The sequence below is a fragment of the Actinoplanes sp. NPDC048796 genome, assembly GCF_040650035.1.
Classification (GTDB): Bacteria; Actinomycetota; Actinomycetes; order Mycobacteriales; family Micromonosporaceae; genus Actinoplanes.
Map to the genome: position 1 here is coordinate 57,672 of NZ_JBEZGO010000006.1, position 110,406 is coordinate 168,077.

General features: G+C 70.6%; 112 protein-coding genes, 1 tRNA gene, 3 pseudogenes and 1 riboswitch (2 of these 117 running past the window's edge). Of the genes and pseudogenes, 67 read left to right on the forward strand and 49 right to left on the reverse strand.

The genetic code is table 11. The features are described from left to right. From AB0C26_RS24640 to AB0C26_RS24650, 3 genes are all read right to left on the reverse strand, one after another. Positions 1-1,449 carry the 5' portion of a PAS domain-containing protein gene (locus AB0C26_RS24640; RefSeq protein WP_360251803.1) on the reverse strand. 189 nt of this gene lie to the left of the window's left edge, so 1,449 of the gene's 1,638 nt are visible here — the first part of the coding sequence; the start codon lies at positions 1,447-1,449; the stop codon falls past the left edge of the window. A gap of 140 nt (positions 1,450-1,589) precedes the next feature. After that, positions 1,590-2,456: a hypothetical protein gene (locus AB0C26_RS24645; RefSeq protein ID WP_360251806.1), complete on the reverse strand. Its 867-nt coding sequence runs from the start codon at positions 2,454-2,456 to the stop codon at positions 1,590-1,592. A gap of 52 nt (positions 2,457-2,508) precedes the next feature. After that, positions 2,509-3,288 (reverse strand): enoyl-CoA hydratase-related protein, encoded by a 780-nt coding sequence (locus AB0C26_RS24650; protein ID WP_360251809.1) that lies wholly within the window; start codon positions 3,286-3,288, stop codon positions 2,509-2,511. Positions 3,289-3,324: 36 nt separating this feature from the next. Here AB0C26_RS24650 and hemW point away from each other — a divergent pair, with 36 nt between their 5' ends. Further along, complete coding sequence (gene hemW / locus AB0C26_RS24655) at positions 3,325-4,527, forward strand: radical SAM family heme chaperone HemW (protein ID WP_360251812.1); 1,203 nt, start codon at positions 3,325-3,327, stop codon at positions 4,525-4,527. Between the two features lie 33 nt (positions 4,528-4,560). Here hemW and AB0C26_RS24660 read toward each other — a convergent pair whose 3' ends face one another. Beyond that, positions 4,561-5,115, reverse strand: a complete 555-nt coding sequence (locus tag AB0C26_RS24660; protein WP_360251815.1) for a DUF4870 domain-containing protein — start codon at positions 5,113-5,115, stop codon at positions 4,561-4,563. A 153-nt stretch (positions 5,116-5,268) separates the two neighbouring features. On the opposite strand from AB0C26_RS24660, the gene hrcA reads away from it, so the two are divergent. After that, a complete protein-coding gene (gene hrcA / locus AB0C26_RS24665; RefSeq protein ID WP_360251818.1) occupies positions 5,269-6,291 on the forward strand; it encodes a heat-inducible transcriptional repressor HrcA in 1,023 nt (340 codons plus the stop codon). Between the two features lie 17 nt (positions 6,292-6,308). Continuing rightward, complete coding sequence (gene dnaJ, locus AB0C26_RS24670) at positions 6,309-7,451, forward strand: molecular chaperone DnaJ (protein WP_360251821.1); 1,143 nt, start codon at positions 6,309-6,311, stop codon at positions 7,449-7,451. Between the two features lie 258 nt (positions 7,452-7,709). On the opposite strand, the gene AB0C26_RS24675 is transcribed toward dnaJ, so the two are convergent. The 3 genes from AB0C26_RS24675 to AB0C26_RS24685 form a co-directional block, all read right to left on the reverse strand. Beyond that, the gene (locus tag AB0C26_RS24675; protein WP_360251824.1) at positions 7,710-8,018 is read right to left on the reverse strand and encodes a hypothetical protein; all 309 of its coding nucleotides are present in this window, start codon (positions 8,016-8,018) and stop codon (positions 7,710-7,712) included. Positions 8,019-8,384: 366 nt separating this feature from the next. Then, positions 8,385-9,245, reverse strand: coding sequence for an IclR family transcriptional regulator C-terminal domain-containing protein (locus tag AB0C26_RS24680; RefSeq protein ID WP_360251827.1), 861 nt, complete (start codon positions 9,243-9,245; stop codon positions 8,385-8,387). Between the two features lie 3 nt (positions 9,246-9,248). Further along, positions 9,249-10,685 carry an amidohydrolase family protein gene (locus tag AB0C26_RS24685; RefSeq protein ID WP_360251830.1) on the reverse strand — a complete coding sequence of 479 codons (1,437 nt, stop codon included), beginning with the start codon at positions 10,683-10,685 and terminating at the stop codon, positions 9,249-9,251. 179 nt (positions 10,686-10,864) lie between these two features. Between AB0C26_RS24685 and AB0C26_RS24690 the strand changes: the two genes are divergently transcribed. From AB0C26_RS24690 to AB0C26_RS24710, 5 genes are read left to right on the forward strand one after another with little or no spacing between them, the layout of a single operon-like run. Beyond that, a complete protein-coding gene (locus AB0C26_RS24690) occupies positions 10,865-11,986 on the forward strand; it encodes a CoA transferase (RefSeq protein ID WP_360251833.1) in 1,122 nt (373 codons plus the stop codon). Beyond that, a complete protein-coding gene (locus tag AB0C26_RS24695; protein ID WP_360251836.1) occupies positions 11,971-12,750 on the forward strand; it encodes a citryl-CoA lyase in 780 nt (259 codons plus the stop codon). Before AB0C26_RS24690 ends, AB0C26_RS24695 begins: the two co-directional genes overlap by 16 nt. Before the next feature lie 2 nt (positions 12,751-12,752). Further along, a complete protein-coding gene (locus AB0C26_RS24700) occupies positions 12,753-13,616 on the forward strand; it encodes an extradiol ring-cleavage dioxygenase (protein WP_360251839.1) in 864 nt (287 codons plus the stop codon). Further along, the gene (locus tag AB0C26_RS24705; RefSeq protein ID WP_360251842.1) at positions 13,613-13,975 is read left to right on the forward strand and encodes a hypothetical protein; all 363 of its coding nucleotides are present in this window, start codon (positions 13,613-13,615) and stop codon (positions 13,973-13,975) included. Before AB0C26_RS24700 ends, AB0C26_RS24705 begins: the two co-directional genes overlap by 4 nt. Beyond that, entirely contained in the window at positions 13,972-14,934 is a 963-nt protein-coding gene (locus tag AB0C26_RS24710) for a zinc-binding alcohol dehydrogenase family protein (RefSeq protein ID WP_360251845.1), read from the forward strand. Before AB0C26_RS24705 ends, AB0C26_RS24710 begins: the two co-directional genes overlap by 4 nt. Before the next feature lie 876 nt (positions 14,935-15,810). On the opposite strand, the pseudogene AB0C26_RS24715 reads toward AB0C26_RS24710, so the two are convergent. Next, a pseudogene (locus AB0C26_RS24715) lies at positions 15,811-16,275 on the reverse strand (sigma-70 family RNA polymerase sigma factor); the annotation flags it as partial. Positions 16,276-16,414: 139 nt separating this feature from the next. Between AB0C26_RS24715 and AB0C26_RS24720 the strand changes: the two are divergent. The 3 genes from AB0C26_RS24720 to AB0C26_RS24730 all read left to right on the forward strand — a co-directional run bounded on the left by AB0C26_RS24720 (position 16,415) and on the right by AB0C26_RS24730 (position 18,703). Beyond that, positions 16,415-16,870 (forward strand): carboxymuconolactone decarboxylase family protein, encoded by a 456-nt coding sequence (locus AB0C26_RS24720; RefSeq protein WP_360251848.1) that lies wholly within the window; start codon positions 16,415-16,417, stop codon positions 16,868-16,870. Positions 16,871-16,941: 71 nt separating this feature from the next. Beyond that, a complete protein-coding gene (locus AB0C26_RS24725; protein ID WP_360251851.1) occupies positions 16,942-17,931 on the forward strand; it encodes a hypothetical protein in 990 nt (329 codons plus the stop codon). A 37-nt stretch (positions 17,932-17,968) separates the two neighbouring features. Continuing rightward, positions 17,969-18,703, forward strand: a complete 735-nt coding sequence (locus AB0C26_RS24730; protein WP_360251854.1) for a 16S rRNA (uracil(1498)-N(3))-methyltransferase — start codon at positions 17,969-17,971, stop codon at positions 18,701-18,703. 15 nt (positions 18,704-18,718) lie between these two features. Here the strand turns inward: AB0C26_RS24730 and AB0C26_RS24735 are convergent, their stop codons facing one another. Beyond that, positions 18,719-19,558: a hypothetical protein gene (locus AB0C26_RS24735; RefSeq protein WP_360251857.1), complete on the reverse strand. Its 840-nt coding sequence runs from the start codon at positions 19,556-19,558 to the stop codon at positions 18,719-18,721. Beyond that, positions 19,558-19,932: an S-adenosylmethionine decarboxylase gene (locus AB0C26_RS24740; protein ID WP_360251860.1), complete on the reverse strand. Its 375-nt coding sequence runs from the start codon at positions 19,930-19,932 to the stop codon at positions 19,558-19,560. Before AB0C26_RS24740 ends, AB0C26_RS24735 begins: the two co-directional genes overlap by 1 nt. 443 nt (positions 19,933-20,375) lie before the next feature. On the opposite strand from AB0C26_RS24740, the gene AB0C26_RS24745 reads away from it, so the two are divergent. From AB0C26_RS24745 to AB0C26_RS24760, 4 genes are all read left to right on the forward strand, one after another. Then, positions 20,376-20,720, forward strand: coding sequence for a hypothetical protein (locus AB0C26_RS24745; RefSeq protein WP_360251863.1), 345 nt, complete (start codon positions 20,376-20,378; stop codon positions 20,718-20,720). A 566-nt stretch (positions 20,721-21,286) separates the two neighbouring features. Then, positions 21,287-22,813 carry an ABC transporter ATP-binding protein gene (locus AB0C26_RS24750; RefSeq protein ID WP_360251866.1) on the forward strand — a complete coding sequence of 509 codons (1,527 nt, stop codon included), beginning with the start codon at positions 21,287-21,289 and terminating at the stop codon, positions 22,811-22,813. A gap of 91 nt (positions 22,814-22,904) precedes the next feature. After that, entirely contained in the window at positions 22,905-24,635 is a 1,731-nt protein-coding gene (locus AB0C26_RS24755; protein WP_360251869.1) for an ABC transporter ATP-binding protein, read from the forward strand. A 40-nt stretch (positions 24,636-24,675) separates the two neighbouring features. Then, positions 24,676-25,104, forward strand: coding sequence for a response regulator (locus AB0C26_RS24760; protein WP_360251872.1), 429 nt, complete (start codon positions 24,676-24,678; stop codon positions 25,102-25,104). Here AB0C26_RS24760 and AB0C26_RS24765 read toward each other — a convergent pair. Next, positions 25,101-27,464, reverse strand: a complete 2,364-nt coding sequence (locus AB0C26_RS24765; protein WP_360251875.1) for a glycoside hydrolase family 3 C-terminal domain-containing protein — start codon at positions 27,462-27,464, stop codon at positions 25,101-25,103. The genes AB0C26_RS24760 and AB0C26_RS24765 overlap by 4 nt on opposite strands. A 51-nt stretch (positions 27,465-27,515) precedes the next feature. Here AB0C26_RS24765 and AB0C26_RS24770 point away from each other — a divergent pair, with 51 nt between their 5' ends. The 10 genes from AB0C26_RS24770 (at position 27,516) to AB0C26_RS24815 (ending at position 35,951) form a co-directional block, all read left to right on the forward strand. Next, positions 27,516-27,869 carry a histidine triad nucleotide-binding protein gene (locus AB0C26_RS24770; protein WP_360251878.1) on the forward strand — a complete coding sequence of 118 codons (354 nt, stop codon included), beginning with the start codon at positions 27,516-27,518 and terminating at the stop codon, positions 27,867-27,869. Beyond that, a complete protein-coding gene (locus AB0C26_RS24775) occupies positions 27,866-29,245 on the forward strand; it encodes a serine hydrolase domain-containing protein (protein WP_360251881.1) in 1,380 nt (459 codons plus the stop codon). Before AB0C26_RS24770 ends, AB0C26_RS24775 begins: the two co-directional genes overlap by 4 nt. 145 nt (positions 29,246-29,390) lie before the next feature. After that, the gene (locus AB0C26_RS24780; RefSeq protein WP_360251884.1) at positions 29,391-30,467 is read left to right on the forward strand and encodes a PhoH family protein; all 1,077 of its coding nucleotides are present in this window, start codon (positions 29,391-29,393) and stop codon (positions 30,465-30,467) included. Positions 30,468-30,489: 22 nt separating this feature from the next. Next, positions 30,490-30,960, forward strand: coding sequence for an rRNA maturation RNase YbeY (ybeY, locus tag AB0C26_RS24785; RefSeq protein WP_360251887.1), 471 nt, complete (start codon positions 30,490-30,492; stop codon positions 30,958-30,960). Positions 30,961-30,966: 6 nt separating this feature from the next. Next, complete coding sequence (locus AB0C26_RS24790; RefSeq protein ID WP_360251890.1) at positions 30,967-32,343, forward strand: hemolysin family protein; 1,377 nt, start codon at positions 30,967-30,969, stop codon at positions 32,341-32,343. Continuing rightward, positions 32,336-32,683 carry a cytidine deaminase gene (locus tag AB0C26_RS24795; RefSeq protein ID WP_360251893.1) on the forward strand — a complete coding sequence of 116 codons (348 nt, stop codon included), beginning with the start codon at positions 32,336-32,338 and terminating at the stop codon, positions 32,681-32,683. The genes AB0C26_RS24790 and AB0C26_RS24795 overlap by 8 nt, the downstream gene beginning before the upstream one ends. A gap of 441 nt (positions 32,684-33,124) precedes the next feature. Next, positions 33,125-33,556 (forward strand): hypothetical protein, encoded by a 432-nt coding sequence (locus AB0C26_RS24800; RefSeq protein ID WP_360251896.1) that lies wholly within the window; start codon positions 33,125-33,127, stop codon positions 33,554-33,556. Between the two features lie 12 nt (positions 33,557-33,568). Further along, positions 33,569-33,754 (forward strand): hypothetical protein, encoded by a 186-nt coding sequence (locus AB0C26_RS24805; RefSeq protein WP_360253186.1) that lies wholly within the window; start codon positions 33,569-33,571, stop codon positions 33,752-33,754. Between the two features lie 161 nt (positions 33,755-33,915). Continuing rightward, complete coding sequence (gene era / locus AB0C26_RS24810; RefSeq protein ID WP_360253131.1) at positions 33,916-34,809, forward strand: GTPase Era; 894 nt, start codon at positions 33,916-33,918, stop codon at positions 34,807-34,809. An 83-nt stretch (positions 34,810-34,892) separates the two neighbouring features. Beyond that, a complete protein-coding gene (locus tag AB0C26_RS24815) occupies positions 34,893-35,951 on the forward strand; it encodes an acyltransferase (RefSeq protein ID WP_360251899.1) in 1,059 nt (352 codons plus the stop codon). A gap of 9 nt (positions 35,952-35,960) precedes the next feature. Here the strand turns inward: AB0C26_RS24815 and AB0C26_RS24820 are convergent, their stop codons facing one another. Both AB0C26_RS24820 and AB0C26_RS24825 read right to left on the reverse strand, forming a co-directional pair. After that, the gene (locus AB0C26_RS24820; RefSeq protein ID WP_360251902.1) at positions 35,961-36,695 is read right to left on the reverse strand and encodes a thioesterase family protein; all 735 of its coding nucleotides are present in this window, start codon (positions 36,693-36,695) and stop codon (positions 35,961-35,963) included. Between the two features lie 7 nt (positions 36,696-36,702). Continuing rightward, positions 36,703-37,488, reverse strand: a complete 786-nt coding sequence (locus AB0C26_RS24825; protein WP_360251905.1) for a DUF4097 family beta strand repeat-containing protein — start codon at positions 37,486-37,488, stop codon at positions 36,703-36,705. A gap of 100 nt (positions 37,489-37,588) precedes the next feature. On the opposite strand from AB0C26_RS24825, the gene recO reads away from it, so the two are divergent. Both recO and AB0C26_RS24835 read left to right on the forward strand, forming a co-directional pair. Continuing rightward, positions 37,589-38,377 (forward strand): DNA repair protein RecO, encoded by a 789-nt coding sequence (gene recO, locus AB0C26_RS24830; RefSeq protein ID WP_360251908.1) that lies wholly within the window; start codon positions 37,589-37,591, stop codon positions 38,375-38,377. Beyond that, positions 38,374-39,156 carry an isoprenyl transferase gene (locus AB0C26_RS24835; protein WP_360251911.1) on the forward strand — a complete coding sequence of 261 codons (783 nt, stop codon included), beginning with the start codon at positions 38,374-38,376 and terminating at the stop codon, positions 39,154-39,156. Before recO ends, AB0C26_RS24835 begins: the two co-directional genes overlap by 4 nt. Here the strand turns inward: AB0C26_RS24835 and AB0C26_RS24840 are convergent. Both AB0C26_RS24840 and AB0C26_RS24845 read right to left on the reverse strand, forming a co-directional pair. Next, positions 39,143-39,820: an HAD family hydrolase gene (locus AB0C26_RS24840; RefSeq protein WP_360251914.1), complete on the reverse strand. Its 678-nt coding sequence runs from the start codon at positions 39,818-39,820 to the stop codon at positions 39,143-39,145. The two genes, AB0C26_RS24835 and AB0C26_RS24840, sit on opposite strands and share 14 nt — an antisense overlap. Next, a complete protein-coding gene (locus AB0C26_RS24845) occupies positions 39,817-40,110 on the reverse strand; it encodes an MTH1187 family thiamine-binding protein (protein WP_097320239.1) in 294 nt (97 codons plus the stop codon). Before AB0C26_RS24845 ends, AB0C26_RS24840 begins: the two co-directional genes overlap by 4 nt. Before the next feature lie 149 nt (positions 40,111-40,259). On the opposite strand from AB0C26_RS24845, the gene AB0C26_RS24850 reads away from it, so the two are divergent. After that, entirely contained in the window at positions 40,260-40,634 is a 375-nt protein-coding gene (locus AB0C26_RS24850) for a PIN domain-containing protein (RefSeq protein WP_360251918.1), read from the forward strand. A 15-nt stretch (positions 40,635-40,649) separates the two neighbouring features. Here the strand turns inward: AB0C26_RS24850 and AB0C26_RS24855 are convergent, their stop codons facing one another. Beyond that, positions 40,650-41,540 (reverse strand): NADPH-dependent F420 reductase, encoded by an 891-nt coding sequence (locus tag AB0C26_RS24855; protein WP_360251921.1) that lies wholly within the window; start codon positions 41,538-41,540, stop codon positions 40,650-40,652. On the opposite strand from AB0C26_RS24855, the gene AB0C26_RS24860 reads away from it, so the two are divergent. Continuing rightward, on the forward strand, positions 41,443-42,288 hold the full coding sequence (locus tag AB0C26_RS24860) for an aldo/keto reductase (protein ID WP_360251924.1): 846 nt from the start codon (positions 41,443-41,445) through the stop codon (positions 42,286-42,288). The two genes, AB0C26_RS24855 and AB0C26_RS24860, sit on opposite strands and share 98 nt — an antisense overlap. Before the next feature lie 36 nt (positions 42,289-42,324). Here AB0C26_RS24860 and AB0C26_RS24865 read toward each other — a convergent pair whose 3' ends face one another. The 3 genes from AB0C26_RS24865 to AB0C26_RS24875 are packed head-to-tail and all read right to left on the reverse strand — an operon-like array spanning position 42,325 to position 45,487. Continuing rightward, positions 42,325-43,242, reverse strand: coding sequence for a 5,10-methylenetetrahydrofolate reductase (locus tag AB0C26_RS24865; protein WP_360251927.1), 918 nt, complete (start codon positions 43,240-43,242; stop codon positions 42,325-42,327). Between the two features lie 23 nt (positions 43,243-43,265). After that, positions 43,266-43,772, reverse strand: a complete 507-nt coding sequence (locus AB0C26_RS24870; RefSeq protein ID WP_360251930.1) for a hypothetical protein — start codon at positions 43,770-43,772, stop codon at positions 43,266-43,268. Continuing rightward, a complete protein-coding gene (locus AB0C26_RS24875) occupies positions 43,769-45,487 on the reverse strand; it encodes a twin-arginine translocation signal domain-containing protein (RefSeq protein ID WP_360251933.1) in 1,719 nt (572 codons plus the stop codon). The genes AB0C26_RS24870 and AB0C26_RS24875 overlap by 4 nt, the downstream gene beginning before the upstream one ends. Before the next feature lie 171 nt (positions 45,488-45,658). On the opposite strand from AB0C26_RS24875, the pseudogene AB0C26_RS24880 reads away from it, so the two are divergent. Further along, positions 45,659-46,306, forward strand: a pseudogene (locus AB0C26_RS24880) (ATP-binding cassette domain-containing protein); the annotation flags it as partial. A 53-nt stretch (positions 46,307-46,359) separates the two neighbouring features. Continuing rightward, complete coding sequence (locus AB0C26_RS24885) at positions 46,360-47,076, forward strand: ABC transporter permease (protein WP_360251936.1); 717 nt, start codon at positions 46,360-46,362, stop codon at positions 47,074-47,076. On the opposite strand, the gene AB0C26_RS24890 is transcribed toward AB0C26_RS24885, so the two are convergent. From AB0C26_RS24890 to AB0C26_RS24900, 3 genes are read right to left on the reverse strand one after another with little or no spacing between them, the layout of a single operon-like run. Then, a complete protein-coding gene (locus AB0C26_RS24890; protein ID WP_360251939.1) occupies positions 47,073-47,723 on the reverse strand; it encodes a response regulator transcription factor in 651 nt (216 codons plus the stop codon). The two genes, AB0C26_RS24885 and AB0C26_RS24890, sit on opposite strands and share 4 nt — an antisense overlap. Further along, on the reverse strand, positions 47,720-49,177 hold the full coding sequence (locus AB0C26_RS24895; RefSeq protein WP_360251942.1) for a histidine kinase: 1,458 nt from the start codon (positions 49,175-49,177) through the stop codon (positions 47,720-47,722). The genes AB0C26_RS24890 and AB0C26_RS24895 overlap by 4 nt, the downstream gene beginning before the upstream one ends. 33 nt (positions 49,178-49,210) lie before the next feature. After that, the gene (locus AB0C26_RS24900; RefSeq protein ID WP_360251945.1) at positions 49,211-50,284 is read right to left on the reverse strand and encodes a LysR family transcriptional regulator; all 1,074 of its coding nucleotides are present in this window, start codon (positions 50,282-50,284) and stop codon (positions 49,211-49,213) included. A gap of 79 nt (positions 50,285-50,363) precedes the next feature. On the opposite strand from AB0C26_RS24900, the gene AB0C26_RS24905 reads away from it, so the two are divergent. After that, entirely contained in the window at positions 50,364-51,344 is a 981-nt protein-coding gene (locus tag AB0C26_RS24905) for an aldo/keto reductase (RefSeq protein ID WP_360251948.1), read from the forward strand. 187 nt (positions 51,345-51,531) lie between these two features. Here AB0C26_RS24905 and AB0C26_RS24910 read toward each other — a convergent pair whose 3' ends face one another. The 3 genes from AB0C26_RS24910 to AB0C26_RS24920 form a co-directional block, all read right to left on the reverse strand. Continuing rightward, entirely contained in the window at positions 51,532-52,335 is an 804-nt protein-coding gene (locus tag AB0C26_RS24910) for an energy-coupling factor transporter transmembrane component T (RefSeq protein ID WP_360251951.1), read from the reverse strand. Positions 52,336-52,393: 58 nt separating this feature from the next. Further along, positions 52,394-53,815, reverse strand: a complete 1,422-nt coding sequence (locus tag AB0C26_RS24915) for an ABC transporter ATP-binding protein (protein ID WP_360251954.1) — start codon at positions 53,813-53,815, stop codon at positions 52,394-52,396. Positions 53,816-53,833: 18 nt separating this feature from the next. Continuing rightward, a complete protein-coding gene (locus AB0C26_RS24920; protein WP_360251957.1) occupies positions 53,834-54,406 on the reverse strand; it encodes an ECF transporter S component in 573 nt (190 codons plus the stop codon). Continuing rightward, positions 54,405-54,509, reverse strand: a riboswitch (TPP riboswitch). Its footprint overlaps the gene before it by 2 nt. Positions 54,510-54,649: 140 nt before the next feature. Here AB0C26_RS24920 and AB0C26_RS24925 point away from each other — a divergent pair. Both AB0C26_RS24925 and AB0C26_RS24930 read left to right on the forward strand, forming a co-directional pair. Then, positions 54,650-55,468, forward strand: coding sequence for an alpha/beta hydrolase (locus tag AB0C26_RS24925; RefSeq protein ID WP_360251960.1), 819 nt, complete (start codon positions 54,650-54,652; stop codon positions 55,466-55,468). A gap of 52 nt (positions 55,469-55,520) precedes the next feature. Further along, complete coding sequence (locus AB0C26_RS24930; RefSeq protein WP_360251963.1) at positions 55,521-56,045, forward strand: DUF6328 family protein; 525 nt, start codon at positions 55,521-55,523, stop codon at positions 56,043-56,045. Here AB0C26_RS24930 and AB0C26_RS24935 read toward each other — a convergent pair. Genes AB0C26_RS24935 through AB0C26_RS24965 form a run of 7 tightly spaced genes read right to left on the reverse strand, consistent with a single transcriptional unit; the run spans position 56,011 to position 60,205 of the window. Continuing rightward, entirely contained in the window at positions 56,011-56,619 is a 609-nt protein-coding gene (locus AB0C26_RS24935; protein ID WP_360251966.1) for a hypothetical protein, read from the reverse strand. The two genes, AB0C26_RS24930 and AB0C26_RS24935, sit on opposite strands and share 35 nt — an antisense overlap. A 20-nt stretch (positions 56,620-56,639) precedes the next feature. Then, positions 56,640-57,047 (reverse strand): Fur family transcriptional regulator, encoded by a 408-nt coding sequence (locus AB0C26_RS24940; RefSeq protein ID WP_360251969.1) that lies wholly within the window; start codon positions 57,045-57,047, stop codon positions 56,640-56,642. Beyond that, positions 57,044-57,334, reverse strand: a complete 291-nt coding sequence (locus AB0C26_RS24945) for a metalloregulator ArsR/SmtB family transcription factor (protein WP_360251972.1) — start codon at positions 57,332-57,334, stop codon at positions 57,044-57,046. The genes AB0C26_RS24940 and AB0C26_RS24945 overlap by 4 nt, the downstream gene beginning before the upstream one ends. 2 nt (positions 57,335-57,336) lie before the next feature. Then, a complete protein-coding gene (locus AB0C26_RS24950) occupies positions 57,337-58,206 on the reverse strand; it encodes a metal ABC transporter permease (RefSeq protein ID WP_360251975.1) in 870 nt (289 codons plus the stop codon). Then, on the reverse strand, positions 58,206-58,988 hold the full coding sequence (locus tag AB0C26_RS24955) for a metal ABC transporter ATP-binding protein (protein WP_360251978.1): 783 nt from the start codon (positions 58,986-58,988) through the stop codon (positions 58,206-58,208). Before AB0C26_RS24955 ends, AB0C26_RS24950 begins: the two co-directional genes overlap by 1 nt. Then, entirely contained in the window at positions 58,985-59,902 is a 918-nt protein-coding gene (locus AB0C26_RS24960) for a metal ABC transporter substrate-binding protein (protein WP_360251981.1), read from the reverse strand. The genes AB0C26_RS24955 and AB0C26_RS24960 overlap by 4 nt, the downstream gene beginning before the upstream one ends. 48 nt (positions 59,903-59,950) lie before the next feature. Next, a complete protein-coding gene (locus tag AB0C26_RS24965) occupies positions 59,951-60,205 on the reverse strand; it encodes a DUF6703 family protein (RefSeq protein WP_360251984.1) in 255 nt (84 codons plus the stop codon). A 37-nt stretch (positions 60,206-60,242) separates the two neighbouring features. On the opposite strand from AB0C26_RS24965, the gene AB0C26_RS24970 reads away from it, so the two are divergent. The 3 genes from AB0C26_RS24970 (at position 60,243) to AB0C26_RS24980 (ending at position 62,545) form a co-directional block, all read left to right on the forward strand. Then, positions 60,243-60,584 carry an antibiotic biosynthesis monooxygenase family protein gene (locus AB0C26_RS24970; protein ID WP_360251987.1) on the forward strand — a complete coding sequence of 114 codons (342 nt, stop codon included), beginning with the start codon at positions 60,243-60,245 and terminating at the stop codon, positions 60,582-60,584. Between the two features lie 17 nt (positions 60,585-60,601). Continuing rightward, the gene (locus AB0C26_RS24975; protein WP_360251990.1) at positions 60,602-61,102 is read left to right on the forward strand and encodes a hypothetical protein; all 501 of its coding nucleotides are present in this window, start codon (positions 60,602-60,604) and stop codon (positions 61,100-61,102) included. 63 nt (positions 61,103-61,165) lie between these two features. Further along, entirely contained in the window at positions 61,166-62,545 is a 1,380-nt protein-coding gene (locus AB0C26_RS24980; protein ID WP_360251993.1) for a glycine--tRNA ligase, read from the forward strand. On the opposite strand, the gene AB0C26_RS24985 is transcribed toward AB0C26_RS24980, so the two are convergent. Continuing rightward, on the reverse strand, positions 62,542-63,036 hold the full coding sequence (locus tag AB0C26_RS24985; protein WP_360251996.1) for an XdhC family protein: 495 nt from the start codon (positions 63,034-63,036) through the stop codon (positions 62,542-62,544). The two genes, AB0C26_RS24980 and AB0C26_RS24985, sit on opposite strands and share 4 nt — an antisense overlap. A gap of 124 nt (positions 63,037-63,160) precedes the next feature. Between AB0C26_RS24985 and AB0C26_RS24990 the strand changes: the two genes are divergently transcribed. The 3 genes from AB0C26_RS24990 (at position 63,161) to dusB (ending at position 66,234) form a co-directional block, all read left to right on the forward strand. Further along, entirely contained in the window at positions 63,161-64,249 is a 1,089-nt protein-coding gene (locus AB0C26_RS24990) for a hypothetical protein (RefSeq protein WP_360251999.1), read from the forward strand. Beyond that, positions 64,246-65,049, forward strand: coding sequence for a hypothetical protein (locus AB0C26_RS24995; RefSeq protein WP_360252002.1), 804 nt, complete (start codon positions 64,246-64,248; stop codon positions 65,047-65,049). Before AB0C26_RS24990 ends, AB0C26_RS24995 begins: the two co-directional genes overlap by 4 nt. 66 nt (positions 65,050-65,115) lie before the next feature. Then, on the forward strand, positions 65,116-66,234 hold the full coding sequence (gene dusB / locus AB0C26_RS25000) for a tRNA dihydrouridine synthase DusB (protein WP_360253133.1): 1,119 nt from the start codon (positions 65,116-65,118) through the stop codon (positions 66,232-66,234). Here dusB and AB0C26_RS25005 read toward each other — a convergent pair. The 6 genes from AB0C26_RS25005 to AB0C26_RS25030 form a co-directional block, all read right to left on the reverse strand. Further along, positions 66,223-67,293: an MFS transporter gene (locus AB0C26_RS25005; RefSeq protein ID WP_360252005.1), complete on the reverse strand. Its 1,071-nt coding sequence runs from the start codon at positions 67,291-67,293 to the stop codon at positions 66,223-66,225. The two genes, dusB and AB0C26_RS25005, sit on opposite strands and share 12 nt — an antisense overlap. A gap of 54 nt (positions 67,294-67,347) precedes the next feature. Next, positions 67,348-68,424 carry a DUF2786 domain-containing protein gene (locus AB0C26_RS25010; protein WP_360252008.1) on the reverse strand — a complete coding sequence of 359 codons (1,077 nt, stop codon included), beginning with the start codon at positions 68,422-68,424 and terminating at the stop codon, positions 67,348-67,350. Between the two features lie 80 nt (positions 68,425-68,504). After that, positions 68,505-68,876 carry a hypothetical protein gene (locus AB0C26_RS25015; protein WP_360252011.1) on the reverse strand — a complete coding sequence of 124 codons (372 nt, stop codon included), beginning with the start codon at positions 68,874-68,876 and terminating at the stop codon, positions 68,505-68,507. A 77-nt stretch (positions 68,877-68,953) separates the two neighbouring features. After that, entirely contained in the window at positions 68,954-69,439 is a 486-nt protein-coding gene (locus tag AB0C26_RS25020) for a roadblock/LC7 domain-containing protein (RefSeq protein WP_360252014.1), read from the reverse strand. Positions 69,440-69,475: 36 nt separating this feature from the next. Continuing rightward, the gene (locus AB0C26_RS25025) at positions 69,476-70,540 is read right to left on the reverse strand and encodes a DUF4388 domain-containing protein (RefSeq protein WP_360252017.1); all 1,065 of its coding nucleotides are present in this window, start codon (positions 70,538-70,540) and stop codon (positions 69,476-69,478) included. A gap of 19 nt (positions 70,541-70,559) precedes the next feature. Continuing rightward, positions 70,560-70,907: a hypothetical protein gene (locus AB0C26_RS25030; protein ID WP_360252020.1), complete on the reverse strand. Its 348-nt coding sequence runs from the start codon at positions 70,905-70,907 to the stop codon at positions 70,560-70,562. 264 nt (positions 70,908-71,171) lie between these two features. Here AB0C26_RS25030 and AB0C26_RS25035 point away from each other — a divergent pair, with 264 nt between their 5' ends. From AB0C26_RS25035 to AB0C26_RS25115, 17 genes are all read left to right on the forward strand, one after another. After that, positions 71,172-71,531, forward strand: coding sequence for a VOC family protein (locus AB0C26_RS25035; protein WP_360252023.1), 360 nt, complete (start codon positions 71,172-71,174; stop codon positions 71,529-71,531). Positions 71,532-71,541: 10 nt separating this feature from the next. Next, complete coding sequence (locus tag AB0C26_RS25040; RefSeq protein ID WP_360252026.1) at positions 71,542-72,756, forward strand: deoxyguanosinetriphosphate triphosphohydrolase; 1,215 nt, start codon at positions 71,542-71,544, stop codon at positions 72,754-72,756. 11 nt (positions 72,757-72,767) lie between these two features. Beyond that, complete coding sequence (gene dnaG, locus AB0C26_RS25045) at positions 72,768-74,630, forward strand: DNA primase (RefSeq protein WP_360252029.1); 1,863 nt, start codon at positions 72,768-72,770, stop codon at positions 74,628-74,630. Next, positions 74,627-75,181, forward strand: coding sequence for a hypothetical protein (locus AB0C26_RS25050; protein WP_360252032.1), 555 nt, complete (start codon positions 74,627-74,629; stop codon positions 75,179-75,181). The genes dnaG and AB0C26_RS25050 overlap by 4 nt, the downstream gene beginning before the upstream one ends. A gap of 36 nt (positions 75,182-75,217) precedes the next feature. Beyond that, positions 75,218-76,141, forward strand: a complete 924-nt coding sequence (locus tag AB0C26_RS25055) for an ABC transporter ATP-binding protein (RefSeq protein WP_360252035.1) — start codon at positions 75,218-75,220, stop codon at positions 76,139-76,141. Then, on the forward strand, positions 76,141-76,890 hold the full coding sequence (locus AB0C26_RS25060; protein WP_360252038.1) for an ABC transporter permease: 750 nt from the start codon (positions 76,141-76,143) through the stop codon (positions 76,888-76,890). Before AB0C26_RS25055 ends, AB0C26_RS25060 begins: the two co-directional genes overlap by 1 nt. A gap of 31 nt (positions 76,891-76,921) precedes the next feature. Further along, positions 76,922-77,689 carry an ABC transporter permease gene (locus AB0C26_RS25065; RefSeq protein WP_360253135.1) on the forward strand — a complete coding sequence of 256 codons (768 nt, stop codon included), beginning with the start codon at positions 76,922-76,924 and terminating at the stop codon, positions 77,687-77,689. Between the two features lie 215 nt (positions 77,690-77,904). Then, entirely contained in the window at positions 77,905-78,267 is a 363-nt protein-coding gene (locus tag AB0C26_RS25070) for a hypothetical protein (RefSeq protein ID WP_360252041.1), read from the forward strand. Positions 78,268-78,418: 151 nt separating this feature from the next. Beyond that, entirely contained in the window at positions 78,419-79,579 is a 1,161-nt protein-coding gene (locus AB0C26_RS25075) for a YihY/virulence factor BrkB family protein (protein ID WP_360252044.1), read from the forward strand. 195 nt (positions 79,580-79,774) lie between these two features. Further along, a complete protein-coding gene (locus AB0C26_RS25080; protein ID WP_360252047.1) occupies positions 79,775-81,019 on the forward strand; it encodes an ROK family transcriptional regulator in 1,245 nt (414 codons plus the stop codon). After that, entirely contained in the window at positions 81,016-82,554 is a 1,539-nt protein-coding gene (locus AB0C26_RS25085) for a sugar ABC transporter ATP-binding protein (protein ID WP_360252050.1), read from the forward strand. Before AB0C26_RS25080 ends, AB0C26_RS25085 begins: the two co-directional genes overlap by 4 nt. Then, entirely contained in the window at positions 82,551-83,567 is a 1,017-nt protein-coding gene (locus AB0C26_RS25090) for an ABC transporter permease (protein WP_360252053.1), read from the forward strand. Before AB0C26_RS25085 ends, AB0C26_RS25090 begins: the two co-directional genes overlap by 4 nt. A gap of 43 nt (positions 83,568-83,610) precedes the next feature. Next, positions 83,611-84,657, forward strand: coding sequence for a substrate-binding domain-containing protein (locus AB0C26_RS25095; protein ID WP_360252056.1), 1,047 nt, complete (start codon positions 83,611-83,613; stop codon positions 84,655-84,657). A gap of 10 nt (positions 84,658-84,667) precedes the next feature. Further along, entirely contained in the window at positions 84,668-85,843 is a 1,176-nt protein-coding gene (locus AB0C26_RS25100; RefSeq protein ID WP_360252059.1) for a Gfo/Idh/MocA family oxidoreductase, read from the forward strand. Positions 85,844-86,002: 159 nt separating this feature from the next. Further along, positions 86,003-86,989, forward strand: coding sequence for a DUF559 domain-containing protein (locus AB0C26_RS25105; RefSeq protein ID WP_360252062.1), 987 nt, complete (start codon positions 86,003-86,005; stop codon positions 86,987-86,989). A 2-nt stretch (positions 86,990-86,991) separates the two neighbouring features. After that, positions 86,992-87,627 carry a hypothetical protein gene (locus AB0C26_RS25110; RefSeq protein WP_360252065.1) on the forward strand — a complete coding sequence of 212 codons (636 nt, stop codon included), beginning with the start codon at positions 86,992-86,994 and terminating at the stop codon, positions 87,625-87,627. After that, on the forward strand, positions 87,627-91,055 hold the full coding sequence (locus AB0C26_RS25115) for a helicase HerA domain-containing protein (RefSeq protein ID WP_360252068.1): 3,429 nt from the start codon (positions 87,627-87,629) through the stop codon (positions 91,053-91,055). Before AB0C26_RS25110 ends, AB0C26_RS25115 begins: the two co-directional genes overlap by 1 nt. Before the next feature lie 169 nt (positions 91,056-91,224). On the opposite strand, the gene AB0C26_RS25120 is transcribed toward AB0C26_RS25115, so the two are convergent. The 6 genes from AB0C26_RS25120 to AB0C26_RS25145 form a co-directional block, all read right to left on the reverse strand. Further along, positions 91,225-91,923, reverse strand: coding sequence for a hypothetical protein (locus AB0C26_RS25120; RefSeq protein ID WP_360252071.1), 699 nt, complete (start codon positions 91,921-91,923; stop codon positions 91,225-91,227). Next, complete coding sequence (locus tag AB0C26_RS25125) at positions 91,920-92,231, reverse strand: type VII secretion target (RefSeq protein WP_360252074.1); 312 nt, start codon at positions 92,229-92,231, stop codon at positions 91,920-91,922. Before AB0C26_RS25125 ends, AB0C26_RS25120 begins: the two co-directional genes overlap by 4 nt. Next, positions 92,224-92,589 carry a YbaB/EbfC family nucleoid-associated protein gene (locus AB0C26_RS25130; RefSeq protein ID WP_360252077.1) on the reverse strand — a complete coding sequence of 122 codons (366 nt, stop codon included), beginning with the start codon at positions 92,587-92,589 and terminating at the stop codon, positions 92,224-92,226. The genes AB0C26_RS25125 and AB0C26_RS25130 overlap by 8 nt, the downstream gene beginning before the upstream one ends. 18 nt (positions 92,590-92,607) lie before the next feature. Then, positions 92,608-92,970 (reverse strand): hypothetical protein, encoded by a 363-nt coding sequence (locus AB0C26_RS25135; RefSeq protein ID WP_360252080.1) that lies wholly within the window; start codon positions 92,968-92,970, stop codon positions 92,608-92,610. Positions 92,971-92,973: 3 nt separating this feature from the next. Beyond that, positions 92,974-93,567: a hypothetical protein gene (locus AB0C26_RS25140; protein WP_360252083.1), complete on the reverse strand. Its 594-nt coding sequence runs from the start codon at positions 93,565-93,567 to the stop codon at positions 92,974-92,976. Between the two features lie 133 nt (positions 93,568-93,700). Next, the gene (locus tag AB0C26_RS25145) at positions 93,701-94,888 is read right to left on the reverse strand and encodes a DUF2786 domain-containing protein (RefSeq protein WP_360252086.1); all 1,188 of its coding nucleotides are present in this window, start codon (positions 94,886-94,888) and stop codon (positions 93,701-93,703) included. Positions 94,889-95,025: 137 nt separating this feature from the next. Here AB0C26_RS25145 and AB0C26_RS25150 point away from each other — a divergent pair, with 137 nt between their 5' ends. The 3 genes and pseudogenes from AB0C26_RS25150 (at position 95,026) to AB0C26_RS25160 (ending at position 97,096) form a co-directional block, all read left to right on the forward strand. After that, entirely contained in the window at positions 95,026-95,763 is a 738-nt protein-coding gene (locus AB0C26_RS25150; RefSeq protein WP_360252089.1) for a matrixin family metalloprotease, read from the forward strand. A 21-nt stretch (positions 95,764-95,784) separates the two neighbouring features. After that, positions 95,785-96,675 carry an NAD-dependent epimerase/dehydratase family protein gene (locus AB0C26_RS25155; RefSeq protein WP_360252092.1) on the forward strand — a complete coding sequence of 297 codons (891 nt, stop codon included), beginning with the start codon at positions 95,785-95,787 and terminating at the stop codon, positions 96,673-96,675. A gap of 23 nt (positions 96,676-96,698) precedes the next feature. Then, a pseudogene (locus AB0C26_RS25160) lies at positions 96,699-97,096 on the forward strand (aldo/keto reductase). On the opposite strand, the gene fdhA reads toward AB0C26_RS25160, so the two are convergent. Then, a complete protein-coding gene (gene fdhA, locus AB0C26_RS25165; RefSeq protein WP_360252095.1) occupies positions 97,093-98,340 on the reverse strand; it encodes a formaldehyde dehydrogenase, glutathione-independent in 1,248 nt (415 codons plus the stop codon). The pseudogene AB0C26_RS25160 and the gene fdhA overlap by 4 nt on opposite strands. Positions 98,341-98,778: 438 nt before the next feature. Between fdhA and AB0C26_RS25170 the strand changes: the two genes are divergently transcribed. From AB0C26_RS25170 to AB0C26_RS25185, 4 genes are all read left to right on the forward strand, one after another. Next, positions 98,779-100,392: a glycosyltransferase family 2 protein gene (locus tag AB0C26_RS25170; protein WP_360252098.1), complete on the forward strand. Its 1,614-nt coding sequence runs from the start codon at positions 98,779-98,781 to the stop codon at positions 100,390-100,392. Positions 100,393-100,421: 29 nt separating this feature from the next. Next, the gene (locus AB0C26_RS25175) at positions 100,422-101,198 is read left to right on the forward strand and encodes an HlyD family efflux transporter periplasmic adaptor subunit (RefSeq protein WP_360252101.1); all 777 of its coding nucleotides are present in this window, start codon (positions 100,422-100,424) and stop codon (positions 101,196-101,198) included. Beyond that, positions 101,195-103,309 carry a glycosyl hydrolase gene (locus tag AB0C26_RS25180; RefSeq protein ID WP_360252104.1) on the forward strand — a complete coding sequence of 705 codons (2,115 nt, stop codon included), beginning with the start codon at positions 101,195-101,197 and terminating at the stop codon, positions 103,307-103,309. Before AB0C26_RS25175 ends, AB0C26_RS25180 begins: the two co-directional genes overlap by 4 nt. A 126-nt stretch (positions 103,310-103,435) precedes the next feature. Further along, on the forward strand, positions 103,436-103,747 hold the full coding sequence (locus AB0C26_RS25185; protein ID WP_360252107.1) for a hypothetical protein: 312 nt from the start codon (positions 103,436-103,438) through the stop codon (positions 103,745-103,747). Positions 103,748-103,887: 140 nt separating this feature from the next. On the opposite strand, the gene AB0C26_RS25190 is transcribed toward AB0C26_RS25185, so the two are convergent. After that, entirely contained in the window at positions 103,888-105,480 is a 1,593-nt protein-coding gene (locus AB0C26_RS25190; RefSeq protein ID WP_360252110.1) for a restriction endonuclease, read from the reverse strand. Between the two features lie 675 nt (positions 105,481-106,155). On the opposite strand from AB0C26_RS25190, the gene AB0C26_RS25195 reads away from it, so the two are divergent. Continuing rightward, positions 106,156-107,220, forward strand: coding sequence for a TIM barrel protein (locus tag AB0C26_RS25195; RefSeq protein WP_360252113.1), 1,065 nt, complete (start codon positions 106,156-106,158; stop codon positions 107,218-107,220). A gap of 143 nt (positions 107,221-107,363) precedes the next feature. Next, positions 107,364-108,371, forward strand: a complete 1,008-nt coding sequence (locus tag AB0C26_RS25200; protein ID WP_360252116.1) for a sugar phosphate isomerase/epimerase family protein — start codon at positions 107,364-107,366, stop codon at positions 108,369-108,371. Between the two features lie 60 nt (positions 108,372-108,431). On the opposite strand, the gene AB0C26_RS25205 is transcribed toward AB0C26_RS25200, so the two are convergent. Further along, on the reverse strand, positions 108,432-108,749 hold the full coding sequence (locus AB0C26_RS25205) for a hypothetical protein (RefSeq protein WP_360252119.1): 318 nt from the start codon (positions 108,747-108,749) through the stop codon (positions 108,432-108,434). A 189-nt stretch (positions 108,750-108,938) separates the two neighbouring features. On the opposite strand from AB0C26_RS25205, the gene AB0C26_RS25210 reads away from it, so the two are divergent. Beyond that, positions 108,939-109,011 (forward strand) — tRNA-Asn (locus AB0C26_RS25210). 513 nt (positions 109,012-109,524) lie between these two features. On the opposite strand, the gene AB0C26_RS25215 is transcribed toward AB0C26_RS25210, so the two are convergent. Then, on the reverse strand, positions 109,525-110,406 hold the 3' portion of the coding sequence (locus tag AB0C26_RS25215; RefSeq protein ID WP_360252122.1) for a threonine/serine exporter family protein. 390 nt of this gene lie beyond the right edge of the window; only the last 882 of its 1,272 coding nucleotides appear in the window; its start codon lies off the right edge, out of view; it ends in the stop codon at positions 109,525-109,527.

A 110,406-nucleotide genomic window follows, 5' to 3' on the forward strand; every position in this document is an offset into this window, starting at 1 on the left:
GTCGTCCGGCCGGCGCAGCGCACAGAAGATCGTGCCGTCGCCGCCGGAGGCGAAGGCCCGGCGGATCTGGCCCCGGTCGTCGCCGTCGGCCAGGTCGGCGAAGGTGGAGAGCGGGGAGAGGTCGTCGTCGCCCAGCAGCTCGTGCAGGCCGGGGCTGGCGTAGCGGACGCGCTGATCCTCGTCGAGAACCAGCATCAGATCGGCTGTGTTGCGGATCACAGCGCGCAGGTAGAGGTCGCTGTCGCGGCGGCCGACCGCTTCGACCAGGCTGATCCGGTCGAGGGCCAGGGCGGCCTGCCCGGCCAGGACCTCGAGCGCGTCGCGGGCCGCGACCAGGGCGTCGCGGCGGCCGGTCAGGACCAGGGCGCCGCCGCTGGGGCGGGCCACGGCCAGTGGTTCCAGCCAGAGCGGGCAGATCAGGGTGCCCTCGGCGGTGGGTGACTCGTCGGTCCACCAGCTGCGCGGGCGGCGGCCGGCGGGAGCGGGCGGCAGGGCCTCGAGCGCCATCTGCCGGTCGTCGGTGGCGAAGACCACACGCCGTACCGTCTGCTCCGGAAGCAGGAGGGCCACCGCGGAACGGACCGCCTCGTCGACGGCGGGCAGGTCGGGCGCGGCCACCAGGTCGGCGCTCGCGCTCCGCAGGCCGCGCTCGCGGGCCAGGGCGCGGCTGTTGAGGGTCACCGCGTCGGCCAGGCGGGTGATGGTGAGGGTGAGTGTGATCACAGCGGCCACGGCGATCGGCACACCGTCGTCCACCGTCCCGGTGAGCGCCTCGATCATGAGGACCAGTGGCGGGGTCGCCACGGACAGGACCAGCAGTGCCGCCCAGTGACCGCGCCAGGCGGGCGGGCGCGGCGTCTCGGGCATGGTGAGCCGGCTCATCGACGGATGCAGGGCGGCCAGGCCCCAGGCCACATAGAGGACCCGGTAGCCGGTCTCGGTCGCCGTGCCCGGGGCCAGCGGGTAGGCGATGTCGCCGGCCAGCATGCCCAGCGCGCCGACCAGCAGCAGCATGGCCGCGACGTTGCGCCCGGTGGCCAGGTTGAGCCGGACCGCGACGCCGACCAGCAGGATCGAGCCGATCACGTCGGCCGCCGAGATGCCGCCGAGCTCGGACATGCCGCCGACCACGAAGACCCACAGGACCAGCAGGCTGGCGCAGGCGAAGGCGAGCAGATCGATCAGCCGGGCCCGGTCGTCGATCACCGACCCGCCGCTGGTGAACCGCAGCAGCGCGCCGGCGACCAGCACGTACATCGCCAGATAGAACCCGTCGGCCAGGCCGTGATCACGCAGAGCGAAGAAGACGTCGCCCGTGGCCAGTGACGCGACTGCGCCGGCCAGCAGCAGCCAGGGGCCGAACCGGGCCGGGCGATGCGCCCGCACACCGGCCAGGATCGCCAGACAGCTGCCAGAACCTAGAAGGATCCACTCGATCGCCCTCGACACGTCCTACTTAGTACCAGGACGGTAGCTGTCTGTCCACGTCGATGTATACGCTACGCAACTGCGTACCGAAAACGCTCAACATCACTCAGGGTGAGTAAAACGCCGTCCGAAATTTCCGGCCACACACCGAAAATCGGACGTCAATCGAACACTTCGGCGATCACGCGGCCCCTGTCGGCGCCACCCTGCGCGGTCGCCGCCTGCCACTTGCCGTCCGGCGCGTGCCACTCCAGATCGGCGAAACGTACCCGTTCGAGACCGGTCGCCGAGGCATGGGCGACGAGCCAGTGGGCATAGCGCCAGCCGGCGTTCACGTCGGCCACCGCGACGGTCAGGCCGGCCACCGGCCCGGCGGTCGCCGACTCGGTCAGGCCCTTGCCCCAGTCGAGCCGCAGGCCCTCCATCAGGGCGGCCGACGCGGCGGCGCCACGCAGCACCGGCGAACCGCTCACCGAGCACTCCACCGCGCCGGTGGCCCGGCCGGTCAGCGCCTTGGCCAGCACGGCGGACTCGTCGGCCCACTTCTCGTACGCGTTCGGGTAGGCCGAGCGCTGCACCTTCTGCGCGGCGTCGGTGACCCGCATCTTCTGGTAGCCCTTGACCTTCTTCAGCGCGGTGTAGAACCGGTCGGCCGAATACCTCGGATCCTTGATCTTCTCGACCGTGCCCCAGCCCTGGCTGGGACGCTGCTGGAAGAGGCCGACCGAGTCGCGGTCGCCGGTGTCGAGGTTCTCCAGCTTCGACTCCTGGAGCGCGGTGGCCAGCGCGATCACCACGGCCCGCTCGGGCATGCCCTTGCGGACGCCCACGGCCGTGATGGTGGCCGCGTTGGCCATCTGCACGTAGTCGAGCGTCACCTCGCCGTCGGCCCGCACGACGCACTCCGGGCCGATCTTGGGCAGCTTGAGGCCGCCGGAGAAGGAGCGGACGACGGCGAACACGCCGAGCGCACCAACGAGCGTCACCACCGCCAGTGCCGCCACGACCGGTGTCCTGCGCACCCACACCCCCAAAGTTGTTCAGGCAACAAGAGTAGTCAACGAGATCACCACTACCTGGTCACTGCTGACCGGTCGCTGGGACCCAGGCGGCGTCGCGCTTCTCCCGGAAGGCGGCGACACCTTCGCGGCCCTCGGCCGAGCGGAAGTATCCGGCCGAACGCTGAGAGAGTTCTGCGAGCTCCTCGCGGACGCTTTCCTTGGGCGTACGGCGGAGAAGTTGTTTGGCGCCCGCGAGGGCGAGTGGCCCGCCGCGCACGAGCCCGGCGCAGTACCGCTCGATCGAGGCGTCCAGATCGGTGGCCTCGACGGCCGCGGTGACCAGGCCGATCTCGGCCGCCCGGGCGCCGTCGAAGACGTCGCCGGTGAGGTAGAGCTCGGCCGCCGCGCGCGGCGCCAGGCGGGGGAGCACGGTGGCGCTGATGACGGCCGGGATGACGCCGAGGCGTACCTCGGAGAAGGCGAACGTCGCCTCGGTCGTGCAGACGGCGATGTCGGCGGCGGCGATCAGGCCGAGCCCGCCGGCGCGGGCGGGACCGCCGACGCGCGCGACCACGGGCTTGGGAAACTCCCAGAGCGCGGCCAGGACGTCGGCCAGGAGCTCGGCCGGGACCCGGCCGGTCTCGCGGGCCTCGGCGGTCTCCTTGAGGTCGGCGCCCGAGCAGAACACGGGGCCGGTGTGCGAGAGGACCACGACCCGGGCCGAGGCGTCGGTCACGGCCTCGGCCAGCGCGTCCAGCAGCTCGCGCATCAGGGGGGTGGAGAGTGCGTTGCGGTTCGCCGGGCTGTCCAGGGTCATGGTGGTCACCCCGGCGTCGGTGACGGTACGGACCAGAGCCATGGCGGCACCCTAACGGGCGGCGTGCACACTTGAGGGATGGCCGGCGCACTTCCCGATGGTTTACCTGTTCCTTCCGACGGGTCGCTTCCCGCGACCGCGACGGCTGAGGCCGGCAAGAACGGATTCGCGGTCTATGTCCACGTGCCGTTCTGCGCTTCTCGATGCGGTTACTGCGATTTCAACACCTATACCGCGTCGGAGCTGGGCGGCGGGGGCAGCCGGGAGGCGTATGCCGAAACGGTTCTGCGCGAGTTGAGGCTGGCAAGTAAAGCCGTAAATCCCGAAAAAGTGGACACGGTGTTCTTCGGCGGCGGAACGCCGACGCTCCTGAGCGCGGACGATCTCGGGCGGATCCTCGCCGGGATCGATGAGACGTGGGGGTTGGCGCCCGGCGCCGAGGTGACCACTGAGGCGAATCCGGAATCTGTTGATCTGTCGTATCTGAGGACGCTGCGAAAGCACGGCTTCAACCGGATCTCGCTCGGTATGCAGTCGGCGGCGCCCGCGGTGCTGCGGATCCTGGACCGCAAGCACACGGCGGGCCGCGCGCCGCAGGCCGCCCGCGAGGCCCGCGAAGCCGGGTTCGAGCACGTCAACCTCGACCTCATCTACGGGACGCCGGGCGAGACGGCGGAGGACTTCGACGCGTCGCTGCGGGCGGTCGTCGACGCGGGTGTCGACCACGTCAGCGCGTACTCCCTGATCGTCGAGGACGGGACCCGGATGGCCGCCCGCATGCGGCGCGGCGAGATCCCGTACCCCTCGGACGACGTCGCCGCCGACCGCTACCTGGCGGCCGAACAGCAGCTGAGCGGGGCCGGCTTCGAGTGGTACGAGGTGTCGAACTGGGCCACCTCGGACGCGGCCCGCTGCCGGCACAACCTGCTCTACTGGACCGGCGCCGACTGGTGGGGTCTCGGGCCGGGCGCGCACAGCCACGTCGGCGGGGTGCGCTGGTGGAACGTCAAGCACCCCACGGCGTACGCGCAAAGGCTGGCCGAAGGTGTCTCGCCCGGTCACGCGCGCGAGCTGCTGACCGACGAGGACCGGCACGTCGAGGACGTCATGCTGCGCGTGCGGCTGCGCGACGGCATCGCCCTCGACCGGGTCGACCAGGTCGGCGCCAAGCAGGCCCTGGCCAACGGCTTGCTTGACGCCCGGGCGTACGAGAAAGGGCGTCTGGAACTGACCCTGCGTGGCCGGTTGCTGGCCGACGCCGTGATTCGCGACGTCGTCTGACTGTGGAACGCCGGGCCCCCGTGCCCGGCTCGGCTACTTGATGAGCTTCAACGACATCGGATAGTCGTACGGCTCGTTGTTGCTCGCCTTCACACCGGCGATGATGCCGAAGATGATGGCGATCAGCGCGGCCACCGGAATGATGATGAAGCCGATGACGATGCAGGACGTCACCCAGCCGATCAGGGTGACGATCGCCCAGGTGATCTGGAAGTTGAGCGCCTTCACCGACTCGGCGCGCACCGACGGCGACAGGTTGCCCTTGGCCAGCAGCGAGATCAGCGGCGCGATCCAGCCGGAGAGGCCACCGCCGAGGAACGCGCCCGCGGCCCCGCCGAAGTGGGCGACCAGGATCCACGTGCGGTCGTCCTGCGTGGGAGCACCGCCGTATCCCTGCTGGTAACCCGGGGGAGGCGGCTGGTAGCCCGGCGGGGGCGGCTGATATCCGGGCGGCGGGCCGTAACCCGGCGGCGGGGTGTACGGCGGCGGTGTCGATCCGGAAGTCGGGTCGTTAGCCGCATAAGGGTTGAACGGCCTGGTGGGGTCATTCGGGTTCGGTTCACCAGGCGGACGAGGCGGTTCAGTCATGGCTGACACGGTAGGGCCGCACTTCAATGCGGTCGAGGGCGACATGCTGATGCCCTGTCTATTCATCCGCACTCGATCATCGCGCTGCCGTCCGCGGCGACGTAGACTGGCACTCTGTCATCCGGAGTGCCAAAGCAGTGGGGGAGGGGTCATATGAGTCTCGATGACCGCAAGCTCGAAGTGCTTCGGGCGATCGTCGAGGACTACGTCGAGACCCAGGAGCCCGTCGGCAGCAAGGCACTGGTCGAGCGCCACCAGCTGGGCGTCTCCCCGGCCACTGTGCGCAACGACATGGCGGTGCTGGAGGAGGAGGGCTACATCCGGCAGCCGCACACCAGCGCCGGCCGGGTGCCCACCGACGCCGGCTACCGGCTGTTCGTCGACCGCCTCTCCAAGGTCAAGGCGCTGAGCCCGGCCGAGCGGCGAGCCATCGAGCGGTTCCTGATCGGCGCCGTCGACCTGGACGACGTCGTGCACCGCACGGTGCGCCTGCTCGCCCAGCTCACCCGCCAGGTCGCGGTCGTGCAGTACCCGTCGCTGGCCCGCTCCTCGGTGCGTCACCTCGAGCTGGTGCCGATCTCCACCACGCGCCTCATGCTGGTGATGATCGCCGACACCGGCCGCGTCGAGCAGCGGCTGGTCGAGCTGCCCGGCCCGGTGCCGCCCGAGGACGTCACCGACCTGCGCCGCCGCGTCAACGAGAAGCTCGCCGGCAAGAAACTCGCCGACACCCCACCGCTGGTGCAGGGCCTGGTCGACGACTGCGCGCCGGAAAGCCGGGCCACGATGGCGTGCCTGGCCTCGGTGCTCCTCGAGACCTTGGTCGAGCGCAGTGAGGAACGCCTCGCGTTGGCGGGTACGGCTAACCTGACAAGAGGTGGGGTGCTGGACTTCCAAGGCACCCTCCGCCCGGTCCTCGAAGCCCTCGAGGAAGAGGTCATCCTGCTGAAGTTGATCGGCGACCTGGAACCGAGCACCACGCGGGTCCGGATCGGCGACGAGAACGAGATCGACAACCTGCGGTCGGCGTCCGTGGTCAGCACGGGGTACGGCCCCGGTGCGACGATCGTCGGTGGGCTCGGTGTGCTCGGCCCCACCCGGATGGACTACCCCGGCACCATCGCGACCGTGCGCGCGGTGGCACGCTACGTGGGCGACCTTCTAGCACAAAATTGACGAGGATTGCGGAGCCCGTGGCCAAGGACTACTACGGCATTCTCGGCGTGAGCCGGGAAGCCACCGACGACGAGATCAAGCGCGCCTACCGCAAACTGGCTCGGCAGTACCATCCGGACGTCAACCCGGACCCGGAAGCGCATGAGAAGTTCAAGGACATCAACGCGGCGTACGAGGTCCTGTCCGACGACCAGAAACGCCAGATCGTCGACCTGGGCGGCGACCCGCTCGCGCCCGGCGGCGGCATGGGTCCCGGCGGACCCGGCGGGGCCGGCGGCCCGTTCGTCGGCTTCCAGGACATCATGGATGCCTTCTTCGGCTCGGCGGCGGGCGGCGGCGGCCGCGGCCCACGCCCCCGCACCCGGCCCGGAGCGGACGCGATCCTGCGGCTCGAGCTGGACCTGAACGAGACGGCCTTCGGCGTCGAGGCGCCGATCACCGTCGACACGGCGGTGCTGTGCACCCAGTGCTCGGGCGCGGGCACGGCGCCGGGCACCCACCTGGCGACCTGCGAGACGTGCGGTGGCCGCGGCGAGGTGCAGAGCGTGCAGCGCACCTTCCTCGGCCAGGTGGTCTCGTCGCGCCCCTGCGCCACCTGCCAGGGCCACGGCACGGTCATCCCGCACCCGTGCCCGACCTGCGCCGGCGACGGCCGGGTGCGCACCCGCCGCTCGCTGACGGTGAAGATCCCGGCCGGCGTCGAGGACGGCATGCGCATCCGCCTGGCCCAGCAGGGCGAGGTCGGCCCCGGCGGCGGCACCCCCGGCGACCTGTACGTGGAGATCCACGAGCGCCCGCACGACGTCTACTCCCGCAAGGGCGACGACCTGCACTGCCGGGTGACGCTGCCGATGACCGCGGCCGCGCTGGGCACCCGCCTGACGATCAAGACGCTGGACAGCGAAGAGGCCATCGAGGTCAAATCCGGCACCCAGCCGGCCAGCACGCTGCGCATCCGCGGCAAGGGCGTGCCCCACCTGAGGGGCCAGGGCCGGGGCGACCTGTTCGTCCACCTCGACGTCAAGACCCCGACCAAGCTGACCGCCGACCAGGAACGCATGCTGCGCGACTTCGCCAAGACCCGAGGCGAGGACGTGGCCGAGCTCAGCAAGCAGGGCGGCTTCTTCAGCCGCATGCGAGACGCCTTCAACGGCCACTGAGCCTTTCCAGGTCAAAGGCAGGATGTCGTAGCGGGGTGGGGCGTACAGATCGCTGCTCCCGCCGAGGGCCCGGGCGGGGCGAGCAGGGCGCTGCGCGCCCAGAACGCTCACCCCACCCGGGCGACGTGCGTGAGTGGTCGCGCTCAAACCCCTAGCCCGGTCGTGGCGCTTCGGTCAGCCGCCTACTCGGCTGCTGGCTCGGTCGTGGTCCTTCGGTCAGCCGCCTACTCGGCTGCTGGCTCGGTCGTGGTCCTTCGGTCAGCCGCCTACTCGGCTGCTGGCTCGGTCGAGGAGCAGGGGGATGAGCTCCGCTCGCCAGATGTCCAGGTGGACGGCTCCGCTGGACGGCCCACCGTGGGCGAACTCCTCACGGACCACCCACGCGGTGGTCTCGGAGGCCAGGTTGACGCTGACCAGGCGGTCGAACTCGGCGTAGAGCAGCCGCTCGACCTCACTGAGGGACGGCGGTAGATAGGTCGTGGCGAGCCGCTCGGCCATCGCCCGCCACACCCATGGATCACCCCGGAGGCCCCAGCGTGGCGGCTCGGGTTCGAAGAGCTCAGACACCACCTTCATGAAATTCACTCATACCCGCCGATGGCCCGCCCCAAGCGGCCGTTAGCACAGTCTGGAAGCGCGACCGGCCCAAACGCCAACGCCCGGGCGCAGCCCTCGATCCCGGCGCGGACGTCCCCGGTCATTGCGCGACGGCATCCGTCGTGACGGGGCGGGACGGGTGGGGACGTCGGTACGGCGCCCGTCGTGACGGGGCGGGACGGGTGGTGACGTGGGCACGGGCGCCTGTCGTGGCGCGGGCGGCGCCGGTCGTCGTGTAGGGACGGGCGCCTGTCGTGGTGTGGGCGGCGCCGGTCGTCGTGTAGGGACGGGCGCCGGTCGTGGTGTGGGGGCGGCGCCGTCGCGGTGGAGGTGGCGTCAGTAGTGGGAAGCGGCGTCCATCGTGGCGGAGGCGGCGTCGGTCATGGCGGCGGCGGCGACCGTCGTGGTGGGGACGGCGGCCAGGCGGGCGTAGTCGGCGCTGATGTCGGCGGCGGTGCGCAGCAGGTGGGGCAGGTGTTTCTGGACCAGGGTCTCGACCGACGTCTCGGCCGCGTGCACGGTCACGTTGATCGCCGCGATGACCTGGCCGTTGCCGTCGCGCACGCCCGTGGCGACGGACCTGATCCCGGGCGCCAGGTCCTGGTCGGCGAGCGCCCAGCCGCGAGCCCGCACCTCCAGGAGCGCCGTCATGAAGACGTCGAGCGTGGGCCGGTACCGCGCGACGATGCCCGACCGGGAGTGCTCGGCCAGGATCTCGGGCACCACCCGGGGCTCCTTCGCGGCGAGCAGCACCTTGCCCATCGACGTCGCGGGGGCCGGGAACCGGGTGCCGATCGAGACCGCCAACGTCACGATCTTGGGTACCGCCACCCGGGCCACGTAGACGATGTCGCAGCCGTCGAGCTGCGCCATCGAGGTCGACTCGCCGGTGATGCCGACCAGCTCCTCCATGTGCGGCCGGGCCACCTCCCACAGGTTCAGCGAGTTGACGTACGCCATGCCCAGCTCGAGCACCCGCGGGGTCAGCGCGAAGCCGCGGCCCTCACTGCGCGCGTAGCCGAGCGCCTCCAACGTGAGCAGAATGCGACGCACCGTAGGCCGGGCCAGGCCGGTCTCGGCCGCGATGTCGCTCAGCGTCATCGACGGCTGGCCCGGACGGAAGGAACGCAGGACATCAAGGCCGCGCGCGAGGGCCTCGATGAAGTCAGGCCCCGTGCCCCTTCCGGTGTCGGTCATCTCCTAATGCTTCCACTGCGCCGATCCGGCGTCCCACTCGGTGTACTGGTACGGGTTCTCACGGATCGCCGTCTCGGGCACGTCGGGGTTCATCCCGCGCCGCCAGGCCTGTTCACCCATCGTCTCGCGCAGGTAGTCGACGGTCGCCTCGACCTTGGCCCGGGCGGCGGCCAGGTCGACGTCGACGAGCCGGCCGTCCTGCTTCACGACCCGGCCGCCGACCAGCACGGTGTGCACGTCGCCGCGCTGCGCCTGGAAGGCGACGTGCCCGTACGGGTGCAGGACCGGGAACATCACGGGTGACGCGTCGTTCTTGATCAGTACGATGTCGGCCTGCCGTCCCGGCGTGAGCGCGCCGAGCTGGGAGTCCAGGCCGAGCGCGCGGGCGCCGCCCCGGGTCGCCCACTCGACGACATGCTCGGCCCGCAGGTGGGCGTGTGTCACGGTCTCCTGCTTGGAGTGCGCCTCCAGGTGCTCACGCGAGCGGTCGGCCCCGAGCGTGGTGCGCATCGCGGAGAACAGGTCACCGCTCCACCAGACGCTGGTGTCCATCGACAGCGAGACCGGGATGTCGTGGTGGCGCAGCTGGAAGGTGGGTGGGTAGCCCTGACCGGCGCTCTGCTCGCTCTCGGTGGAGACCGAGACGGAGCCGCCGGTGGCGGCGATCCGGTTGTACGAGTCGTGGGTGAGGGTGGCGGCATGCACGTACACGTTGCTGGGACCCATGAATCCGTTCTCGTGCATGAGCCGGATGCCGTCGTCGTTGGTGGCGCCCCAGACTCCGGCGTGCGTGGTGACGGCGACGCCGAGCTCGCGGGCGACCTCGAAGGCCGCCTTCTCCGGGAAGGCCGGGTCGCCGGTGACGTCGAAGGCCATCTGGAACCCGGCGAGCTTGCCGCCGTCGACCCGCCGGCGGTAGAAGTCGCGGAAGGCGCCGGAGGTCGCCCACTCCCACGGTCCCTGCTGGATGTTGCCGTAGGCCAGGACGAACCGGCCGGGCACGGCCTCGAGCGCGTCGACCGCGGCGTCGGCGTGATCGGCGGTCTGCAGGCCGTGTGACCAGTCCACGGTGGTGGTGACGCCGGCGTCGATCGCCTCGATCGCGGCCAGCAGGTTGCCGGCGTGGATGTCCTCGGGGCGGAACAGCTTGCCCGATTCCAGGTAGTACCAGACGAAGTACTGCGTGAGGGTCCAGTCGGCCCCGTAGCCGCGCATGGCGGTCTGCCACATGTGCCGATGGGTGTCGATCATGCCCGGCATGATCACGCCGCCGGTGGCGTCGATCTCGAGGGCGCCCTCGGGCGCGGTGAGGCCGGTGCCGACCTCGGCTATCCGGCCGTCGACCACGAGCACGTCGGCCCCGGAAAGAACGGTGTGTGAGTCGTCCATGGTCAGGACCAGGCCGTTACGCAGGATGGTCGGCCGGCTGTTCGTGCTCATCGCAGCTCCTCTCGGACGCTCGTCCGTCAAGCGGACAACGAGTTCGCGCCAGTCTTCTCCCGCCCTCTTCGCGGTGTCAATGGTTTGTTTCGAGCAGATCAACAGGGCGTTGACAGCATGCAGATCTTGGTCGAGGCTGGTCCGGCGGACATGTGTCCGTAGAACGGCGGTTGGGATTGATGGGACCATTGAACGGCTTGCTGGTGGCGGACTTCTCGCGGATCCTCGCCGGGCCGTACGCGACGATGCTGCTGGCCGACCTCGGCGCGCAGGTGATCAAAGTGGAGGGACCGGGCGGCGACGACACCCGCACGTGGATGCCGCCCACCCGCGACGGCGTCTCGACGTACTACCTGGGCATCAACCGCAACAAGCGCTCGATCGCCCTCGACCTCAAGGATCCCGGCGACCTGGCCGCGGCGCGTGAGCTCGCCCGTCGGGCCGACGTCATGATCCAGAACTTCCGCCCGGGTGGCCTCGCCCGCTTCGGCCTCGACTACGAGTCGGTCGCCGCGGCCAACCCGGCGATCGTCTACGCGAGCATCAGCGGCTTCGGGTCCGGCGCCGGCGCCGACCTGCCCGGGTACGACCTGATGATCCAGGCGATTTCCGGCCTGATGAGCCTCACCGGCGACCCCGACGGGCCGGCTTACCGGGCCGGCATCTCGGTCTTCGACGTGATGGCCGGCATGCACGCCAACATCGGCATCCTCGCCGCTTTGCACCACCGCGGCGAGAGCGGGCGCGGTCAGCACGTCGAGGTCAACCTGCTCAGCTCGGCGCTCTCCGGCCTGGTCAACCACTCCAGCGGTTACGTCGCGGGCGGCACGGTGCCCTACCGGATGGGCAACGCCCACCCCAGCCTTTTCCCGTACGAGCCGTTGCCCACCGCCGACGGCGAGCTGATCGTCATCGCCGGCAACGACGGGCAGTTCCGCAAGCTGTGCCAGGTGCTGGGCCTGCCCGACCTGCCGTCCGACCCGCGGTTCGGCCGCAACCAGGACCGTACGGCCAACCGTGCCGAACTGCGCCCGCTGCTCGTCGAGCGGCTGACGACCCGAACCAAGGACGAGTGGTTCCGCGACCTGATCGCGGCCGGCGTGCCGTGCGCGCCGATCAACACGATCGACGGCGGAGTGGCCCTGGCCGAGGAGCTCGGGCTCGACCCCGTCGTCACCGTCGGCGACGTGCCCGGCGTCCGTAACCCCATCACGTTTTCCGGCACTCCGGCACGGTACGAGCTGCCGCCGCCCGGTCTGGACGAGCACGGCGAGGAGATCCGCAAGTGGCTGAGGAGCTGAGCTTCCCGACCGGCATCGGCACGTCGACGCCGACCAGCATCTCGCTGCTGGGACAGGATCTCGCCGCCGATCTGATGGGCAAGGTCGGCTTCGGTGAGCTGGCCTACTGGCTGGTCGCCGGGCGCCGGCCCACCCCGGGCGAGGTGCGGGTCTTCGAGGCGGTGCTCGTGGCGCTGGCCGATCACGGCTTCACCCCGACCGCGATCGCCGCCCGCCTGACGTACCTCTCCGCGCCGGAATCGTTGCAGGGCGCCCTGGCCGCCGGGCTCCTCGGCGGCGGTTCCCGGTTCCTCGGGGTCACCGAGGACTGCGGGCGCTTCCTCGCCGACACCCTGATCGAGGCCGGGACCGAGCGCGACTACGACGTCATCGCGCTCGAGGCGGTGCGCCGCGCCAAACAGGACGGTCGCTTCGTTCCGGGGCTCGGCCACCCGGTGCACAAGGACGAGGATCCGCGTACGCCCGTGCTGATCGCGATCGCCGAGCAGGAGGGACTGCGCGGGCCGCATCTGCGCCTGTTCGAGGCCATCGGGCGGGTCCATCCGCAGGTGCTCGGGCGCAAGCTGCCGCTCAACGGCGCCGGGGTGTGCGGCGCCGCCCTCGCCGACCTGGGGCTGCCCACCGAGCTGTTGCGGGGCTTCGCCCTGCTGGCCCGGGCGGCCGGCCTGCTCGGGCATCTCGCCGAGGAACGCCGCCGGCCGCTCGGCATGGAGATCTACAAAACCGTCGACCGCAACGCCGTCTACGAACCCCGAGAGGATTGACTATGGCCAGCATCGTCGCGGTCATCGCCTCCACCCACCACCCGTTCTACTACCGGGCCAGCACGGCGACGGGGGAGGACAGGCCGCCCTTCGCCGACGAGTGGACCCGCAAGATCCTGGCATTCCGCGAGACCCTCACCCGGGCCAACCCGGACGTGCTGGTCATGGTCGGCTCCGACCACTTCCACCAGCTCTGGCTGGACAACATGCCGCAGTTCCTGGTCGGCAAGGCGCCCTTCTACGACGCGAACTGGTACAACGAGGAACGCGAGTTCGGCCTGCCGCGGATGCTGCTCAAGGGCCAGGAGGATCTGTCGGCGCATGTGCTGCGGGCCGGCCTGGACGCCGGATTCGACCTGGCGTTCAGCAACGAGCTGCGCATCGACCACAGCATCACGTGCCCGATCATCACGCTGCGGCCCGAGGCCGACCTGCCGATCGTGCCGATCTACACCAACATCTTCGCGCCGCCGCTGCCGCAACCCTCGCGCTTCGTGAAGCTGGGCGAGACGATCCGGCAGATCGTCGAGCAGTGGCCGTCCGACCTGCGGGTCGCGATCATCGGCACCGGGCATCTGTCGCTCGAGCTGGGTGGCCCGCGGCAGTTCGGGCCGCACGGCCCCGACCCGGAATTCGACCGGCGGGCGGTCGAGTGGATCGCCTCCGGCGACCTCGACAACTGCCTGCGCGAGGTGACGCTGGACAGCCTGCACTCGCCGGGCAACGCCACCCATGGCTTCATGGACTTCATGCTGATGATGGGCGTGGCCGGGGCGGGGGCGAAAGCCCATCACGTCGACACGCTCGACCTGTTCCACACCATGGAGGCGTACTTCACCTGGTATCCGAACGGAGTTCCGGCGTGAGCAAATACCTGCTGAACAAGTTTTTGTACACAGTGGATCGCGACCCCGAGCTGGTGGAGCGCTACCGCGTCGAACCGCGCGAGATGGTGACCTGGTGGGAGGCCGAGCGCGCCAACTCGGTGCTCAACTGCCACACCGGTGAGGCGAGTACGTGGCTGCGCTTCTCCGACGCCGAGCGGGAAGCGCTCATCGCGCACGATCACGTGCGCCTGTTCGAGCTGGGCGCCCATCCGTTCCTCACGTTGACGCTGTTCATCGCGATGTTCGAGCGGGACAACACCGAGCCGCTGGAATACCAGAAGGCGTTCGGGATGCGGCTGGCCCACTTCGCGCAGCCGTACCCGGACATCGCGACATGATCCGCGCGGCCGTGCTGACCGTGTGCGGGCTGCCGCCGGCGGTGGCGGAGCGGCCCGCGCCGCCACCCGGCGACGGCCTCGTGCCGATCACTGTGGCAGCCGCGCCGATCACGCCGCTCGACCTGCTCTGCGCCTCGGGTACGAGCTACTTCGGTACGCCGGCCACACCGTACGTGCCGGGCGTGCAGGGCGTGGGGCACCGGGCGGACGGGGCGCCGGTCTGGTTCGCCACGCCCGCCGGCATGCGCCCGGGCGACGGCAGCATGGCGGCCGAGGTGGCGGTGCCGGCGGACGATGTCGTGGAGCTTCCGCCGGCGGTGCCGCTGCCATTGATCGCGGCGCTCGGGCTGTCGGCGGTGGCGGCCCACTCGGCTCTGACCCGCGCCGGCGGACTGGCCGCCGGGGAGCAGGTCGTCGTGCTCGGCGCCGGGGGAGTGGTGGGTCAGGCGGCGGTGCAGCTCGCGCTGCTGGCCGGTGCGCGCCGGGTCATCGCGGTGGCGCGCTGGGCGGATGCCCGGGCTCGGGCGGCGGAGCTCGGCGCGGCGGCGACCGTCCCGTTCACGCCCGGCGACGACGTGTCCACTATGGCCGGTTTGCTCCGGGAAGCCGCGGACGGGCCGGTCGATCTCGTGCTCGACCCGGTCTTCGGTGTGCCGGCCGCGGCCGCGCTGCGCGTGTTGCGGCCGGGCGGGCGGCTGGTCAACCTGGGCAGTGCGGCCGGCGCCGAGGCTCCGATCGAGTCGGCGGTGCTGCGTGCGGGTTCGCTGCGAATCATGGGCTACACCAACAACGGGCTGTCGCCCGGCGAGCGGGCCGAGTCGTTGCGGGTGATCGCCGGGCACGCCCTGGCCGGGCGCCTGGTCGTCGACCACGAGGTGGTGCTGTTCGAGTCCGTGGCCGAGGCATGGCAGAGGCAGGCGAGAGGAGAGGCTCGGGGCCGCATGGTGCTGACGTTCTGAGTCTCCGCATGTCGATCACGCGTTGGGGGAACTGCACGGATCGCGGCCGTCGCCGTCCGCTTCCCTCCGCCAGTCGCGCGGTCACCGGGCGTCTCCCGATCCCCGTCTCCCGGATCAAGCGAAGGGTGAGGTGCCGCCACATCTCACCCGGCGCCGGTCCGGGAGGCGGCCCGCCCGGGGGAGTGGATGCTGGGCTGCTCGGGTTTGGGGAGATCTCTAGAGCGGTTCGATGGTGAGTGTGGACAGGAGGGTGGGGTCGGCTATGGCGTCCATCGCGGTGATCTGACCGGCCTCGAAAGTGAGCCGGACCGCTATCCGGGTCTTGCCGCCGGGGGCGACGGCTATGCCGACGGTGCCGTCGATCAGGGCGGTGACGGCGGTTGCGGCGCGGCCGGAGAAGAACTGGGCCACGAGGGTCGAACCGTCGATCTCGGCGGGGGCGCCGAGCTTGCGGCCGGCCTCGTCGACGCGGAGGCGGACGTCGGGGTCGAGCAGGCTCAGCAGGGTGACGAAATCGCCGGCCCGGGAGGCGGCCAGGAAAGCGTCGACGATGTCGCGCGGGGCCGTTCGGTGGGACGCGGGGCGCCCGGCATCACGTCTCAGGGACGCCCGCCCGGTCACCGGCGTGGCGACTTCGGGAGTCGCGGTCTCGGCCATTGCGATGGGCGGTGCCGGGGTCGACGGTGCCGCGCGGGGCGGTGCCGAGGTGGGCGTTGTCGCGCGCGGCGGTGCCGGGGTCGACGGTGCCGCGCGGGGCGGTGCCGAGGTGGGCGTCGTCGCGCGCGGCGGTGCTGGGGTGGGCGGTGTCGCGTGGGGCGGTGCCGGGGTGGGCGGTGTCGCGTGGGGCGGTGGTGTGGGCTGCGGCTTGGTGTGGGACTGGATTCGGCGGCGGGCTCGGCTGGCCAACTGGCGGGCGGCTTCGGGGGAGCGGCCGACTACGGGGGCTATCTCGTCGAACGGGACGGCGAAAAGGTCGTGCAGGACGAAAGCCAGACGCTCCACCGGGGACAGGGTTTCCAGGACGACCATCAAGGCCAGGCCCACCGAGTCGGCCAGAACGGTTTCCTGTTCGGGGTCGGTGGACGGGTGGTGGGCCGGAGGTTCCGTCTCGTACGCGTCCTCGCGACGCGTGGTTCGGGAGCGGAGCATGTCCAGGCAGACGCGGCCGACGACGGTGGTCAGCCAGGCGTCGAGGTTGTCGATGGTGTCGGCGCCGGTTCGGTTCAGGCGCAGCCAGGCCTCCTGGACGGCGTCCTCGGCCTCGGCTGTGGAGCCCAGCATGCGGTGGGCCACCGCTCGCAGCCTCGGCCGGTTCGCCTCGAAGTGGTCGTGCACGTCCATGGTGTCCTCCCCGTGCGGCCGTGACGAACATGTGACGGCCGCCACATCGGTCACAGTGTGGCGGTCCGGTCCGTCGACCTGCCGACGGATGAGAGCGCGCGGATGTGACGCGTTCCGAACGAAAGTCGGAGGAGACATCATGCAGGCGCGGATCGAGAACCCGGCGGAACTGCTTCCGGACGCGGTCAAGGCGATCAACCTGTTGTACAAGGCGGCACACTCGGCGGGCGTGCCCGCCGGCACGCTGGAACTGGTGCATCTGCGGGCGAGTCAGATCAACGGTTGTGGGCCGTGCGTCGACTCTGGGGCGCGGGCCGCGCGCAAGAACGGCGAGACGGACGAGCGGCTCTTCGCCATCGCGGTGTGGCGGGAGACGCCGTACTTCACCGAAGCCGAAAGAGCCGCGCTCGCCCTGGCCGAGGCAGCGACCCGGCTGGCCGACCGGGCCGACGCGGTGCCCGACGACATCTGGAACGAGGCGGCGAAACACTTCGACGACAGCGGACTGGCGGCGATCGTGCTGTGGATCGCCACCACCAACCTGTTCAACCGCATCAACGTCACGACCCGGCAGCAGGCGCCGCAGAACTGGTGACCGAGTCGGAACGGCGACGATCGGCCATTCAGCCATGGAACGTGACGTGCTCACCGGACTAACATGCCGTCATGACGGGGAGCGACGTCCCCCGCGGAGTCCGGGTGATCACGCTGCTGGCCTGGCTGATGGTGCCGGCCGGAGTGTTGCTGGTCGCCGCCGGCGTGCTCGATCTGACGTGGTGGGCGTCCGGCGACGCGGCCCGGCTGACCGCGGTCATCACACAGACCAAGATTGAGTACGGGATCAACGAGCCCGCGCTCCTGCGAAACGGCGACGGGGCGGTCACGCTGATCGTGCTGGGGACGGCCGGTTTGACGTACGGGCTCCTGGCTCCGAAGATCCACCGCGGTCAGAAGTGGGCGCGGAGTTGGGCGCTCGGGATCGGCTTCGCGATCTTCCTGATCGGGATGCTGGGCGTCGGGGCGGACGCGAGCCAGCCGAGCTACCTGCGGGACTACTACGAGACGCTGACGTGGACGACGCAGACCGACCGGATGGCCGAGATCAAGGCTCTCGTCTACCCGGCCTGGTACCAGTGGTTCGAAGACTTCGCGCAGGGGCTGGGCGCGGTGGCGGCACTCGCCGTCGTGATCGGATTGTCGTGGTCCGCCGTCGTGCACGCCGACTACTTCGTGGGGGCACGCCCCGGTCGCTCCGGTGCGGGCAGTCCTAAGGACAGACCGGACGAGTGGGACGCCGCGCTGGCCCGGATCCGCGCCAGCGGCGGCATCGACGCGGTCCACGACGACCGCGCCGCCGGTCCGGCCCTGGACGCCCCGGATCGTGGTGGCCCGGCCGGTGATGGCCCGTTCAGTGGCGGCCCGCGTGATAGCGGCCGGGACAGCGGCGGGCCGGAAAGTGGCGGGCCGGAAAGTGGCGGGCCGGACGCTGGGGCGATCGCGGGCTTGAACGACGGTCGCGGCTCGGGCGGCGCGGCCGGCGGCGGTGGTGGATGGGGCGGGAAGGGGACGTCCCGGTACGACGACGACATCGAACGGCTCTATCGGAGGCCGCCCAGGACGAACGGCGACGGCACCGACGCCGGGAAGGGTGACTGAGCGGCGGGGCGCGCGGGCGGTTCGGTAGCGTGCGGGAGTGTCTGCGCCGCTCTTTCTGGTTGAGGTCCTGCCTGGTGGGGCCACCTGCACGCTCGACGGGCCCGAAGGTCACCACGCCGCCACCGTGCAGCGGCTTCGGGTCGGTGAGTCGCTGATCCTCGCTGACGGGCGGGGTGGCAGCCTGACCGGCCGGGTCACCGCGGTCGGCAAGGGCAGCGTCGACGTCGAGGTGGTCGAGCGGGAGCAGGTCGCCGCGCCCGATCCGCGGCTGGTGGTGGTGCAGGGCATCGCCAAGGGCGACCGGGGTGAGCTGGCCGTGCAGGCGATGACCGAGATCGGTGTGGACGAGATCGTGCCGTGGGCGGCGTCCCGCTCGGTGGCGCAGTGGCGCGGGGACCGGGGCTTCAAGTCGCGGGACCGCTGGGCGTCCACCGCCCGCGAGGCGGCCAAGCAGGCGCGCCGGGCCTGGCTGCCCGAGGTCGGCGGCGATCCGGACTGCTCGACCAAGCAGGTCGCCGTACGCCTGTCCGCGGCGGCCGCGGCTTTCGTTCTGCACGAGGAGGCCACGGAACGTCTGACCACAGCGGACCTGCCGAGCGAAGGCGAGATCGTCCTGGTGGTCGGTCCCGAAGGTGGCATCAGCGACGCCGAGCGCGACACCTTCGTACAGGCCGGCGCAGTTGCCGTTCGTCTCGGCCGCGAGGTGCTCCGCACGTCGACGGCCGGGGTCGCCGCTCTCTCCGTTCTGTCCGCCCGGCTTCAGCGCTGGTAGGCGCCGCCGCGGGTGTCAGGACTGCTTGGCCAGCGGGCGGCGGCGCTCGAGGCCGGGGAGGGCGATGTGGGCGTCCAGGCCGCTGCCGGTGGAGACCTGGTGGGAGATCTTGGCGCCGAGGCGGCGGATGATCAGGCGGCGGAGGCCCTTGGCGCGGATCTCGCCGCTGAACGGTGCGCCGAGGCGGCGGAGCAGGCGGCTCTGGCGGGCCAGGGACGGCTCGATGTCGGCGAAGGGGACGTGCAGGGCCATCGTCGACGGTGAGCCCAGGTAGGCGAACGGGGCCGAGCCGGCCATCGGGACGAACGGGACACCCAGCAGGGCCAGGTTGCGGTGGGCGCGGTGGTCCAGGAGGGCTACCAGATGACGTACGCCGGCCCCGTGTCCCGCCTTGAGGAAGGTGCGGTAGAGCAGGGAACTCACCATCAGGCCCGACTTGCCGCCCCGGTAGGCCGGCAGGACGCCGATCGTGGCGAAGTCCCAGATCCGGCCGTCGTGCATGTGGTGCGTGGCGACGATCTCGGACAGGTCCTTGCCGATCAGGTCGGGCGCCTCGTCGAGGGTCTTGCCGCCGCCGTCGATCACCCGTCCGGCGCCGGCCGGCACGCCGGTGCGCCGGTCCAGGACCAGGAAGAAAAGGCTGCTTTCCTCGTACGGGCCGTATTCGGCGGCCATCTCGTCGGCATCGTTGCCGAACGTCTGCTCGAAGACCTGCCGCTCGACCGTACGGGCCACAGCGGCCAGCGGATCGGACGGGCCGACGGCCAGGGCGACGAAACGGCCGGCCGACGGGTGCGCGTCCAAGGCGGCGGCACAGCGAAGGCTGACCTCGGAGGACGAGAGCGCGTACGACATCAGAAGCCCTTCACGACGATCTCGGTGGTGCGGAAGTACTCGGCCGTGAACGCGACGACCTTCTCCGGGTCGAACGCCTTGCAGGTGTAGATGTCGACGCTGAAGAACGAGATCGGGCGCTCCCACGAGTAGAAGTGCGCGCCCGAGGTCTCCCAGTGGATCCAGCCGGCCCAGCCGTACAGGTCGCTGCAGTGGGTCACCGGCTCGATCAGCGTGATCATGTCGGTCACGACCGACAGCTGGGACAGGTAGTCCTTGATGTGCTCGGCGGTGATCACATACGTCGGGTAACCCTCCACGACCAGTCGCTGACGGTGAATCATCGGAGCGAGGTCACGGTACGTGGCGTCGGCGTGCAGTGCGGGGAGCGTCATGGGAGCGTTCCTTACGGGCTAATCGGACCAACCAGGCGTCTCCTACTATAGGACGAAATTACGGAGAGTGAAAGCGGCTCTCATCACACAGAGTCACAACGGCGACGAACATGAACGTGATCACGAAGCAGCGAGTTGGTTAGGCTAGCCTTCCGTCATGGTTCTGACGCGCTCCGCAACATCCGCGCGCCCGGCCACCCCGCGCGGCCCGGGTTTGAGGGCCTCCGCCGCCATCCACAGCGCGACCCTTGTGCCGCCGGCCCACGACATCGACCGCCCCGCCATTGGGTCCCGGGGGCTGCCGGCTCCCGTCACCGGCTACCCCGCCATTGGGTCCCGGGGGCTGCCGGCTCCCGTCACCGGCTACCCCGCCACTCGGCCCGGCAGGCTGCTGGCGCGTATCACCGGCCAAGGTGCCATTCGGTTCGGCCGGCTGCCGGCGCATGGTGCTGATCGAGGTGGCGTTTGGCTCGGTTGGCTGCTGGCGCATCGTGCCGGTCGAGGCGCCGTTTGGTTCGGTGGGCTGCTGGCGCGCGTCACTGGCCGGGGTGTCATTCGGCTCGGCGGGCTGTCTGCGTATGGGGCCGGTCGACGCGCCATCTGGTCTGGCGAGCCGTCGACCGGCGGCGCCGAAGGGTTTGTCGGGCGGTGCGGCGAGCTGTCGGTCGATGTCTCCGGCCGGCCCGTTTTTCCGCTCGGCGAGCTGCCGTCCGGGACCCGTGATCGCCTTCGTGGGCGCTCTGGTCTTGATCTCGGGGATCTGCCGGGCCAAGGTCGGTACCCGATGAACGTGGATCAAGCCGGCCCGGGCGGAGCCTTTCGCGGATGAGCGGTGATTTCGAGCGCCGCGCGATCGTGCCGCGACCGGTCGCCCACGTGCCGGTGCGACCTTCGGCCGTCGCCGCGCGGACGGCAACCCTGACCGGGCCGGGCACCGGCGCATTGGTTCATCGTGAGGGTGGAATCCCGGATGGCCGTGTCGGCGGCTGTCTGTGGGCAGGGGACGCCCAACGGGCTCGGCTGGAGAAGCGTCGGCCCGGGCGCCGTGCTGCGTGCGCACGGCTTTCGACCGTTCGGGCCGGTGAGCGGCTAGGACGCGTACGGGTCGAAGCGTCTCGTCTGGCCTCTTTGAACGCCGTGCCGCTGATGGCGCATGTGCCCATCCGTGCGCCCGGGTCGTCGTGACGTGGCGGCGCGGTTGCCGGTGGAGGGGACCTATTCCGATGGAAGCTGTTGCGGCAGGGGAGGAAGCAGTGAGTCTCGCGGCACGCGAGCATGAGGGCCCGGACGTGGTCGAGGGCGGGTTCGCGACGATCAGCGCCACGCCGGCCGAACAGACTGCCGGGTGGCGGCCGTGAACATTCTGTGGCGGGCGCTTGTTCGTAATCGGGGCAGGGTTTCCCTCGGCACCTTTCTCATCGGGGTGCACCAGGCCTGCGAGGCGCTGGTGCCGATCCTCATCGGGGTGATCGTCGATCGGGCGGTGGCGACCCGCGATCTCGGGCAACTGGTGATCTGGGTCGGTGTGCTGGGGATGCTCTTCCTGGCGCTGACCACGGCGTACCGACTCGGCGCGCGCCTTCTGATGCGGGCCATCGCCGACGAAGCTCACCTGCTGCGGCTGGAGGTCGCGGCGAAGGTCCTCGATCCGCGCACCGAGGTGCGTACGGGCGACGTGCTGACGATCTCGACTACCGACGCGGACACCACCTCCTACCTGCTGGACTATCTGCCGCGCCTGTTCGGCGCGCTGGTTGCCACGGCCATCTCCGCGGTCGGGCTCTGCCTCATCTCCGTACGGCTGGGACTGGTTGTACTCATAGGGACACCTCTGGTGCTTCTGGCGTTGCAAAGGGCGGCGCCGAGAATCACGAAACGTGTGGCGGCGCGGCAGGAGGTGGCCGGGCGGGCGGCGTCTCTGGCCACCGATCTGGTGACCGGTCTGCGGCCTTTACGGGGGATCGGCGCGCAGGAGGCGGCAGCGCACCGCTATCGCGAGGTGAGCCGCGAGTCGCTGGAGGCGACGCTGCGGGCGGCCCGCACGATGGGGCGGTTCCAGGCGGCCTCGTCGACCGTCAGCACACTTCTGGCCTGCGGCATCGCGATTCTGGCGGGGTGGTTCGCGCTGAGTGGGCGGATCACGCCGGGCGAGCTGGTGACAGTGATCGGGCTGGCCGCGTTCCTGGGCGAGCCGTTCGGGACGCTGTCGGCGGCGCCCGGCTGGATCGCGTCGTCGCGGGCGTCGGCCGAGCGGATCGCCTCGGTGCTCACCGTCTCGCCGCAGAACCCGCCGGCCGGAGAAAATCCGATTCCTTCGGTACGGGGTGGTGAATGCGTCGGCGTGGTGGTCGAGTCCGACGCGGCCGCCCTGGTCGAGCTCTTCGACGACGGTTCGCCCGACGTGCTGGTCGCGCCGCATCATCCCGAGCTGTTCTCCGGCACGATCCGCCAGAACCTCATAAACCCCGAAAAATCTGATTTGCCGTACGTGTTGACGGCATCAGCGGCGGACGACGTTGTAGCGGCCCACCCGGACGGCCTGGACCACGCGATCGCCGACCGGGGCGCGGCACTGAGTGGCGGCCAGCGGCAGCGGCTGGCACTGGCCCGCGCGCTCCTGGCCGAGCCGAAACTGCTGGTCCTGCACGAGCCGACGACGGCCGTGGACGCGGTGACCGAGCACGCGATCGCCCGCGGCATCCGCGACCTGCGCCACCGCCCGGGCTCGACACTGGGCACGCTGCTGGTCACGACGAGCCCCGCCCTGCTGGCTGTCACCGACCGCGTGGTCGTCCTCCGCGACGGCGAGGTGGTCGCCACCGGCACACACGCGTCGCTCGCCGCCACAGACGAGACGTACCGCGCGGCGGTCCTCCGATGACGGGTGATTCGGATTTGTCCGCTATGAAGAGATGCGGCGGCCTACTGCAAAGCGGCGAGCGTGGTGGTGGGTGGGGAAGGGTGATGCTCCGGTGAGCGATTCTTCTCTGCCGATCGCGTCTACCGGGGAGACGTGGGCCTGGGTCTGCCGGCAGTTGCGGGAGCGGAAAGGGGAACTGGCGCTCACCGTGGCCGTCGGGCTTGTGGCGGCGGGGGCCTCGGTGGTTCCGGTGACCGCGCTGGGGCGGTTGGTCGATCTCGTGCGGGATGACGCCTCGCACACCAGCCTCGTGTCGATAGCTGTGCTTGTCGTGGTGGCCGCTCTCGTCGGGGGTGTCGCCGCCGGGGCCACCACCGCCCTGGTCAGCCGGCTGGGGGAGCGGATCCTGGCCAAGCTTCGCGAGGAGACCGTCGGGGTCGCGTTGCGGCTGCCGGGGCCGACGCTCGACCGGGCCGGGCGCGGTGACCTGCTCTCGCGGGTCGGGGCCGACGTCGCCGCCGTCGGTAACGCCGCCGGGGAAGTTCTGCCCACCGTCATCTCGGCGCTTCTGCTCGGTGTGCTCAGCCTGGCCGCGATGTTCGGGCTGGACTGGCGGCTCGGGGTGGCCGGGCTCGCCGCCGTACCGTCCTATCTTCTCGCCCTTCGCTGGTATCTGCCCCGGTCGGCGCCGATCTACGCGGCCGAGCGCTCCGCCATCGGGGCCCGGTCGCAGCTGCTCATGGAGAGCCTTCAAGGTGTGCGCACCGTGCACGCGTACCGGCTGGAACGCCGTCACCTGAACGCGATCGACGACGCCTCGGCCCGGGCCCGCGATCTCTCCGTCGGGGTTTTCACGCTTTTCACCCGCTTTGTCGGGCGGATCAACCGGGCCGAACTGCTCGGCCTCGCGACGATTCTGGTGGCCGGGTTCTGGTTCGTGCGGGCGGGCTGGGTCACCGTCGGTGAGACCGCCGCCGCGGCCGTGCTCTTCCACCGGCTGTTCAACCCGATCTCGATGATCCTGTTCACCTTCGACGAGATCCAAGCCGCCGGGGCCGGGCTGGCCCGCCTGGTCGGGGTGGGCACGCTGCCGGTGGCGCCGGCCGGCACGGCGCCGCTGCGTACGGCCGAACTGACCCTCGACAATGTGACCTTCGGGTACGACGACCGGGTGAAGGTGCTCGACGGGATCACCCTGCGGGTCGCGCCCGGCGAGCGGGTGGCGCTGGTCGGCTCGACCGGTGCCGGCAAGACCACCGTCGCCTCCATCGCGGCCGGGATTCTGCGGCCCTCGGCGGGTACGGCCGCTGTCGGTGGGGTCCCGGTCGACCAGTTGGCGCCCGGGATCGTGGCGATCATCAGCCAGGAGACCCACGTCTTCGCCGGGCCGCTGATCGAGGATCTGCGGCTGGCCGCACCGGACGCCGACCGGGAGGAGGCCGAGGCCGCCCTCGAACGGGTCGGCGCGCTCGACTGGGCCCGCGCCCTGCCCGCCGGGCTCGACACGATCGTCGGCGAGGGTGGTCATCCGCTCACCGCCGCCCAAGGTCAGCAGCTGGCGCTGGCCCGGCTGGTCCTGCTCGACCCCGCGGTCGCCGTGCTCGACGAGGCGACGGCCGAGGCCGGCAGCGCCGGGGCGCGTGAGCTGGAGGAGTCCGCGCTCTGCGCCACCAAGGGCCGTACCACCCTGTTGGTCGCGCACCGGCTCACCCAGGCCGCCGGCGCCGATCGGATCATCGTGCTGGAGCACGGCTCGGTGCTGGAGGAGGGCACCCACGACGACCTGGTCGCGGCCGGCGGGCGCTACGCCACGCTCTGGTCGGCCTGGCAGAGCCGCGGCTGACTTCTCTCATGCCCGGAGGGCGGGAGCCGATGGTGGGGCCATGAAGTTGTCGTTCAAGCTGGATGGGTCGGGCATGGCGAGCTGGAAGCCGGCCGACGACCCGGTCGTGCTGGTGGCCGACGACGACGAGGACGTCCGCGACCTGATGACGTTCAAGCTCGAGCGAGCCGGCTTCCGGGTGATCGCCGCCGACAACGGCGTGACGGCGCTGGACCTGGTCCGGGCCAACCGCCCGGACGCGGTCATCCTCGACATCGACATGCCGGGCCTGGACGGCCTCACCGTCTGCCATCAGCTGCGCGCCTCGGCCGCGACCCACGGCATCCCGGTGCTGATGTGCAGTGGCCGCACCCGCGACCTCGACGTGGATTTCGGTTTCCACGTCGGGGCCGGGGACTACGTGGTGAAGCCGTTCAAGCCCGACGACCTGCTGCGCCGCCTGCGTCTTCTGCTGCTGGGCGGCAGCTAGATCTTCAGGGTGGCGGTCACCTGAGGAGCGTCCACCGCGCGGCTCGCGATGATCCGGTACTCGCCGGGCAGCCGCTTCCACCCGCCGTCCCAGATCTCGAACACGCGCGGCGGCAACGGGATCCGCACGGTCACCGTCTCGCCCGGGTGGGCCTCGACGTTCTCGAAACCGGCCAGCCAGCGCTCCGGACGGTTGGGGTCGACCGGCGACGGTCCCACGTACACCTGCACGACCTCCCGGCCGGCCCGCGCGCCCGTATTGGTCAGGGTCACCACCGCCTCGGTCTCGTTGACGGCCATCTCGTCGTACCGCCACGAGGTGTAGCCCAGACCGTGACCGAAGGCGTAGAGAGGCGCCACGCCGGAGCGCAACCAACCCCGATAACCCATGAAGACGCCTTCGTCGTACGCCACGACACCGTCCCGCGGCTCGATCGCCAGCACCGGGCAGTCCTCCTCCCGGCGCGGCCAGGTGGTGGGCAGGCGCCCGCCCGGCTCGGCCACGCCGAGCAGCACGTCGGCCAGGGCGGCGCCCGCCTCCTGACCGGGGAACCAGGTGAGCAGGACGGCCGCGACCTGGTCGGCCCACGGCATCAGCACCGGGGAGCCGGCGTTGACCACCACGACCGTCCGGGGATTGGCCGCGGCCACCCGCGACACCAGCTCGTCCTGCCGGCCCGGCAGCGCCAGCGACCGCCGGTCGAAGCCCTCCGACTCGACCTGCTCGGTCGTGCCGACCACCACCACCGCCACGTCGGAGCCGGCGGCCAGGCGCACCGCCTCCTCGATCATCCCGTCCGCGTCCGGCGACGGCGGGCGGTGACCGAGCGTCGTCGCGACCGAGTGGGCCATGCCGCGTTCGAGGGTCTGGCGCAGCACGACCGGTGCCGGCACGCCGGCCTCCAGCTCGACGGTGACCCGCTGCTCGCGCGGGGACAGCAGCAGGTCGGCGCGGCCCGTGCCCGGCGGGTGCAGCGAACCCTCGTACAGAAGCGTGCCGTTGATCCTCAGCTCGAACGTGCCGAAGCCGGAGACGGCGAAGGTGTGCTCGCCCGCGACGTCCGGGACGAAGGTGGCCTCCAGCACGATGGACTCGACGTCCTGGGGGTCGAGGCCGCCGGGCAGCGAGCCGATCCAGCGGACGGCGGCCGGGTTGACCGTGAAGGAGTGGCTGCCGACGGTGACGCGGGTGTCCGACCACTGCGGACCGTGGGCGGCCGGCAGGAACGGGCGGGGGTCGGCGCCGATCGCGTATTCGACGTCCACTCCGGACAGTGCGCGGGCGAGGCCGTCGAGCGGAGAGATCGTGTGCGGTGGGGAGACCTGAGCGCTGCCGCCGCCGAGCACCCGCGCGTCGGTGGCCAGGGCGCCGATGACGGCGACCTTGGTCAGGGCCGCCGCTTCCAGCGGCAGGGTGTAGTTCTCGTTCCGGACCAGCACGAACGAGCGCGCCGCGACCTCGTGTGCCACCGCGTCGCCATCGTACTTATCGGGATTTGCCGGAATCGGGCCGAGGGCGCCGACGCGCCGGGCGAGCCGGAGAACCCGCCTGACCTTGTCGTCGATGATCTCCTCGGCGACCTGCCCGCTCTTCACCGCCGCGACCAGTTTGCCGCCCCACGGGTTCTCCAGCGCCGGCATGGCGATGTCGAGACCGCCCAGGGCGGCGTCGACCGTGCTGCGCGCCGCCCGCCAGTCGGAGACGACGACGCCGTCGAAGCCCCACTCGTCCTTCAGGACGCCCTGCTGGAGTGGTCCGTTCGAGGCCATCGGGAGGCCGTTCACGCCGTTGTAGGCGCTCATCACGCCCCAGCCGCCCTCCTGGACGACCCGCTCGAACGGCGCCAGGTAGATCTCGCGCAGCGCCCGCTCGGGGATCCGGACGTCGACCTCCATCCGGTCGGTCTCGAAGTCGTTGCCGACCAGATGCTTGACCGTCGTGCCGACGCCCTCGCCCTGCACGCCGCGCACGAAACCGGCCGCGATCTCGCCGCTGAGCAGCGGATCCTCCGAGTAGCACTCGAAGTGCCGCCCGTTCAGCGGGGTGCGCTGCATGTTCACCGTCGGCCCGAGCAGCACGTGCACGCCCTTGCGCCGCGACTCCAGCCCGAGCAGCCGGCCCGCCCGCTCGGCCAGCTCGACATCCCACGCCGCGGCCAGCGCCGTCGGGCTCGGCAGCGCGACCGACGGGTCGTCCGGGGCCCAGCCGGTCCCGCGTACGCCGATCGGCCCGTCCGACATCACCAGCGAGCGCAACCCGATCCGCTCGATCGCCGGCAGCGACCAGAAGTCCTGCCCGGCCAGCAGCGACACCTTCTCCTCGAGGCTCAACTGCCCGAGCAACCGCTCGACATCGTCCATGGAAGCGCTCCCATCCCTGTGGTTCACGCGAGTGAGCTTAAGATCTGCGAGGTGGACACCGACTGCCTGTTCTGCCGCATCGTCGCGGGGGAGATCCCTGCGACGGTCGTGCACGAGACCGACACCACCCTCGCCTTCCGCGACATCGACCCCAAGGCGCCCGTGCACGTGCTGGTCATCCCGAAAAGCCATCACCCGGACGTGGTCACCCTCGCGCGGGCGGATCCGGCCGTCTCGGCCGATCTGCTGAGCACGGCCGCCGCGGTGGCCGAGGCCGAGGGGCTTCTCACGGACGGATTCCGGTTGCTCTTCAACACAGGTGCGTACGCCGGGCAGGAAGTGTTCCACGTCCACGGCCACGTTCTCGGCGGCGAGCCGCTCGGTCCCATGCTGGCGCCCCGATGAGCGCCGAGGAGCGGTACGAGCGGGCCGCCCGCCAGGCGCAGGCCCAGGGCCGGGTGCCCGCCCTGTCGGTCGCCCTGCACCGGGCCGACCGCGAGCCGTGGGTCTTCACCGTGGGCGACTCCGGCACCCCGGGCCGGCCCCTGACCCCCGACACCCGGTTCCGGATCGGGTCGATCACCAAGACGTTCACCGCCGTGCTGGTGCTCCAGTGCCGCGACGAAGGGCTGCTCGACCTCGACGACCCGATCGCGAAGCACCTCGACGTGCCGGCGCACGGCGACGCCACCGTCCGGCGGCTGCTCTCGCACACGTCCGGGTTCCAGCGCGAACCGTACGGCGACGTCTGGGACACCCTGGCCGCCCCCGACGACGCCGGCCTGATCGCCGAACTCGACCGGGCCGAGCGGGTACTGCCCAACGCCCGCCGCTTCCACTACTCCAACCTCGGCTTCGCCGTCCTCGGCCAGCTCGTGGCCAAGCTGCGCGACAGCACCTGGGCGGCCGTGCTCCAAGAGCGGATCCTCGACCCGCTGCGGCTCACCGCCACCACCCTCGAACCGCCCGCGCAGGCCGCCGTCGGCTTCGTGGTCGACGCGTACTCCGACGCCGCCCGGCCCGAACCGCGGACCGACCTCGGCGGGGTCGCCCCGGCCGCCCAGCTCTGGAGCACCGCGAGCGACATGGCGACCTGGGCCTCGTTCCTGGCCCACCCCGAGCTCATCGACCCCGACGGCAAGGTGCTGGCCGCGGCCACGCTCGAGGAGATGCGCTTCCCGGCCACCACCACGAACGAGACGCTCTGGAGCGCCGGCTGGGGCCTCGGGCTCATCCTCATCCCGCATCCCAAGCGCGTGGTCGACGTCGGTCACGACGGCGCCATGCCCGGCTTCCTGGCCGGCGCCTACGGCCGTCGCGGCAACGGCGTCCCGGCCGGCCTGGCCGCCGCCGTGCTCGGCTCCTCCGGCACCGCCGGCGAGATCAACGACCTGGTGCCGGAACTGCTGCGCCTCGCGGTCGAGCTCGACCCGGCCGACATCCGGCCCTGGCGCGCGGCGCCGCCGGCCCCGCCCGAGTACCGCTCGATCCTCGGGCCGTGGTGGGGCGAGGGCTCGCAGTTCATCTTCTCCTGGCACGACGGGGCCCTGCAGGCCCGCTCGGCCGAGTCGCCGGCCGACACGCCGCCGGCGATCTTCGAGCCGCTGCCCGGGCAGCCCGACGTGCTCCGGACGGTTTCCGGGCGCGAGGCCGGGGAACTCCTGCGCCTGACCCGCTCCGCCGGGGGCGAGGTCGTCAAGATGCACTGGGCCACCTACCGGTTCGCCCGCGTTCAGGAGGGCTTCGACGGAGGCCGGGCTTCCGACGGGGTTTTTTCCTGATAAGGACGCAGGCCGTCCGGCGATAATGGCATCGGCGTCCGGGCGGCCGAGCGGATACGATGGCACTCTTCCTTCGAAGCACGCCGCCCAGGTTTGGGTGACGCCGAGAACGAGAGCAGGTGGCGGAGGCCTTCCAGGCCGCCCTATGACCGGTACGCCGAACCCTTCCAGCGCAGGCTCCAGCAGCTCAGCGCGGGTGCAAACCAAGATCTCGGTCGCCGACCCGAAGATCATGGTGAACCTCCTGGGTGCCAAGGACGAGATCCTGCGGCTCATCGAGCGAACTCTCGCCAGCGACGTCCACGTCCGCGGCAACGAGATCACCATCACCGGTGATCCCGCCGAGAACGCCACCGCGGAACGCCTCTTCTCCGAGCTCATCGAGCTCATCGAGAAAGGCGAGACGCTCTCGGTCGACTCGGTGCGCCGCACCGCGGCGATGCTGGAGGACGAGACCGCCGAGCGCCCGGCCGAGGTGCTCACCCTCAACATCCTGTCCCGCCGCGGCAAGACCATCCGTCCCAAGACGCTGGGCCAGAAACGCTACGTCGACGCCATCGACGAGAACACGATCGTCTTCGGCATCGGCCCCGCCGGTACCGGTAAGACGTATCTGGCGATGGCCAAGGCCGTGCAGGCGCTGCTGGCCAAGCAGGTCAGCCGCCTCATCCTGACCCGCCCGGCCGTCGAGGCCGGCGAGCGCCTAGGCTTCCTGCCCGGCACCCTGAACGAGAAGATCGACCCATACCTGCGCCCGCTCTACGACGCCCTGCACGACATGCTCGACCCCGAGGCGATCCCGCGCCTGATGGCCGCGGGCACGATCGAGGTCGCTCCGCTGGCGTACATGCGTGGCCGGACCCTCAACGACGCGTTCATCATTCTGGACGAGGCGCAGAACACGACGCCCGAGCAGATGAAGATGTTCCTGACCCGGCTCGGGTTCGGTGCCAAGATCGTCGTTACCGGTGACGTCACGCAGGTGGACCTGCCGGGTGGGACCACCAGTGGTCTCAAGGTCGTGCGCGAGATCCTGCAGAATGTCGAGGACGTGCACTTCGCCGAGCTGTCCAGCTCCGACGTGGTCCGGCACCGGCTGGTGGCGGAGATCGTCGACGCGTACGCGAGGTACGACGCCGAGCAGGAACAGAGCTCAACTCAATCCGTCCACGCCGTGCCGGGACGGGCCGCCAGCGGCGGCCGGTCCGGGCGACGGCGCTGATTCAAGGGGTAAACGCACCACTATGTCCATCGAGATCGCCAACGAGTCGGGAGTCGAGGTCGACACCGACGCGATCCTCGCGGTGGCCCGGTACGCGCTCGACGAGATGGGAGTCAACCCGCTCGCGGAGCTGTCGATCCTGCTCGTCGACATCGAATACATGGCCGAGCTGAACCATCGCTGGATGGGTGGTGACGGGCCCACCGACGTTCTCGCCTTCCCGATGGACGAGGGCAGCGTCGACCACGGGCCCGGCGAGGCCGGCACGGGTGAGCCGGCGCTGCTCGGCGACATCGTGCTGGCCCCCGAGGTGGCCGCCAAACAGGCCGCCGCGGCCGGGCACTCCGCCGCCGACGAGCTGCACCTGCTGACCGTGCACGGCGCGCTGCACCTGCTCGGTTACGACCACGCGGAGCCGGAGGAGGAGCGCGAGATGTTCGGGCTCCAGAACCGCCTGCTGCAAAGCTGGCGGGCCAGCCGGAAGACCGGCTGACGCGCCGTGGACCCCGCCAATCTATTCGCGGCAGGCTCGGCCGAGGCTTCGGCCGGCCTGCCGGACCTGCAACTGATCATTTTCGCGGTGCTGCTGGTGCTGCTGGCCGGCCTCGCCTCGATGGCCGACGCGGCGCTCGGCTCGGTGTCGCCGGCCCGCGCGGGCGAGATGGCCCGCGAGGGCGAGCGGGGCGCCGGAGCGCTGGCCGCCGTCGCCTCCGACGTCGTCCGCCACCTCAACCTGCTGCTCCTGCTGCGCCTGCTGTGCGAGCTGACCGCGACCACGCTGGTCGCGCTGGTCGCGGTGGACAGCTGGGGCATCGGCTGGACGGCGGCCCTGGTCACCGCGGGCACGATGACCGTGGTGAGCTTCGTCGTGGTCGGGGTGGCCCCGCGCACGGTGGGGCGCCAGCACGCGTACGCGGTGGGCCGCGCGGCGGCGCCGCTCGTGCGGTGGCTGGGCAAGGTGCTGAACCCGCTGGCCTCGCTGCTGATCCTCATCGGTAACGCGGTGACGCCGGGCAAGGGCTTCCCCGAGGGACCGTTCGGCAGCCAGGTGGAGCTGCGGGAACTGGTCGATCTGGCCGAGCAGCGCGGCGTCGTCGAGCACGGTGAACGCGAGATGATCCACTCGGTCTTCACGCTGGGCGACACGATCGCCCGCGAGGTGATGGTGCCCCGCACCGAGATGGTGTGGATCGAGGGCTCGAAGACCCTCCAGCAGGCGCTCTACCTCTTCCTGCGCTCCGGCTTCTCGCGCATCCCGGTGATCGGCGAGAGCGTCGACGACGTGCTCGGCCTGCTCTACCTGAAAGACGTGATCCGCCGTACGCAGTCGGGTTCGACGGGCGACGCGGTGGCCGACCTGATGCGCCCGGCGACCTTCGTGCCCGAGTCGAAACCGGTCGACGACCTGCTGTCGGAGATGCAGGCGGCCCGCACCCACCTGGTGATCGTGGTGGACGAGTACGGTGGCACGGCCGGGCTGGTCACGATCGAGGACATCCTCGAGGAGATCGTCGGCGAGATCACCGACGAGTACGACGTCGAGCGCCCGCCGGTCGAGCACCTGCCCGACGGCGCGGTGCGGGTGACGGCCCGGCTGCCGATCGAGGATCTCGGCGAGATCTACGGGGTGGAGCTGCCGGCCGACGAGGTCGAGACGGTCGGTGGGCTGCTGGCCCAGGCGCTGGGCCGGGTGCCCATCCCGGGCGCGACAGTCGACGTGGGCGGCCTGCACCTGGTCGCCGAGGGAACAACCGGCCGGCGCAACCGGATCGACTCGGTGCTGGTGCGCCGAGTGGAACCGGAACAGCCGGACGACGAGGGAGCCGAGTCGCCTGCCGACTCCGAGGACGAGGAAAGACAAACCGCGGATGCCTGACACTTTCGCTTTGAGCGCCGAGGACAACAAACTGGTCACGCTGGCGCGTTCGGCCCGGGCCCGGGTGGGTGCGGCTGAGGGCGCGGCGGTACGGGACCAGGACGGCCGTACGTACGCGGCGGCCACCGTCGCGCTGCCGTCCCTGGCGATCAGCGCGCTCCAGCTCGCGGTGGCGTCGGCAGTTGCCTCGGGCGCGACGAAGATCGAGGCGGCGGCGGTGGTGACTTCGGCGGCCGGCCTGGAAGAGGCGGGCCGGGCGGCGGTCCGCGACCTGGCGCCGTCGGCCCCGATCCACGTGGCGAACCCGACCGGCACCGTCCACGGCACGGTCACGGCATGAGCGACGCACGCGAGCGCCCGGACGCGGCCGGCCGGAACGAAGAATCGCCCCGCAGCAGCCGCTCCACCGGCGGCAACCGGCCGACCGGTGGCGGCCGAGCCGTGGAGGGCAAGCGTTCCGGTGCCGACGGTAAGCGGTCCGGCTCCGATGGCCCGCGGTCCGGGGCTGACGGTAAGCGCTCCGGATCCGATGGCGCGCGGTCTGGGGCTGACGGTAAGCGGTCCGGATCCGATGGCGCGCGGTCCGGGGCTGACGGTAAGCGGTCCGGCTCCGATGGCCCGCGGTCCGGGGCTGCTGGTACTCGGGTCGGGGCCGATGGTGAGCGGCGGCTGACGGCGGGGGAGCGGAACGAGCTTCGCCGGCAGGAGCGCCGCGCCGCCCGTCGGACGGACAAAGTCGGCGGTTCCGGGACGAATCGCGGCGCCGGTCAGCGCGGCGGCGGTGCGCCCGGCACGGGCGCGGGCGCGGGTCAACGTGGCGGCGGCGTGGGCCGGGGCCTGGTCGGCTCGGGCGCGGGCCAGCGTGGCGGCGGCGTGGGCCGGGGCCCGGTCGGCTCGGGCGCGGGCCAGCGTGGCGGCGGCGTGGGCCGAGGTGCGGTCGGCTCGAGCGCGGGTCAGCGTGGCGCTGCCGGCCGGGATGCGGACGGTCTGGGTTCGGGGCGGGGCGGTGACTCGAGCCGGAGTGCGGCCGGCCCGGCTGCGGGCCAGCGTGGCGGTGCCGGTGAGCGTGGCGGTTCCGGGCGGGACTCGGGCGGACTCGGGTCGGGGCGGCGCGGTGGCGCGAGCCTGGGTGCTGATGGACCGGATGCGGGGCGGCGCGGTGGCGCGAGCCTGGGTGCTGACGGACCGGATGCGGGGCGGCGTGATGGCGTGAGCCTGAGTGCTGGTGGCCCGGATGCGGGGCGGCGCGGTGGCGCGGGCCGGGGCGTGGATGGGCCCGGCGATGGGCAGCGTCGCGCAACGGGTCAGCGTGGCCCTGTGGGCGGTTCAGCCGGGGCTGGGCAGCGGGGTGGCGCCGGCCGCCGGGGTGCGGGTGCGCCTGGGGTCGCCGATGTGCGGCCGCGCGATGTGACTCTTGGCGGGGAAGCGAAGGTCCGGAAGCCGCGGAAGCCTCGTGGGGCCAATCTGGCGCCGCGTGTCTCCGAAGCGCCGGCGATCGTCGCTCCGAGTGAGCGTCGGGAGGATGTGCGTGAGCCGCGGAAGAAGCGGCACCGGCATCAGGAAGCGTCGCGGATCGAAGTGGCCGATGACGTTTACCGGGCCGGGTTCGCGTGCTTTGTCGGGCGGCCCAATGCCGGCAAGAGCACGCTGACGAACGCGATCATCGGGCAGAAGATCGCTATCACGTCGAACAAGCCGCAGACGACCCGGCACGTCATTCGGGGCATCATGCACCGGGAGAACGCGCAGCTCGTGCTGGTGGACACGCCCGGTCTGCATCGGCCGCGGACGCTGCTCGGGGAGCGGCTGAACGATCTCGTGCGCGAGGTGTGGAGCGAGGTCGACGTGATCGGCGTCTGCTTCCCGGCCGATGAGCCGGTGGGGCGCGGCGACCGGTTCATCTCGGCCGAGATGGCCGAGCTGAAAGCGACGATCATCGCGGTGGTGACCAAGGTCGACCTGGTTGATCCGGCCACCTTGGCCAAGCATCTGCTCGCGGTGAGTGAGCTGTACGACTTCGCGGAGGTCGTGCCGGTCAGCGCGGTGTCCGGGCATCAGGTGCAGACGCTGGTGGACGTGCTGGTCAAGCACCTGCCGGAGTCGCCGCAGCTCTACCCGGACGATGTACTGACCGATGAGCCGGAGCAGGTGCTGATCGCCGAGCTGATCCGTGAGGCGGCGCTCGAGGGCGTTCGCGACGAACTGCCGCACTCCATCGCCGTGCTGGTCGAGGAGATGATGGTGGAGAACGGCGTCACCAAGATCTACGCGGATCTGTACGTGGAGCGGGACAGCCAGAAGTCGATCGTCATCGGCTCGCGGGGAACCCGCCTCAAGGACGTCGGCAGTCAGGCCCGTACGGAAATCGAGAATCTGCTCGGCACCCGGGTCTACCTCGATCTTCATGTGCGGGTGGCGAAGGAGTGGCAGCGGGATCCGCGCCAGCTCCGAAAGCTCGGTTTTTGATCTTAAATAGGACAATCTTTCGATTATGGGATAACTCACGCTGATTTGCGGCTCTGGTCCGGAATTGGGTAACAACATGCCCTATGCGGAATCGGTACCTGGATCTTTTGCGTGCCGTGGCAACCGTCCGGGTGGTGATCTACCACTCCAGCGGCTGGGCGGCCCTGACGATCGTCTTCCCGGCCATGTCGGTCATGTTCGCCCTGGCCGGGAGCATGATGGCGGCCTCCCTGGACCGTTACGGCCCCTGGGCGGTCGAGCGGCGGCTGCAGCGCCTGCTGCCCGCGCTCTGGGTGCTGGTGGGCGTCGCCGTCCCGTTCATGCTGATCGGCGGGATGGCCTGGGACTGGAAGGTGCTGCTCTGGGCCTTCCCGGTCGAGGACCCGCCGGCCACCGGCTTCTGGCTCGAGGGCCTGGCCGCGATGTGGTACCTGCGGGACTTCCTGTGGTTCGTGCTGCTGTCACCGCTCGCCCTGCCGCTGTTCCGGCGCTTTCCGCTTCCCACGATCATCGCTCCCTACCTGGGGCTGGCGGTGATCACTTTCGCCGGGCTGACGCCGCCGGCGATCGTGCGGGACCTTTGCTTGTACGGCAGTGCGTGGCTCCTGGGCTTCGCCCACCACGACGGCCTGCTGTCCCGTGACGGCCTGCTCCACCGGCACCGGTGGTGGCTGGCCGGCGTGCTGGGCGCCGCCGGCGCGGCCTGGGCGCTGACCCACCCGGGGCCGCGCGGGCTCGACCTCAACGACATCCCGCTGGCCAACGCGCTCTGGTCGACCGCGTTCATCCTGATCGCGCTCAGTGTGAACCCGCGCATCCCGTCGTGGCGGGTGCTCACCGTGCTCAACGCCCGGGCCCTCACCGTCTACCTCTGGCACGTGCCGCTGATCCTGCTGGTGGTGCGGCTGGCCAACGCGACCGGCCTGCCGATCTTCGGCTGGGTCGGCATCTCGTGGCGCCTGATCGTGGTCACGGCCCTGCTGGCGCTGGTGGTGATGGCCCTCGGCTGGGTCGAGGACTGCTCGGCGGGCCGCCGCCCGGCCCTGATCCCGGGCCGCCGTCCCCGCGCGGTCCCGGTCTCGCCGGCGCCCGCCTTCACCGATCTGGCCGTCACCGGGCCCGCCCCGCGATCGGCCGACTGACCGCGGGTTTCAGCGGGCGCGGACCACCAGGGGCTGGGTGACCTGGCCGATGGCGCCGTCGGCGTCGTACAGCTCGCCCGTGCACAAGCCCAGACCGTCGTCGCTCAGGGCGGTTCGGCAGGACAGGTGGACCCACTCGCCGACGGGTTCGCGCAGCAGGGCGGTGCTCATGGTGGGCGGGATGGACAGCCACTTGTCCAGCGGCAGCACCGCGGAGACACCGTTGGCCGAGTCGGCGATGATCAGGGCCCGGTCCTGGCCGGTGAGTTCGGTGCCGTCGATCAGGGGCTGTTCGACCCTGGTCCAGATGCGCGTCCGGTCGGTGGCGCGCCACTCGATGGCCTGGCCGTACCCCCAGTCCGGCTTCTCCGGGAAGAAGACGCCGGCGGTGGCCGGCAGCGGGTCGGCCGTCGTGGTCTCCGTGATCACGGGTGGCTGGGGGCCGGGGGCGATGTGCCAGGCGCGCGCGATCACCGCCGTACGGCCGTCAATCGTCAGTTTCGCCTCGTTGAGCGTGGTGAGGCGGCCCGGCTTGAGAGGGGACACCTCGACCCGGAAGTCGCGGCGGGGGATCGGTCCCAGGAAGTCCACCGAGATGCGGGCCAGGCGCTGACCGTCGACGCTGAGCAGCCGGCCCAGCAGGGCGGCCGGCGGGCCACCGTGCTGCATCTCGGTGTCCCAGGGGCTCTCGGTCGCCTTGGTGGGCCGGAACTCGTCGTCGCCCAGCGGGAGATAGAAGCTCATGCTCCGATCATGGCGTCGCGACCAGCAGCGCGTCACCACTGGAGGTGCGCAGATCGAGCGTGTTCTTGGCCGCCGGGTCGCTCGTGAGCCCCTGGATCTCGTCGTCGCCGGAGCCGGTGTGCGAGGTGATCTTGTACGCGCCCTGTGGCACCCGCACCTGCACGTCGCCGCTGGTGGTCTGGGCCTTGACCGAGGCCGGGGTGGTCAGCGAGGCGTTGATGTCGCCCGAGGTGATCCTGAGGTCGAGCGCGCCCGCCGCGTCCAGCACGTTGACGTCGCCCGAGGTGGACTGGACGGTGACCTTGTCCTTGGCGTTCAGGACCCGTACGTCACCCGAGGTCGCTCTGATGAGCACCGGTCCCGTGGGCTCGTGCACGTTGATGTCGCCCGAGGTCAGCTTGAGGTCGGTGGCGCCGATGCCGGTCAGGTTGACGTCACCGGAGCGCAGGTCGCCGCGCACGGTCACCCCGGCCGGGGCCTCGACCTCGTACGACACCGAGCAGTCGGCGCCGCACGAGGTGTCGAGCAGCAGGACCGAACCGTCGAGCCGGTACGAGTCGCCCGGGTCGGAGCTGTTGCGGATCACGCGCTTGATCGTGGTCTCGGTCACGGACCCCGTGGTGATCGACACGTCCCCGGCACCACCGGACAGGCGGATCTCGGTGATCTTCGCCTTTTCGACGTCGTTGTAGGTCAGGGTGGCCCCGACGACCCCGCCGCACGCGGTCAGGGCGGCCGTAGCTGCGCCGATGAGGACGAGGATCCCGGTGCGCCGGGCCCAGGTGGTGGTCATGATGGTGACGCTATGGCCCGGTGACCCGGTGGCACCATCGGAGCCCTCCCGGAGATGACCCTGAGATCCGGGTCAGGGTCTGTCGTACCCACCGGGCAGAATGGCTGTCGTGCCCACCGGATATCGCCGCCACCTCTACCGCGACGACGCGGTGGTCCTGCGTGTGCAGAAACTGGGCGAGAGCGACCGGATCATCACGCTGCTGACCCGCCGGCACGGCCGCCTGCGCGCGGTCGCCCGGGGCGTGCGGCGCACGACGTCGCGGTTCGGGGCGCGGCTCGAGCCGTTCGGTCACATCGACCTTCAGCTCGCCGGCTCGCCCGAGGGCGTGGGCAGCGCGCTGCACTCGGTGAGCCAGGTCGAGGCGGTCGCGCTCTACGGCAAACAGTTCCTGGGCGACTACCCGCGTTACACGGCGGCCAGCGCGATCGCCGAGACGGCGGAGCGGCTCACCCCGGTCGAGCGCGAGCCGTCGCTGCGCCTGTTCCAGCTCACGCTCGGCGCGCTCAAGGCGCTGGCCGTCGGCGAGCACGCGGGCAGTCTGGTCCTCGACGCCTACCTGCTGCGCGGCATGGCCGTGGCGGGCTGGGCGCCGGCCGTGGCCGAGTGCGCGGTCTGCGGTACGCCCGGGCAGCACGCGGCGTTCTCCGTCCCCGCGGGCGGAGCGGTCTGCCCCGATTGCCGTCCGCCCGGCGCCGCCCACCCGAGTCCGGCCACATTGGGGCTGATGTCCGCCCTGACGGTCGGCGACTGGACCATCGCGGACGCCGCCGAGGCCGGTGTGCGCCGCGAGTGCAGCGGCCTGGTCGCCGCCCACCTGCAATGGCACATGGAGCGGGCGCTGCGCTCGCTCCCGCTGGTCGATCGACGGGAGAGTCCCACCGCATGACGCCGCGTCCACCCACCCCGCACATCTCCGGCGTGACGCCGCCCGCGCTGCCCAAGGCGGCGCTGCCCAAGCACGTCGCGATCGTCATGGACGGCAACGGCCGCTGGGCCAAGGAGCGCGGACTGTCCCGCACCAAGGGCCACGAGCAGGGTGAGTACTCGCTGTTCGACACCATCGAGGGCGCCATCGAGCTCGGCATCCCCTACCTTTCGGCGTACGCCTTCTCGACCGAGAACTGGAAGCGCTCGCCCGAGGAGGTGCGCTTCCTGATGGGCTTCAACCGCGACGTGATCCGCCGCCGCCGTGACCAGCTGGTCGACCTCGGCGTCCGCGTCGTGTGGTCGGGCCGCCGGGGCCGGCTCTGGAAAAGCGTGATCTCCGAGCTGGAGACGGCGCAGGAGATGTCGAAGAAGAACAAGACGCTCACCCTGCAGTTCTGCGTGAACTACGGCGGCCAGGCCGAGATCGCCGACGCGGCGGCCGCGATCGCCCGCGACGTGGCGGCGGGCCGGCTCGATCCGGACAAGGTGAACGAGAAGACGATCGGGAAATACCTTTACCACCCCGAGGTGCCCGAGGTCGACCTCTTCCTGCGCCCGTCGGGCGAGCAGCGCACGTCGAACTTCCTGCTCTGGCAGTCGGCGTACGCCGAGATGGTCTACCTCGACACCCTCTGGCCCGACTTCGACCGGCGCCACCTCTGGTACGCGTGCGAGCTGTACGCCAGCCGCGACCGCCGCTTCGGTGGCGCCCTGCCCAACCCGGTCAGCCCGACGTAAGAAGCTCCACGGTGGCGTCCACGTCGGAGAGATCCGGCAGTACGGCGTGGGCGCCGGCCGCGACCAGCTCGGCGGCCGGGGTGGAGCCGGTGGCCACGGCCACGGCGAAAGCGCCGTTGGCCAGCGCGGCCGTGACGTCGTTGACGGTGTCGCCGATGACCACGGCCCGGAAACGCTCGCCGTACTTGGCCTCGGCCCGCTCCAGGCTTCGCCGCACCAGGGTGGCCCGCACGGAGTCGTCGGTGCCGTAACCGCCGACCTCGTCGTCGAAGGCCGCGCTCAGCTCGAAGGCGGCCACCTTGGCCCGCGCGACCTCGGGAACGTTGCCGGTGACCAGCGTCTGCACGACGCCGGGCCGCTCCTCGAGACGGGCCAGGACCTCCCGTACGCCGGGCATCAGCTCACCCTGCACCGCGAAGAGATGCTTCGTGTTCTGGACGTTCTCGACATAGCGCAGGAAGAACCGCTCGGGCGTGCAGTCGGTGACCCCGTGAGTGGCGAAGACCTCGGCGCAGATGTCCATGTCGGTGCGCCCACCGAAGATCGGCGTCTCCCGCCACGGAACGCCGGTGAGCTCGGTGAAGGCGGCCTTCCAGGCAGTGGCGGCCACCCCGCCGCCGCGCAGCAGCGTGTAGTCGATGTCCCACATGACGAGGCGCTTCACTCGGACAGAACCTTCTCGATGTAGGCCACCTTGGAGGTCAGGCCGTCGGTCACGCCGGGCCGGATGTCGGCCTTGAGCGACAGGCTGACCCGGCCGCCCTTGGCCCCGACGGCCTCGACGGCCTGCTTGACCACGGCCATGCACTCGTCCCACTCACCCTCGATGGTGGTGAACATGGCATCGGTCCGGTTCGGCAGCCCCGAGGCCCGCACGACCCGCACGGCTTCGGCGACCAGGTCACCCACGGACTCACCCACGCCGATCGGCGTCACAGAAAAGGCAACAAGCACCCCACCATCGTCTCAGCCCACCCCGCCTGCATCACACCGAACCCCTGTTCGAATTCAAAGCCGCCGGCCCATTGGCGCTTCGATGTCTCATGACTACCCTAGTCGTATGCCCGCTAGGCACGAGATCGTAAAGCTATATTGCGAAGGAGGTGAGCGGAACCATGGGGGCGTTGATGGGCCGGATCGAGAGGCACGGGCTCTTCGCGGATTGCGAGATCACCGAGCTCGAAATCCTCCATGGCGCTCACTCCCGGGCCCATCGCGACGAACTGGAAGCCGAGCTGCAGCAATCCTATCGATGGATTGTCATGCCGGAGCGTGTGTGGACACGGGCGAGGTTGGTGCAGCGGTTACTCACCGACGGCAGCAGTCATCGATCGGCCGGTCCGGTCGACCTGTTGGCCGCCGCGGCGGCGGAGGAGCACGGCATGGTGCTCCTCCACTACGACGCGGACTTTCACCAGATCGCCGAAGTCACTGGCCAGGAGACGTTCTGGGTTGCTCGGCGCGGGTCGGTCGACTGAGGCAGCCGGCCGCTGTCAGCGCTGGGCGGCGGCTATGGCGTCGCGGATGGTGGCGGCGCCGGCTGGGGTGCCGGTGGGGTCCTCGAAGGCGCCGTAGGGCGGGCCGTAGACGGGCTGGCCCGGTTCCTGGCGCCACGACTCGGAGAGGGGGCCGATGTCGACCGCGTCGTACCCGAGGGCGTTGAGGAACTCGGTGGTGGTCTTCTTGGCCGGGTCGTCGTCGCCGGCGATGGGCAGGGCCGAACGCTCCGGGGAGCCGGCCGGGCGGGCCAGGGAGGCCAGGTGCTTGAAGTTGATGTTGTTGAAGACCTTGACCACCTTCGCGCCGGCCAGATGCTCCTGCTCGATCTGGGCGCTGGTGGTCTGCTTCGAGTCAAGGGCCTCGAAGTTGCCGTCGCGCTGCGGGTAGTAGTTGTTCGTGTCGAGCACTACCTTGCCGGCCAGCTCGGCCACCGGGAGCTGAGTGTGGGCCTTGAACGGGACGCTCACCACGACGATGTCGCCGGCCGTGGCGGCCTCGACCGCGGTGGCGGCGCGGGCACTCGGGCCCAGCTCGTCGACGAGGGACTTCAGCGTCTCGGGGCCGCGGGAATTACTCACCACGACGTCGTAGCCGGCCGCGACGGCCAGCCGCGCCACGGCGCTGCCGATGTAGCCGCTGCCGATGAATCCGATAGTCGTCATAGTCGCGACAACCGACGGCCGGTGTGTTTGATTCCGACCCTGAAAAAGTAGCAGTGAGCAGGGGAAATCGGTATCGGACGATGAGGGGAGTGCGTGTGGGGCCCGCGCGGCTAGCGTTTTCGCAGTGATCAGAGCGGACGCCGCGGGCGTGGGGAAACTCGGGGACAGGGTCGTCAACCGGCTGGGTTTCGGGTCGATGCGGCTCACCCCGCGGGCGGACACCTCGGTGGCGATCAAGGTGGTGCGGGCGGCGGTCGAGCTGGGGGTCGACCACATCGACACTGCCGCCTTCTACGTTTCGCCCGGTGGTGTTCTCGACGTCGGTGAAGGGGCTCCGCGCTACGCCACCGAGTTGATCCGAAAAGCACTTCATCCGTACCCCCGGGAACTGGTTCTGGCGACCAAGGTCGGGCCGTGGGCGGAGACGGCCGACGACCTGCGCGCTCACGTCCATGAGAACCTGCGGCGGCTCGGTGTCGAACGGCTCGACCTGGTCAATCTGCGCCTGACCGGGCGCGGCGGTTCGCTCGCGGAACGGTTCCGGGTGCTGGCCGATCTGCGCGCCGAAGGGCTGATCCGCGACCTCGGGCTGTCGAACGCGACGCTCGACCAGGTCGACGAGGCTTCCGCGATCGCGCCCGTGGTCTGCGTGCAGAATAGTTACGCCGTTGACCTGCGGCGCGACGACGACCTGGTGCCGGCGCTGGCCGCGCGGGGCATCGCCTTCGTGCCTTTCTTCGCCATTGCCGGGCCGCGCCGCGAGGACGGCGCGAGCGACGACCACGACGAGGCCGTACGGCGGATCGCGCGCACGCACGGGGTGACACCGCATCAGATCCGGCTTGCCTGGACGCTCCATCAAGGACCCAACGTCTTGGCTATTCCCGGTACGGGCGACCCGCGGCACCTGCGCGAGAACATCGCCGCCGGCGCCGTCCGGTTGACGGCGGACGAGCTGGCGGCGCTCTGAGTCCATCAATGGCCGGCGCCGCCGGGCTCGGGCGGGTCAGCCGCGCAGAAGGGTGGCCACCTCGGCGGCCAGGTCGGTGGCGGCCTCGATTTCGGCTCGGCGGATGGAGACGCTTTCGACGTGGAAGCCGAAGGGCATGCCCAGGCGGGTGCAGAAGCCGTGCAGGTCGCGGGCTATGGCCAGGGTCTCGCGGTACGAGTCGGCCAGTGGGTCGGCGGAGTGGCTCAGTGTCGTGGAGAGCCAGCGGGGTACGTCGACGCCCAGCCACTTGAGGAACTCGAGGGTCTTCTCCGAGCCGCACAGGGACAGCGTGAAGATCACCGGGCGCGGCGTCAGGCCGAGCGCGCGGCACTCGAAGAAGTAGTCGGTGAGCAGGTTCTTCGTCTCGTTCAGGTCGTAGATGACCTGGGTGACGAAGAAGGTGCTGCCGCGGCGCTGCTTGGCGATCATGCGGTGGTGCTCGTCGCCGTTGCGGGCGTGCCGTTCGCCGATCACCACGGAGCCCAGGGGCAGGTTCGGCCGTACGGCGGTGCGCAGCTCCTGGGCCTGGCGCAGCGTCGTGCGTACCTCTTTGTCGCCCGACGACGCTCCGACGAAGACGCTGAGCACGTTGGCGTCGGCCGAGGCCATCCAGGCACTCAGATCGTCCGGCGCGTACTTGCCGACACAGCGGTAGATGATCGCCGGCTTCTCCCAGGCGCCCAGAAACGAGGTGTAGAAGACCGCGGGGTCCATGGTCGGCAGGTAGGGGAACGGGCGCTCGTCCGGGTTCCGGTCCGACTCGTCGTCGATGTCGTACAGGATGAGGCCGTCAAGATCGAGGCCGGCCAGCCGCTTCACGGTGACCTCGGCGATCTCCTGGACCTTCTCCGGTGTGGCGCTGCGGCGGGGCGGGGTGACGCCGAAAAGCATCACCCCGCCCGTGGCCTGCTCGAGCTTGGACTGCAAAGACATCCGACAAGCGTAGAAAGTGCTGGTCAGTGGTCGGCGCAGCAGGGGGTCGGTTCCCGCGTTTCGAACGGGACGAGCACCCCGCCGGCGGCCGGTGTCGTGGTCAGCACAAGATCGCCACTGCGGAATTGCGGCCGTACGAAATCCCGGGTGTCCACGATGTCGGCATCGTCGGCCGGGCCGGAGCCCAGGATCTCGACCCGTTCGATAGCGCTGATCTTGAGCACTTCGGCCACCGTCAGCGTGCCGGTCAGTTCGGCTGAGCCGCGGAAAATCACGGCTCGCCCGAATTTTCCGGACACAGCGGCGTCAGCTGCCTCCTGAAGCTCCGGAGCGGTCTCGAACGCTCCGGTCACACTGATCGCCACGTGCGGGAACGGGCTCTGCACCAGATGCGTGCAGGCCAGCGACGGTGCCGGGTCCAGCGACAGGATCCAGTGATCGGCTTCCGCCGTCGTGCGGTGGCCGAGGCTGACCCCGGACACCGCCGACGTGGACACCGCCGACGTGGACACCGAGCGGTACAAGGTCACCGGCCCGACGGCAGGACGAAGATCGGGTTCGTGTAGAACCACAGGTCACCCCACGGGTCGGCGTCGCCCGAGACGTCGAGCTTGGGGCCGAACGGGTCGACCGTCGCGCCGAGCAGGCCGGGCTGCGTGCGCTTGCCGTCGGTGCCGCGGACCCGTACGTAGAAAGGCTTGTCCAGGCGGCCCAGCGAGAACGTCAGCGACGCCTTCTTGGCGCCCGCGTTGATCTCGAAGGACTTGACCACCTTGGTGTCGGGGGCCTGGAACGTGTCCCGGTCCTTCACCGGGCCGGTGATGGTGCCGACGATGACGTCGACCCGCTTGAGGACCGGCACGAACTGCGCCCAGTTCGGCACGTCCTGCAGGTCGATCTCGAGGGTCAGCTCGGTGCTGGTGCCCCGCCTGACCTGGTGCACGCCGCCGAGCGGGGTGCCGGTGAACGGGCGGCGGTCGCCGGACGTACGGACCCGGGCGTCCAGGCCCTTGATCAGCCGGCCGTGGTCGACCCAGACGCGGCCGGCGCGCAGGCCGTCCATGACCGCCTTGTAGCCGAACGAGGTGGCGCCCACGTTCGTACGGCCGTAGAAGCCCGGCCAGAAGTCGCCGGCCGTGGTCAGCGTCTTACCGGTGTAGACCGGGTCGTTGTACTTGCCGTTGACGTCGAAGTTGCTGTCCGGTCCCCGGTCCGACTGGTCCAGGTAGTTGACGTGCGAGTCCGAGTTGACGGTGATCCACCACGCCTTGCCCTCGGCGAGCAGGCTGTCCCACAGGCCGCCGACGGTGGCGGTCATCCAGTCGAAGCCGCCCCACGTCCGGTAGCTCTCCAGCGGGTAACCCGGGAACGACGCGGCCGACGGGTTGTTGTCGTAGTAGCCCCGGGCGCCGCCGCGGCCGTTGGGGGCCGGGATGCCGGCGGCCTGGTGGCCGGGCGCGCCCTCGAAGCCGACCGCCACCGACGGGTCGGCGTCGCGCCAGTTGCGGATCTCGTGCGGCGAGTCGATGCCACGACGGGCCGGGTGGTTGGCCAGGAACAGCGCGCCGTCGATCTTGCGGGCGCGGACCTGCGAGCCGAGGAACTTGATGCCGGCGATCGCGGCCGCCTCGTTCTGCGCGGTCGTGTTGGTGGCCGGCAGCAGGTTGCCGTCGTAGTTGTTCTCGAACTGCTTGAGAACCTCGACCTCGTTCCGGCTCGGGGTCACGAAGACGGTCGCGTGCTCGGCGGCCGGGATGTTCCACTCCAGACCCTGGAAGGTCAGGAGGTCCTTGTACTCCTCGCGGGTCTTCCGGATGTCCGGGTTGACCTTCTCCACGCCGATCTTGGCGTGCGCGACGCTGCCGTGGTCGGTGATGACGACCCAGTCGAGGCCGAACGCGCGGCCGTGACGGGCCTGGTCGATCACCCGGTACTGGGCGTCCGAGCTGTACTGCGTGTGGATGTGGTGGTCGCCGGCGAGCCAGCGGAACCCGCCCTTGTCCGACCCGCCACCGACCGGGCCGTGCGAGTGCGGCAGGCCGGCGGCCTGGGCGGCCGACGGGACGGCGAGCACGGAGGCGGCGGCGCCGGCGCCGAGCAGGCCCGCGCCGCGCAGGAAACCGCGCCGGGAGACGTCGGAGGGCGAGAGCTCGCTGTCCGGGATGCTCAGGTCGAGAGCGGGGGAGACGTCGCCGCCGGCGCTCTCGTGCGTGTGATCGTGATCGTGGTCGTGGCCGTGACCCATAACGAGTTCTCCCAGTCGGGGATCGACACATGCTCTTCACGGCACACGTTCGCTGGATCACGCCAACACCCGTTGTCGATCTAGTGACGTGCGGGGAAATTACTTTCGTAAGGTCGATCGCTGCCCTTGGTGTCGGGCGCCGGGCCCACCCGGGCTCCTAGCGTTCGGGCCATGGCGATAACCCTGCAAGAACTGACCAAAAGGTACGGGCGGACGCGCGCCGTCGACGGTCTCGACCTCGAGGTGCGGCCGGGCCGGGTCACGGGATTCCTCGGGCCGAACGGGGCCGGCAAGTCGACCACGATGCGCATGGTGCTCGGCCTGGACCGGCCCACCTCGGGGCGCGCGCTGGTCAACGGCCGGCCCTACGCCGAGTACCGGTGGCCCCTGCGGGAGGTGGGCGCGGTGCTGGAGGCGAAGGCCGCGCATCCGGGGCGGACCGGCCGCAACCATCTGCTGGCCATGGCGCGCAGCAACGCCATCCCGGCCCGGCGGGTCGACGAGGTGCTGGAGACGGCCGGGCTCGGCGACGCGGCCCGGAAGCGGTTCGGCACATACTCGCTCGGCATGGGGCAGCGGCTCGGGCTCGCGGGGGCGCTGCTCGGCGACCCGCCGGTGCTGATCCTGGACGAGCCGGTCAACGGGCTCGACCCGGACGGGGTGCGCTGGATCCGGCGGCTGCTGCGCGATCTGGCGGCCGAGGGGCGGACGGTCTTCGTGTCGAGCCACCTGCTGACCGAGATGCAGCTGACGGCGTCGCACCTCGTGGTGATCGGCAAGGGGCGGCTGCTGGCCGACGCGCCGATGGACGAGCTGCTGGACGGGCACGGGTCGCTGGAGGACGCGTACTACGAGCTGACGGAGAGCGCGGCATGAGGGCGGCGATCGGCTCGGAGTGGACGAAGCTGTGGACGACGCGGACGATCTGGTGGGCGCTGCTGGCGGCGTTCGTGCTGATGGCGGCGGCGGCGGGGCAGAATGCCCTGTATGTGACCAACGGTGACATCGACGCCTCGTCGGCCGGGGACGTGGCGGTGCTCTCCGTGGCGATCGCGCAGTTGGCGTTCGTGGCGCTGGCCATGCTGGTGATGACGGGCGAGTATTCGGCGGGGACGATCCGGGCGACGCTGAGCTGGATTCCGTCGCGGGGGCGCCTTCTGTCCGCCAAGATCGTTGTCGTCGCGGGGGTCACGCTCGTCGCCGGTGTCGTGGCCGGGCTGCTCGGCGGGGTGATCGCCGCCGGGATCCTGGACGACTCGTCCGATATCGCGGTCTCTGCCGTCAAAATCGGGATTTATCTTGTGCTGCTGGGTGCGCTCGCCACCGGGCTGGGTGCGGCGTTGCGAGGGCCGGTCGTCACCCTCGTCGTGCTGCTCATGGCGATCGTCGTGATCCCGCCGCTGCTACAGATTCCCGACATCTCCGTTTTGAACGGCATCGCGGATGCGTTCCCGGGTGTCGCGGGAAATCATTTCCTGGCCGGCGACTCCGACCCGTACCCCCCAGCGGGAGGTCTTTTGATCTTGATGGGGTGGACTCTGCTCGCCGTCCTCGCGGGATGGCGGACGATGAAGCGGCGCGACGCCTAGACCAGACCCGCCTCGTAGGCCAGGATCGCCGCCTGGACCCGGTTGCGGACGCCGAGACGGCTGAGCAGGCTGCTCACGTACGCCTTCACGGTGCCCTCGACCAGGAACAGGCGGCGGGCGATCTCCGCATTGGACAGGCCTGCGCCGACCAGCGCCAGCACCTCGCGCTCACGGTCGGTCAGGCCGTCCACCCGGTCCCGGGCGGCCGCGCCGGCATGCAGGCGCGGGCCGGCCAGCTCGGTGATCACCCGATGGGCGACCCGGGGCGACAGGTACGCGGCGCCGGCGGCCACGGCCCGTACGCCAGCGGTCAGCTCCCGCGGATCACCCGCCTTGAGCAGAAAGCCGGCGGCGCCGGCGGCGACGGCCTTGACGATGTACTCGTCCTCGCCGAACGTCGTCAGCACGACCACCCCGGTCTCCGGGGCCAGCCGGCGGATCTCGGCGGTGGCGGCCAGCCCGTCCAGCCGAGGCATGCGGATGTCCATGAGCACGACCGCCGGCCGATGCCGGCGGACGGCCTCGACCGCCGCGGCGCCGTCACCGGCCTCGCCGACCACGTCGATCTCGGGGTCGTTGGCGAGGATGGCGCGGATGCCGGCCCGGATCATCGCCTCGTCGTCGGCGATCAGCACAGGGATCGTCATGCCAGCCTGTCCTTCCGGGTCAGCCGGCCGTCGGTGAAACAGAGCCGGTAGGCGGCGCCGGCCAAGGGGAAACTGCCGTCGCTGTAGTACTCGCAGGAGGACTCCGCGTCGCGCGTCCACGCCTGCCGGCCGGGCAGCACCGCCGCCAGCTCGGCGTGCGGGGTGCCGATGGCGATCCGTTCGAAAATGTCCTCGTCGAGCACCGAGCCCCCGGACGCGAAAGAGTAGTAGGCGATCGACGTGACCAGGGCCAGCGCGGCCGGAGTCACGATCGCGGCGGCCAGGCTGCGCCGCACCTGCCGCCGCGCGTGCACCATCTCGGTCGCCTCGGGGGCCGGCGCCGCCCGATGGGGGATGACCGCCTCCAACCGGAAACCCCCGTCCGGGCTCGGCCCGGCGGTCAGGGTCCCGCCGGCCAGGCGTACGCGTTCACGCAGCCCCACGATCCCGGCGCCCCCGGCGCCCCCGGCGCCCCCGGCGTTCCCGGCGTTCCCGGCGCTCTTGGCTGCCGCGCGGCTCGGGGGATTGCCGGTGGGCGCGTTGACGACCGTGACGGTGGTGGCGGCCGGAGCGTGCCTCAAGCCGACGGTGACCGGGGCGCCGGGCGCGTGGCGGCTCGCGTTGGTGAGGGCCTCCCGCACGACGCGGCAGGCGGTGCGCTCCACAGTGGGCGGCGCGCCGGCGCCGGTGCGCTCCACCGTCACGTCGATGCCGGCCGTTCGAGCGCGGTCGGCCAGGGCCTCGACGCGCCCGTCGGCCGGTTCGAGCGGGGCGGCCTCGTTCGCCTCCCGCAGCACCCCGATGATCTCGCGGAGCTGGTCGGTGGCGGCGGCCGCTGACTCGCGGATCCTCGTGGCGGCCGCCCGCTTCTCCTCCGGCAGGTCCGGGCTGGTCTCCAGGGCGCCCGCGCCGAGGGCGATCAGCGCAAGCTCGTGCCCGAGCGAGTCGTGCATCTCCCGGGCCAGGTGCGACCGTTCGCGCAGCACCACCATGCGCCGCTCCGACTCCAGCCGCGCGGCCCGCTCCCAGCCGGCCGACTCCAGACGCCGGCGCTGCGCCTGATAGCGACCGGCGAGCCAGGGGAAGACGCCGAGCAGCAGAAGGAACATGGTCAGCTCGAACCAGTCGGCCGGCCCGACGCCGAGCACGCCGAGATTGAGCGCGGTGCCCCCGGCCGCGATCGCCGCGAACGCGGCGGCGACCGGCCGGATCCGCTCCGTCCGCAACCCCACCAGGTAGCTCAGCACCGGGATCCCGAACGAGAAGTTCCCGTCCACGATGGTCGCGAGCATGACGACGAGCCACCCCACGAGCGGCCATCGGCGCGCGCTCACCGTCGCCGCGACCGCCGTCACGAGAGCCGCCACACAGCCGGCCACGCTGCCCCGCGCAGCCTGATGGGCCACCACGGGCGCGGCCAGCACCACGCCGAGAAGCACGTCCCGCTCGAGCATCGAATCAGGCTATCGGCGGACCTCCACAGCCCACTACTGCCGAAAGTCAGAGCTCCCGGCGAACTCGATCAGCCGGCGGCGGCAGGCTCGTGAGGCGGCGCCGAGACGGCGGTCGCGACGGTGGATCACGCCGATCGGCGGGTGTGCCGGGGCCTCGCTCAGCGGCACGACCGCCACCGCCGGGCCGGGCGTCTCGGCCGCGGCACGGGCCAGCAGGGCCACGCCGAGACCGGCCGCCACCAGCTCCCGGATGCTGCCCGCGCTGTGCGACTCGAACGGCACCCGGGCGGTGAAGCCGGCCGCCCGTGCCGCCTCGTCCAGGATGGCGCGCAGCCCGCTGCCGGCCGGAAGACAGACGAACGGCTCATCGCTCGCCTCGTCCAGGTCGATCGGGTGCTCGCGGGCGATGTCGGCCGGGTGTTCTGGGTTCAGGTCGATCGGGTGCTCGCGGGCGATGTCGGCCGGGTGTTCTGGGTTCAGGTCGACCGGGTTCTCCCGGGGGAGGTCGGCGTCGAGGGGGCGCCGGCGGGCCGGGCCGGGCCGGCGTTTCCGGGCGGGGGACGTCGCGCGCGCGTGGGCCAGGCGGTGGCCGGGTGGGACGATCAGGACCACGCTCTCGTGGGCGATCGTGCGGGCCGAGAAGCGTGACGGCAGGTCCGCGTGGACCGGGCCGACCACCAGGTCGGCTGTGCCGTCGTCGAGGCGGGCCAGCAGATCGGCGATCAGGCCGGAGCGCAGGCTCAGCGTGACGCCCGGATAGCGGCGGTGGAACGTGGCGAGAGCTTCCGGCAGATCGAACCCGCCGAGCACCGCGGTCGCGCCGAGCGTCACCCGCCCGGTCAGCACGGCGGCCAGGTCCTCCAGCTCGGCCCGGGCGCCGTCGAGCTCGCCGAAGGCCCGGCGCACGCGGCGCAGCAGCAGCTCGCCGGCCTCGGTGAGGGCGACCCGCCGGGTCGTCCGGGCGAACAGCTCGGCGCCCAGCTCCGCCTCCAGCAGCCGGATCTGCGCGGACACCGCGGACTGGGCCACGTGCAGCTGTTCGGCGGCCCGGGTGAAGCCACCGCAGCGGGCGACCGCCTCGAAGTAGGTCAGCTGGCGCAACTCCATCGATTCATCTTGGGCCGCGATGAATGGCAGCGCCAATGGGTCTTGGACATATCAACGGGAGCGGCCGAGGCTCGTCGGCATGGAACAGAAGACGCTCGGGGCCACCGGCCCGGCCACCTCCGCGATCGGGCTCGGCTGCATGGGCTTCTCCCAGGCCTACGGCCCGGCCGACGACGAGGTGTCGGCCGCCGTCATCCGGGACGCCCTCGATCACGGCATCACCCTGATCGACACGGCGATGAGTTACGGCCGGGGCCACAACGAGACGCTGGTCGGCCGTGCGATCGCCGGCCGTCGCGACGAGGTCGTGCTGGCCACCAAGTTCGGCATCGTCCGCGGCGAGGACGGCACCCGCCTCGACGGCCGCCCCGAGAAGGTTCGCGGCTACTGCGAGGCGTCGCTGCGGCGGCTCGGCACCGACCACATCGACCTGTACTACCTGCACCGGGTCGATCCGGACGTGCCGGTCGCCGACACCGTCGGCGCGATGGCCGACCTCGTCGCCGCCGGCAAGGTCCGCCATCTCGGCCTCTCCGAGGTCGACCCGGCGCAGCTCGGCCAGGCCGCGGCCGTGCACCCGATCGCCGCCGTGCAGTTCGAGTGGTCCCTGGCCTGGCGCGAAGCCGAGGACGACGTGGTGCCGGCGGCCCGCCGGGCCGGCGCCGGGCTGGTGCCGTACAGCCCGCTCGGTCGTGGCCTGTTGACCGGAACCCTGCCGGCCGGCCCGTTCTCGGTCGGTGACTTCCGCCGCGCCGACCCCCGGTTCTCCCCGGAGCACCTGCCGGCCAACCTCGCTCTCGTCAGGGCGCTGGCCGAGGTGGCGGCGGCGCACGGCGTCACGCCCGGGCAGCTCGCCCTGGCCTGGCTGCTGGCCCGCGGCCCGGACGTGGTGCCGATCCCCGGCACCCGCAGCCGGCGGCGGGTCGCGGAGAACGCGGCGGCGGCCGGCATCAGGCTCGCCGAGGCGGACCTGGCGGCGCTGGACGCGGCCGTGCCCCGGGAGGGCTGGCGGGGCGACCGCACGTCGTTCGCGGCCCACGGCACGGTGCGCACCCGCTGACGGTCAGCCCGTCCCGGCCGGCGCGCGGCACGGTGCGCGCCCGCTGACGGTCAGCCCGTCTCGGCCGGCGCGCGGCACGGTGCGCACCCGCTGACGGTCAGCCGTCTCGGCCGGCGCGCGGCACGGTGCGCACCCGCTGACGGCCAGCCCGTCCCGGCCGGCCCACGGCGTGGCCGCGACCGGCGGCTCAGCCGATGATCGGGCGGAACAGGCCCATGGTGATGCTGATGCCCAGGGCCAGGGCCGACAGGGCCACGGCGCCCAGCAGCAGGGCGGTGTCGGCGGGGGTGAAGACCTGGCGGCGGGCGTACGTGCGGGGCAGGCCGGAGTCGAAGCCGCGGGCGTCCATGGCCACGGCCAGGCGGCCGCCCCGGCGTAAGGCTCCGACCAGCAGGGCGAAGGCCGTGGAGATGAACAGGCGCAAGGCCGCCAGGGGGTTGCGGCCGGCGTCGACGCCGCGGGCTCGGCGGGCCAAGGTGATCATCTGCCATTCCTGGTCGAGCAGGGGGAGCAGGCGGAAGGCGGCCAGGGCGCCGATGGCGAAGCGGGGTGGGGCCTTGGCGTTCTGGACCAGGGCGTCGGCCAGGTCGGTGGGGTCGGTGGTGGCGAAGACGATCACGCCGGGGACGGCGATGGCGAACAGGCGCAGGATCAGGCCCAGGGCCGACACCAGCACGCCGGTGGTGATGTCGAACGGGCCCAGGTCGAGCAGGAGACGGCCGCCGCGGTCGGCGGCGAACAGGACCATCGTGGCCAGCAGGCCCAGCGCGGCGATCAGCAGGGGCCAGGCGCGGCGGGCCAGGACCGACAGCCGTACGCCGAAGAGAGGAAGCGCCGCCAGCTCGATGGCCAGAGCGATCGCGGGGGTCAGCGGGTCGAGTGTGGACAGCAGCGGCAGCGTGAAGAGCAGCGCCGCGCCCAGCTTGGCCACGGGATTGCGCCGGGCCAGCGGGGCCGCGGGGTCGGCGACGGGTTGAAGGACGAAGCTCATCCGCGCCGCTGCCGGGTGAAGAGGGTCGCGGGAGGGCCGATGCTGTGCGCTAGGTGGTTCACAGGCGCCGCCGGCGGGGGAGCGGGTCGGGCAGGCGCGGGGTGCCGAGCGGAAAGGTGCGGTCGGCGATCGTCTGGACGAAGTCGTCGTCGTGGGTGACGGCGATGATGGCGTGGCCGTCGTCGCGCAGGGTCGACAGCAGGGTGACCAGCTCGATCCAGGTGCGCCTGTCCTGGCCGAAGGTGGGCTCGTCGAGCACGAGCAGCCGCGGCGCGGTGGCCAGGGCGGTGGCGACGCTGAGGCGGCGGGCTTCGCCGCCGGAGAGGGTGTACGGGTTGGCGGCCGCCAGCTTCGTCAGCCGCAGCCGTTCCAGCAGGTCGTCGATGACCTGCTGGTCGTAGCGGCCCAGCCGGCGCGGGCCCAGGGCCAGCTCGTCGACCACCCGTGTCGTCACGAACTGGTGTTCCGGGTTCTGGAAGACCGAGCCGATCCGGCCGGTCAGCGTGGCCGCGCGCCAGCGGTGCGGAGGCTTCGGGTCGTCGAAGGCGTGCACGCGGCCCCCGGTCGGGGCGAGCAGGCCGCCGAGCAGCAGGGCCAGGGTCGACTTGCCGGCGCCGTTGGGGCCGGTCACCGCCAGGACCTCGCCCTCGCCGGCGCCGAGCGACACGGGGGCCAGGCGCCCCGCGACTGTGGCCTGCTCCGTGCGTACGAGGGAAGGATCTGCCGTTGATCTTGATTTGAGCGGGGGAATGGTGAAGCCCGGAACCCAGACACCCTCGTCGGCCAGGCGATCGCCGTAGGCCGCGAACACGACCTCGGGCGCGCCGTCGGCCCGGACGCCCCCGGCCGGCTCGAGCACGACGACGCGGTCGACCAGGGGCAGCGCCTCGGCGACCCGGTGCTCCACGATGATCATGGAGGCGTCCAGGCGGAGGGCGGCGATGGCCTCGCGGACCAGGACGGCGCCGTCCGGGTCGAGGTTGGCGGTGGGCTCGTCGAGCAGCAGCAGGCGAGGGCTGAGGGCGAGCACCCCGGCCAGCGCGAGCCGCTGGGCCTCGCCGCCGGAGAGCGCCGCGGTCGAGCGGATGATCGGATAAGGGAAGCCGACCCGGTCGAGCGCGTCGCTGACCCGCGGCCAGATGTCGGCCGGCGGCACCCCGCGGTTCTCCAGGCCGAAGGCCACGTCGTCGCCGCTGCGGGCCATGACGAGCTGGGTCTGCGGATCCTGGAAGACGATGCCGACCTGGTCGCGGGCCTTGCGCGGGTCGAGGCCGTCGATCTCGATGGCGCCCTCGGACTCGCCCGAGTCCTCCGGCAGCAGGCCGGCCAGCGCGGACAGCAGGGTGCTCTTGCCCGCCCCGGAGGGCCCGAGCAGGAGCACCCGCTCGCCGTGCTCGATCCGCAGGTCGACGTCGCGGACGGCCCAGGCGCGACGGCCCGCGTGCCGCCAGCCGAAACCGCGCAGAACGACCTCACTCATATCGGGAATGAGACCAGATCAGACCAGGGCGCGCGACCGGCCCGCCGGAAACCGGTCGAGCACACCGGTCTGTGCCAGGGCGCGGGTCAGCGCGACGCTGCCGAAGCCGGCGATGACCAGCGACGACAGCGCGGTGATGACGATGTACCAGATGCGCATGGTGGCCCACGAGGTGCCGCCGTACCAGACGAAGGCGTCGTAGACCGAGGCCACGACCCCGGCCGTGGTGGCCGCGAGCAGGGCCACCGGCAGGTTGTAGGCCTTGTAGGCGAAGGCGGCGAACACGAGCTCGGCCCCGAGCGCCTCGAGCGGTCCCTGGATGACCAGGGTCCAGCCCCAGCTCGTGCCGACCGCGGCCGACACCAGCGCGGCCAGGGTGAGGGTGTAGAAGGCGGCGCCCGGCTTGCGGACGATGAGGGCGCCGAGGACGGCCGGCACCAGCCACACGCCGTAGATCACGGCCCGGCCGGGCAGCGGGATGGCGTCGGCGGGGCCGTTCCAGAGCAGGCCCCAGGCCCAGAAGATCACGCCGAAGGCGACGGCGATGATCGAGGCGATGACGATGTCGATGGTGCGCCATCGAGATGACATGTGGTTCCTCCCGAGCTTCCTGCGCTGGCATTACCCAGATCAGGTACGAGGGTCTGCGGTGTCACCCGCACTCTCAGCGCTGTGCGCTCCCCTGTCGGACGAGGTTTATTCGCGACCTACCCTGAGTTGCAGATGCGGCGACTCTGGGACGGCGTCTGCACCGTCGCGAATAAACCTCGTGCATTAGTTTCGATGACGCTAACACCGCTTGCTTCTGTGCGCCCAGCGAGGGAGTGATCACACATGGAGATCAAGGCCCGGGGTTTGACCTTCGATGTCTTCGAGGGCGGCCCTGCCGACGGCGACCCGGTTCTGCTGCTGCACGGCTTCCCGCAGGACCACCGCGAATTCGATCTGCTCGCGCCGAAACTGCATGCGGCCGGCTTGCGGACGTACGCCATGGACCAGCGCGGCGTCTCCCCGGGCGCCCGCCCGGCGGACGTCGGCGCCTACCGGATCACCGAGGCGGTGGCGGACGCGGTCGGCGTGCTCGACGCCCTGGGCCTCGAGTCGGCGCACGTCATCGGCCACGACTGGGGCGCCAACGTCGGCTGGATGCTCGCCGCCTGGCATCCCGAGCGGGTCCGTACGCTCACCGCGGTCTCCGTCCCGCACCCCAAGGCGCTGCAATTGGCGTTGCGGACCCGGCCGTCGCAGCGGGCCCGCCTGGCGTACTTCAAGGTCTTCCAGTCGGCCGCCGCCGAGCGACTGCTGCTCGCCAACGACGCCGCCGCCCTGCGCTGGATGCTCAAGCCGATCGGCGAGCGGGCCGGCCTCTACGTCGAGGCCAACCGGGAGCCGGGCCGGCTCACCGGCGGCCTGAACTGGTACCGGGCGCTGACCTTCGACCAGCTCAAGGACGTACGCCTGATCCAGGTGCCCACCACCTACGTCTGGAGCGACAAGGACGGCGTGGTCTCGCTGACCGCGGCGCTGCGCACCCGCGACTGGGTCGACGCCGACTACCAGATGGTCGCTATGCGAGGAATCAGCCACTGGGTCCCCGAGCAGGCGGCCACCGCCCTTGCGGAAGCGGCTATAGCGCGCATCCAGGGAGTTTGATTCACGTTCACCTTGGGGTACTCGTCGCGGCATGCCACCCGAGAAGCCGCGGATGAAGCACGAGTCGGAGAAACAACGCTGGGACCGCAACTTCGCCGATCTCCTCCAGGAGCTGCGGGTCGCGCAGACCGGCATCCAGATCCTGTTCGCCTTCCTGCTGACCCTGCCGTTCAGCAACGGCTTCCCCAAGGTCACGCAATTCCAGAAGGACACGTACGTGGTGGCGCTGCTCGCCGCCGCGGGCGCCACCGCGATGATCATCGCGCCGGTCGCCTTCCACCGGGCGCTGTTCCGTCAGGGCCGCAAGCCCGAACTGGTCCGGTACGCCCATCGGATGGCGACCGGCGGCCTCGCGTTCCTGCTGGTCTCGATGGCGGCCAGCGTCCTGCTGGTCACCGACTACATCCTGGACCGGCCGATCGCCTTCATCTTCAGCGCCCTCACCGCCCTGTTCTTCCTGACCTTCTGGGCCGGCATCCCGTGGCTGCGCCGCAACTGGATCGACGAGGACGACGAGGATGACGAGCAGGACTACGCCGAGGCTAGCGACGAGAACCTTTCAGGCCGAGACTCCTGAGCTCCAGCTCGGCCAGCGCGTCGACCGCCTCGGGGTCGCCGTTGCGCCAGCTCTGCGCGATGTCCGGGCCCATCTTGGCCAGCCGGTTCAGCGGCTGGCCGGCCAGGGCCCGCAGCGCGAGCAGGTCACGGCCGGCGGGCTGATTCCGTACGGAGGTGGCCACGCCGGCCCGGCGGATCCAGCGGATCCGCAGCGGCAGCCAGATCAACAGCACCAGCGCCAGCGGCACGGCGACCGCGGCCAGGGCCATGATGACGGCCATCTGGTCGACGATCTCCTGCTGCTGGCGCCCGGCCTCGGCCAGGTTGCGGGCGGCGTCGGCGGCGCCGGTGAACGGCTTGACCAGCTGGTCACCGACGAGCGGCACCTTGCCGACCTTGCCGCCGGCGTCGGCCAGGTTGTCGGCGATGCCGCCGCCCGCGCTCTCCAGCTTGGCGCCGGGCACGCCCAGCTTCTCGACCATGTCGTGCACCCACAGGCCGGCGCGAACCCAGAGGTAGACCCAGATCACCACGACGATGTCGGTGATCAGCTGGCGGACGGCGGTGGGGATCCTGTCGGCATAGAGCTTCACGCCGTTAGGGTCCCATGTGCTCAGTCCCGGGGCCTGGCCGCGCAGTCGGGGCAGGTTCCGAAGATCTCCATCGTGTGCGAGACGTCGACGAAGCCGTGCTTGCCGGCCACCTTGTCGGCCCACGACTCGACCGCCGGGCCCTCCACCTCGACCGCGCGGCCGCACGACCGGCACACCAGGTGGTGATGGTGCCCTTGGCTGCACCGGCGGTACAGGTGCTCGCCGCCGGGTGGGCGCATCACGTCGATCTCGCCGGCGTCGGCCAGGCCCTGCAACGTGCGGTAGACGGTGGTCAGCCCCACCCGCTCCCCGCGCTCGCGCAGGATGGCGTGCAGCTCCTGGGCGCTGTTGAAGCCCTCGGTCTCGGCCAGCACGGCGCTGACCGCACTGCGCTGCTTGGTGTTGCGCTGCTGACTCTCGGTGCTCACGAACGAACCTCCCTCGCATGGCTGACGGCGTCGGCGACGATGTGTGCGACGTGGTCGTCCACCAGGGAGTATGCGATCTCCCGGCCCCGTCGTGCACCTCGCACCACACCCGCGCCGCGCAGGACCCGCAAATGCTGGGACACCAGCGGCTGCGGCGCGCCCAGCTTCTCGACCAGCTCGTGCACGCAGCGCTCGCCGGCGCCCAGCTCGGCGACGATCGCGACGCGGATCGGCGCGGAGAGCGCCCGCAGCAGCTCGCCGGCCGGCTCGTACGTTTCGTAACCCATTCTCAGGCCTCCTGGAGAACCACGTCAGGGGGCTCCACCTCGCGCGGCGGGTGGGCCCGGCGGCGCAGGACCCGCCAGGTCGCGCCGCCGACGGCGATCGCCACGAAGATGGCCAGGGCCAGGATGACGGTGGTGGCGCCGGGCGGGGTGTCCACCTCGGCCGAGAAGACCACGCCGGCGCCGGCCGCGCCGACGCCGATCAGCATCGCCGCCACCATCGTGCTGCGGAAGCCGCGGGTCACCTGCTGCGCGGCCGCGACCGGGATGACCATCAGCGCCGAGACCAGCAACAACCCGACGGTGCGCATGGCGATGGTCACGGTGACGGCGGTGGTCACGGCCATCAGGAGATTGAGGGTACGGACGGGGAGGCCGCTCACCCGGGCGTACTCCTCGTCGTTGCAGACGGCGAACAGCGCCGGCCGGAAGGCCAGCATCGCGATCAGCACCAGGGCGCCGAGCACGGCGATCAGCGCGATATCGGTGGGCGACGTCGTGATCAGCGAGCCGAACAGATATTGGATCAGGCTGTTGCTGCTCGCGTCGTCGGAGAGCGACACCAGCACCACGCCGCCGGCGATGCCGCCGTAGAAGAGCAGGGCCAGGGCGAGGTCGCCCGAGGTGCGGCCGCGTTCGCGGATCAGCTCGACGCCGATGGCGCCGGCGGCCGAGACGATGACGGCGGCCAGCACGGGGGACTGGTTGAGCAGCAGGCCGACGCCGACGCCGGTCAGGGCGACGTGGCCGATGCCGTCGCCGATCAGCGACAGGCGCCGCTGCACCAGGTAGATGCCGAGCGACGGCGCGGCCAGGCCGATGATGAGCGCGCCGGCCAGGGCACGCATCATGAAGTCGTACTGGAAAAGATCCATCAGTTTGCTGCCATGCGGTCGGTGGGGGCCCACTCGCAGATGCCGGCGGTGGGCTGGACGGCGTGCGGATGCACGTGGTCGTGGTCGGGCTCGGCGTGGTGGCCGGCCGGCTCCGGCGGCGCGCCCTCGAAGGCGATGCGGCCCTCGTGCACCACCACGGCCCGGTCGATGAGCGGGCGCAGCGGGCCGAGCTCGTGCGCCACCAGCAGGATCGTGCCGCCGGTGTCGCCGAAGCGGCCCAGCGCGGCGGCGAACGCCTCCTGGCTGGCCGCGTCCACACCCGCGGTGGGCTCGTCCAGGACCAGCAGGTCCGGCTTTCCGGCCAGGGCCCGGGCGATCAACGTGCGCTGCTGCTGCCCACCCGAGAGGGTCGAGACCGGATCGTTGACGCGGTCCAGGAGGCCGACGTCGGTCAGCGCGTCGCGCACGGCCGTCTTGTCGGCCGCGCCGGGCAGCCGGAAGATGCCGCGCCGGGCCAGGCGGCCGGAGGCGACGACCTCGCCGACGGTGGCCGGCACCCCGCTGCCGGCGCCGAGACGCTGCGGCACATATCCGACCCGGGCCCACTGCTTGAAGCGCCGCTGCGGCGTACCGAAGAGGTCGATCTCGCCGCGGCCGATCGGTACCAGCCCGAGGATCGTGCGGATCAGTGTGGATTTGCCGGAGCCGTTGGCGCCGAGGATGGCGACGACCTCTTTCTGGTCGACGGCCAGGGAGACGTCGTGCAGGATCTCCCGGCCCTCGTATCCGACGGCCAGATGGCGTACGTCGACGATGCTCATGCTGTGCACCCCAGGGCGGTGGTGATGGCGGTCAGGTTGGCGCGCATCACGGAGAAATAGTCGTGGGAGGAATCGGTCAGACCCTCGAGCGGATCGAGGACGGCGGTCTTGGCGCCGACCTCGCGGGCGATGGTCTCGGCCACGGCCGGGCTGACCAGCGTCTCGAAGAAGATCGTGGTGGTGCCGGTCGTCTTGGCGGTCTCGGCCACCTCGGCCAGGCGCTGCGGGGAGGGCTCGGCCTCGGGCGAGATGCCGGTGATGCCGACCTCGGTCAGGTCGTATCGGTCGGCCAGGTAGTGGAACGCCTCGTGGCTGGTGACCAGCTCGCGGCGCTCGCAGGTCTTGAGGCTGGTCGCGTACTCGGTGTTGAGTTTGTCGAGCTCGGCGTGCAGTGCGGCCGCGCGGGCCGTGAAGTCGGCCGCGTGCGCGGGGTCGGCCTGGCCGAGACGCTCGCCGAGCTTGTCGGCGATGGTGGCGAAGCGGACCGGGTCGAGCCAGACGTGCGGGTCCATGCCGCCCTCGGCCGTCTCGTGCTCGTGCTCCTCGCCCGCGTGGTCGTCGTCCTCGCTCGCCGGCAGCAGGGTCACCACCGAGGCGGCGTCGAACGCGTGGTCCTTGCCCTCCTGGGCGACGGCCTCGTCGACCGCCGGCTGGAAGCCCTTGAGGTAGACGACCAGGCCGGCCCCGGCCACGTCACCGACCTGGCGCGGGGTGAGCTCGATGTCGTGCGGCTCGGCGCCGGGTTTGGTCAGGTTGGAGACGCTCACCTGGTCGCCGCCGATGCGCTCGCTGAGGAACTGCAGCGGGTAGAACGCGGTGACCACGGCGAACTTGCCGTCCTCGGCGCCGGCGCCGCTGCCGCAGCCGGCCAGCATCGTCAGCGGGAGCAGAAGGGCGAACAGGCGGCGGCGCATAGCATCTACTGTCGCCGACAATGATAATGATTGTCAAAAGCGCATGGGTCACACTGCCTTGGCGACCACGGCCGCCAGCAGCAGAACGAGCATGATCAGCCGGATGGCGCGGGTCGGCGGCGACTGCACCGGCCAGGTCGTGAAGGTCAGCGTGGCCAGACCCAGCCACAGCAGGAACAACAGCGCCGCCCCGACGATCCCGGGCAGGAACAGGCCCGCCATCAGAACGGCCAGCGCCGCGATGAAGGCCGTGGTCGGGCTCACCCGGGCCAGCCGGCGCAGCACATTGTCGGACGGTGTCACCGCGTCACCCCTGTCTCGGCTCTCGTACCCTGTCGCCATGCTGGTGCTCAACCGCTTCGCCGTGCCGGCGGACACGCACGACGAGTTCGTCGCCCAGGCCCACGCCGCTCTCGCCGCCCTCGCCGAGCGGCCCGGATATCTCTCCGGGCGGCTCGCCCGCGCGCTCGAGGACCCCACCCACTGGACGCTGGTGACCGAGTGGGAGTCGGTCGGAGCTTACCGGCGCGCACTGGGCGCCTTCGATGTGAAGGTGCACGCCACCCCGCTGCTCGCCCGCTCGCTCGACGAGCCGTCCGCGTTCGAGACGCTGGCCTCGGCCGCGCCCGGCTCGCCGGTGGTCGAGGCGGAGAGCGACCGGGCCGCCGAGCCCTGGCGCTGACGACTACTGTTGCGCACATGACCACGGCGCCGCCCTTCGTACCGCCGCCCCCGCAGGGTCCCGGCGTGCAGCCGCCCTTCCCGGCGCCGCCGGTCGAGGGCAAGGGCCGGCGCATCGGCATGGGGCTCGGCATCGCCGGCGTGGTGCTGGTGCTGGTCTGCGGCGGCGGGGTCGCCGCGCTCATCGGCCTCGTCTCGGCCGGGTCGAGCGCGCTGCAGGAGCGGGCGCACACGGCGGTCGACGACTACCTGAGCGCGCTGAAGGCCGGTAACTACAAGGCGGCGTACGGCGACCTCTGCGAAAGCGCCCGGCGCCGCGAGTCCCAGGCCGATTTCCAGGCCCGCGTCTCGGCCGAGGAGCCGATCATCTCGTGGCGCCTCGGCAAGCTCGAGGCGACGTACAACCTCACCGTGCCCGTCGAGGCCACCTACGCCGGCGGTGACGTGGAGCAGCTGACCGCCGAGCTCGACCAGAACACGTCCACGGGCGAGTTCGAGGTGTGCGAGCTCGCGGAGTAAATTCTCTGTTCGTCCCGATCCATACCGATGTCCCCGCCGACACCCAGCCGGCGTAGGAGGAACATGCCCGCCGACCGTATCGATGCCGTCGTCAGCCTGGCCAAGCGCCGTGGCTTCGTCTTCCCCTCCAGCGAGATCTACGGAGGAACCCGCTCGGCCTGGGACTACGGTCCGCTGGGAGTGGAGCTGAAGGAGAACGTCCGCCGCCAGTGGTGGCGCACGATGGTCCAGCAGCGCGACGACATCGTCGGCCTCGACTCCGCCGTCATCCTCGCGCGCGACGTGTGGGCGGCCTCCGGCCACCTCGACGCGTTCGTCGACCCGCTGACCGAGTGCCAGTCCTGCCACAAGCGGTTCCGCGCCGACCACCTCGAGGAGGCGTGGGAGGCCAAGCACGGCTCGCCGCCCGCCTCGCTGCAGGAGCTGAACTGCCCGAACTGCGGCAACAAGGGCACCTTCACCGAGCCGAAGATGTTCAACGGCCTGATGAAGACCTACCTCGGCCCGACCGAGAGCGCCGAGGGCCTGCACTACCTGCGGCCCGAGACCGCGCAGGGCATCTTCGTCAACTACAACAACGTGGCCCAGGCCGCCCGCAAGAAGCCGCCGTTCGGCATCGCGCAGATCGGCAAGAGCTTCCGCAACGAGATCACGCCGGGCAACTTCATCTTCCGCACGCGCGAGTTCGAGCAGATGGAGATGGAGTTCTTCGTCGAGCCCGGCAGCGACGAGAAGTGGCACGACTACTGGCTCCAGGAGCGCTGGAACTGGTACCGCGACCTGGGCCTCTCGGAGAGCAATCTCCGCTTCTTCGAGCACCCGGCGGAGAAGCTGTCGCACTACTCGAAGCGCACCGTGGACATCGAATACCGGTTCCAGTTCGGTGGTACGGAGTTCGCCGAGCTCGAGGGCATCGCCAACCGCACCGACTTCGACCTGTCGACCCACTCGAAGCACTCCGGCGTCGACCTCTCCTACTTCGATCAGGAGAAGCAGGAGCGCTGGGTGCCGTACGTGATCGAGCCGGCGGCCGGCCTCACCCGCGCGGTGCTGGCCTTCCTGCTCGAGGCGTACGACGAGGACGAGGCCCCGAACACCAAGGGCGGCGTCGACAAGCGGACGGTCATGCGCTTCGACCCCCGCCTGGCCCCGATCAAGGTGGCGGTGCTGCCGCTCTCGCGCAACCCCGACCTGTCCCCGAAGGCCCGCGGCCTCGCCGCCGACCTGCGCAAGCGCTGGATCGTCGAGTTCGACGACTCGCAGGCGATCGGCCGTCGCTACCGCCGCCAGGACGAGATCGGCACCCCGTTCTGCGTCACCGTCGACTTCGACACCCTGACCGACGACGCGGTGACGGTGCGCGACCGCGACACCATGAAGCAGGAGCGGGTCGGCCTGGCCCAGATCGAGGACTACCTCCTCAAGCGCCTGCCGGGAGCCTAGAACTCGAACCCGCCCGGTCGGCCGTTCCGGTCCGCGATCAACCCGGCCAGGGTCGCCACAGCGATCTCAGCCGGCGTCCGCGACCCGATGTTCAGGCCGATCGGGCGGTGCACCCGCCCGATCTGATCCTCGCCGACCCCGAGGTCGCGCAGGGCCGCCACGTGCGGCCCCTCGACCTTGGGGTTCCCCACGATCCCGATCCATCGGGTCGCACGTTCCAGGGCGTCCTTCAGCACGCTCCCGATCTCATTCCGATGGTGGTCGCTCACCACCACGTCGGTGTGCTCATCCAGCCCCGCCGCGTCGAAATCGTGTACGAACGTGTCGCCGTGCGCCCGCGGCAGTCCTTGCAGCCGAGCCTCATCCGGCTCCACCAGCACCGTCTGAAAGCCCAGATCGGCACCGAGCCGCAGCATCGCCTCACCCACGGCCGACTGGAACACCACCACGAGCCGCCGCGGACTCGACGCCGTTTTCCCCTCATCGCTCACGCCGCCGACTCTGCCAGAGGTATCCGATCATTGCGCCGCATCGTCATCGATGCGAGATTGGCAAGGGTCCGTCCGGGTGATCGAGAGGCGACGCAGGGTGTCCTACGCCGTTCGTCTTCATGAGGTGCTGCGAACCTGGGCCGCCGGCCATGGCGTGCGGGCCGAGGTGGATGTGGCCGAACTGGCCGTTCGCGACTCGCAGATCGATCGCGCCGTGCACCTCTACGAGACGGCCGCCGACGAGCTCACCACCCTGATCGAGCTGGACACGGCGGCCCGCCTCGGCCACCGCCGGCCCGACATGACCACGGCCGACGAACTCGTCCTGGCCGCGCTGCGGATCCGGCGGCTCGTCGCCGGCATCGAGCCGTGGCGCGGCGGCAAGCCCCATCCGCGCGTGCGGCACCGGCTCCGGGCCGCCCTGCGCCGGCTCCAGACGGCGGCCGGCGCCATCGCGGCGGACGAGGCCGGCCTGCTGCTCGATCATCCGGCCGTGGCCGAGGCCTACCAGGCGCTGGACGAGGTCCTGCCCGGCATCGAGTGGCCGGTCCCGCCCACGGCCGGACCGCCGGTGCCGCCCACCCGCGACGCCGTCACCCTGGCCGACCAGTTCCTGTTGGTCTTCCGCCCCGGCGACTACGCGTGCGCCGTACACCTGCGTCTCTTCCGTCCCGCCGGGCGCAAGGCGGTGGTGCTGATCGGTGAGCTCGCCGACTACCACGCGCCGGGCCTGCTCGAAGATCCCGGCGCCTATCTGGCCGAGCTGCGCGAGCGCGTGCCCCTGATCGCCGCCGAGTCACCGGAATGGGCGCACTACCTCCCGGCCGAGTACGCCGCCTACAGCGAGCGGCACGAGACGCGCCTCGACCTCGAGCGGGCGGCCGGCGACGCCGACTCGGTGCGACTGGTCTCGGCCGACCTCTCCCTGGCCGAGCTGTCACTGGAAGCCCTGGCGGAGATGGTGGGCGGCCCGGTCCGCCGCTGGCACGCCGCCGACTACAGCGCCGCCGTGCTGACCGGCCTGGGCGTGCGGACGGTGAACGCCCTGACCGGCACCTCCCGGGCGACGCATCCGGAGGCCGAGGCCAAGCTGCGGTGCCGCCGCCGGCGGTGCGGCTCGGGCTTCACCCATCCGGTGCGGACCCTGCCCAAGGCCCGGTGCCCCTACTGCGGTGGCGTGGACGCTCAAGTGACCGAGGTGAACGGGCTGTGACCGGAACGCCGGCCGACGTCGCGCGGTATTTCTACTGGTCCCAACGACGGATCGACCGCATCGCCGAGGACAACCGGATCACCGTCCAGCGAACCGGCTCGACCAAGATGAAATCTCCGGCCGGGCCGTTCCTGCCCGGCGTGGAGGTCGACCGCCCGCGCCCGGCGATGAGCCGCCCGGAGATCGCGGACCGGATCGAACGGCACCTGGCCGGCGTCACGGTCCGTGATTTCGTCACGCCGCCGCCGGTGCGGTTCGCGGCCGGCCTGGGCACCCTGTCCTTCGCCGAGTTCGTGAACTTCGGCAAGCGGGAGAACATCGTCTCGATCTTCACGGACAGCACCGCGAGCGACGGCACCCACGTGGCGGTCGGCATGTTCGGCAGCAAGGACAACCTGGCCGACATCATCGCCGGGGCGCAGACCACCGACACGGGCTGGTCCTCGTCGGCGGCCAACCACATCTTCGGCTTCATCTCCTCGTTCGGTCGCACTGTGGCTTCCGGCAGCGACCGCGAGGAGATCGCGCGGGAGGCGATAAACCTGCTGACCCACCAGGGCGGCGGCATAGGTGAGGGGGAGAAGCGGGGCTTCACGTACGGGCACATCGGCGAGCACGGCGAGTGGCTGATGGAGGCCTACCTCGACGTGGAGATCGACTACCCGCCCTACGACCGGATCGTCGTCGGGGCGCCGCTCTGGGTGCGGACGGCCTTACCTCAGGCGCTCGTCCTGTATCAGGACGGGCCGCCGGAGCCCGCGCCGAGGAGGCGATCCTGGTGGCGGCGGAGACCCGGCTGAGCGGGCGGGATTTCGGGTGATTCCCGGGAGCATGGCATGCTCGAAGGCGTGACCATCGCACCTCTCATGCTCGGCGACCGCGCCGTCAATCCGCCCGTCGTGCTGGCGCCGATGGCGGGGATCACCAACGTGGCGTTCCGGCGGCTCTGCCGGGAGCAGGGCGGCGGGGTCTACGTCTGCGAGATGATCACGACACGGGCTCTGGTGGAGCGGATCCCCAAGACGCTCAAGATGGTCGCGTTCGCCGAGGACGAGGACTTCCGGAGCCTTCAGCTGTACGGGGTCGACCCCGACGTGACGGCCCGGGCCGTGCGGATGGTGGGCGAGGACGACCTGGCCGATCACGTCGACCTCAACTTCGGGTGCCCGGTGCCCAAGGTGACGCGGCGCGGCGGCGGGTCGGCTCTGCCGTGGCGGCGCAAGCTGTTCGGGCGGATCGTCAAGCAGGCCGTCGACGCGGCCGCCGAATACGGGATCCCGCTCACCATCAAGATGCGCAAGGGCATCGACGACGACCATTTGACGTACGTCGAGGCCGGGCTCATCGCGCAGGAAGCCGGCGTCGCCGCGGTGGCGCTGCACGCCCGTACGGCCGAGCAGAGGTATTCCGGAAACGCGGACTGGGACGCCATCGCGACGTTGAAACAGGCGCTCGACGTGCCCGTTCTCGGCAACGGGGACATCTGGGAGGGTTCCGACGCGCTGCGCATGGTCGAGCAGACCGGCGTCGACGGCGTCGTCGTCGGCCGGGGCTGTCTCGGGCGGCCGTGGCTGTTCGCCGATCTCGAGGCGGCCTTCACCCAGGGCCCCGACTACAAGCCGGTGCTGCCGGCCCTGGGCGAGGTCGCGAAGATCATGTCCCGGCACGCGGAACTGCTGGTCGACGCGCTCGAGGACGAGCGGCACGGGTGCGCGGACTTCCGCAAGCACATCGCCTGGTACCTGAAGGGCTTCCCGGTCGGCGGCGAACTGCGCCGATCCCTGTCGATGGTGTCGTCGCTGGCCGAGCTGGACGACCTGCTGGGCAAACTCGACCCGTCGGTGCCGTTCCCGGAGGAGGAGCTGGGCAAGCCGCGCGGCCGCGTCAACGCTCCGGGCAAGGTCTCCCTGCCCTACGGCTGGCTCGACAGCCGCGACGACGAGAGCGTGCCCGAGGGCGCCGAGATGGAGAACTCAGGCGGCTAGCAGCGCCGTGATCAGCAGCGGAATCCCGGCCAGGGCGAAGAGCGCCGTGAGCGGCAGGTCGACGGCGAAGCCGAGATAGAGCACGACGGCGAAGACCTCACTGGCGAAGCCGGCGACGGACAGCACGGTGGTCCGGGCCGGCCCGGTGATCCGCTCCTGGAGCCGGGCCTCGGCGCGGATCATCGCGTACTGGAGCAGCCCGAAGGCGGCGGAAACGGCGATCATTCCCCCGAGGTACGGGGTGAGAGCGCCGGCCGCGAGCAGGGCCGCCGCCCCACCGAGCGCCCAGGAGAAGCCGCGCCCCCGGCCGGCGAGGGCGCTGGCCGCCGCCATGGCCAGTGCGGTCAGACCGAACAGCAGAGGTACGGCCGCCGTCGTCGCCCCCTTGTCCCGGGCGAGCAGCGGCAGGTATTCGTCGAGCGCGCTGAACCCGGGAACGAGCGCCGCCACCAGCACCGCCCGCGCGACCACCCGCGTCCCGGCGGCTTCCCGCACGCCGCTTCGCAGCGTGCGCCAGTACGACATCTCGGAAGTGTCCGAAGCGGCGGAGGGTTCTTCGGGAAGCCGAAGCGCCAGCAGGCCACCCAGAAGTTTGACGGCGACACTGACGCCGCCCACAAGGACGTAGCCGCCGAAATGCAGAGCCGGCGTGGCCAGAAGCGTGGCGGCCAGCATGGCCACGATCGACACCGTCTCGGCGCGGCCGATCAGCCGGGCGTAACGGTTCTCCTCCGGAACGGCGTCGTAGACCAGAGCCTCCAAGGCGCCCGAGCCCAGGGAGCCGCCCAAGCCCCACAGCACAAAGCCCAGCGCGAAGCCCGGGTAGGACGGCCACAGCAGCCAGGTGGCGTAGCCGGCCGCCGTCAGGGTCTCGCCGACGGCGTACAGCCTCTTGCGGGACCATGTGTCGGCCAGCGCGCCGGAGGGGATCTCGGCCGCGAAGGCGACCACCGACCAGATCACGAACAGCGAGGAGACCTGGGCCGTGGTGAGGCCGGCGTCCGCGAACAGCAGCGCGTACACCGGGTAGAGCGGCACGCCCTCGGAGAGGGCCCGCACCGCGAAGAAGGTTCAGCGTCAAGCCGGATGCATGACCTCAGTCTGCCCCACCCGTCAACGCAATTCGGCCTCGTCGGCGGCGGCGCGACCGGACTCCCAGCCTTCGAGGCTGTCGATGCGGCTGCCGCGGGCCCGGACCGTACGCGGGAACGCCTTTCGCATCACCTCGCGAACCTGGATGTCCCGGTTGCGCAGCACCGGCAGCAGGTCGCTGTGCTGTTCGATCTCGTGCCGGGTGGCCTGCGAGAGGCGCTCGCCGATGCGGATCGCGTACGCCACCAGGAAGCTGCGGCGGAACGCCTTGATCCGGGCCTTGCCCTTGGCCGGCTCGTCGCGGGCCATCGCCCGGTTGGCCTGCACCAGCAGGGACGTGTAGAGCAGTTCGACGCCGTCGATGTCGGCGTCGTAGCCGAAGATCGTGGAGAAGCCGAGCTCGGGCGACCACACCGTGTGGCAGTGGTTGGCCCGCGCCACCGCGTCCAGCAGGGAGGCTTTTTCGCTTTCGTACGGATGGTCGACCCCGATGCGCCGCGCGAACGGCACCACTTCGGCGCGCCCGGCCGTGGTCAGCGCCTCCTCGATGCTGTGCCGGGCGATCAGCTCCTGCGCCTTGGCCGAGTACGCCTCCGCCTCGGCCGGGAAGTCCGTCGCCTCCGCCTTGGCCAGCAACGCCCGTACCCGATCAAGCATCCTGTTGTCTGATTTGTGCGACAGGTCGGCCACGGTGCCCGGCGGCGGGATCAGCACCTCGATCGACGGCAGTTGCCGCAGCGAGGTGAGCAGGCCGATCGACGCGTCCAGCAGGGTGATCCGATCGGGCCGGCGGCCGGCCTCGGGCAGCGACGACGCCTGCGCCGTCCAGCGCGGATCGACCTCGGAGAATCGGGCCGCGTAGGCGAGGGCGGCCGTGGCGACCATGCCCGCTTTGACCGGATCGCCCAGGCGGGCGACGACCCGGTACAGCTCGGCCGGCTGCCATCCGCCCCGGAAAAGACGGTCGAAGGCGTCGTTCAGCGCCCCGCGAAGGGCCGCGTCCACCTCGCCCGCCGGCGCCACGGTCAGCGCGTCGAGACCCGCCTCGTACCCGATCGCCCCGCTGACCACCTCACGGACGACGTCCTCCACTGACACACCGACGACGGTACCCACGACGACGGGGAGGGCCGTGATCGGCCCTCCCCGAAGTGACACGCGGTGATACCAGGCAAAACTCAGACGTCGAGGTCACTCTCGATGCGCTTGAGCTGATGCCGGGCCATGGCCAGGTTCGAGCGGTCACGGCGCAGGGCCACGTACAGGAACAGCCCCTTGCCGGCCCGGCTCGTCAACGGCCGGATCAGGTGATACTGCGTATCCAGGGTGATGAGGATGTCCTCGATCTTCTCCGTGATGTTGAGCATCTCCATCGCCCGGAGCTTGGCCCGCACCACATCCGTGTTGCCGGCCGCGGCGACCGTCAGGTCGAGCTCCTTGCCGCCGCCGACCGTGCCGAGGGCCATGCCGCTCGTGTGGTCGACCAGCGCGACGCCGAAGGCGCCGTCGATTTCCATGATTTCCTTGAGTGCGGTGTCCATGTCGCCCATGGATGGGTCCTCCGTTGCGGTGGGATGGCGGGCCGCCACCCGGCGGCGCCGTTCGGTCGCGGCGGATGCCGCGTTTCTCAACCCGCCGCCTGCCGACGACGAGCGTTGGTCGTGAGGGTGGACAAGGGGCTGCGCCGGGTCAGCGCCGCCGGTCCGGCCTGCTGCGGAATCTCCGGGCGCTGCTGCGGCTTGGTCTCCAACTTCAAGATCCGGACCAGTCGCCGTACGCATCGCCGGGCCTCCAGATGCACCATGGCCAGGTTCGCGTCGCCCGAGGTGACCACCGTGAGCAGGGCGGTCGGTCCGGCGGTGTACGAGGTGATGTAGCCCCGATCGCATTCGACCACCGACTCGCGCAGGTCACCGTGGTTCACCGCGTGCGCGAACCGGCGGGCCAGCGCCAGGTGGGCGGCGGCCAGCGCCGCGATGCTGTCCGGTTCGATGCCGTGCGCGTCGTGCGCGATCACCAGCCCGTCGGTGGAGGCCAGGACGCTGCCGGACAACTCCGCCACGCGGCCTCTCAGGCGGTCGAGCTCTTCGAGCACCGCCGGATCCACCGTCATCCTCGGCCTCTCTTTCTGCGAGCGGGGGTGCGCGTGTCACCGCAAGGCTCGCAATGCCGTACGGATGCGCTTGAGCAGGACTTCATCGGTGCCGGGATGTACCGGTGGGGGCGGTTCGCCGGCGACTTCCTTGGGCAGCTTCGCCCCGGGTTTGCGCCGGGCGAGGCGGGGCGGCGAGAGCGAGTTGCGCGGCGGCTCCGCCGGCGGCGGCGGTTCCATCGGGCGCGGCGGCGGTTCCACCGGGCGCGGCGGTGGTTCCATCGGGCGCGGCGGCGGTTCCGGCACGGGCACCGCCGCCCGGGTGCCGCTCACCACCGGCACGGTCGGCGCCTCGTCCGCTTTGACGACGGGACGTTTGATGTCGACCGCGGTGCCGCGCGCCCGGGGCAGCCGGACCAGGTCCGGCGTCTCCACCGGCCGTACCTCCGGAAGCTCCAGAAGTCCCAGCGCGGCCATCCGGCGCAGCTCCTGGATCGTCGCGTAGCCGGCCTTGCCGAGCAGCAGGGCCAGGTCGGCCGGCGTGCGCTGACCGTCCGCGTTGACCAGCAGCTCCCACTGCAGGGCGGTGATCGCCACCCGCTCGCGGGGCAGGCGCGACACCGGGATGACCGGCGCCGTGTCCACCCGCGCGTCCGGGAAGATCTCGTCGAGCAGGCGCACCCGCCGGCGTACCTCCCGGGTTATCGCACCCGGGTCGATGTGGGCGACCGGGCCGAGCCAGTGGGTCGCCCCCGGCAGGAAGTCGATCGGCGCCTCCGGCGCCGACAGGGTGAAGTACGCCGCGTCGTACGTCGCCCCGAGCACGCACAGCTCCAGCTCGCCCTGGGTGAGATGGCCCTGCTCGACCAGCAGCCGGCCGACCCGGGCGGTGGAGGTGCCCAGGTCGAGCGCGTTCTGCCAGGTCCGGCCGGCCAGTCGGCCGGACGCCGTGAGCAGTTCGCCGACGCCGGGCGCGGCCGGCGACTCGGCGTAGATGACCCGCCCCTCGAGGACGTAGACCGCGCCGCCCGGGTGGCCACCGACCACCAGGGTGCCGGTCTGCCGCTCGCCAGTGACCTGCGTGAGCAGGCGTGACGGGGCGGCCGTCCGCGAGGTTGTCACCTTTTCCCCTTTTGCATCGTTACGTAGCTACGAGTTCGTCGGCGAGGGTCTGCATGCGGCGGCGGGCCACCGCGAGGTTCCCCTGAACCCGGTCGAGCCAGAGGTAGAGGACGAGCCGGCTGTCGAAGTCGGTCTGCACCGGCCGCAACAGGTGATAACCGCCGGCGGTCGTGATGATCAGGTCTTCGAGCAGGTCGTGCGGAAGGGCCGAGACGTAGAGCGATCGGGTCGTCGCGGCCTGCACGACGTCCGCGGTGCCCGCCGCCGCGGCCTCGTGGTCGTTGTTGGGTGCGGCTCCCGTCGTCGCGACCGGGAACCCCGTGGTGTAGTCGACGATGCTGGCGCCGACCGCGCCAGGAATCGCCATGGCCTCCTGTAGACAGTGGTCGACGCCGGGCACTTCTCTCCTCAGCGCTGTGCTGCTGCCGCCGCCGGGCCGTGCCTCGTTGCCGCGGCCACCGGCGAGCCCTCGGGTCGGTGGCGGCAGAACGTCTCACGCCGTCACCGTGGGCCATCCTCCGGCGACCCCTCGGCGACCAGTCGCACCCCGTGTGCGTCATGGTCGTTGGCTTCGCGGCGCTCGCCGGGTGCGCGTAACATGATCGCCACTTTTCGATAAAGGAGGCGCCATATGGCGTTGCAGTGGGAGCAGATCGTGGTAGACGCCCAGGACGCCGGGCGTCTGGCGCGGTGGTGGGCGGAAGCCCTCGGCGGCTGGGTCATCGTGACCGACCAGCCCGACGAGGTGGAGATCCGCAAGAGCCCCGACCAGCTTCCCGGACTGCTGTTCACGCCGGTGCCCGAGGCCAAGACGGTCAAGAACCGTCTCCACATCGATCTGCGCCCGGACGACCAGGAAGCCGAGGTCGAGCGCCTGATCGACATGGGCGCCCGGCACGCCGACATCGGCCAGAGCAACGTGAGCTGGGTCGTGCTGGCCGACCCCGAGGGCAACGAGTTCTGCGTCCTGTCGTCGAAGCGGCCCCACTAATCTTGAGGACATGACGGCGTTCGACGCCCAGCGGTTCGTCGCTGAGCCGGCCAAGGACAGCGGCTACGGGCGTACCCCGTTCCAGCGCGACCGGGCGCGGGTGCTGCACTCCGCGGGCTTCCGCCGGCTCGCGGCCAAGACCCAGGTGCACACGGCCGGCTCCGACGACTTTCTGCGCACCCGGCTGACCCACTCGCTGGAGGTCGCGCAGATCTCCCGGGAGATGGGCGAACGGCTCGGCTGCGACCCCGACGTGGTCGACGTCGCCGGCCTGGCCCACGACCTCGGCCACCCGCCGTTCGGGCACAACGGCGAACACGCCCTGCACGCCGTGGCCGAGCCGTGCGGCGGCTTCGAGGGCAACGCACAGACCCTGCGCGTGCTGACCCGGCTCGAGGCCAAGGTGCCCGGCGCCGGCCTCAACCTGACCCGGGCGTCGCTCGACGCCAGCTGCAAATATCCCTGGCCGCGGGAGCCGGGACGACGGAAGTTCGGGGTGTACGAGGACGACCGCGCCGTCTTCGACTGGGCCCGTCCGGCCGAGCTGGGCGAGCGGCGCTGCCTCGAGGCCCAGGTCATGGACTGGGCCGACGACGTCGCCTACTCCGTGCACGACGTCGAGGACGGCGTACACGGCGGCTACCTGGCGCTGCGCCCCCTGCTGGCCGACCCGGCCGAACGGGCCGCGCTCTGCGCCGACGTCGCGGCCACCTACTCCGACGACAGCCCCGACGAGCTGGCCGGCGCCCTCGAGGAGCTGCTGGCCGACCCGGTGGTGACCGAGGTCGCCGGATACGACGGCACCTACCGGGCCCAGGTCGCCCTCAAACGGATGACCAGCGTCCTGACCGGCCGCTTCGTCGCCGCGGCGGTCGGCGCCACGCAGAGCCGGTACGGCGTCGACAAGGTCCGCCGGTACGACGCCGACCTCATCGTGCCGCGCACGGTGCGTAATCAGTGCGCGCTGCTGAAGGGCATGGCATTGCGGTACGTGATGCGGGCCCGGGCCGCCGAGTCCTGGTACGAGGAGCAACGGACGATCTTGATTGAGCTGGTGCAGGCGCTGACCCGTACGCCGCAAGCCCTTGACCCGGTCTTTCGCCCTCTCTATGAGCAAGCCGACAGTGACGCGGCGGCGTTGCGGGTAGTGATCGACCAGGTGGCGTCGCTCACCGATCCGGCCGCCGTGGCCTGGCACCGGACCCTGGTGGCGGCCCACGCCTGACGCGAGGCAGGATGTATGCCGTGGCGGGCAGGGTCAAGGACGAGGACATCGCGCTGGTCCGCGACCGGACCTCGATCGCGGACATCATCAGCGAGTCGGTAACACTGCGCCCGGCCGGCGGCGGCAACCTCAAGGGCCTGTGCCCTTTCCACGACGAGAAGACCCCGTCGTTCACCGTCGCGCCCGCTCGCGGTGTCTACTACTGCCACGGGTGTGGGCAGGGTGGCGACGCCATCAAGTTCCTGATGGACGCGGAGCACCTGTCGTTCATCGAGTCGATCGAGCGGCTGGCCGGGCGGGCCGGCATCCAGCTGCGGTACGAGACCGACGACTCGCGGCCGTCCGGGCCGCGGCCGCAGGCCGGGCAGAAGCAGCGGCTGCTGGCGGCTCATGTGGCGGCGGCCGAGTTCTATCAGGGGCAGCTCTCCACGCCGGGGGCGCGCAAGGCCCGGGAATTCCTCGCGCAGCGCGGCTTCGGGCGGGACGCGGCCGAGAAGTACGGGTGTGGGTTCGCGCCGGACACCTGGGACTCGCTCGCCAAGCATCTGCGGCAGAAGGGCTTCACCGCCGAGGAGCTGAACACGGCCGGCCTGACCAAGCCGGCCCGGTCCGGTTCGCTGATCGACCGGTTCCGCGGGCGGCTGCTGTGGCCGATCAAGGATCTGTCCGGCGACGTGATCGGGTTCGGCGCGCGGAAGCTGTTCGATTCCGACGACGGGCCGAAATACCTGAACACGCCCGAGACGCCGCTCTACAAGAAGTCGCACGTGCTCTACGGCATCGACCAGGCCAAGCGTGAGATGGCCAAGCGCGGCCGGGCGGTGATCGTCGAGGGCTACACCGACGTCATGGCCTGCCACGAGGCCGGCGAGCCGACCGCCGTGGCCACCTGCGGCACGTCGTTCGGCGTCGATCACATCGGGGTGCTGCGGCGGCTGCTGCTCGACAGCGACAGCGTGGTCGGCGAGATCATCTACACGTTCGACGGGGACGCGGCCGGCCAGAAGGCGGCGCTGCGGGCGTTCGAGGAGGATCAGCGGTTCGTCGGGCGTACGTTCATCGCGGTCAGCCCGGACAACATGGACCCGTGCGAGCTGCGCCTGGCCCGGGGCGATCTCGCGGTGCGCGACATGATCGCCGGGCGGGAGCCGCTGGTCGACTTCGCGTTGCGGCACACGATCCGGCGCTTCGATCTGGACACGGTCGAGGGCCGGGTCGAGGCGATGCGCCGCGCGGCTCCTCTGGTCGCCAAGATCAAAGACCGGGAGATGAGGCCTGAGTACGCCCGTAAGCTCGCGGCCGATCTCGGCATGGACCTCGAGCCCGTGCAGCGCGCGGTGAACTCGGCCCTGCGCGGCGCCTCGGATCAGCCCGCGCCCCGGATGAAGGCGGCCCCCGACTCGCCGCAACGGCTGGTCGAGCGGGAGTCGCTGAAGCTGGCCCTGCAGGAGCCGGTGATGGCCGGCCCGATGTTCGACTCGCTGGGCGCCGAGAACTACGCCGATCCGGTCTACGCGGCGATCCGTTCGGCGGTGACCGCGGCCGGCGGCGCGTCCTCGGCCTCGTCCGGCGGCGTGGTCTGGATCGAGAAGGTCCGGGACAGCTGCGACGACCTGGCCGGGCAGGGCCTGATCTCCGAGCTGGCGGTGGAGCCGTTGCGCGTGGACGGGGTCGTCGACCCGCGCTACGTGCAGATCACCCTGGCCCGGTTGCAGGTCGGCTATGTGACCACCCGGATCCGGGACCTCAAGTCCAAGGTGCAGCGGCTCAACCCGGTCGCGCACAAGGACGAGTACCTGGCTCTCGCGGGGGAGCTCTTCTCGCTCGAACAGCAGGCGCGGGCCCTGCGTGACCAGGCGGCAGGTGCATTGTGAGCTTGTTTCGGCGGCGTCCCTCGCTTCCCGCGGCGCTCAAGCCGGCGCTGGACGCCGAGGAACGGGTGGTGGCCTGGGCCGCTGTGGAGCCGGAGCACGCGGTGGTGGTCACCAACCACGGCCTGTGGCTGCCGCCGGGCGAGAGGCTGGGCTGGCACGAGATCCACAAGGCGGCCTGGTCCGGCCGTGAGCTGCGGATCACCCCGGCCGAGGTGGCCGAGGAGCGGGACGGCTACACGGTGATGGCCGACGGGCCGGTGCGGGCCTTCCTGCTGCTCGACCCGGGCCAGGTTCCCGACCAGGTACGCATGCGCGTGTCGAAGTCGGTGGCCTACACCAATCACCACCCCGTGCAGGTGTCGACCAACCGCCCCGACAAGCCGTTCCTGGTCGGCGGCGTGCGGATCGTGGCGCGGCGGGTGAGCGGGCGGGACGGCCTGTCGTGGACGGTCCGCTACGACGCGGGCACCCCGGCCTCGCACGCCACCGTGATCGACGTGACCGGCACCTTGGTCTCGGCCGCCCAGGAGGCCATGGCCGGCCCGGAGTGAGGATTTCTGTCGTACCCCCGCCCTAGGGTCCAGGGTGTGACTTCCCTCATTCGCGCGCGTGGTCTGGTCAAGCGGTTCGGCGACTTCACGGCGGTCGACGGCATCGACGTCGACGTGCGGCGGGGCGAGGCCTTCGGCTTCCTCGGCCCGAACGGTGCGGGCAAGAGCTCCACCATGCGCATGATCGGCTGTGTGTCGCCGCCGACCGGCGGGGTGCTCGAAATCCTCGGGCTCGACCCGGTGCGCGACGGCCCGCGGATCCGGGCCAAGCTCGGCGTCTGCCCCCAGCTCGACAACCTCGACATCGAGCTGACCGTGCGGGAAAACCTGACGACGTACGCCCGTTTCTTCGGCATCCCGCGCCGGACGGCCCGCCGCCGCGCCGACGAGTTGCTGGAGTTCGTCCAGCTCGGTGAGCGGGCCGACAGCAAGGTGGAACCGCTGTCGGGCGGCATGAAACGCCGGCTGACGATCGCGCGGGCGCTGGTCAACGAGCCCGAGATCGTGCTGCTCGACGAGCCGACCACCGGCCTCGACCCGCAGGCCCGCCACCTGGTGTGGGAGCGGCTGTTCCGGCTCAAGCAGCAGGGCGTGACGCTGGTGCTGACCACCCACTACATGGACGAGGCGGAGCAGCTCTGCGACCGCCTGGTGGTGATGGACGGCGGCCGGATCGCCGCGTCGGGTTCCCCGCGCGAGCTGATCTCGGAGTATTCGACGCGCGAGGTGGTCGAGCTCCGGTTCAACGCCGAGTCCCAGGAGCCCTATGCGTCCAAGCTCGAGGGCGTCGGTGAACGCTTGGAGGTGCTGCCCGACCGGGTCCTGCTCTACGTCGCCGACGGCGACGCGGCCGTGGCGGAGGTGAACCGGCGCTCGCTGAGCCCGGCCAGCGTGCTGGTGCGCCGCAGCAGCCTGGAGGACGTCTTCCTGCACCTCACCGGCCGGACGCTGGTCGACTGATGCTGGCCGTCTTCGAATATCACCTGGTCAACTACCGGCGTACGTGGCGGGGGAGCGCGCTGTCGTCGCTGGTGCTGCCGCTGTTGACGATGCTCGGGTTCGGGGTGGGCGTCGGGTCGTACGTGACCGGCGGCGTCGAGGGCGTGTCGTACCTCGACTGGATCGTGCCCGGCCTGATCGCCTCGACCGCGATGCAGACGGCGATCGGCGAGTCGACGTGGCCGGTGCTGAGCGCCTTCGAGTGGCTGAAGACGTACTTCGCGCAGGCGGCGGCGCCGCTGCGGGTGACCGACATCCTCGGCGGCCATCTGGCCTTCATGCTGTTCCGGGTGCTGATCAGCGCCGCCGCGTTCCTGGCGATCGCCGGGGCCTTCGGCACGCTGCACTCGTGGTGGTCGCCGGTGGCGCTGGTCGTGGCGGTGCTCGTCGGCCTGTCGGTGGCCGCGCCGACGGCGGCCTATGCCGCGACCATCACCAGCGACAGCTACCTGGCGATCCTGCTGCGTTTCGCGGTGCTGCCGATGTCGCTGTTCTCCGGTGTCTTCTTCCCGGTCGAGTCGCTGCCGGTGGTGTTGCGCTGGATCGCGTACGCGCTGCCGCTCTGGCACGGCGTGGACCTCTCGCGCGACGCCATCCTCGGCCTGAACCCGGGGTGGCTGGGCCTGGTCCACGCCGCCTACCTGATCGCCTGGTGCGCCGCCGGCTGCTGGCTGGCCCATCGCCGCTACCGCCGAAGGCTGGTGATCTGACGTGGTGACACGGCTTCTCCTGTCGCCCGGCATGGGCCGGCGCTCGTTGTCGGTGACCGAGCGGAACGTGGCCACGCTGCGCTCGGCCTACTGGATCGTGATGGTGTCCGGTTTCCTGGAACCGGTGCTTTATCTCTTCTCGATCGGGGTGGGCGTCGGTGGCCTGATCGGCGACATCACGCTGCCCGGCGGCGAGGTGGTCGGCTACGCGGCGTTCGTGGCGCCGGCCATGCTGGCCGCGTCGGCGATGACCGGGGCGCTGTCCGAGACCACCTTCAACTTCTTCGGGAAGATGAAGTTCATGCGGCTGTACGAGGGGATCCTCGCCACGCCGGTCCGGCCGATCGAGATCGCGCTCGGTGAGCTGCTGTGGGCGATGGTCCGCGGCGCGCTGTACTCGGCCGCCTTCCTGGTGATCATGGTGGCGCTCGATCTGACCACCGGGCCCCGCGCGCTGCTCATGTTCCCGGCCACGATCCTGGTCGGCTTCGCCTTCGGCGGGCTGGGCATGGCCGTCTCGACCGTGATCCGCAGCTGGCAGGACTTCGACCTGATCGCCTCGGGCCAGTTCGCCCTGTTCCTGTTCTCCGGCACGTTCGTTCCGCTCGCCGCCTACCCGGCGGCGTTGCGCTGGCTGGTCGAGGTCACCCCGCTGTACCGCTCGGTCCACCTGATCCGCGCCCTGAGCACCGGAACCGCCGGCTGGCCCCAGCTCCTCGACGTCCTCTACCTGCTGGCCCTGCTCGCCGCGGGCCTGACTGTGGCCGGCCGCCGTATGTCCCGCCAGCTCTGCCAGTAGAATCCATTGTGGATTCGCACGGTGATCGATACGCTACGGCGGGCGATGGCTGGATCTTGGAGGTTGCATGCGCAATACCGCTGGGCGATCGCTGTGGCGACCCGTCAGACGGGCTCTGACTGTTCTCTGTGTCGCTCTCCTCGGGCTGGCGTCGATGGCCGCCCCGGCCCAGGCCCGCTACGGGGGGGGTGAATTGCAAACAGTGGGGCGCCCAGGTGACCGTGGATGCGATCAACCTGTGTCTGCAAACCAGAGCGGATTATGTAGAGGCGCCGCCTATTCAGGCGCATTTCACCTACAAGATCTGGGTAACGATCGGGCCAAGCGCCACTACCGCCGACACCTGCACGGTTACGGGGTGGGCAACCTTCAGGAGCAGCAGCGCGACGTGGAATTCGCCCAAGCAGCTCCGGGGGTGTAGCGCGGCCCTCCGCACCGGGACTGTTTACGACATGGCGATCATGTCCACCGATACGACCGCCACCTATTTCGCGCCGCATGGCTGTATAACCCTGGACTGGGACAGCGGCGAACGCTGGCAGCAGTGTTACAGCGGCGAGGGCGTCAGAGCCAACTGACGTCGCGTGCCCCGGGCGGCCGTTTGGTTGCGCCGGGGCAACTTCCGACCGGGTGAAGGTGGTTAAGCCCGGCTGGTGGCGGGCATCACTGTTGCAGGTCGCGCCGAAGCGGCCGTGCGCTACAGCGATGCCCGCGCCTGGAGGTACGGCGATGAAGCTTTTTCACAAGCACGATGAGGATGAGGCGACCGCCGCGTCGGTGAAGGACGGGCACGGGGAGGCCGCGAACGCGCGGGCCGGCCGGGACGACGCGGAGTCGGCGTCGGCGCGCAGTAAAGGCGCGCGCGACTACGACGTGGCGACCACGCGGACGGGTGAGGATCGGGACAACGACCTCAGCGCCGTGCCGCCGGAGGCCGGGCCGGACAGCCCGGCCGAGCTCAAGGGCAAGGGCCTTTTCGCGGCGGTCAAGCGCACCATCAAGCAGTTCTCCGAGGACAACATCTCCGACTGGGCGGCCGCGCTGACCTACTACGGGGTGCTGTCCATCTTCCCGGGGGCCGTGGTGCTGGTGTCGATCCTCGGCATGCTCAGCAGCGACGGCAAGGCGACCGTGACGCAGACGATCGACGACATCTCGGGCGGCAACACGCAGATCAAGGATCTCGTCAACACCGTGCTCAACCAGGTCGGCGACAGCGGCACGGCCAGCTTCGCGGCGATCTTCGGTCTCGTCCTGGCCTTCTGGTCGGCGTCGGGCTACATCGCCGCTTTCATGCGGGCGTCCAACGCCGTCTACGACGTGCCCGAGGGCCGGCCGATCTGGAAGACCCTGCCGATCCGGGTCGGCGTCACCGCCGTCATCGGCCTGATGCTGATCGTCTCGGCCTTCATCGTGGTCTTCACCGGTGACCTGTCGCGGGTCGTCGGCGAGAAGATCGGGCTGGGCGACGCGGCCGTGATGACCTGGAACATCGCCAAGTGGCCGGTGCTGGTGCTTCTGGTCAGCCTGATGTTCGCCATCCTCTACTGGGCCTCGCCGAACGCCAAGACCGGCGGTTTCCGCTGGATCAGCCCGGGTGGCATCTTCGCCGTGGTGCTGTGGCTGGTCGCCTCCGGCGCGTTCGCGATCTACCTGGGCAACTTCGCCAACTACGACAAGACCTACGGCGCCCTGGGCGGTGTCATCGCCTTCCTGGTCTGGCTCTGGATCTCGAACATCGCGATCCTGCTCGGCGCCGAGCTCGACGCCGAGCTGGAGCGGGGCCGGGCCATCGCCGCCGGGCACGACCCGTCGGACGAGCCGTTCCTCGAGCTGCGCGACGACCGCAAGCTCAAGAAGGGCAGCGAACAGGGTCTCAGCACCAGCTGATCTTGCGAACCAACGGAGCGCCGGGCCGGAAAGCCCGGCGCTTTTCGCGTCCCCGAGCGAGCCCACTTTTGCTCATATAGACAAAAGTTAGGAATGATCTTCGAGAAGGTATGGACTCCTGAGGCGGAACGGGCCTACTGTGACGGGCACAACACCGCACGGTTACCGCGGTGTGAACCGCCTCCGGAGGTCTCCGTGCACCTGGCCGATGCTCCCCACCTGCGCATTCTGCGCCTGTTGCGCGACGAGGGACCTGTGTCCCGCGCCGAGCTGGGGGACCGTCTGGAGCTCACCCGCCCGCGCCTGCTGGCCGAGGTCGAGCGGCTGGTCGCGGCCGGTCTGATCGCCGAGGCGGGCATGGCCGCCTCCCGCGGCGGGCGCCGGTCCACCCTGGTCGAGCTGCACCCGCGGCTGCGCTTCGCGGCGGTCGACCTGGGCGCCAGCTCCATCGACATCGAGGTCACCAATGGGCGGCTGGAGCCGGTCGCGCTCTATCAAGAGGCGGCGGACATCCGCTCGGGGCCGCGGGTGATCCTGCAGCGGGTGAGCGAACTGCTCTCCAAAGCACGCACCGACGGGGCCTTCGACCGGCTCGACGCGGTCGGCATCGGCGTGCCGGGCCCGGTCAGTTTCCGCGACGGCGTGCCCGTCTCGCCGCCGATCATGCCGGGCTGGGACCGGTACCCGGTGCGCGAGTTCCTGGCCCGGGAGCACGGCTGCCCGGCCGTGGTCGACAACGACGTCAACATCATGGCGATCGGCGAGCGCCACGGCGGTGTCGCCCACTCGGTCGACGACTTCCTCTTCGTCAAGATCGGTACGGGCATCGGCTGCGGCATCCACCTCAGCGGCACGGTGTACCGCGGGGTGGACGGCTGCGCCGGCGACATCGGGCACATCCAGGTCGACCCGAGCGGGCCGGTCTGCTCGTGCGGCAACACCGGCTGTCTCGAGGCGCTGTTCAGCGGGGCCGCCCTGGCCCGCGACGCGCTCGCCGCGGCCCGGTCCGGCGAGTCACCGGCGCTGGCCGAGCGCTACGCCGCCTACCAGGCCGCCGCCCGGCGCGCCGCCGAGACCGAGGGTGCGGAGAGCTTCGAGGCCCTCGAGGAACGCATCACCATAACTGCCCGCGACGTCGCCGACGGCGCCGCCGAGGGTGACGTCACCTGCATCCGCTTGATACGAGAGGGCGGCCGCCGCGTCGGCGGGGTCCTCGCCACCCTGGTGTCCTTCAGCAACCCTTCGATGATTGTCATCGGCGGGGGCCTGGCCCAGTTGGGTCATGTGCTGCTCGCCGAGATCCGCAGTGTGGTCTACCGCCGGTCGCTGCCCCTGGCCACCGGCAACCTACCCGTCGTCCTCAGCGAGCTGGGCAGCCGAGCCGGCGTCACCGGCGCCGCGGTGCTGGCCAGCGACACGGCATTCGAGCAGGCCTCATGACGATTCCCGCGCAACGCGAAGCTTCCGAAGACGTCGTCCTCCGACTCACCGATGTGGTTAAGACCTTCCCCGGCGTGCGCGCCCTCGACGGCGTGCAACTAGAGGTCCGGGCGGGCGAGGTGCACTGCCTGCTCGGGCAGAACGGCGCCGGCAAGTCCACATTGATCAAAACTCTGGCCGGCGTCCACCACGCCGACGGCGGCGAGATCACCTGGCTGGGCGAACCGTTCGCCCCGGCCACCCCGCAGGCCGCGATGCGCGCCGGCATCGCCACCATCTATCAGGAGCTCGACCTCGTCGACGACCTCTCGGTCGCCGAGAACGCGTTCCTGGGTCACGAGCAGACCCGCCTCGGCTTCACCAAACGGCGTTCCACCGCGGCCCGGACGAAAGAGATCTTGGCCCGGCTCGGGCACGGGGAGATCCCGCCCCGGCAGGCCGTGCGCAGCCTGCCCGCGGCCGGCAAACAGATCGTCAGCATGGCCCGCGCGCTCTCGCACGACGCCAAGCTGATCGTCATGGACGAGCCCAGTGCCGTGCTCGCTCATGACGAGGTGGAGAACCTCTTCCGGATCATCCGGGAGCTCACCGCCGAGAACATCGCGGTCATCTACATCTCGCACCGGCTCGAGGAGATCCGCGAGATCGGCGACCGGGTCACGGTGCTCAAGGACGGCCGCACGACGGCGGCCAACCTGCCGGCCCGCACCACACCGACCCGCGACCTGGTCAGCAAGATGACGGGCCGGACCATCGAGTACGTCTTCCCGCCGCGCCGCACGCTCGAGGAGAAGCCGCCGCTGCTCGTCGTCGACGGCCTCACTCGCGAGCACGAGTTCGCCGACGTGAGCCTGACCGTGGCCCCCGGCGAGATCGTCGGCATCGCCGGCCTGGTCGGTTCGGGCCGCTCCGAGCTGCTGGAGACCATCTACGGCGCCCGCCGCCCCGACAGCGGCACGATCACCTTGGACGGCAAGCGCATCCGGACGCTGGGCGCCGCCGTACGCAAGGGAATGGGAATGGCCCCCGAGGAGCGCAAGAGCCAGGCGCTGCTGCTCGACGAGCCGATCTACAAGAACATGACGCTCTCGTCGTTCTCCGGGTTCGCCCGCGCCGGCTTCACCGACGCGGGCGGCGAGCGCAAGGCGGCCGAGCGTACGGCCGACTCGCTGGAGCTGCGCCCCCGCGACGTGACGCGCCCGGTGCGCACCCTGTCCGGCGGCAACCAGCAGAAGGTCGTCGTGGGCCGGTGGCTGCTCGGCGACACCCGGCTGCTGCTGCTCGACGAGCCGACCCGCGGCGTCGACGTGGGTGCCCGGGCCGAGCTCTACCAGGTCATCCACAAACTGGCCGAGAACGGCGTCGGCGTACTGCTCGTCTCGAGCGAGGTGCCCGAGGTGCTGGGCCTGTCCGACCGCGTGCTGGTCATGCGCGAGGGCCGGCTGATCCGCGAGGCGCCGGCGGGCGAGATCGATGAGGAAACTGTGCTCGACCTCGTGATGGCGGGGTCGTTGATGGAGGGAGAGCCAGCATGATCACCGAGACTGCGCCTCCCGAGGTGCAAAAACGCGCGCAACGCCGGCACATCGACGACAACGTCATCCGCAACCTCGGCCTGGTCGGGGTCCTGGTCCTGTTGATCGTCGTCGGCATCATCACCAAGCCCGACCTGTACAGCGACCCGACCTGGGTGAAGAACAACTTCCTGACGATCCTTCAGCAGGCGTCGGCGATCGGCGTGGTCACGGTCGGCATGACCTTCGTGATCATCGGAGGCGGCATCGACCTCTCGGTCGGCGCGATCATCGCGCTGGCCGGGGTGTGGGCGACCACGCTGGCGACACAGAGCTACGGCGCGGCGGGAATGATCTTCACCGCGCTCGTCGTGGGCATCTGCGTCGGGCTCGTCAACGGCGTACTCATCTCGTACGGCAAATTGGTGCCCTTCATCGCGACCCTGGCCATGCTGGTCGCCGCCCGCGGTCTCGCGGCCCAGATCTCCGGCAAGCAGACCCAGGTGTCGGCCAACACGTTCATCAACGACCTGGCCGCCAACAAGCTCCTCGGCATCCCGATGCTGGTCTGGATCCTGGCCCTGGTCGTGGCGGCCGGGTGGGTCCTGCTCAACCGGACCACCTTCGGCCGCCGCACGGTCGCGGTCGGCGGCAACCCCGAGGCGGCCCGGCTGGCCGGCATCAACGTCAAACGGCACACCCTTCTTCTGTACGCCCTGTCGGGGCTGTGCTGCGGCATCGCCGCCATCATGTTGACGTCCCAGGCGACCAGTGCTCAGGCCGCCATGGCGAACCTGTACGAGCTCGACGCGATCGCCGCCGCGATCATCGGCGGCACGCTGCTCAGCGGCGGTCGCGGCACCATCGTCGGCGCCCTCTTCGGGGTGCTGGTGTTCTCCACGATCACGAACCTGTTCGCGATCAACAATCTCTCCACCGAGGTTCAGAACATGGTCAAGGGCGGGATCATCGTGCTCGCCGTCCTGATCCAGCAGTTCCGCTTCCGCTCCGTCACGCAACTCCTCAAGCGCTGATCTTTCGCCCGGTCCGTCTCCGGGTACCCCCTTGGGAGGATTCATGTCCGCTTTGTCCCGTAGGCGCGTTCTGTTCGGCGGTGCTGCCGTCGGTGCTGGAGCGCTTCTCACCGCGTGCACAAGCAACACCCCCGAGAACAACGCCCAGGTCAACACGAACACCGACTCGAGCGCCAACCCGAACGCCGCCCCCGGCCAGAAGGTGATCATCGGGTTCTCCGCGCCGGCCGCCGACCACGGCTGGATCGCGGCCATCACCAACAACGCCAAGGCGCAGGCCGCCGCGTACACCGACGTCGAGTTCAAGTCGGTCGAGGCCGGCGCCGACGCCGCCGCGCAGCGGGCCGCCATCGCCACGCTGATCTCGCAGAAGCCCACCGTGATCGTGATGCTCCCGCACGACGGCAAGGAGCTGAACTCGGCCGGCATCGAGGCCATGGCCGCCGGCATCCCGGTGATCAACCTCGACCGCGCGTTCCCGTCCATGGCGGCCTACCGGCTGCAGATCAAGGGCGACAACTTCGGCATGGGCCTGGCCGCCGGAAACTACATCTCCCAGCAGCTCAAGGCCAAGGGCGTCACCAACCCGATCATCGGGGAGATCCCCGGCATCGACTCGCTCGAGCTGACCCAGGAGCGTTCGGAGGGCTTCAAGAACGCCCTCGCCGCGCACGGCTTCAAGGTCGCCAACCGCCGCCCGGCCGAGTTCACGGCCGACAGCGGGCAGGCCGCCGCGACCGCGCTGCTGCAGGCCCTGCCCAAGATGGACGCGCTGTGGAACCACGACGACGACCAGGGCATCGGCGTGCTGGCCGCGATCAAGCAGGCCAACCGCAGCGAGTTCTTCATGGTCGGCGGCGCCGGCTCCAAGGCGGCCATCGACCAGATCAAGGCCGACAACAGCGTGCTCAAGGCGACGGTCACCTACAGCCCGTCCATGGCCTCGTCGGCGATCACGCTGGCCCGGCTCATCGGACAGGGCAAGGGAATGAGCGACCTGGTCGAGCTGCAGGTGCCCAAGGAGATCACGCTCGCCTCCGAGACGATCACCAAGGACAACGCTTCGCAGTACGCGAAGCTCGGTTTCTAAGGGGTTGTAAATGTCGGAACAGCTGCGGGTCGGCATGGTCGGCTACGCGTTCATGGGGGCTGCGCACTCGCAAGCGTGGCGCACGGTCAACCATGCGTTCGACCTGCCGCTGTCGGCACGGATGACCGCGGTGGCCGGCCGCTCCGCGGACGCGGTGGCGGCCGCCGCGGCCAAGCTCGGCTGGGCGGAACACACCACCGACTGGCGGTCGCTGATCGATCGGGACGACATCGATCTGATCGACATCTGCACGCCGGGCGACACCCATCGCGAGATCGCGCTGGCCGCGCTCGCCGCCGGCAAGCACGTACTGTGCGAGAAGCCCCTGGCCAACACGGTGGCCGAGGCCCAGGAGATGGCCGCCGCGGCGGCCAGGGCCAGTGGCGTGTTCGCCATGTGCGGTTTCAACTACCGGCGCGTGCCGGCGGTCGCGCTCATGCGTGAGCTCGTGGCCGCCGGCCGCATCGGCAAGCTGCACCACGTCCGGGCCACGTACCTGCAGGACTGGATCGTCGACCCGGAGTTCCCGCTGGTGTGGCGGCTGCAGAAGGACGTGGCCGGCTCGGGGGCGCTGGGCGACATCGGCGCGCACATCGTCGACCTCACCCAGTTCGTCACCGGCCAGTCGATCGCCGCGGTGTCGGCCCTGACCGAGACGTTCGTCAAGTCCCGGCCGCTGCCGTCGGCCTCGTCCGGGCTTTCGGCCTCCGGCACCTCGTCGTACGGCGAGGTCACCGTCGACGACGCGGCGCTGTTCCTGGCCCGTCTCGACGGGGGAGCGGTGGCCACGTACGAGGCGACACGCTTCGCCACGGGACGCAAGAACGCCCTGCGGGTGGAACTGAACGGCTCGCTCGGCTCGCTGGTCTTCGACTTCGAGCGGATGAACGAGCTCGCCTTCTACGACGGCGCCCTGCCGCCGGAGGAGCAGGGATTCAGCACCATCCTGGTGACCGAGCCGAACCACCCGTACATGTCGGCCTGGTGGCCGGCCGGTCACGGCATCGGCTACGAACACACCTTCACCCACGAGGTCCGCGACCTCATCGAGGCGATCGCCGCGGGCACCCAGCCCACCCCGTCGTTCGCGGACGCGCTACAGGTTCAGCTGGTGCTCGACGCGGTCTCACGGTCGGCCGAGTCGTCGCAGTGGTGCGAGGTGAAACCGGCCCTCGAGCCGGTCTGACCGTCCGGGTTGTCCGCCGTGGATCGGCGAGGGATGGTGCGGTTGCGCCCCGCACCAGCCGATCCGCGGCGGAACCGGCCCGGTCCCGACATCCGACATCCGACATCCGACGAACACCCTATGGCGTCGGCCCACGGCGTTTCGTAGCCTGCGGAGGCGATGACCACCACCCACCCACTCGACGGCGTTCCGGCCGATCGGGTCGTCGAGGTCCGGGGTGCGCCGGCCGGCGACATCGCCCGTTCCGTGGCCGAACACACCGACCTCGCCCCGGTGGTCACCCGTCCGAGCGCAGACTGGACGACCCCGCGTGACTTCGTCGGCGCGATGCTGGACGACCTCGAACAGGTGGCGGTCGAACTGCTTCCCGCATGGCTGCCGGACGCGGCCGATCTGCGGCGAGCCGACGTCGGCGGAGCGGCCGCGATCCGCCTGATGGCCGCGGACCGGGCGTCGCGGGCTCACTACAGCCGTTCGTTCCTGACCGACCTGGCCGTCCTCGCCGTGACCGGGTACCGGGAGGACGCCCCCGCCATCCCCCTCCGAGCGCGGGTCACTCAGCTCGCCCGCCTGGTCGCGGAGGCCTTCGGCCGCGGTCGCTGTGTGCTGCTCGTGCCCCTGGCGCTGGAGGTCACCCCGTACCAGCGGGACGCGATCGTGGCCGGCGGCGAATGGCTCACCCACAACGCCAAGGTCGCGGTCTGGCTGCTCGGCCCGGCCGCGCCCGCCACGGACCGGGTGCCGGTGGTGACCCTCGGCGAGCTGCCGCGCGGCCGATCGGCGCCGATCGGCAAGCCGCACCCGGCCAGCGCCGTGGAGTCCACCCTGGAGGCCGCGCTCGCCGCCGAGAGCTGGGCCACCGGCCGGCGCTGGAACCACACGTACTCCTCGACGTCGCTCAGCTCCCCGATCCGCCTCGACCTCTTCTGGCCCGGCGAGCGGTGTGTCGTGGAGCTGGACGGCCCGGAACACTGCCACCCGGTGCGCTTCGAGGCCGATCGGCGGCGCGACGTGCAGCTGCAACTCGACGGCTACGCCGTCCTCCGGTTCACCAACGCGCGAGTCGTCCACGACGTGGGCGCGGTCGTTCATCAGATCGGCACCTACATCCGGGGCCGGCGGCGCGAAACAGTGGAAGGAACATGACCATGGCCGGCGAAGACCTCACTCCCGCCGAGAACGCGATCCTGATCGTTCTCATGGCGGAGGCGCGGGAGATCCTCAACACCGAGCTCAAAGCGGTGTACGGCCTCGACGTCCGCAAGCCGAGCCGTGACAAGCTCGGCCGCAAGCAGTACGTGGCCAGCCGCAAGAGCGGGCCCACCTACGCGCTGCAACTCGACGACAAGGGATGGGTGCACGTCCAGGAGGAGCTGAACTTCCGGTCCAACGGCTCCACCGCGCAGGCGGCGGCGGTCTCGGCCGTGCTGGCCGGCCTGCGCGACCGCGTCCTCGAGCGCAGCGGATGCAAGTCCTTCGCCGAGCTGTTCGCGCTGAGCGACGTGCGCGGGCCGGCGGCCGCCCCGGACCTGCGCACCCGGATCGTCGGCGCGTACGACGCCCTCAAGGACGAGCCGCACGGCTGGGTCAGCCTCACCCGCCTGCGGATGTGCTTCCCGGACGTGGCGCGCGCGACCCTGGACGAGGCCCTGCGCCAGGTCAGCCGCGAACCCGGCGTCACCCTCGCCCCGCAGTCCAACCAGAAGGTGCTGACCGGCGCCGACCACGACGCCGCCCTGCACATCGGCGGTCAGGACAAGCACGTCCTGTCGATCGGCGTGTGATGGAGGAGCGTGAGCGGGCCGCCCTGGCCGCGCTGAGATTCAACTGGGCGCCGGTGCCCGACGACGTCTGGCGGCCCATGCCGTTCCACGTCGACGGCCTGCACACGGCCGTCGCCCGCGACGTGCTCGACGGGGTGGCGGACGCCCGGGCCAGCGACGGCGGCAGCCCCATCGGTCTCGTCGTGCAGGGCCAGCGCGGATCCGGCAAGACCCACCTCCTCGGCTGGGTCCGGCAACAGGTGCAGGACCAGGAGGGCTACTTCTTCCTCGTCGGGCTCCTCGACGCGGCCGGGTTCTGGGACAGCGTGCTGGCCGCGATGATGGACGGTCTTTCCCGTACGGTCCCGGGCCGTACCGAGACGCAACTGGTGCTCCTGCTGCGACGGCTGTCGGCCATGGTCGGCGCCCCGCGCACGGCGCGCCGGGCCGTCATGGGCGAGACCGAGCTGACCCGGCCCGCCCTGGACGCGTTCATCGAGGGCCTGGGCGCGTTCGACCGCCAGGTGGCCCGGGCCAGCCAGGACACGGCCCGGGCGCTCGCGCTCAGCGCCTCCGAGGACGTCGGCCACCGCGACCTGGCCGAGAACTACTTCCTCTCCGGGGAGGAGTCCGAGCCGGGCGAACGCGCCGCGTGGGGCATGCGCCGGGCGCCGCGGCGGGCCCAGCAGATCGTGCAGGACCTGTCGTGGCTGCTGGCGCTGACCGGCCCGGCGGTGATCGCCATCGACCAGATCGACACCCTCATCGCGCAGAGCTCGATCGCCGCCGGCGCCCGCCTCCGGAAAGCCGTGGAGGTCAGCCCCGAACAGGCGTACATGCTGAGCCAGATCGCGGACGGCCTGATGGCTCTGCGCCAGGTGACCCGCCGCACCCTCACCGTCGTGGCCTGCATCCCGGACTCGTGGGCGGCCATCCGGACGATGGCGTCCGACACCGTCGGCGACCGGTTCCGCCTGGCGCCGAAGCTCGAGGTCATCAAGGACGACGTCCTGGCCCGGGCGATCATCGAGAAGAGATTCGCGGTCCGGTACGGGGAGATGGGGTTCGTTCCGCCGTACCCGTCGTGGCCGGTCCGGCCGGCGGCCTTCACCTCGGCCGGCGACTACACGCCACGGCAGCTGCTCATCGAGATCGACACCCACATCCGGGAGTGCATCGCCAACGACGAGATCAAGGAGCTCGACCGGCTCGGCACGCCCCCGGCCGCCGAGGCGCACGAACCCCGCCCGGTCGCGCCGGCGGTGGCGACCGGCGAGATGGACAGATTCGACGCCCGCTTCGCCGAGCTGAAGAAGAACGCGGACGTCGTCACCCCGCTGAGCAAGACGGACGAGGACGGTACGGTGCCGGGCCTGCTCGCGGCCGGGCTGACGGCGTGGATCCTCGAACGGGGCGACGCCGGCGAGGCCTTCTCGGTCGACCCGCCGCCGAGCACGAATCCGCCGCTGCACGCCCGGCTCCGGCTCACCCTCGACGAAAGCACCGAGGACCAGGTCCACTGGTGCTTCCGGGCGGTCAGCAGCGGCCATCACGGCAACGCCGCGCTGTCCCGGCTGCGCAAGGCGGCGATGGCGGCCGGCCTCGACAGCCGCGTACCCAAGCGCAAGCTCTTCCTCCTGCGCAACGGCGACTGGTCGGGTCCGGCGACGTTGCGGGCCCTGGACGGCCTGCGCGCCGAGGGCGGCCGCATCCTCACGTTCGGCATCGAGGATCTGCGGGTGCTGTCGGCCCTCCGGGTCATGCTGGCCGAGGAGAACATCGACCTCCAGTCCTGGCTGGCCGACCGCCGCCCGACCAGCGAGATCCAGCTGATCTGCGAGGCCCTGTCCGACACGAAAACCTGGCACGCGCCTTCTTCATCCGCGCCCATCCCGCCCGGTTTGTCCGCGTCCACCGCGCCGACCGAGGCCACCGCGCACACCGCGCCTAACGCACCTACCGCGCCCGGTTTGTCCGCTCTTGCGGCGTCTACTGCGCCCGGTTTGTCCGCCTCTGCGGCGTCTACCGGGCCCGGTTTGTCTGCCCCCGCCGCGCCTGCCGCACCCGGTTTGTCCACATCCGCCGCACAGGCATCATTTGATCCGTCCGGTTCGCCGGTGACAACCCCGTTCGCCCCGTCCGGTTTGTCTGGACCGGCGGCGCCGACCGTGCCTGGTTTGTCTCCGTCCGCTGCGCCTGGTTTGTCCACACGGGAGCCGCGTGGGGCGTTCACTGTCGGGCACGGCTACGACTCGGGGGCGCCGGCGTTCCTGGGTCTCGCGTCCCTCCGCAAGCACATGACGATCTTCGCCGGTTCTGGATCGGGCAAAACCGTACTGATCCGGCGGATCGTCGAGGAGTGTGCCCGGCAGGGCGTCTCCAGCATCGTGCTCGACCCGAACAACGACCTGGCCCGACTCGGTGAGGCCTGGCCCGAACCCCCGGAGCGCTGGCGAGCGGACGATCCGGCCAAAGCCGCCGACTACCTGGCCAACACCGACGTCGTGGTCTGGACACCGCGGCGCATGTCGGGCCGTCCCCTCAGCTTCCAGCCGCTGCCGGACTTCCGCGGCGTGCTCGACGATCCGGACGAGTTCGACGAGGCCGTGGACGCCGCCGTCGCCTCGCTCGCGCCGCGGGCGATGGTCGCCGGCCGCGCCCCGAAAGCCCACCTGGGCCTGGCCGTTCTGCGCAAGGCGGTCGAGCACTACGGCCGCCGCGGCGGCACCAGGCTCAAGGGACTGATCGACACGCTGCACACCTTCCCGGACGGGATCATCGACCTGGAGGGCGCCGACAAGATCGCGCTGGGCCTGGCCCAGACCCTGACCGCCGCCATGGTCAACGATCCGCTGTTCGGCGGTGAGGGCACACCCATGGACCCCGGAACACTGCTCACGCCGGCCCCCGGCAAGCGCGCCCGGGTCTCGGTGGTCAGCCTGATCGGGCTGCCCTCGGACGAGACCCGGCAGAGCTTCGTCAACCAGTTGCAGATGGCCCTGTTCGCCTGGATCAAGCGGAACCCCGCGGGCGACCGTCCGCTGCTCGGCCTGCTCGTCATGGACGAGGCGCAGACCTTCGCGCCGTCCGGGGCGATGACCGCCTGCACCCAGAGCACGCTGGCCCTGGCCGCGCAGGCCCGTAAGTACGGCCTCGGGCTGATCTTCGCCACCCAGGCGCCGAAGGGCCTGCACAACCGGATCCCCGGCAACGCGGCCACGCAGCTCTACGGACTGCTGAACAGCCCGATCCAGATCGAGGCGGCCCGGGACATGGCTAAGGCCAAGGGCGGCGACGTGCCCGACGTCTCCCGTCTCACCGTGGGGGAGTTCTATCTGGCCGCGGAGGGCCAGGCACCCACGAAGATCCGAACGCCGTTGTCGCTGAGCCATCACCCGCACAGCCCGCTGACGGCCGAGGAGGTGCTTCAGGCCGCCCGCGCACACTGAGCCATTGCCCGGCCAGCTCATCGTCGTGGCGGAAGCCGACGTTCGGCCCGGCCATGCACTAGCGCGAAAGGCGCGTTACGGCCGTTCGCCGGCAGATGGCCCGCGCTGTATGGCGGGATCGGGGAGGACTTCGGCGGGGCGGACGTCAATCCCGTACCTCTGAAGTGAATTAGCCCTGCATCAGGCGGGTCAAGTTGGTGAGGCTGGTGATGAGGGCGGTGGTGTAGCCGAGGATGCGGCCGGCCCATTTGACGACGGCTGAGGCTATTTGGGCGGCGACTATGGGGATGGTGATGACCAGTAGTGCCTCGGCCGCCCAGACGATTACTCGAGCCACCAGGTCGGCTATCAGGTCGCGGACTATGTCGCGGGTGAAGGTGACCAGATTGCCGGCGGCCTCGGTGGCGGAGGACATGGTGGCGGCGAGGACGCTCAGGCCGCCCAGCGCGTCCACGTTGTTGGCCATCAGGGACTGGTACGTGGTGGCGGCCGGCCCCTGCCAGTCGGGAAGGTCGGCGGTCAGGTGGCCCTGCAGGTCGGCGGACATCGACTGGAGTTCGCCGGCCATGTTCTGCCAGGTGGCGGCGTGGGCGGCCACCCGGTCGGGGATGCCGGCCAGTTTGTCGAGTACTTCGCGCAGGGGCTCGAAGTACTCCATGGCCCAGCCGAGGCCGTTGGCCAGCAGCGCGCTGAACGGGTCGAGGACGGTCGCGGTGGCCTCGAGCGCGAAAGCCCCGCCGGCGAGCGCGCCGTCGACCCAGTTGCCGCTGCTCACGGACTGGTGCAGCCCTTGAAAGCTGTCGACGAGGGAGGCGCCGGTGCTGCCGCCGCCGGGGGTGATGACGTTGGCCACCAGGGAGGTGCTCACAGCCGTCCCGCCTTCCGCAGGCGCTGCGCGGCGGCGTCGTCGGCCTGGTCGTAGCCGGCGCCGGTCTGCCGCAGGGCCGCACCGGCGAGGCGCAGATTCTCCTCGACGTACGCGATCAGCTGGTCCTGCCGCACGTGCCGCGACTCCAGGACGCCGGAGATCCAGCCGCAGAGCAGCCCGTACGCGGCGTCGTCCTGACTGATGGCGGAACTGGCCGCCTTGACCGCGGCGAACCGCTCCTGAACAGCGTCAACTTTGGCCGCGTGCTGCCGAATCTGCTCAGCGTCGACCGAGAACCCGTCAGCCATGCGCGGCCAGCCGCTCCCCGACGACCCGCCCGGCCAGCGAGTCGGCCCCCACGGTGTCCACAATGATCGCCCGCGTCTGCCGGGCGGCCTCATGCTTGGCCTCACCCAGAGCAGCCATGACAGCCCGCCCGACAACATCAGGCGCAAACCGCTGAATCCGCTCGGTGAAACGAATGTCCCGCAACACCCCGGCCGAGTCGACGGTGACCTCAACCAGATCGTTGCCGTCCCGCCCGCTGCTCCGCAGCTCCCCAAGCCGATCACTCATGGCTTGCGCGTCAGCGGCGTTCCGCTCGACCCGCTGCTTCCAGTCCCGCAGATAGGCACGAGAGCCTTCAGGGTCAAGGAAGTCACTCATGCCCATGAATGTAGGCGGTCAGCGCCACCCCTCGACCGACCCGATCACGGTCCGGAGTGTCTCCAGGAGCCGATGGAGGTACGCGGCGGCAGCGGCGTCCGTCGGGTCGTCGAGACCGCGGTTGCCGTCACCGGCGACGAGCCGGAGAAGTGTCCCGTCGGGCTGAGGCTCGGACAGGACGGTCTCGAGGGCGACCAGGTATTGCTTGAGAAAGAACGTGTTCGTGCTCGCGGTGTCTTCGAGCTCGTCCCGGATCTCGTCGAAGCTGTCCGCGTCGTGGACGTAGCCGTGCAGCAGGGCACGCACCTTGTCGACGGGCGAAAGAGCCGACCGCTCGGCGATCCGCGCGCGCAGCGACTCGGGCAGGCCTGACGTGTCCATGGTTCAAGACCCTAGCGCCGCGGGGAAAGCGGTGAGGAGGTACGGCTGCGCCGGGTCGGAGCCTTGAACCAGCTTTATGCGAATTCTCACGAGGCTGGTCGTCGTGTACTCCGCCTGACGGGGACCGGCGCCGTACATGCCGTTGTTGTAGTAGCCCTCACCGATGCGGTGACCGGCGTCGAACAAGCCGTCGTGGGACCTCTCCAATGCCAGGTCGTCGCGGATCCGTGACCAATTCCGCTGTATATAGCCGTTGATCTCCCGATGCATGGTCGAGGGGTCGGTCCATCTGAGCGAGGCGTTTACGGCATCACCCCATTCGCCGTCCCCGTAGATACGCCCCTCGACCGTCCTCGGCCCAAGATGACGCTCGAGGGGAATGTCGGGCCCGTGATGATCGATCGTATGGGCACGCCGGTGCGCGGCGTCGTTCTCGGCGATGTTGAACCGTGGCGGCTCGTTCCCCAGTTGTTCGTAACGCCGCATGACCTCAGCCAGCTCTACATCGCCCGCGGTCGGCGAGGCCGATGGCGTCTGGGCGGCCCGGGGCCGGCCCGCCAGGGCGACTTCGGCCAGCTGATCGTGGGCGCCGTCCATATCGCCCGGACCATGGCCGCTTGGCGGGCGCGGAGGACCGCCACCGCCATCATCGGATCCGCCGCCTCCTCCATGGGGCCTCGGCTTGGCGGTCATGGCTCTCGACGCTAACAAGGGATGTCCATCTATGTGATCAGGTGTGTCTCACCTCCTGGCGGGCGTGTAGGGCGGCTCGGTCGGCGGCGGCTCGGCCTGAGAGCCAGCCGGCTCTGTTGCTGATGGTGGTGGTGCGGTGGGTCAGGTGGGGGAACTGTTTGTCGACTGCGGAGCGGACCTCGTCGTCTCGGGCGGCCAGGACCGGGAGCAGGTCGGCCGAGGGGGTCACCTCGTCAACCGCGGCGGTCAGGCGTTCGCCTATGCGGGAGGCGTAGGCCGTCAGGAAGGACTGGCGGAAGGAACGGGCGCTTGATTTCTCGTGGGTCATCGCCCTGGTCGCCTGGACCAGCAGGGACGTGAACAGGATCTCGGTGGTGTTCAGGTCGGTGGGGAAGCCGATCAGGGTGGAGAAGCCGAACCTTTTCGTCCACACCGCCCGGCAGCTGTTGGCCTCGGCCACCACTTGGAGGAGCAGGGTCTTCGGGGCCTCGTACGGGCTGTCGACGGCGACCCGGAGGCTGGCCGGATGGTCGCGCCGGCCGGTGGTGACCGTCAGCAGGGCGTGGTCGATGCGGTGGCGGGCCATCAGCTCCTGCGCCTTGGCCGTGCACGCCTCGGCCTCCTCGGGGAAGTCCGTCGACTCGGCCTTGGCCAGCAGGGCGCGCACCTTGCTCAGCGTGCGCTGGTCGAGGTCGGCGGCCGGGACCGCCGAGGACGGCGCGCCCGGCGGCGGGACGATCAGCTCGATCGGGGGCAGGGACGTGAGCAGGCACAACGTCTCGATCGCGGTGACGATCGTGGTGAGGCGGGGAAGCTCTTCGCGTTCGCCCCACGCGCTCAGGTACAGGTCGTCGTGTTTCCACCAGACCGTGGCGCCCAGGTCGGCGATCTGCGCCTGCCACCGGTGGTCGGTGGTGGCCGCCGCGTGGGCGCGCATCTGGGCCGCGATCACGTCGCCCGTCAGCCGGGCGTGGCGGGCGGAATGGTCGCGGCGGGCGGCGCGGGTCAGCTCGGCCGGCTGCCAGCCGCGGGCCCAGCAACCCCGCACCTCGTCGAGCAGGGCGGTGAGCAGGGCACGGTTGACCTGCTGGCCGCCGAGAGGGCCGGTCAGCAGCATCAGGCACTGCTCGAGCTCGTGCAGCCGGCCGGCGCGGGCGGCGTGGACCGCCTGCGAGACGGTCTCGTCGGCCAACTGCGGGCGTGTTTCATCACTGTTTCTGCGCATTTGACCTCCGTTCGATCGCCCGACAGTACCGAAGCGGCGGAAGATCGTGTGAGGGCTGTGGATAACTACCGAACGGCAACTCGGATCGGGGCCCGGCCGGCCGATTACAAGGGCTCGCCTGAGAATCGGAGCCCTTCATGCCTCGCTGGTCCCGTGCCGTCTTCGCCGTCGTCGCCGCCCTGCCCTTGATCGTCATGCAGCCGGGTGTCGCGCAGGCCGCCGGCAACGCGAAGGCCTACAAGCTGCTCAGCCAGACCGACGGCAAGGGCCCGGTCGCCCGCTGGAATCCGTGTGCCGGCCCGATCGATTACCGCGTCAATCTGACGCGCGCTCCGCAGAATTCCCTGCCCGAGGTCAAGACGGCGTTCGCCAACGTCGCGAAGGCGACGGGCCTGACTTTCCGGTACGCGGGGACGACGGCGGCCATTCCCGCGGCCACCAAGGGGTACAGCGGCGTCTATCCGGCCGGCACCGAAATCGTGATCGCCTGGGTCACCCCGGGCGTGCACAGCAGCATGCTCGGGAAGACGACCAGCACCGCCGGAATGGGCGGCTACATGGCCCGGGGCGCTTTCACCGCGTCCGGCGCCCAGGCGTGGGCCGTGACCGAGGGCCGCGTCGTCCTCAACGCCGACCTGACGAAGAAAATGGCGCGCGGATTCGCGGCCGGACAGGGCGGCACCACGGGTCAGTTGCTGATGCACGAGATCGGTCACGCCGTCGGCCTCGACCACCCGAAGATCGCCGACAGGTACGAGATCATGTACCCGATGCTGACCACCAAGAAGGCGGCCTGGGGCGCCGGCGACCTGGTCGGCCTGCGCCTGGTCGGCAAGACCGCCGGATGTCTGTCCACCGTGAACCCGAAGGCTTGACGGGCGCGCGACGATGCGTACGTGCGAATTCTCGTCGTCGGCGGAAGCGGCCTCATCGGTGCCCATGTCGTTCAGGTGCTGCGCGAGCGCGGCCACACGCCGCTGTCGGCCGCCCGCCATCCAGGCCCCGGGGTCGACCACGTCTTCGAACTGACAAGCGCCGATCCGCGTCCCATTCTGGCCGGCTGCGACGGCGTTGTCGTGGCCACCCGCACCGACGAGCAGAAGCCGTTGCCCAAACCGATTCACCCCGCCTTTCGGCGGGACATGGTCGACCCGGTGGTACGCCTTTTCGCCGCGGCCCGCGAGCAGGGCCTGACCCGGGGCGTCCTGATGGGCTCGTACTACACCTATTTCGACCGGCTGCATCCACAATGGCGGCTGGCCGAGCACCACACGTACATCCGCTGCCGTGTGGAACAGGCCCGGGAAGGTCGCGCCGCCGCCGGACCGGAACTGCCGGTGGCCGTACTGGAACTGCCTTTCGTCTTCGGCCGGTCCGGTGACCGCCTCCCCAACTGGTCGGCCCCGCTCGACCGCTGGACCCGATCCCGCCTGCCCCTGGTCGCGCCGCCCGGCGGCACCGCCGTCACCACGGCCCGGCACGTCGCCGAGGCGGCCGCCGACGCCCTCGAGGCCGGCAGCGGCGCCGACATCCCGATCGCCGACGAGAACCTGTCGTGGTCCGAGATGATCGCCCGCATCGCCGCCCACCGGCGCCCCGTGCACGCGTTGCCGGCGTCCGTCGTGAAGGCGGCCCTGCGCGCCGGCGGCGCCATGCAGAGGGCCACCCGCAAAGAGTCAGGCATCAATCCCGCCCACGCCGCCGGCCTGCTGCTGACCGACCTGTTCGTCGACCCGCCCACCGGCCGCTCCGTCGACGCCGCGATCCGCGAGTCGTTCCCGCGATGACGGTCCGCATCGGTTTCGGCGCCATGCACCTGCCGGCCACACCAGCCGCGGCCCGCGAGTCCGCCCTGGCCGTGGCGCGGCGAGCGGTCGAACTGGGCGTCACGCTGATCGACACCGCTTATCTGTACGGCGGTGGCGCCAACGAGTAGCTGCTCGCCCAGGCCCTCCACCCGTACCCGGAAGGCCTGCTCGCCGCCTGCGAGCGGGCCGCCATCGCATTCCTGCCATGGCGGCCCGTCGCGGCGGCACGGGCCGGATCGCCGCCGTCGCGGCCGCGATCGGCGCCACCCCGACCCGGGTCGCGCTCGCCTGGTTGCTCCGGCGGTCGCCGGTGATGATCCCGATCCCGGGTACCGCGAGCCTCAGCGATCTCGAGGAGAACCTCGCCGCGGAACGGGTCCGGCTGCCGGCCGGCTTCTAGGCGGCGCGCTTGCCGACGACGCCGTGCGGGTCGAGGACGTACTTGCGGGCCGCGCCCTTGTCGAACTCCTGGTAGCCCTGCGGGGCCTGGTCGAGGGAGATCGGAGTGGCGTTGACGTTCTTCGCGATCTGCACCTTGTCGTGCAGGATCGCCATCATCAGGTTGCGGTTGTACTTCATCACCGGGCACTGGCCGGTGACGAACGAGTGCGACTTGGCCCATCCCAAGCCCAGCCGCAGCGAGAGCGAGCCCTCCTTGGCCGCCTCGTCGACGCCGCCCGGGTCACCGGTGACGTAGAGGCCGGGTACGCCGATCGCGCCGCCGGCACGGGTGATCGTCATCAGCGAGTTGAGCACTGTCGCCGGCATCTCGGTCTGCGCGTTCTGGCCGTGGCCGCGGGCCTCGAAGCCGACCGCGTCGACCGACGCGTCGACCAGCGGCTCGCCGATCGCCGGGGCGTCACGGCCGAGGAGCTGCCGTACCTGTTCGGTGGGGTCGCCCTGGGCCACGTTTATCGTCTCGCAGCCGAAGCTGCGGGCCTGGGCCAGCCGCTCCTCGTTCAGGTCACCGACGATCACCACGGCCGCGCCGAGCAGGTACGCCGAGGTGGCCGCGGCCAGGCCGACCGGGCCGGCGCCGGCCACGTACACCGTCGAACCGGTCGTCACACCGGCGCTCACGCAGCCGTGGTAGCCGGTGGGGAAGATGTCGCTCAGCATCGTGAGGTCGAGGATCTTCTCCAGCGCCTGGTCTCGGTCGGGGAACTTCAAGAGATTCCAGTCGGCGTACGGGACCAGTACGTACTCCGCCTGCCCTCCGATCCAGCCGCCCATGTCGACGTAGCCGTACGCCGATCCGGGCCGATCCGGGTTCACGTTGAGGCAGATGCCGGTCTTGCCCTCCTTGCAGTTACGGCATCGGCCGCAGGCGATGTTGAAGGGCACCGAACACACGTCACCGACCTTGATGAACTCGACGTCCGGTCCCGCCTCGATCACCTCGCCGGTGATCTCGTGACCGAGCACCAGGCCCTGCGGGGCGGTGGTCCGCCCGCGCACCATGTGCTGGTCGCTGCCACAGATGTTGGTGGCGATCGTCTTGAGGATCACCCCATGCCGCACCTGGCGCCCGATGTTGGCCTTGTTGACGCCCGGCCCGTCCTTCAGCTCGTACGTCGGATAGTCGATCTCGTGAATCGCGACCTGTCCGGCCCCCTCATACACGACTGCTCGGTTTCCTGGCATCGTTGCCTCCGTCGGAGAAGTGAAGAACTGCCTCCGTCAGTCTTTCTCCGGACAGCCCCGCCAAAAACGAGGATTTGTCGCGTCTCCTGCCGATCCCGGCAAATCGCCGCCTTCCCGTGTCGCCGAGGTTTCGGTGGCATTGACGAAATTCGCCATTTCGCGGGCGAGCTCTGTGACCTCACCCACTAATCGGCGGTTGCTGGTGGAATTCAGGAGACCGAAAGGTCATCAGCATTTAACGCCTCGATATGCATGTCCGCAGCTCAGCACCCATGGCAAAAAATAGATGAAGATCATTCATCTGTGTCGAGTAAATCCGTAACTCGCGCCGAATATAAATGTTCGGATCGATGTATCGCGCGTCCGCGGATGTTCCTGTTCTCTGGTCTACGGCACCGAATCCACGGCGCTGCATATCGAAGGCTTTCGGGAGCATCCATGACGGCACCGCCAGTTCCGCCGGCCCGGGCAGCTCGCCTGGCATGGCGGCCGCTGCAGCGTTCGACTCGGGTAGCCATCATCGCGGCGCTCGCCGCGACCCTGTTCTATCAGCTGTTCCTGCTCAACCCGGCATACCGCGGGCCCGGCTGGCTCTGGTTCGCCATGCTGACCGCCGAAGGCCTGACCGCCCTGCACCTGATCGGCACGTGGTGGACCATCCTGGCTCACGACGACCGGCCCGAATCGGTGGACGCCACGGTCTGGCGCAATCGGCTCCGGGCCGGCTCGGACGTGCCGTCCATCGACGTCTTCATCACCGCGTACGGCGAGGAACCGGCGCTGGTCCGGCGCACCATGATCGCGGCCCGCGACATGGACCTGCCACACCGGACGTTCCTGCTCGACGACGGCGACAGCGATGAGCTGCGCGACCTCGCGGACCAGACGGGCATCGGCTATCTGCGCCGCCCCGGCGGCGCGCACGCGAAGGCCGGCAACGTCAACGCCGCGCTGGCCCGCACCAACGGTGAGTTCGTGGTCATCTTCGACGCCGACCATGTGCCCGAGCCGGGCTTCCTGCTCAGCATCCTGCCGCACTTCCACGACCCGGACGTGGCATTCGTCCAGTCCCCGCAGTTCTACACGAACAACGTGAATCTGGTCGCCACCGGCTCCGGCGAGGCTCAGCGCATCTTCTACGAGCTCGTCTGCCCGGGTAAGAACCACTTCAACGCCGCCTTCTGCGTCGGTACGAACGTGATGTTCCGGCGGGCCGCGCTGGACACCATCGGCGGCATCTGGACGGGCAGCAACTCGGAGGACATCTGGACGTCGATCGAGCTGCACAAGCGCGGCTGGAAATCCATCTACGTCCCGCAGGTGCTGGCCCGCGGGCTGGCCCCACAGGATGTCCCGTCGTACCTGAAACAGCAGCTGCGCTGGGCGGGCGGCGGTTTCGAGGTGCTGCTGCGCGGGCGGCTGTTCAAGCGGGGCATCGGCCTGACGATCGATCAGCGACTGCAGTATCTGTTCTGCGGTACGCATTACCTGCTGTCGCTGGCGATGCTGACCTTCATGCTCTTCCCGGCGCTCTATCTCCTCTTCGCGCTGAGCCCCATTCGCGCCGACGGCTTCGCCTGGGCGACCCACTACCTGCCGTTCCAGGCGGCCGTGCTGCTGGTCACCTGGCTGCAGTCGGGCGGGTTCAAGCTTTCGGCGATCGTGGCCAGCATCGGTGCGACGCCGGTACATCTGCGAGCACTCGGCGGTGTGCTGCTCGGGCGTCCGGCGAAGTGGAAGGTCACCAACGCCGGTGGCGACGGCACCCGGTCACTGTGGGCGGTCATGCCCCTGTTCGCGCTGTTGGTACTGAACATCACCGCCATCGTGGTCGGTGTGCTCGTGATGGCCGATCCCGGCCCGACCTGGCTCTCCGTCGGCTGGGCTTCCATGATCGTCCTGATCCTCGGCCGGATGATCCTCGAATCGGTCACCGGCGGCCGGTTCCGGCCGGCCGCGAAGCCACCGGCCGCATCGCCCTCGCCCGCATCGCCCTCGCCCGCCGGCGAGCAGACCGCCATCCGGCCGCAGCACGTCGCGGCCAACGCCTGACCCGGTCCAGACCTTCGAGAGGTACGACCATGAGCGCCACGATCGAAAATGTCAGAACCCACGACGACGACTCGACCAGGGTCATCGAGCGCACCGCACCGCAGGCCCCGCCGAAGCGCCGAGGACGCGGCGCCCTGCGCGTCGCGCGTACCGGCCTGGTAGTGCTGATCTTGTTGGCAGCGGCCGGCGCGGGCGGCACCCACATCGTGCGGCAGCGCCTGGCCGAACGAAACATGGTGGACGCCGGCAAGGCCGTGCTCATCGCGCAGCCGATCGCGGTCGGTTCGGCCGACGCCGCGGTCGTCACCGACATGCAGACCACCGAGCGGACCAGCGTCACCGCCGGCGCGATCCTGGCCACCATCACCCTCACGGCCGAGGGAGACGGGAACACCAGACGGGTGCAGAAGCTACGGGCGCCGACCGGGGGCATCGTCACCAGGATCAACGTGGCCCCCGGGCAGATCGCCCGCGCCGGTGAGCCGATCGTCACCCTGTACGACCCGGCCAAAGTCGCTTTCGCGGTCGACGTGCCGCTGGAGAAGCTGCGCAAGTTCCGGCTCGGGATGACCGCCTACGTGACCGGACCCGGCCTCTCCAGCCGGATAACCGCGACGCTGGAGAAGGTCGAGCCGAAGGTGGACGCCGGCCAGCAGGCGAGCGCCGAGGACGAGCTGACGGTCGTGCTGCGGCCGGACCCGGCGGCCCGGGCGACCGTACGAACCCTTGTTCCGGGTCTGCAGTTCGCCGTGGTCGTCGACACCACCACGGCCGCCGGCAGCACCCCGGCGGTGAACAGCGCATGAACCCCCGCCGCCCGGCCGCGACCGCGATCGCGGCGCTCATCGCCCTGACCGCGTGCACCTCGTCGCCCGGCGCGGCGCCGCCGCGGGACGCCGGAACGGTCATGGAAGACGCCGCCGCGTCGCCGCTCACGAGTCCCGCGGTCACCGGCAGCGGAAGCATCGCCGAGAAGCTGCCGGCGGGTTCCACCCCCACCAAGGCCCCCGCTCAGGCCGGCGAACTCGCCGGTCAAGCGGTGCCGACCAACCAGTGGTGGAGCTCCGCCCTGACCGGGCCCCGGACCCAGCCCCTCTGGACCCATCCGCTGGCCGTCCGGGCCGCCGCCGACGGCGTGCAGATCAGCGGCGCGCCGCTCACCGCCTCGGCGAACGCCGTCATCACCCCGTTCGTGCCCGCCCTCACCGTCGGCACGGCCACCGGCGCGGTGACCGTCGTGAGTTACGGCGCCTTCCACGTCGTCCTCCGGGTCGGGCTCGCCGGCGGCGGGCACGTCGAGATCACCCTCGCCCAGGGCAGTCCGGTGGTGTGGCTGCGCTTCGACGGGGCGGCGCCCACCCTGAACGGCACCTTCCGCGACGTCGGCAGCTCGCCCACCCGGGCCCGGCTCGACATCGGCGGCGCGCGCTGGGACGTCCTCGGCACCGATCTGGCGCCGACCGGGAACACCGTCACCGGGTCGGGCCGGCAACTCGCCGTCGCCCGGGTCCCGGCCGGCGCCGACCGGGCGAGCTGGGAGAAGGCCAGCACCGGCGATCCGATCGTACGAACCACGGCCACCATGACGTACGACGCCGCGGCCGGGACGGTCCGCCAGACGCTCACCGCGCGCCGGGCCGGCGGCGGATCCGGAGCGTGGGCCCTGCTGCCGCACCACCGGGCCGGCCTGGCCGCCGGGCCACTGCCACTGGCGGGCTCCTACCCCGACGCGCGAGGCACGATGTCGCTGGTCACCGCCGACGCGGTGCGGATCGACATCCCGATGCCCGGCCTGCTCACCGCCATGCCGAAGGTGCCGCTGAGCGCGGAGGCGAACAAAGCCGTGCTGGCCGACCTGAACCGTGACCTGGCCGATCCGCCCGGCAAGGGCGGCAGCTACTTCGGACTCAAGGAACTCGGCCGGCTGTCCACCATCGCCGAGGTCGCGGCCGCCTCGGGCGCCGACACCCAGCGCACGGCGGCCCTCAACCGGTTGCGGCCGCAACTCGTCGACTGGCTGACCCACACGGGACCCAACGACGGGCGCTACTTCGGCTACGACCCGGTCTGGGGTGGACTGATAGCCGTCCCGGCCGAGTTCGGCGCCCAGGACTACAACGACCATCACTTCCAGTACGGCTATCTGGTCCGCGCCGCGGCCGTGCTGGCCGCGGCGGACCCCACATTCGCCCGCGAGTACGGCGACGTGGTCGACCTGATCGTCCGCGACTACGCCGGCTCACTGGCGATCGGCCCCGCGAGCGGCCTGCCGCCGTTCCGGGCCTTCAACGCCTATCTGGGCAGTTCGGCCGCCTCCGGATTCGCCCCCTTCGCGGACGGCAACAATCAGGAGTCGTCCGGCGAGGCGGTGGCGGCCTGGGAGGCGGTGGCCCGCTGGGGAGTCGTCCGCGACAACGCCGAGATGACCGCGTACGGCATCACCCACTACGCGCTGGAGGCCGAGACGGCCCGAACGTACTGGCTCGGCGAGGGTCTGACCCGCGAGGCCGGATACGCGCACACCACCGCCGGCATCGTCTGGGACGCCAAAATCGACTTCGCGACCTGGTTCGACCCCAAACCGGAGTCCGTCCTCGGCATCCAGCTGCTGCCCTTGACGGCCGGCGCGTTCCACCGAGGTCCGTCGGCCACCCGCCAGAAGGACCTGCCCGGCAAGCCCACGGTCTGGGGCGACCTCTTCGCCGCCGACCTCGCCCTGTCCGACCCGCGGGCGGCCCGCCGCCGACTCGACGAGGGGGTGCCCCGGGAGGAGAGCACCAGCCGGGCGATGGTCCGCTACTGGATCGAGGCGCTGGCCGTGCTCGGCCCTCCACAGCCGAAAGCCCCCGCGCCGATAGGCTCTCTGGCATTCGGCCCCGCGGACGCTCCCCGGATCCTCCACGCGCCCGAAAGGTAAGTGTTCCAAGCCGGTCCCGGCAGATGCTTTGCTGTGCACATGAGATCTCTTCACCGCGCGGGGCGAGCGTGACTGGGTCGAAGGCTGGAACCCGGTGTTCCCACGGCGGTCGCCGACGACGCGGTGGTGGGCACGGTGTTCGTGACCAACAACGGGGGACAGCCGGTCACCTGGGTCGTCGTCGACCGCGAGGGAGACCACCGCATCCGATACGCCCGGGTCGCGACGGGCCGCGACGCCGGCACGGTGGACGGCCGGTTGTCGCCGGCCGGCAGCCATACCGAGGTCACTGTCACTTATGAGCTGAGCGCTCTGACACCCGAGGGCAGCGAATGGCTCCGGAGATTCGCCGCCGACTACCCCAGCATGATGCAGTCGTGGGAGTCAGCAATCGCGAAGTCGCTCCCAGCCATCCGCCGCCCGGCGCCGGGCCGCTGAGGGCGACCACGACACCGTGGGGTGTCCGGTGGCCGCCCCGGAAGCAGGACCGTCAGCTCCACCGTCCGGACGACCACCGGTACGCCGAACCCATCGAATGAGGACATCCACGCGGCGCGATGGGCCGGCCTGCCTCGAGGTCAGCTGTAGAAGTCCTCCAGCTCCTCGGAAACCTTGTCACCCGCTCCACCCGGGTAGGGGATTCCCAGCTCCCGGAAGTACACGGCGGCGAGTAGCTCGTTGTGGTGGTAGAAGATCACCGCCGCCTTCGCCGATTCGAAGGTCGTCGGACGGTTGTCCAGGTTCTTCAGTGCCTGCAACTGGTACCCGGCCACCCGCTTCCACTGTCCTGGATACCGTTCATGGTGCGCGGCTCGTTTGGCATCGGTGGAGTTGACCGCGGTCATGACTCGGTCACACAACTCCTGGGCCCACTGCTTCAGATCAGGCCCCTCCGGGTAGACGCCGGATCGGATGCCGCTGGTGCGTACCAGTCCTTGAGCCATGTCATTCACGGCCGAGACCGCACCGGACGAGGTGATGGTGAACAGCCCGACGTGGGTCTGGTCGGCGGCCTCCAGCGCAGCGCTGGTGTATCCGGACGTCGAGTAAAACAGGTGATGTGCCGCATCGGGTCGACTGCCCCGCAATTGCTGGACCAGGCCAGCGCCGACCGGCAGGGCTTGCATCTTGACCTGAGCCACCCCGAGGGCGGAGGTCACGTCGATGCCCCCGTCACGTCCGGCGCCGGTGAGACGGGCGTCCGAGAAGCCGATCTCGCACATGTGGGCTTGCGCGATCTCCTCGGCGGCTTTCCAGTCCGTGGGCAGTCCGGTCGGTAGTGCCGGCTCGAAGTTCGTCATGGTGTCGGGATCCGGGGCCGGCGGCACCTCGGGCGCCTCCGGCAGGCGCCTGATGTGGGCTCCCGCGCCCTCTTCGAGAATGTCGAGGTCAACGGTGTTGAGCCGGTCGAGGAAGACCTTGAGGGTGAACTTGGGCCGGTCGGGCGCGGAGAGCTCCATGGCCAGTCCACTGACCGGCCAGGTGACAGCGTCGGCTGTCCGGACTGCCCGGCCCTTGGCCAGCGGGCCGGGCGCCACAGTGATTCGGGCGGTCTTCCGGTCCGCCACGATCCATCCGCGCAGCGTCCGCAGCGCGATGGCCGCCCCGCTGGACGGCCGAGCCTTCTTCAGCATGGTGTCGACCTGCCAGCCGGCGCAGGTGGCGGCGTCGGCGATGAGTTCGACATGGTCACCAGGTTGCAGCGTGGCCAAGATGCGCTCGGCGAGAACCGGTGAGACAGGTGCCGGCTCCAGGCCACCGCAGTATCGGCGGTAGGCCCAGGCCGAGCGGGGATCGTCGGCCAACGGCTGCCGATCGTCCGGAACCTCCGGCGCGCCCGCGACAGGGGCACCCCCGAGCGCGGCCCGCTCTTCCTTCTTGCGCTTACGCCAGGCGATGAACGCCCAGCCCCACAGCACGATAGCGATCGGCGGCGCGCCGGCGGCCGACCCGAGCGCCCCCACCACCACAGCGATCAGCAACACCTTGTTCGATACCGGATGCGACCACGGACGCTTGGCTTTTTCGCCGGACACCAGACCCCCACGCAGAAACGATCTTGCCAAAACTATCGGCTGTCGCTGCGTTCCCTCATCGCCCGTTCGTCGCGAAGGGATTCCGTCGATCAGCCGCACCCGCTCCGCGCTCACCAGGTACGACTCAACGCTCACCTGCGCAGGACGGACAGGCCGAGCCCAGCCACCCGCGGCCCGGCAGCGGACCGCCGAAGGCTGACCACGACACCATCGGGTTGACCGGGCTTTCGGCTCCCAGGACGGTGAGTTCGTCGCCGATGTGGAGGGACGCCGGTCAGCTCGCCGTGATGAAGATCCACGGGCGGCGCCGACAACGGCTTTCGTTCATTAGTTGCGGCGGGAAACCACTCGCTCGGGTGATGGGGGCTGTGGCCGGGCGGCGAGACCGTGGGGAGTGGCGAATGCCTGGTGCAGCCTGGCGTGCGGGTGCATGAGTGATCGTTTCGTGCATGCCCGAAGTTGCATATGGTGCACATCGATAAGTTCGATTGCCACGTCGTCCGGAGGGTGGCGGGAAGGTCTACCGGCAGGTCACTGAGGGCTGAAGCATTGGTGAGTGCCGATTTCTTTCGCTGGCGGAGATCATGTTTGTGCGGGTCATGGCGTCGCACGTCGGGTACGCCGCTGATCCTGAGGACGCATGACTCTCGTATCCGAGGGCAGAGTTTCCACGGATGGAGGCGTCATGGCAGTGCGACGGCCGGCCACGCGCGCGTCGAACACCGGCGGCCGCATGGTCCATACTGGACCAGTGAGCACGTGCGGATGCACGTGCAGATGCGCCGGGACCCTGGTCCGGGGAGGACTCGTATGCGGCTGAGACACCCCTCCGGCCGGATCGTGCACCTCGGATGTGAGATCGCCTCGCGATCTTCGAGTGGGACGGCGAGCAATCTACCGGGCATCGTCCGGCAGCTCGACACCTACGGCGCGGTTCGTGCCCGCCTCGGCGCCGACGCGCTCGGCGTCAATCTCTGGCTTCCTCCCGCACTCGCCGCCGCCCTCGCCGTCGAGAGCCGCGCCCGCACCCGGCTTCGTGCCGAACTCGACGCCCGCCGGCTCGAAGTCGTCACGTTGAGCGGCGCGCCCTTCGCCGAGGGCGGCGGCGGGACCTCAAGACCTCCCTCCAACGCGGGTGCCTCCCCCGCGGGCGCCTCCGCCGTCGTCGCTCCCCCCAACAGCGACGCGGCGGAGGCCGCCGAAAAAGCCGAAAAAGCCGGAGAAGCCGGAGAAGCTGCAAAAGCCGGAGAAGCGGAAAAGCCCTGGACCGACCCGGCCCGGCGCGAATACACCCTGGACCTGGCTCGAGTCCTTTTAGACCTTCTTGACGACGACGCCGTACGGGGCACAGTCAGCACCATCGGCCTCGGACCGCGCGCCGGCTGGGCCGAAGCCGAGGACAAAGCCGCCCTCGGCATCCTCCGCCGCCTCTCCCACGGCCTGGCCGACCTGGCCTGGCAGAACGGCCGCGCCGTGCGCGTCGGCTTCCAGCCCGCCGAGGGGTACGTGCTGGACAGTCCCGAACAGACGGTCGCCGCCCTCAGCCGGGTCGACAAGGACCGTCTCGGCGTCTGCCTCGACCTCGGTCACTGCGAACGCACCTGGGACGATCCGGCCGCCGGCATCGAGACCATCACCGACGCCGGTCTGGCCATCGTCGAGGTACGCGTCGTGGCCGTTCCCGGCGCCACCACGAGCGGGTGGCGTGACGGGCTCCGCCAGCTGTTCGGCCCGGGCGGCCCCCTCACCGAGAACCTCACTCTGGTGAGCGGCACCCCCACCGCCGACCAGATCACCAACGACGTGACGTACCTGTTGGCCGAGCTCGCCGCCCTCGGCCTGCAGCCGGAAAACGAGCCTTGCGCCGCCCGCTGAGGTGGCTAGAGTCGATGGTGGCGAGCCGGTCATCGGGAGGCGCAAACCCGACCCGGCGCAATACCGCCGTGCGTTGGCACCACCCTGGGCGGCCTCCCTCGCCGCCCGCCTAAGTCACGGCTGCCCGAGGGAGAAAAACGGCAATGGCACGTCCCATCACGCTCTTCACCGGCCAGTGGGCCGATCTGCCCTTCGACGAGGTGTGCCGTCTCGCGTCCGAGTGGGGCTACGACGGACTCGAGCTCGCCTGCTGGGGTGACCACTTCGAGGTCGACCGGGCGCTCGCCGAGCCCGACTACGTCGACCGCAAGCGCGAACAGCTCGAAAAGCACAACCTCAAGGTCTTCGCGATCTCCAACCATCTCGTCGGCCAGGCCGTCTGCGACCACCCGATCGACGAGCGCCACCAGGACATCCTCCCCGCCGCCATCTGGGGCGACGGCGAGCCCGAGGGTGTACGGCAGCGGGCCGCCGAGCGCATCAAGGACACCGCCCGCGCCGCCGCGAAACTGGGGGTGAACACGGTCGTCGGCTTCACCGGCTCGTCGATCTGGCACACCGTCGCCATGTTCCCGCCGGTCCCGCCGGCCATGATCGAGCGCGGCTACCAGGACTTCGCCGACCGGTGGAACCCGATCCTCGACGTGTTCGACGAGGTCGGGGTGCGCTTCGCGCACGAGGTCCACCCCAGCGAGATCGCGTACGACTACTGGACCACCCGCCGGACCCTCGAGGCCATCGGGGACCGTGCGGCGTTCGGGCTCAACTGGGACCCGTCGCACTTCGTGTGGCAGGAGCTCGACCCGGTCAACTTCATCCTCGAGTTCAAGGACCGGATCTACCACGTCGACTGCAAAGACGCGAAGGTCCGTACGGGCGACGGCCGCCGCGGCCGGCTCAGCTCGCACCTGCCCTGGGCCGACCTGCGCCGGGGCTGGGACTTCGTCTCCACCGGGCACGGCGACGTCCCGTGGGAGGACTGCTTCCGGGCCCTGAACGCGATCGGCTACGACGGCCCGATCTCGATCGAGTGGGAGGACGCCGGCATGGACCGCCTGGTCGGCGCCCCCGAAGCGCTGCAGTTCGTCAGGCGGCTCGCGTTCGACGCCCCGACGGCCGCGTTCGACGCCGCCTTCTCGTCGGCGTCCTGACCCCGTACAGCAAGAAACCGCCCCGGACCTCGAAGGCCCGGGGCGGTCCCTGATGAGAAATCAGTACGTCGAAGAGGACGTGGTCGACGCGGTGGTCGAGGTGCTGCTGGGCGACGACACCGACGAGTCGGACGAGTCGGACGACTCCGCCGTCACGTGCAGCTTCTCGCCGAGCTTCGACGACTGCAGCTTGTCCTTGCTCTCCGAGTAAAGCTTGTTGGCCTGCGCCTGGGCGACACCGGCGGCCTCTTGCACCGACGGGTGCTCCCACACCTTCTTCGCGTTGGCCCGGATCTCCTCGTACTTCTCCCGGCCGGCACGGCTGCCCAGGACGAAGCCCGCCGCGAGACCGGTGATGAACATCAGCTTTCCGCGCATGATGGCGGCTCCTTCCGTTCGTGACGCGCGCTTGCGTCGATGTGACCGTGCATACCCATCCTGCCGGTCGCGTATTCCTGATCGAGGCGATTCGCCCGGTAGCGGCGTGCCGGGGATCCCCTTCGCGGAGACCGGGGATCGTCATGTACTCTGTTCCCCGGCACCAGGAACCACAGGTGCCAGGCACGATCCCCTGTAGCTCAATTGGCAGAGCAGCCGGCTGTTAACCGGCAGGTTATTGGTTCGAGTCCAATCGGGGGAGCGGCGAGTCCCGGGGTCTCCCTGTCCGCAGAAAGCGCGGACCGGTGGGGCCCCGCCTCTGTATCTGCTCCGGGGCCGAACCCCGGAAACCCCACGGTGTCTTGGGTGCGGTGAGAGGGACAGTTGCGGCTACCCCACGGTGTCTTGGGTGCGGTGAGAGGGACAGTTGCGGCTACCCCACGGTGTCGTGGTTGCGGTGGGTGGGTGGGTGGGTGGGTGGGTCGGTCTGCCAAGTTCGCGTCACGCCAGCCGCCACCACTCAAGACACCGAACCCGATCAGGCGGCCGAGCTCGCCGCCTGGCATCGACTCACACGGATCAGGGATGGCCGTTTCTTACGCCACGACCTTGGACGCAACCGTCGCCGGTAGCCCACGGTGTCTTGGTTGTGGCTGATCCGCGGGGTCGCGGGTTGTGTCGCATGACAGCGAACTCGTTGGTTGATCATCGCTGGTATGTCGGGAGGCCGGGGCCGAGACGCGGACGGTGCGGCGCTCTGCGCTGGGCGGTGAGGTCACGGCTGAAGGCGGGTTGCCGCTCGGGGGTGGAAGTTGTCCAGGGATCTGGCTATGGCTCGGTAGATGGGGTGGCCGCACAGGACGCCCAGGGCTACGGCGAGCATCGAGGCCAGGGCGCTCAGGAGGTCTTGGGAAGCCTGGGCCTTGTCGGCGCCCAAATACTCGGTGACGCCTATGAGGCTCAGGGCGCCCGGAACCAGGAGCCAGAAGCCGGGCAGGAAGCTGACCAAGGCCGGTGGGCCCGAAGGGAGGCGTTCCACCAGGCAGGCCACGACTGTCAGGACCAGAGCTCCCACGAAACCGCTCAAATAGCCGCCCAGCAGGATGTTTCCGAAATACTGGCCAATCCAGGCGGCGTAGAGGACCAGGCAGAGCCAGCCCAGAGAGCGGCGTGGGGCGGAATGCACCAGGTAGCTGCCGATGGCGACGATCAGGGCTCCCAGCCAGGGGGCCCAAGGGCCCAGGGAGTGGTGGAAGGCCTCGATCTGGGTTTCGGCTCGGGGCAGGCCCACGGTCTGGGCGGCGCCTACGATGCCGAACGCCAGGAGAAGCAGTTGGAGTACGCCGGTGACCAGGCGGCTGGCGCCGGTGACCATTTCGGCGGCGGAGATCTCCACCACACCCATGGTGAGCATGGCGCCGGGGAGGAACGTGGCCAGCGGGGCGACCATGGCTCGCAGGTCGGCGTGGGCCCAACCAGTGTCGGCCAGTAAGAAGGTCACGGCCGAGACGGTGAACGCGGCGGCCACCGGCATGATCATTTGGACGCTGACCCAGCGGGCGCCGACCAGCTTGAGGGCGCCGACCATGGCGCCGAACAGCGTCGACAGCAGCAAGTCACCCCAGGTCGGCTGCAAGACCAGGCAAATTCCCCCGGT

What these genes read in the sequence shown, in the direction of transcription:
- AB0C26_RS24650 (WP_360251809.1), bottom strand. Translation starts at nt 3,288, where the DNA reads ATGGCTCTGGTCCGTACCGTCACCGACGCCGGGGTGACCACCATGACC.
- hemW (WP_360251812.1), top strand. Translation starts at nt 3,325, where the DNA reads ATGGCCGGCGCACTTCCCGATGGTTTACCTGTTCCTTCCGACGGGTCG.
- AB0C26_RS24660 (WP_360251815.1), bottom strand. Translation starts at nt 5,115, where the DNA reads ATGACTGAACCGCCTCGTCCGCCTGGTGAACCGAACCCGAATGACCCC.
- hrcA (WP_360251818.1), top strand. Translation starts at nt 5,269, where the DNA reads ATGAGTCTCGATGACCGCAAGCTCGAAGTGCTTCGGGCGATCGTCGAG.
- AB0C26_RS24680 (WP_360251827.1), bottom strand. Translation starts at nt 9,245, where the DNA reads ATGACCGACACCGGAAGGGGCACGGGGCCTGACTTCATCGAGGCCCTC.
- AB0C26_RS24685 (WP_360251830.1), bottom strand. Translation starts at nt 10,685, where the DNA reads ATGAGCACGAACAGCCGGCCGACCATCCTGCGTAACGGCCTGGTCCTG.
- AB0C26_RS24690 (WP_360251833.1), top strand. Translation starts at nt 10,865, where the DNA reads ATGGGACCATTGAACGGCTTGCTGGTGGCGGACTTCTCGCGGATCCTC.
- AB0C26_RS24700 (WP_360251839.1), top strand. Translation starts at nt 12,753, where the DNA reads ATGGCCAGCATCGTCGCGGTCATCGCCTCCACCCACCACCCGTTCTAC.
- AB0C26_RS24710 (WP_360251845.1), top strand. Translation starts at nt 13,972, where the DNA reads ATGATCCGCGCGGCCGTGCTGACCGTGTGCGGGCTGCCGCCGGCGGTG.
- AB0C26_RS24720 (WP_360251848.1), top strand. Translation starts at nt 16,415, where the DNA reads ATGCAGGCGCGGATCGAGAACCCGGCGGAACTGCTTCCGGACGCGGTC.
- AB0C26_RS24725 (WP_360251851.1), top strand. Translation starts at nt 16,942, where the DNA reads ATGACGGGGAGCGACGTCCCCCGCGGAGTCCGGGTGATCACGCTGCTG.
- AB0C26_RS24735 (WP_360251857.1), bottom strand. Translation starts at nt 19,558, where the DNA reads ATGTCGTACGCGCTCTCGTCCTCCGAGGTCAGCCTTCGCTGTGCCGCC.
- AB0C26_RS24740 (WP_360251860.1), bottom strand. Translation starts at nt 19,932, where the DNA reads ATGACGCTCCCCGCACTGCACGCCGACGCCACGTACCGTGACCTCGCT.
- AB0C26_RS24745 (WP_360251863.1), top strand. Translation starts at nt 20,376, where the DNA reads ATGGTGCTGATCGAGGTGGCGTTTGGCTCGGTTGGCTGCTGGCGCATC.
- AB0C26_RS24760 (WP_360251872.1), top strand. Translation starts at nt 24,676, where the DNA reads ATGAAGTTGTCGTTCAAGCTGGATGGGTCGGGCATGGCGAGCTGGAAG.
- AB0C26_RS24765 (WP_360251875.1), bottom strand. Translation starts at nt 27,464, where the DNA reads ATGGACGATGTCGAGCGGTTGCTCGGGCAGTTGAGCCTCGAGGAGAAG.
- AB0C26_RS24775 (WP_360251881.1), top strand. Translation starts at nt 27,866, where the DNA reads ATGAGCGCCGAGGAGCGGTACGAGCGGGCCGCCCGCCAGGCGCAGGCC.
- AB0C26_RS24780 (WP_360251884.1), top strand. Translation starts at nt 29,391, where the DNA reads ATGACCGGTACGCCGAACCCTTCCAGCGCAGGCTCCAGCAGCTCAGCG.
- ybeY (WP_360251887.1), top strand. Translation starts at nt 30,490, where the DNA reads ATGTCCATCGAGATCGCCAACGAGTCGGGAGTCGAGGTCGACACCGAC.
- AB0C26_RS24795 (WP_360251893.1), top strand. Translation starts at nt 32,336, where the DNA reads ATGCCTGACACTTTCGCTTTGAGCGCCGAGGACAACAAACTGGTCACG.
- AB0C26_RS24815 (WP_360251899.1), top strand. Translation starts at nt 34,893, where the DNA reads ATGCGGAATCGGTACCTGGATCTTTTGCGTGCCGTGGCAACCGTCCGG.
- AB0C26_RS24820 (WP_360251902.1), bottom strand. Translation starts at nt 36,695, where the DNA reads ATGAGCTTCTATCTCCCGCTGGGCGACGACGAGTTCCGGCCCACCAAG.
- AB0C26_RS24825 (WP_360251905.1), bottom strand. Translation starts at nt 37,488, where the DNA reads ATGACCACCACCTGGGCCCGGCGCACCGGGATCCTCGTCCTCATCGGC.
- recO (WP_360251908.1), top strand. Translation starts at nt 37,589, where the DNA reads ATGGCTGTCGTGCCCACCGGATATCGCCGCCACCTCTACCGCGACGAC.
- AB0C26_RS24835 (WP_360251911.1), top strand. Translation starts at nt 38,374, where the DNA reads ATGACGCCGCGTCCACCCACCCCGCACATCTCCGGCGTGACGCCGCCC.
- AB0C26_RS24865 (WP_360251927.1), bottom strand. Translation starts at nt 43,242, where the DNA reads ATGTCTTTGCAGTCCAAGCTCGAGCAGGCCACGGGCGGGGTGATGCTT.
- AB0C26_RS24875 (WP_360251933.1), bottom strand. Translation starts at nt 45,487, where the DNA reads ATGGGTCACGGCCACGACCACGATCACGATCACACGCACGAGAGCGCC.
- AB0C26_RS24885 (WP_360251936.1), top strand. Translation starts at nt 46,360, where the DNA reads ATGAGGGCGGCGATCGGCTCGGAGTGGACGAAGCTGTGGACGACGCGG.
- AB0C26_RS24890 (WP_360251939.1), bottom strand. Translation starts at nt 47,723, where the DNA reads ATGACGATCCCTGTGCTGATCGCCGACGACGAGGCGATGATCCGGGCC.
- AB0C26_RS24895 (WP_360251942.1), bottom strand. Translation starts at nt 49,177, where the DNA reads ATGCTCGAGCGGGACGTGCTTCTCGGCGTGGTGCTGGCCGCGCCCGTG.
- AB0C26_RS24900 (WP_360251945.1), bottom strand. Translation starts at nt 50,284, where the DNA reads ATGGAGTTGCGCCAGCTGACCTACTTCGAGGCGGTCGCCCGCTGCGGT.
- AB0C26_RS24905 (WP_360251948.1), top strand. Translation starts at nt 50,364, where the DNA reads ATGGAACAGAAGACGCTCGGGGCCACCGGCCCGGCCACCTCCGCGATC.
- AB0C26_RS24910 (WP_360251951.1), bottom strand. Translation starts at nt 52,335, where the DNA reads ATGAGCTTCGTCCTTCAACCCGTCGCCGACCCCGCGGCCCCGCTGGCC.
- AB0C26_RS24915 (WP_360251954.1), bottom strand. Translation starts at nt 53,815, where the DNA reads ATGAGTGAGGTCGTTCTGCGCGGTTTCGGCTGGCGGCACGCGGGCCGT.
- AB0C26_RS24920 (WP_360251957.1), bottom strand. Translation starts at nt 54,406, where the DNA reads ATGTCATCTCGATGGCGCACCATCGACATCGTCATCGCCTCGATCATC.
- AB0C26_RS24925 (WP_360251960.1), top strand. Translation starts at nt 54,650, where the DNA reads ATGGAGATCAAGGCCCGGGGTTTGACCTTCGATGTCTTCGAGGGCGGC.
- AB0C26_RS24930 (WP_360251963.1), top strand. Translation starts at nt 55,521, where the DNA reads ATGAAGCACGAGTCGGAGAAACAACGCTGGGACCGCAACTTCGCCGAT.
- AB0C26_RS24945 (WP_360251972.1), bottom strand. Translation starts at nt 57,334, where the DNA reads ATGGGTTACGAAACGTACGAGCCGGCCGGCGAGCTGCTGCGGGCGCTC.
- AB0C26_RS24950 (WP_360251975.1), bottom strand. Translation starts at nt 58,206, where the DNA reads ATGGATCTTTTCCAGTACGACTTCATGATGCGTGCCCTGGCCGGCGCG.
- AB0C26_RS24955 (WP_360251978.1), bottom strand. Translation starts at nt 58,988, where the DNA reads ATGAGCATCGTCGACGTACGCCATCTGGCCGTCGGATACGAGGGCCGG.
- AB0C26_RS24960 (WP_360251981.1), bottom strand. Translation starts at nt 59,902, where the DNA reads ATGCGCCGCCGCCTGTTCGCCCTTCTGCTCCCGCTGACGATGCTGGCC.
- AB0C26_RS24970 (WP_360251987.1), top strand. Translation starts at nt 60,243, where the DNA reads ATGCTGGTGCTCAACCGCTTCGCCGTGCCGGCGGACACGCACGACGAG.
- AB0C26_RS24975 (WP_360251990.1), top strand. Translation starts at nt 60,602, where the DNA reads ATGACCACGGCGCCGCCCTTCGTACCGCCGCCCCCGCAGGGTCCCGGC.
- AB0C26_RS24980 (WP_360251993.1), top strand. Translation starts at nt 61,166, where the DNA reads ATGCCCGCCGACCGTATCGATGCCGTCGTCAGCCTGGCCAAGCGCCGT.
- dusB (WP_360253133.1), top strand. Translation starts at nt 65,116, where the DNA reads ATGCTCGGCGACCGCGCCGTCAATCCGCCCGTCGTGCTGGCGCCGATG.
- AB0C26_RS25015 (WP_360252011.1), bottom strand. Translation starts at nt 68,876, where the DNA reads ATGGGCGACATGGACACCGCACTCAAGGAAATCATGGAAATCGACGGC.
- AB0C26_RS25020 (WP_360252014.1), bottom strand. Translation starts at nt 69,439, where the DNA reads ATGACGGTGGATCCGGCGGTGCTCGAAGAGCTCGACCGCCTGAGAGGC.
- AB0C26_RS25030 (WP_360252020.1), bottom strand. Translation starts at nt 70,907, where the DNA reads ATGGCGATTCCTGGCGCGGTCGGCGCCAGCATCGTCGACTACACCACG.
- AB0C26_RS25035 (WP_360252023.1), top strand. Translation starts at nt 71,172, where the DNA reads ATGGCGTTGCAGTGGGAGCAGATCGTGGTAGACGCCCAGGACGCCGGG.
- AB0C26_RS25040 (WP_360252026.1), top strand. Translation starts at nt 71,542, where the DNA reads ATGACGGCGTTCGACGCCCAGCGGTTCGTCGCTGAGCCGGCCAAGGAC.
- dnaG (WP_360252029.1), top strand. Translation starts at nt 72,768, where the DNA reads ATGTATGCCGTGGCGGGCAGGGTCAAGGACGAGGACATCGCGCTGGTC.
- AB0C26_RS25060 (WP_360252038.1), top strand. Translation starts at nt 76,141, where the DNA reads ATGCTGGCCGTCTTCGAATATCACCTGGTCAACTACCGGCGTACGTGG.
- AB0C26_RS25065 (WP_360253135.1), top strand. Translation starts at nt 76,922, where the DNA reads ATGGGCCGGCGCTCGTTGTCGGTGACCGAGCGGAACGTGGCCACGCTG.
- AB0C26_RS25075 (WP_360252044.1), top strand. Translation starts at nt 78,419, where the DNA reads ATGAAGCTTTTTCACAAGCACGATGAGGATGAGGCGACCGCCGCGTCG.
- AB0C26_RS25085 (WP_360252050.1), top strand. Translation starts at nt 81,016, where the DNA reads ATGACGATTCCCGCGCAACGCGAAGCTTCCGAAGACGTCGTCCTCCGA.
- AB0C26_RS25090 (WP_360252053.1), top strand. Translation starts at nt 82,551, where the DNA reads ATGATCACCGAGACTGCGCCTCCCGAGGTGCAAAAACGCGCGCAACGC.
- AB0C26_RS25095 (WP_360252056.1), top strand. Translation starts at nt 83,611, where the DNA reads ATGTCCGCTTTGTCCCGTAGGCGCGTTCTGTTCGGCGGTGCTGCCGTC.
- AB0C26_RS25100 (WP_360252059.1), top strand. Translation starts at nt 84,668, where the DNA reads ATGTCGGAACAGCTGCGGGTCGGCATGGTCGGCTACGCGTTCATGGGG.
- AB0C26_RS25105 (WP_360252062.1), top strand. Translation starts at nt 86,003, where the DNA reads ATGACCACCACCCACCCACTCGACGGCGTTCCGGCCGATCGGGTCGTC.
- AB0C26_RS25110 (WP_360252065.1), top strand. Translation starts at nt 86,992, where the DNA reads ATGGCCGGCGAAGACCTCACTCCCGCCGAGAACGCGATCCTGATCGTT.
- AB0C26_RS25115 (WP_360252068.1), top strand. Translation starts at nt 87,627, where the DNA reads ATGGAGGAGCGTGAGCGGGCCGCCCTGGCCGCGCTGAGATTCAACTGG.
- AB0C26_RS25125 (WP_360252074.1), bottom strand. Translation starts at nt 92,231, where the DNA reads ATGGCTGACGGGTTCTCGGTCGACGCTGAGCAGATTCGGCAGCACGCG.
- AB0C26_RS25130 (WP_360252077.1), bottom strand. Translation starts at nt 92,589, where the DNA reads ATGAGTGACTTCCTTGACCCTGAAGGCTCTCGTGCCTATCTGCGGGAC.
- AB0C26_RS25135 (WP_360252080.1), bottom strand. Translation starts at nt 92,970, where the DNA reads ATGGACACGTCAGGCCTGCCCGAGTCGCTGCGCGCGCGGATCGCCGAG.
- AB0C26_RS25140 (WP_360252083.1), bottom strand. Translation starts at nt 93,567, where the DNA reads ATGGACGGCGCCCACGATCAGCTGGCCGAAGTCGCCCTGGCGGGCCGG.
- AB0C26_RS25145 (WP_360252086.1), bottom strand. Translation starts at nt 94,888, where the DNA reads ATGCGCAGAAACAGTGATGAAACACGCCCGCAGTTGGCCGACGAGACC.
- AB0C26_RS25150 (WP_360252089.1), top strand. Translation starts at nt 95,026, where the DNA reads ATGCCTCGCTGGTCCCGTGCCGTCTTCGCCGTCGTCGCCGCCCTGCCC.
- fdhA (WP_360252095.1), bottom strand. Translation starts at nt 98,340, where the DNA reads ATGCCAGGAAACCGAGCAGTCGTGTATGAGGGGGCCGGACAGGTCGCG.
- AB0C26_RS25170 (WP_360252098.1), top strand. Translation starts at nt 98,779, where the DNA reads ATGACGGCACCGCCAGTTCCGCCGGCCCGGGCAGCTCGCCTGGCATGG.
- AB0C26_RS25175 (WP_360252101.1), top strand. Translation starts at nt 100,422, where the DNA reads ATGAGCGCCACGATCGAAAATGTCAGAACCCACGACGACGACTCGACC.
- AB0C26_RS25180 (WP_360252104.1), top strand. Translation starts at nt 101,195, where the DNA reads ATGAACCCCCGCCGCCCGGCCGCGACCGCGATCGCGGCGCTCATCGCC.
- AB0C26_RS25195 (WP_360252113.1), top strand. Translation starts at nt 106,156, where the DNA reads ATGCGGCTGAGACACCCCTCCGGCCGGATCGTGCACCTCGGATGTGAG.
- AB0C26_RS25200 (WP_360252116.1), top strand. Translation starts at nt 107,364, where the DNA reads ATGGCACGTCCCATCACGCTCTTCACCGGCCAGTGGGCCGATCTGCCC.
- AB0C26_RS25205 (WP_360252119.1), bottom strand. Translation starts at nt 108,749, where the DNA reads ATGCGCGGAAAGCTGATGTTCATCACCGGTCTCGCGGCGGGCTTCGTC.